Raw genomic sequence first — 80,990 nt, 5'->3', positions numbered from 1 at the left:
AAGGAAGGGTCCATCGGAAGGCAGGCCCTAGCGGCCCCGGAGCGGGAGACCGCCGAGCAGCCGGGCGGGGCCGGCCTGCCGGTTGAGGGCGGCCGTGCCCGTGGCGGCGGCAGCGGTCGCCACGGCGGCAGCGGCGGCCTTTCTGACGCGTTTCGGCCCGGACATGGATCTCCTCGTGGGGTTGCCGGTGGGGGGTTCGCGCGAGTGGGGACCGGCCCCGGTGTGCCCGGCGAGCGGCACGCCTTTACGCTAGAAGCCGGAGTGGCTCCCTCCCAATGAGGGAACGCCCTAGGCGAGTTGGGCAGGGAAAACCCTCGGTCCACGCGCGGGAACCGGTCGACGGGCGTGCCGTCTGCGCTGGTTCAGCCCGCGCGGTGCCCGGCCGCCAGACGCACGATGTCCACCCGTGACCGGATGCCCAGCTTGCGGTAGACCCGGGTCAGCGTGGCCTCCACGGTCTTGACGCTGATGAACAGCCGGGCTGCGATCTCCCGGTTCGTCGCCCCCTCCATGACCAGCGCGGCGACCTGCCGTTCCGTCGCGGCCAGGCTGTCCAGGGCGGCCGCCGCGACCGGCGCCGGCCCCGTCGGATGAGTCTCCGACCTCGCCGGGTCCGTGACCGTGGCCGTCTCCACCAGGCGCAGCCACGGCATCGCCCGGCAACGGCGGAAGAGACGGGTCGACTCGTCGTACGACGCCGGTCCCGACCGCCCGGCGCGCAGTCCCGCCAGCGCATAGGCCGCCCGGGCCTCCTCGAGGCCGTAGCCGAGCTTCGCGAGCCGGCCCCGGGCCGCCGTCAACTGACGTTCCGCCGCGTCCACTTCGCCACGTGCCGCCCGGACCAGGGCCTCCGCCCGGTCCAGCACCGCGAGCACGCTCTCCCGCCGGAGTCTGAGCGCGTGGGCGCGGGCGGCGTCGATGACGTCCTGCGCCTCGGCCGGCTCCTCGACGCGTACGAGCGCCTCCGCGAGGTCGCCGTGCCAGCGGCCCCGAGCCGGATCGGTGACCCCGAGCCCCTCCTCCAGCTCCCTCACCCGGCGCAGGGACCGCACGCTCCCCGCCGAGTCCCCGGCCACCAGCTGGGCGTGCCCCAGCGCGGCCAGTGCCCGCGACAGGTAGATCACGTCGCCGTCCTCCTCGGCCCGGCCCACGGCCTCCTGGGCCAGCGTCAGCGCCCGCTCCGCCTCGCCTCCCGCCGCCTCCGCCAGCGAGGTGAGCATGGCGCTGGCGGCCTCCCCGATCCCGGTGTCCCGCGCCAGCCTGAGGCTCTCCCGCGCGAGGTCGAGGGCCCGCCCGCAGTGTCCGGCCCGCAGTTCGGTCTCGGCGAGCCCGCGCAGGAAGTGCACCTCGGCCTCGACCATGCCGCGCCGCCGCACCTCGCTCAGCAGCGCGCTGACCGTCTTGCGCGCCTCGGAGAGCTGGTCGCTCATGATCAGCCAGCGGAACCGCACGGCGCCGACGCCGTTGTGGTCGCACGCCACCCGCGCGTCCTGCGGTTCCCTCATCGCCCGCTTGATGGTGCGCGGTGCGTCCGGGTGCCCCATCAGGGTCTCGGCCTGCGCCTGGAAGGCGAGGGCCAGCAGCTCGTTGCGCCGGTCACCGGCCCGCGCCGCCAGCTCCGCGGCGAGGGCGCCCTCCTGCCGGGCCCGGGCGAAGTCGCCCTCCACCAGCAGCGCCCGCCAGGCGAGCTGGTAGTGCACCAGGGTGAGCAGCCGGGGGTCGTCGCCCGCGTCCGACAGCGCCTGCGGGAAGACCGCGTCGACCTCGGCCATCGCGTGCCCGGCGGCGTCGATCACCACCATCCAGGCCCGTACCCTGTCCGTCGGTTCCGTCGCGTGGGCCAGCACCTCGCGGGCGACGTCCCGGGCGAGGTCGGTCTCCCCGGCGGTCAGCGCGTCCTCGGCCGCCTGCAACCGCCGCTCGTCGGGCCCCGGCACCGCGTCCGCAGGGGTGTGCCGGGCGGCGAGCAGCCCGAGCCCCGCCGCCACCGAGGGCGCGCCACGGTCCCGGGCGGCGGACGCGGCCTCGGCGAGCCGCTGCGCCACCCGCGGATCCGTGCCGGTGGTCGCCAGCGCCAGGTGCCGGGCCCGCTCGATCGGGTCGGAGGCCGCCGTCGACAGCGCCGCGTGCACGGCGCGCCGCTCCTGGGCGCTCGCCTGCGCGTACAGCGCGGCCGAAATCAGCGGATGCGCGAACCGTACGCCCGGTGCCTCCCGCTCCGTCACCAGCAGCCCGAGCGCGGCGGCCTGCGCGGTCTCCGCCTCCGCGTTGTCCCGGCCCGCCGCGCGCAGCAGGGCCAGTGTGGGCCGGGCTCCTGCGCTCGCCACGAGCAGGGTGCGGCGGGCCTCGTCGGACAGCGCCTCCAGCCGGTTGAGCACCAGGGTCCTGAGCGAGGTCGGCACGGGCAGCGTCTCACCGGGCCTCGGCGGAGTCGGGCTCTCGGCGAGTGCGCGGCCGAGCTCCAGAGCGAACAGCGGGTTGCCGCCGCTGGTGCGGTGGATGTCCCGCACGGTGGAGCGGGGCAGTCCCGTGTAGCCGCGGTGGTCGAGGAGCGTGGCGATCCGGGCGCGCGAGAGCGGGCCCACCTGGAGGGCGAGGGTGTCCGGCGGGGACGTGCTCAGATAGCGGTCGTACTCCTGGCCCTGTTCGGCGCGGGTGCGCACCGCGCACAGCATCTGCACCGGTGTGCCGCCGAGGCGCCGCGCGGCGAAGCCGAGGAGTTCGGTGCTGGCCGGATCCAGCCACTGCAGGTCGTCGGCGACGATCAGCACGGGACCGCGGGTGGCCAGCGCACGGAGGGTGGAGAGCACGGCGAGCCGAAGCGCGAGTCCGTCCCGTTGCAGCGTGGACTCGCCGCGGCCGGTGAGCGCGGACTCCAGGGCGGTGCGCTGGGGGGCGGGAAGCCGGTCGGCTACCTCGTCCATGACGAGCCCGAGCAGGTCGGCCAGGGCCAGGAAGGGTAGATGGGATTCGGACTCGGTCGCCGAGCAGCGCAACACGGTGCGCACCGTTTCGCCGTATTCCGCGGCCAGCGTCCGCAGGACCGTCGACTTTCCTATTCCGGCGGGGCCGTGCAGCAGCACACTTCCCCCGTCGGCGAGCTGCCGGCGCGCCGCTGTGCACAGCTCTTCCCGGCCGATGACCAGGTCATGGTGGGGTCTCGCAGGCTCCCTGAAGTCCCGTCGCACGGTGCCGCTCCCCTCCGGGTGTCGTGTCCTGGCCAATATTAGGCGTCCTGCCATTGAAAATTCGGACGGCGGCATGGTGAGGGAAACAACAAGCGGTGACACAAGGGAATTCATCGGACTACCGAATGAATCGGAAACTACAGGTCTACGGGAGCAGCCCGGCCCGCCGCGCCGCCACCACCGCCTCCCATCTGCTGTGCGCGCCGAGTTTCCGCATCGCCGACCGCAGATACCCCTTCACTGTCTCCGGGCGCAGCCCCAGCCGCTCGGCGGCCGCCGCGTTGGTCGACCCGACCGCCACACACGCCAGGACGTCCACCTCCCGCGGGGACAGCCCCACGTTCCCCACCGCTGATCCCGGGGAGGCCGCCCCGGCCAGCCGACCGCACACATCCAGGAGCTCCGCCCGCAGCGCCACGTCCTCCACCCGCTGGGCGAGCGCCCGCAGCGCGCCGTGCGCCTCCCGCACCTGCTCCCAGGCCGCCCCGGCCGGGCCGGAGGGCTCCCGCACCGCCGTCAGCAGGCTGCGCGCCTCGTCCCGGGCGACCAGCGCCTGCTCCACGTCCCGCGCCGCCTCCACGGCCGCGCTCAGCGTGCGGTCGCCCAGCGGCTGCGCCGTCCGCAGGGCGCCGTAGAGCACCCCGCGCACCCGGCGCCGTACGACGACCGGTACCGCGAGGACGGACCTCAGGCCCTCCGTCGCCACCGCCGCGTCGTACTCGTGGCTGATCTGCCGGGACGCCGAGTAGTCGGTCACCGCGCACGGCCGGGCCAGCGCCGTCACCTTGCCACCCAGGCCGCTGCCGGAGACGACGGCGAGGGAGCTGAGCGCCGTCGTCGCGGTGCCGCTCAGTTCGCTGATGCGTATCTGCGGCCGCCCGGACTCCACCAGTCCGCCGAAGGCGACCGGAAGCCCCGTGACCCGCCGCAGCCGCACCAGCGCGCTGCGCACCTGAACCGTCTCGGCTGCGTCAACTGCCACGTGCTCGCCCCTCCGTCGCGGCGCACCCCCCGTTCGGGGGTGGTGAGACCTGCGTCACCGATTACACGATGTGAGATGGCTGTCCGGCAATGAGGAGGACACATGACGGCGAACACCGACGCGACGGACGCGTTCCGGACCGCGCGGGACTTCCTGCTGGCTAACCGGGAGGACTACGCGACGGCGTACGAGGGCTTCCGCTGGCCGCGCCCGGCGTACTTCAACTGGGCGCTCGACTGGTTCGACGTCATCGCGGACGGCAACGACCGCACGGCACTGCACATCGTGGAGGAGGACGGCTCCGAGGAACGCCTCACCTTCGCCGAGATGTCCGAGCGCTCGAACCGGGTGGCCGGCTGGCTCCGGGAGCGGGGCGTGCGCGCGGAGGACCGCATCCTGGTCATGCTGGGCAACCAGACCGAGCTGTGGGAGACCGCGCTGGCGGCGATGAAGCTGCGTGCGGTCGTCATTCCGGCCACCCCGCTGCTCGGCCCCGCGGACCTGCGCGACCGTGTCGACCGAGGACGGGTCCGGCAGGTGATCGTGCGAGCCGAGGACACGGACAAGTTCGCCGAGGTGCCGGGCGACTACACCCGGATCGCGGTCGGCGGCGCGCCGGAGGGCTGGCGGGCCTACGAGGACGCGTACGCGGCCGACGCGCGCTTCGAGCCGGACGGGCCGACCCACGCCGACGACCCGCTGATGCTCTACTTCACCTCGGGCACCACCGCCCGGCCCAAACTGGTCGAGCACACCCATGTGTCGTACCCGATCGGTCATCTGGCGACGATGTACTGGATCGGCCTCAAGCCCGGGGACGTCCACCTGAACATCTCCTCGCCGGGTTGGGCCAAGCACGCCTGGTCCAACCTGTTCGCCCCGTGGAACGCGGAGGCGACCGTGTTCATCCACAACTACACACGCTTCGACGCGGCCCGGCTGATGGCGGAGATGGACCGCGTGGGCGTGACGACGTTCTGCGCGCCGCCGACCGTGTGGCGCATGCTGATCCAGGCCGACCTCACCCAGCTCGCCACCCCGCCGCGCGAGGCGGTCGCCGCCGGGGAGCCGCTGAACCCCGAGGTGATCGAGCAGGTGCGCAGGGCCTGGGGGGTGACCATCCGGGACGGCTTCGGGCAGACCGAGACGGCCGTGCAGGTCTCCAACAGCCCGGGCCAGCCTCTGAAGACGGGCTCCATGGGGCGGCCGAGCCCCGGCTTCCGCGTGGAGCTGCTGGATCCGGTGAGCGGCGCGCCGGGCGCGGACGAGGGCGAGATCGCGCTCGACCTGTCCGTACGGCCTGTCGGCGTGATGACCGGTTACCACGGCGACCCCGACCGTACGGCCGAGGCCATGGCGGGCGGCTACTACCGCACCGGCGACATCGGGTCCCGGGACGCGGACGGCTACATCACCTACGTCGGGCGGGCCGACGACGTCTTCAAGGCCTCCGACTACAAGATCTCCCCCTTCGAGCTGGAGAGCGCGCTCCTGGAGCACGAAGCGGTGGCCGAGGCGGCCGTCGTACCGGCGCCGGACGAACTGCGCCTCTCCGTCCCGAAGGCGTACGTGGTGCTCGCCGCGGGCTGGGAGCCCGGCCCGGACACCGCGAAGGTCCTCTTCGAGCACTCCCGCGAGGCGCTCGCCCCCTACAAGCGCATCCGCCGCCTGGAGTTCGGGGACCTGCCCAAGACCGTCTCCGGCAAGATCCGCCGCATCGAGCTGCGCGAGGCCACGGCCGCGGGCTCGCGGAACGAGTACCGCGAGGAGGACTTCCGGTGACCGCGCTGTCCTACACCCACGGGACCAGCACGACGCCGCTCCTCGGCGACACCATCGGCGCCAACCTCGACCGCGCGATCGCCGCGTACCCCGACCGCGAGGCCCTGGTCGACGTGCCGTCCGGAAGGCGCTGGACCTACGCCGAGTTCGGCGCCGCGGTCGACGAGGTGGCGCTCGGGCTGCTCGCCAAGGGCGTGCGCAAGGGCGACCGGGTCGGCATCTGGGCGGTCAACTGCCCCGAGTGGGTGCTGGTGCAGTACGCCACCGCGCGGATCGGCGCGATCATGGTGAACATCAACCCCGCCTACCGCGCCCACGAGCTCCAGTACGTGCTGAAGCAGGCCGGGATCTCGCTCTTGGTCGCCTCCCTCGCCCACAAGACGAGCGACTACCGGGCCCTGGTCGACCAAGTGCGCAGCAGCTGCCCGGAGTTGCGCGAGACCGTCTACATCGGCGACCCCACCTGGGACGCGCTCACGGGGGCCGCGGCGTCGGTCCCGTACGCCCGACTGGCGTCCCTCGCAGGCGAGTTGAGCTGCGACGACCCGGTCAACATCCAGTACACCTCGGGCACCACCGGCTTCCCCAAGGGTGCCACCCTCTCCCACCACAACATCCTCAACAACGGCTACTGGGTGGGCCGTACGATCGGCTACACGGAGCAGGACCGGGTGTGTCTGCCGGTGCCGTTCTACCACTGCTTCGGCATGGTGATGGGCAACCTGGGCGCCACCTCCCACGGGGCCTGCATCGTCATCCCGGCGCCGTCCTTCGAACCCCGGGCCACCCTCGAGGCCGTCCGGCAGGAGCGCTGCACCTCCCTGTACGGCGTGCCGACGATGTTCATCGCCGAGCTCAACCTGCCCGGCTTCGCGGAGTACGACCTGTCGTCCCTCAGGACCGGCATCATGGCGGGTTCGCCGTGCCCGGTGGAGGTGATGAAGCGGGTGGTCGGCGAGATGCACATGGAGCAGGTGTCCATCTGCTACGGCATGACGGAGACCTCCCCGGTCTCGCTGCAGACCCGGATGGACGACGACCTGGAGCACCGCACGGGCACGGTGGGCCGGGTCCTCCCGCACATCGAGGTCAAGATCGTCGATCCGGCGACCGGGGTGACCCTGCCGCGCGGTGCGGCGGGCGAGTTGTGCACCCGCGGCTACAGCGTGATGCTCGGCTACTGGAACGAGCCGGAGAAGACCGCGGAGGCCGTCGACCCCGGCCGCTGGATGCACACCGGCGACCTCGCCATGATGCGCGAGGACGGGTACGTCGAGATCGTCGGCCGCATCAAGGACATGATCATCCGCGGGGGCGAGAACATCTACCCGCGTGAGATCGAGGAGTTCCTGTACGCGCATCCGAAGATCGCCGACGTGCAGGTGGTCGGGGTCCCGCACGAGCGGTACGGCGAGGAGGTCCTGGCCTGCGCGATCCCCCGCGACCCGGCCGACCCGCCGACCCTCGAGGAGCTGCGGGCCTTCTGCGAGGGGCAGCTCGCCCGCTACAAGATCCCGAGCCGGCTGCAGATCCTGGACGCCTTCCCGATGACGGTCTCGGGGAAGGTCCGCAAGATCGAGCTGCGGGAGAGGTTCGCGGAACCGGCGTAGGGCGAGGGATCGTTCAGGCCAGGCCGGCGGCCAGATCCTCGGCCTGCCTGTTCACCGGCTGGGGCGTGCCGGTGAGGTCGAGGACGAAGAGCGGGACGCCGAGGCGGTCGGCGGCGGCACGGGCGGCGTCGGCGTATCCCGCCAGTGAGAAGCACACGCAGCGTGCGGACTCCGACAGGGCGGTGAGCCACAGGCACTCCACGTCCCGCAGTGACGCCGGACGCACCGTCGGCTCCACCAGCGCCCGCATCCCCTCCGCCGTGAGCAGGACCCCGCTGAGCGGACGCTCCTGGGCGCGCCGGACGTCGTGGTGGCCGAGCCGGCGCAGCCAGAGCGCGGCTGCGCCGATGGCGTCGGCGGCCGTGTGGATGGTGACGGGCTGGAAGACGGGACTTGGCGCACGCCGACCGCCCGCGCCGTCCCCGGTGGAACCGGGGCGTGGCGCCCCGCTCACCGGGGCCCCGCTCACCGGGACACGGAGGATCGTCCCGCACGGGCAGTCCAGCTCCGGGCAGGGCCACTGACTCTCACGGCCGCAACTCCCGCAGCGGATCGCGACCCAGCCGTCGTCCCAGGTGCGGTGGGTGACCACGGACGGCCGCGAGAGGCGGTTCAGCGGCGGGGCGACGGGCGCGCCGCACACGCACGGATACGACGGCGCGGCGTAGACGTGCTCGCGCCGGCAGACCGGACAGGACACCGGCACGCTCTCGGGCATGGCTCCCATGGTGCGTCCGCGGATGCCCACGTGTCCCCGACTTCGGCGATCGCGCACACCTGAAGGGCCGGCTCTTGACGGCTTCCTCTGTCATGCCTACATTGCTTCCAGATAGCAGAAACAATATTCCGTATTACGGAAAGAAGAAGCCGAAAGGCGCATCGGTGCTCACCGCGAGGCGCGACGGGAGCGCGAGTCCGACAGTCGAAGCAGGAGTACTCCATGGCTCGTATGACCGCTGCCCGCGCGGCAGTCGAGATCCTCAAACGTGAGGGCGTCCGGGACGCGTTCGGGGTTCCGGGCGCGGCGATCAACCCCTTCTACGCCGCCCTGAAAGCGTCCGGCGGCATCCACCACACCCTGGCCCGCCATGTCGAGGGCGCGTCCCACATGGCGGAGGGCTACACCCGCACCCACCCCGGCAACATCGGCGTGTGCATCGGAACCTCCGGCCCGGCCGGCACCGACATGATCACCGGGCTCTACTCGGCGACCGGCGACTCGGTCCCGATCCTCTGCATCACCGGCCAGGCCCCGACCGCGGTGCTCCACAAGGAGGACTTCCAGGCCGTCGACATCGCGTCGATCGCCGCGCCGGTGACGAAGATGGCTGTCACCGTGCTGGAGGCCGCGCAGGTGCCGGGCGTCTTCCAGCAGGCGTTCCACCTGATGCGCTCCGGCCGCCCCGGGCCCGTCCTGATCGACCTGCCGGTCGACGTCCAGCTCACCGAGATCGAGTTCGACCCGGAGACGTACGCGCCCCTGCCGGTCTACAGGCCCGCCGCGACCCGCGCCCAGATCGAGAAGGCGCTCGCACTGCTGAACGCCTCCGAACGCCCGCTGATCGTCGCCGGAGGCGGCGTCATCAACGCCGACGCAACCGAACTCCTCGTTGAGTTCGCGGAGCTGACGGGCACTCCGGTCGTCCCCACCCTGATGGGCTGGGGAGCCATCCCCGACGACCACGAGCTGCACGCCGGCATGGTCGGCCTGCAGACCTCGCACCGGTACGGCAACGCGACCTTCCTGGAGTCCGACTTCGTCCTGGGCATCGGCAACCGCTGGGCCAACCGCCACACCGGGCGCCTCGACGTCTACACGGCCGGGCGGACATTCGTCCACGTCGACATCGAACCCACCCAGATCGGCAGGATCTTCGCCCCCGACTACGGCATCGCCTCCGACGCGAAGGCGGCCCTGGAGCTGTTCGTCGAGGTGGCCGAGGAGCTGAGGCGGGCCGGCAGGCTCCCCGACCGTTCCGCCTGGGCCGCCGCCGCACGGGAGAAGAAGGGCCGCCTGAAGCGCCGTACGCACTTCGACGACATCCCGATCAAACCGCAGCGCGTCTACGAGGAGATGAACAAGGCCTTCGGCCCCGAGACGCGGTATGTGACGGCGATCGGCCTCTCCCAGATCGCCGGCGCCCAGATGCTGCACGTGTACCGCCCGCGGCACTGGATCAACTGCGGCCAGGCGGGTCCCCTCGGCTGGACGATCCCGGCCGCGCTGGGGGTGGCGAAGGCGGACCCGGAGGCGTCCGTGGTCGCGCTGTCCGGTGACTACGACTTCCAGTTCATGATCGAGGAGTTGGCGGTCGGCGCCCAGCACAGGATCCCGTACATCCACGTCCTGGTGAACAACTCCTACCTCGGCCTGATCCGCCAGGCACAGCGGGCCTTCGACATGGACTTCCAGGTCAAGCTGGAATTCGAGAACATCAACTCACCCGAACTGGGCGTCTACGGCGTCGACCACGTCAAGGTCGCCGAGGGCCTCGGCTGCAAGGCGATCCGGGTGACGGACCCCGACGACCTGGCCCCGGCCTTCGAACAGGCCAAGAAGCTCGCCGCCGAGTACCGGGTGCCCGTGGTCGTCGAGGCGATCCTGGAGCGCGTCACCAACATCTCCATGTCGACCACCAACGACATCAGCGAGGTCGTGGAGTTCGAGGAGAGCGTCTAGTCGCGCTTCCGAACGCGGACGGGGCCGCGGTCGCCCGCGGCCCCGTGGGTACCCGGCGGCCGACGGCGTGGCCACGATGTCGGAACCCGCTCCCGAGTATCCGGGTATCTGAAGGCGGTTCACGACCCCGGGCACCGGGGTGTCCGGTTCGCCCGCGTACGGCGTCCAGACGTACCCGGACTGGCTTTCGGTCTGGTGCAGGAAGCCATGGGGTCCCGCGAAGACGACGATGTCCTTGGGAGGGTTGTTCAGCAGAGCGGCCGGTACGACCGTCTGTCGCCCACCCGGCGCCCTCCGTACGGAGAACGGCACCGCCGCGGCCCGCCCCCACGGGCCGCGGTCCCCCGGCCAGCACCCCCCTGCGAGGCCCGCCGCCCCCCGTGCCGGCGGGCCCCGTGTGCAGAGAATCTCCCCATGACCAGGGGTAGTTGAAGCCCCCTGACCGGTGTTCAGAGGTTCATTTGAGCATTGTGCAGAGGGAGTACGCCTGCTTGCGTAGGCGCCCTCACTCGATCTCGTGCTCCGACAACCCCGGCCAGTCCTCGGGTCCGCCGCCCTGCCACTCGACGATGTCGCTCTCCTCGACCTCGATCCGGTCCAGATCGGCCAGGCGCAGGATCTCGATGACGTCGTCCAGGTGGGAGGCGATCCCGAGGGTCACGTCGCCCTCGGTGACCCGCCGGGATCCGTCAAGCGCCGGGGCGTGCACCACGATGTGCGGATGCTGCGGTGACTGTTCCATGGGTTCAGCGTCCTGCGGCCGCGCCGGATCCGCACCCCGGGGGCCACGGTGGACGCGACGGCTCCGGGGCGCTCCTCTCCCGGCCCTGCCGCACCGGGTAACAGCCGTACCGGGAGTTGCCCGATCGGCTGCCCCGGCCTGTGCCGCCGTGGCACGATGGTGACGTTGAGTGCGCATGTGATCGCGGGGGGGTGCGGCGGAGTCGCGCAGGCTGCTTTCGTTCGGGGACGCTCCGGTGCGCGTGGGCAGAAACGCATGAACTTGCGCTACGCCGACCTGTTGCGGTTCGCCTCAGCGTGAGTTGAACCGCGTCGGAGGCCGACGACGCCGGGGCCGCGCAGCGGGGTGACCACGGGACGGCCCTCGGTGCCCGTGGTCACCGACACCCGTGCCGCGTACACACGGGCTACCACGCCCTCGGTGATGACCTCGGCGGGTGTGCCGCCCGCCGCGACGCGTCCCTTGTCGAGGAGGACCAACCGGTCCGCGTACTGGGCGGCCGTGGTCAGGTCGTGCAGCGTGGTGACCACCGCCAGGCGCCGCCTGCTGCGCAGTTCGTCCACCAGGTCGAGAACGTGCTGCTGGTGTCCGAAGTCGAGGGCGGAGGTGGGTTCGTCGAGCAGCAGCAGCCGGGGTTCCTGGGCCAGGGCCCGGGCCAGCGCGGCGCGTTGCCGCTCGCCGCCGGAGAGCTCGGACAGGCGGCGAGCGGCTTAGTGGGTGAGGTCGAGCGCGGCCGGCGTGCGCGCCGTGGCCTTGCGGTCCCGTTCGCCGGGGCTCGCGAGGTAGCCGAGGTGGGGCGTGCGCCCCAACAGCACATACTCCTGGACCGTCATGTCCGGTGGCAGTACGGGTGCCTGCGGCACGTAGGCGATCAGCCGGGCCCTTCCCCGGGCGCGCAGGCGCTCGACGTCGGTGCCGCCGACGACGACCGTGCCGCGGTGGGGGAGCAGACCGGCGATGGCGCGGAGCAGCGTCGACTTGCCCGCGCCGTCGGGGCCGATCAGCGCCGGCCAGCCGCCCGAGGGGACGGCGAAGGACAGCGCGCGCACGACCGGGGCGCGGTCCAGGTCGACATCCACCCCGGCCACGTCGAGCCCGGCTGAGGCGGGTGCGCTCACGTCCGCACCGACCGGGTGGAGCGCAGGATCCAGATGAATGCCGGTGAGCCGATCAGTGCGGTGACGACGCCGATGGGCAGTTCGGCCGGTGCCACAACGGTGCGGGCCAGAGCGTCGGCGAGGACCAGGAATCCCGCGCCGAACAGCAGTGACAGCGGAAGGACGAGCCGATAGGAGGCGCCGGCCGGCCGACGCACCGCATGCGGCACGATGATCCCGACGAAGGGTCGGGTCCGGGCCGCGGCGGCGCCTTGGCGCGACAGGACAAGTGTCGGCGCCGACGCGGCCCGGAGGTCTCGGCGTCAGACCTGGGCGCCGGACAGGCGCTCCACGCCTCGCAGCAGGGCCGAGTGGTCCAGGCCGCCGTCGCCCTGCGCGCGCAGACTCGCGACGAGTTGGGCGACCACCGCGCCCACCGGCAGGGCGGCGCCGACCGCGCGGGCCGCGTCCGTGACGATGCCCATGTCCTTGTGGTGCAGGTCGATACGGAAGCCCGGCTTGAAGTCGCGGTGGAGGAAGTTGTCCTTCTTGCGGGTCAGCACGGTGGAGCCGGCGAGTCCGCCGCCCAGGACGTCGAGGGCCGCCCTCAGGTCCACGCCCGACTTCTCCAGGAAGACCACGGCCTCGGCGCACGCCTGGATGTTCACGGCGACGATGAGCTGGTTGGCGGCCTTCACGGTCTGGCCCGAGCCGTGCGGGCCGCACCGGACGATGGTCCGGCCCAGCGTCTCGAAGATCGGCTCGGCGTACTCGAAGTCGGCCTGGTCGCCGCCGACCATGATCGACAGTGCCGCCTCGATCGCGCCGGCCTCGCCGCCGGACACCGGTGCGTCGAGCACCCGGATGTCCTTCTGCCGCCCGGCCGCGGCCAGGTCGATCGAGGTCTGCGGGGTGATCGAGGACATGTCGATCAGCAGGGCGCCGGGCCGGGCGTTCTCCAGGATGCCGTCCGGGCCGTACGCCACCGCCTCGACCTGCTCAGACGCAGGCACCATCGTGATGATCACGTCGGCGTCCCGCACGGCCTCGGCGACCGAGCCGGCCACGGTACCTCCGGCGGCGGCCAGGCGGTCCAGCTTCTCCTGCTCCAGGGTGTGGCCGGTGACGTCGTAGCCCGCCTTGATCAGGTTCTCGGACATGGGGGAGCCCATGATGCCGAGGCCTATCCAGGCGATCTTGGGGTGTGCGGTCATCAAGGGTGCCTTTCTCGCTGCTGCGGTAAGTCTGGGAGTTGCCGTTCAGTGGGCGGCGCGGGCCTGGACCGGCAGCCAGTCGAATGTCTCCGCGCTCGGGCGGTCGCCCGGCTTGTACTCCAGGCCGACGCGGCCCTCGTAGCCCGCCTTCCGCAACTGGTCGAGCAGGTCCTCCAGCGGCAGCGTCCCCGTGCCCGGCGCGCCGCGGCCCGGGTTGTCGGCGATCTGGACGTGGCCCGTCCGGTCCGCGTACCGCTCGACCACCTGCGGCAGGTCCTCGCCGTTCATGGACAGGTGGTACAGGTCCATCAGGAAGCGCGCATTGCCCAGTCCCGTCGCCTGGTTGACCCTGTCGACCACCTCGACGGCGGCCGGAGCGGACACCAGCGGGTACAGTGGCGACTCCGGCTCGTTCAGAGCCTCGATCAGGAGCGTCGCACCGATCCGGTCCGCCGCCCGCGCCGCGAGGGCCAGATTCTCCAGTGCGAGCGCGTCCTGCTCGGCCGGGTCGACGCCGTCGACGCGGTTGCCGTACAGCGCGTTGAGCGACCTGCAGCCCAGCGACTCGGCGAACTCGGCCGCCACCTCCACGTTGGCGCGGAACTTCTCCGACTCCTCGCCGGGGACCGACAGTGCGCCGCGGTCCGGGCCCGGCAACTGACCGGCGTAGAAGTTCAGCCCCGTGAGCCGCACGCCCGCGGCCTCGATCGCCCTCTTCAGGGCGGCCGGTTCGGACCGCCCGGGCGTGGGAGCGCCGACCCAGGGCCACCACAGCTCGACCGCGGTGAAGCCCGCCGCCGCGGCGGCCGCGGGGCGGTCCAGGAGCGGGAGTTCCGTGAAGAGGATCGACAGGTTGACGGTGTAGCGCTGGTCTGCGAATCCCATCGTGCGGCGCTCCCTGGATCTCGCTCTCATCGAACGACTCTGCAATTCCATATGGTGGAATAAGGTTTCTGCTTAATGGAATCGTGCCGGTGTGCGGTGGACACTGTCAAGAGCGCGCACGAAAGTGCCCCCGCGCGGACCGCGCGGGGGCACAGCGGGGGCACAGCGGGGGCGTCGGTCAGAGGGCGTCGACGGCGCTCACCTTCCAGCCCGTGGACGTGCGGGTGAGCGTCATGCGCACCCGGTTCAGATCCAGGCGCGATCCCGACACCTGGGTGCTCTGCGTGGTCTGGTTGACGAACAGCAGGACGACTGCCCTGTCGGGCGCGGCCGACACCACCGAGGCCGCCGCCACCGTCGCCTTCACCACGCCGTGGTACTTCGCCGCCGTGGGACCGACCACCGTCTTCGTGGTCTTCAGGTACTGGTCACGGAAGCCGCCGGTCAGATGGCCGCGGGCCCGGGCGAAGTCCTGGTCCAGGTGCCGGTAGTCGTACGACAGCACGACAGGCGCGGCCTCCTTGGCGGCCGTCAGCGCCTGACTCCGCGCCTGGCCCGCCAGCCGGCCCTCCCGGTACTGCCATCCGAGGACGGCGACCGCGACCAGGCCCGCCACGAGCAGGACGCACAGCGCCGCGGTCAGCAGCCTGCGTCCGCGTACGGGCCCCGGCGTGAGCTGCTCCGGCTCCTCCTCGGCGCTCGGCTCGGGCGGGTCGTCCCAGCCGTCCGGGCGATCGATCAGCAGGGTACGCGAGGAGTGCAGCTCCTCGCGGTCCTCGGGCACCTCGCGTTCCGACCGTGCGGAGCGCTTGGCCGCCGCCCGTGCGGCAGCCGTCAGGGTGCGTCGGGCGGGGGTCCCGGCGCCGCGGACCTTGGTGGTCTGGTTCGCCACGGTCACTCTCCTCAACTGTGGTGGCGTGGGTCAGCCCACGAACTCGACGTCGGAGGTCAGCCACCGCTCGTGCTCGCGCACGAGGTCGAGCTGCAGCCGGTAGGTGCGCGCCTGCCCCTGAGGCGCGGCGGTGTTGGTCACCTTGCTGTCGGCGACCACCAGGACACGGGCCGAGTCGGCGTCGGAGCGGACGATGCCCGCATCGAGGACCTGCCCCTCGGACACCGACTTGTTCTGGGCGACGAGCTTCGTCAACTCCGCGGTCTGCGCGGCGAACTCCTTCTTGAACTGGCCCGTCGCGCCCTTCAGCACGTTCTCGCTGTCGCGGTCGTAGTGCCGGTAGTCGAGCGAGGTGAAGTTCAGCGCCGACTGCCGGGCCGCCGCCAGGATGTCCTGCCGGCGCTGCTCCTCGGCGCGCCGGTCGGCGACCCGGAGGCCCAGCCAGACGGACAGCACGGTCGTCACCACGGTGGCGACGACGAGCCCGGCGGAGAGCACCCGGGAGCGTCCCCATCTCATGACATCGGTCCGACCAGCAGCCATTGCCACGACTCCTTTCCGAAGACGGTCTGTTCGCCGCCCGCCGAGCCGATCTCGACGGGCGTCCCGTCCGGGCCGGTCGCGGTGCCGGTCTCCGGGTCGTACGGGGTGACGTACGCGGTCTGGTTCGCGTCGCCCGAACCGGACGACGCGCCGGGCGCGTTCTGCGCGCCGCGCACCGCGGTGGCGCTGCCGCGCGGCGCCGTGCAGTGGGCGCCGGTGTTCGCTGCGCGCGTTCCGGTGTCCGAGGGGTCGCGCCGCTGGGTTCCGTAACCCTGGGTGCACGCGGGCGGGTCGTTCGCGTTGACGGTGAGCCCGAAGTGGGTGGTGCCGTCGCCGGGGATGACGGTGTAGCTGCCCGCGACCACCACCGGGAGGGTGACGAGGGCCTGCTCCACGCCGGGCAACCGCGCAACGGTGACCTGGCCGCCGCTGATCAGGTTGGACAACAGGACCGGAAGGGTCGGCCGGGTGGACCGCAGCAGTGAGTCCACCTCCTGTGCGGCGGGCGCCGCGTTGCCGACGACCCGGCGCAGGTCCCCGTCGCTCGACTTCAACTGTGCGCTGAGCGCGGCCAGATCGCGGGAGAACGACTTGATCGCCGATCCCTTGTCGGTCTGCGTCTTGAGCACCTTCCGCGAGTCCTCGATCAGCGACACCGTCTGCGGGAGCGAGTCGGACGCCGACTCGACGAGCTGGTTGCCGGAGTCCACCAGGCGGCTCAGGTTCGGTCCGGTACCGGCGAACGCCTTGCCCAGCTCGTCGACGGTGGTGCGCAGATCGTCCTTGCCGACGGAGTTCACCAGCCGGTCCAGACTCAGGACGAGATCGGTGACGGGCAGCGGCACCCGGGTGCGGCTGCGCGGGACGGTGCTGCCGTCCATCAGGTAGGGGCCGCCGGAGCGCCGGGGTTGCAGATCGACGTACTGCTCACCCACGGCCGACCGGTCCGCGACCACCGCCAGGGTGTCGGCCGGGATCTTCGGCGCGCCGTCGTTGATGTCCAGGGCCACCGACACCCCCGAGCCGCTCAACCGCAGGGCGCCCACCCGGCCCACCGGCACCCCGCGGTAGGTGACCTCGGCTCCGGAGAAGATGCCGCCCGACGCGGCGAAGTCGGCGGTGACCGTGTAGCCCCGGCCGAGCAGATCGTCCGCCAGGCCGGTGTACTCGGCGCCGACGTACGACACCCCGACGGCGGTGACCGCGGCGAAGGCGACCAGCTGGGCCTTGACCATACGGGTGATCACGGCTGTATCCCCTTCAGCATCAGCTCGGCGAGCGCGAGGTCGATCCCCGGCGGCAGGCGGCGCGCCCCGTCGGATGTGCCGTAGCTCGCGGTGCACACCGGCGGGCACAGCGGACCGCCGCCGCCCGAGGGAGCGGAGGGGGTGACCGACGGCTTCGGCACCTTCGGCAGACCCGGGGCGCTGGGCAGCGTGGTGGGCACCGGCACCGGGACGCTCGGCAGACCGGGCAGGGAGGGCGTCGGAACCGGCTGCTTCCCGGATCCGCCGCTCTTGCCGCCCTTGCCGGGCTCGTTGGCGAGATTGCCGTACAGGTCCGCCAGGTCGAGGTCGGCGGTGATCCTCAGGTTGACGTAGTCGCCCTTCACGGCGTCGACCGCGTTGCGCGGGAACGGGTACGTCGTCAGCAGCTCCAGGGAGCCCGGCAGGTCGTCCCCCGCCTTGTTCAGCTGTTGCAGGATCGGCCGGAGTTCTTTCAGGTTGGTGACGGTGTCGTCCCGCGAGGCGTTGACGACGCGGGTGCCGGTGGTGCCGAGCTTGGACAGCGCGGTGAGCATCTTGGTCAGGTCGCGCCGCTGGTCGGCCAGTACCTTCAGGGCGGGCGGGATCGTGTCGACGGCCTGGGCGATCGTCTCCTTCTCCGTTCCGAGCCGCTTGGCCAGCCGGTCGATGCCCTTGAGCGCGCGGACGATCTCCGAGCGCTGCCGGTCCAGGCCGCCCAGGAACGTGTCGAGTTGCTCCAGCAGCGACCGGACCCTCGTCTCGCGGCCGTCCAGGGCCTTGTTCAGCTCCACGGTGATGGTCTTGAGCTGGGCCACGCCGCCGCCGTTGAGGAGCGCGGACAGCGCGGACAGCACCTCCTCGATCTCCGGGTTGCGGCCGCTGCGCGACAGCGGGATCACGTCGCCGTCGCGCAGCCGGCCCACGGAGGCGGAGCCGGTCGGCGCGGACAGCGCCACGTACTTCTCACCCAGGATGCTGGTCTGCCTGAGGTCGGCGACCGCGTTGGCGGGCAGCTTCACCGAGTCGGCCACACGCAGCCGCACCCGCGCGTGCCAGCCGTCCAGCTCGACCTTCTCGACGGCGCCCACGGTGACGTCGTTGACCCTGACCGCCGACTGCGGCACCAGGTCGAGGACGTCCCGGAACTCCACCGTGACGTGGTAGGCGTGGCCGTCGGAGGCGGCGCCGCCGGGCAGCGGGATGTCGTACCAGCCGTTGAACCCGCACCCGGACAGCAGCAGCGAACCGGCCGCCGTCCACGCGACCGTCCGGCCCGTGCGCCGCGCGCTCATGCCGCGCCCCCGAGGATTCCGCCGAGGGTCCGGTCGACCGTGCCCGTGCCCGTGGGGGCGGCGGGAAGCTCGGGCAGCGAGTCGAAGAGTTTCCGCAGCTGTGCGCAGTCGGGGTTCTTGCCGCCCGCGTCGCCGGTGGTCTTCAGCAGGGAGCACAGCAGGGACGCCGGGTCCTGCGGGGCCTGGGCGTTGTTGCGGGTGTCGAGGGTGCCGGCGGACGGGTTGTAGGCGTTCTGCAGGTTCGACAGGCCGGTCGGGGCGACGTCCAACAGCTCCTCCAGTGCGGCCCGTTGCGTGACCAGGACCTGGGTGACCTTGCTCAGGCCCTCGACGTCCGAGGTCAGTGCCGTCTTGTTGTGCTTCACGAAGTCGGAGACGTCGGCGAGCGCCGTCCCCAGGTACTTGAGCGCGGCGGCGAGGTCCGTGCGCTCCCCGGCGAGCTGCCCTGCCACCTCGGCGAGGCTGTCGTTGAACGACCGCACGCTCTGGTCGTCGGCCGCCAGCGCCGCCGTGAACACCTGGAGGTTGCGCACGGTGCCGAACAGGTCGCCCCGGCCGTCGGACAGCGTGGTGACCGCCTGGGAGAGGTCCTCGACGGACTGGTTGAGGTTCGTGCCCTGGCCTTTGAGGTTGTCCGCGCTCACCCCCAGCAGCCGCGACAGGGAGCCGTCCTTGTTGGCGCCCTTCGGGCCGAGCGCGTCGGCCGTGGTGTGCAGGCTGTCGAAGATCCGGTCGAGCTCGACGGGCACGGCCGTGCGCGACTCGGGGATGACGGCGCCGTCCCGCAGCACCGGGCCCTTGCGGTACACCGGCAGCAGCTGCACATAACGGTCGCTGACCACCGACGAGTTGATGATGGCGGCCTGGACGCCCGCGGGGACCTTCCGTCCCGCGTCGTACTCCAGGTCCACCCGCACCCGGTCGCCCTGAGGTGTGATCTTCCGGACCTGGCCGATACGGACGCCGAGGACGCGGACGTCGGAGCCGGGGTAGATGCCGACGGTGCGCGGGAAGTACGCGGTGACGCGGACCGTACGCGGGTGCGGCCACAGCAGCACGGTGACGACGGCGACCACCGCCAGCACGGTGAGCAGGGCCAGGGCCTGCCGGAAGCGTTTGTTCACTGGGAGCCTCCCGTGCGCGGCACCACCGGGGCGGCGACCAGGTTCTGGACGTAGGAGTCGAACCAGCGGCCGCTGCCGAGGGTGTTGGTGAACAGCCGGACGTAGGGCGCGAGCAGGCTGACGCTGCGGTCCAGGCCGGCCTGGTTGCGCTCCAGCATCCGGACGAACGTGTTGAGGTTCTGCAGCGCGGGTCCGATCTCCTTCTGGTTGTCGTCGACCAGGCCCGACAGCTCGATGCCCAGCGCCGCCGAACTCTTGAGCAGCGTGTGGATCGCCTCGCGCCGCTCGCTGATCTCCTGGAAGAGCTTGTCTCCGTCCTTCACCAGGGCGGAGAAGTCCTTCGTGTGCTCGGCCAGCACCCCGGTGACCCCGTTCGCGTGCTTGAGGAGGTCACCCAGGGCCTGGTCGCGCGAGGCGATCGTCCGGGAGATCCGGGACAGCCCCTGGATGGAGGCCTTCACCTCGGCGGGAGAGTCCTGGAAGGTGGTGGAGATGGTGTCCATGGCCTTCGCCAGCCGCTGGGTGTCCACCTTCTCCGTCGTGGTGGTCAGATCGCTGAACGCCTGCACCACGTCGTACGCCGACACCGTCCGCCCGATCGGGATCTCTCCGCCCGGTTTCAGCCGGCCGGGCCCCTTCGGGTACAACGCCAGGTACTTGGCGCCCAGGATCGTCTTCACCCGGATCGCGGCGCTCGTCGCGGTGCCCATCGCCGGGTCGCCCTTGACCTTGAACGTCACCTTCACGTGGTCGCCGTCGAGGTCGACGCCCTCGACTTTGCCGACCTTGACGCCGGCGATCCGCACCTCGTCGCCCGGCTTGAGTCCGCCCGCCTCGGAGAAGGCCGCGTCGTACGTCTCGCCGTCGCCGATCAAGGGCAGGCTGTCGGCGTTGAACGCGGCGACGGTCAGCAGGGCGAGAGTGAGGAGGCCCACGGCACCGACCACGACGGGATTGCCATCGCGGAACGGCTTCAGCCGTGGTCGGCGCAGCCGGATCGCGGGCAGCTTCGGCGGCAGGACGTGCACCTTCACCAGGGGCTCGGGGCCCCGGGTCCGGCGAGGCAGGGGGCGGGCCGTCATGGGCAGTTTCGGGGGGAGGACCCGCACCTTCACGAGAGGCTCCGGCCGGCTCGGCCTGCGGGGCAGCAGGCGGACCGTCGGCAGCTTCGGGGGCAGGACCCGCACCTTCACCAGGGGCTCGGGGCGCCGGGTCCTGCCGGGCGTGACGGGCGTCCTCATGCGCCGCACCTCGCCTGCGCCACATGGAAGTCGGGGGTGATGATCTGCTTCGTCTTCGGCAGCACGATCCGGCCGTCGAAGTCGCACAGGTAGAAGTTGAACCACGAGCCGTACGACGCCGTCCCCGTCAGCGCGTTCAGCTTGTTCGGCAGCCGCTGCAGCACACCCTCCACGGTCTTCTCGTTCCTGTTCAGCGTTCCGGTGAGCCGGTTCAGCCCGGCGATGTCGTCCTTCAGCGGCGGACGAGCGTCCTCGAGCAGCCCGGAGGTGGCCTCGGTGAGGTCGCCGATGCTCACCAGGGAGTCCCCGATGGGCTTGCGGTCGGCGGACAGCCCGGAGACCAGCCGCCGCAGCTGGGTGATCAGCGCGGAGAAGCGCGCGCCGCGCCGGTCGAGCGTGTCCAGCACGGTGTTGAGGTTGTCGATCACCGAGCCGATCAGCTGGTCCCGGTCGGCGAGTGTCGTGGTGAGCGACGCCGTGTGCGCGAGCAGGCTGTTCACGGTGGAGCCCTCGCCCTGCAGGGTCTGGATGATCTCGGTGGCGAGCTGGTTGACGTCGTCCGGGCTGAGCGCGGCGAACAGCGGCTTGAAGCCGTTCAGCAGCGCGTTCAGGTCCAGCGCCGGCTGGGTCCGGGACAGCGGGATGGTGCCGCCGGGCCGCAGCCGGGTGCCGTCGCCCGCGCCCTCGGTCAGCGCGACGTACCGCTGCCCGACCAGGTTCCGGTAACGGAGGATCGCGTGGGTACTGGTGAGCAGTGGCCGGTCCGCCTCCACGCTGAAGGTGATCTCCGCCAGCGTCCGGTCCTTGATCCGGATGCCCTCGACCTGGCCGACCCGCACCCCGGCCACCCGGATGTCGTCGCCGTTCTCCAGGCCCGTGACGTCGCTGAACACAGCGTGGTAGGTGTCCTTGGGGGTGAAGGAGACATTGACGATGGTGGCCGCGAGCAGGGCCGTCGCCGCGATCGTCACCAGCGCGAACAGTCCGAACTTGATCAGTGGTGCCGCGGTCTGCCGGGCTCCTGCGGTCTTCATGCGACGCTCACCGCCGTTCCGCGGGCCAGCGGCCCGAACAGCAGGGTCGCGACGGGCGGCACCTGGTCGGCGGCCACGCCCATGACGGGAGCCACGAGCGAGCCGACGGCCCGCTGTTCGGCCCGGGTGGCGGACACGTCGACACCTCCGGGAAGAGCGCCGCCGTCCGAACCACCGGACGACGTACCGTCGTTGAGCTTGGGTTTCGGCCCGGGCACCGACGGATGGGGAAGTCCCCGGCAGTCGGGCCCCGACCGGTCCGCGTAGCGCGGCTCCTCGCCGGGCTTGTAAGCGCCCTGCGGACGGACGACCTCGAGGGTGATCCGCATCTCGCCACCCCGGAACGCGTCCTCGGACACCTGCTCCTGATGGACCAGGCCCTGCAGGAGGCAGGGGTACTCGGGGGAGTAGCGGGCGAACAGCTCCAGCGTGGGCCGGGACACCCGGCCGAGGGTGATCAACCGGTCGCCGTTCTCGCCGAAGAAGTCCCGCCCGGTGTCCGCGACGGTCGCGGTGGTGCGGAGCGCGGCGGCCAGCTCGTCCTTCTTCTCGACGAGGGTGCGGCTGGTGGTGACGGTGTTGCGCAGGATCGCCATCAGATCGGGTGCCGCGTCCCCGTACACCTGGGCGACGTCGGCGAAGCGCGAGATGTCCTCCTGCAACGACGGCAGATGCGGGTTGAGGCGGCGCAGATACGCCTCCACCCGGGTCAGGTTGTCGCCGATCCGGTCGCCGCGGCCCTCCAGCGCCGTGGCGAACGCCGAGAGCGTGGCGTTGAGTTCGCCGGGCCGGACCGTGCGCAGCAGCGGCAGCAGGTCGTTCATCAGCCGCTGCAACTCGATGCCGGCCTTCGTGCGGTCCTGGGCGATGACGTCCCCGGCGCGGATGGGCCGGGCGGTGTCGCCGGCGGGCGGTACGAGGTCGACGTACTTCTCGCCGAACAGCGTCTTGGGCAGCAGCCGGGCATGCACGTCCGACGGGATGAACGTGACGTACTGCGGCTTGAGGGCGAGATCGAGCGTCGCCTTCGTGCCGTCCGCGTGCACCGCGCGCACCTCGCCCACCAGCAGCCCGCGCAGCTTGACGTCGGCGCGCGGCTCCAACTGGTTGCCGAGGCTGTCGGCCTGGAGCGTCACGGGCACCACGGAGGTGAACGCCTGCTGGTAGACCGCCACCGCGAGCGACAGCAGCAGCGCCAGCACGGCGATGAACGCGACGCCGTACAACCTCAGTCTCAGTGCTCGCACCGGCTCACCCCGCGATCCTCACGGTCGTGTTGGCGCCCCAGATCGCGAGGCTGAGGAAGAAGTCCAGGACGTTGATCGCCACGATCGAGGTGCGCACCGCCCGGCCCACCGCGACACCGACCCCGGCCGGGCCGCCGCTCGCGTGGTAGCCGTAGTAGCAGTGCACCAGGATGATCAGCACCGCGAACACGATCACCTTGCCGAAGGACCACAGCACGTCGACGGGCGGCAGGTACTGGTGGAAGTAGTGGTCGTACGTGCCCGTCGACTGCCCGTAGTAGCCGGTCGTGATGGTGCGGGCGGCCAGGTACGACGACAGCAGCCCGATCACGTACAGCGGGATCACGGCGACGAACCCGGCGATCATGCGGGTCGTCACCAGGAACGGCAGCGAGGGCACGCCCATCACCTCGAGCGCGTCGGTCTCCTCGCTGATCCGCATCGCGCCGAGCTGCGCCGTGAAGCCGGCGCCGACCGTCGCGGACAGGGCGAGCCCGGCCACCAGCGGCGCGATCTCCCGGGTGTTGAAGTACGCCGACAGGAACGCCACGAAGTTGGAGGTGCCGAGCTGGTTGAGGGCGGCATAGCCCTGGAGGCCGACCTCGGTGCCGGTGAAGAACGACATGAAGGCGATCACGCCGACCGTGCCGCCGACGACGGCGAGCGCGCCCCGGCCGAAGCTCACCTCGGCGAGCAGCCGCAGGATCTCCTTCTTGTAGCGGCGCAGGGTGCGGCCCGTCCACGCCAGTGAACGGCCGTAGAAGGAGAGTTGGGCGCCCAGGTCTTCCAGGGAGCGCAGCGGCCGCTCGAGGAGCCGCAGGGGTAGTGGAGGTCGCATCGCTCAACCCCTCTGCGGGACGATCTGGAAGTACACCGCGGTCATCACGAAGTTCGTCACGAACAGCAACATGAAGGTGATCACCACCGACTGGTTGACGGCGTCCCCGACACCCTTCGGGCCGCCTTTCGCGTTGAGCCCCTTGTAGGAGGCGACGATCGCGGCGATCGCCCCGAACACCAGCGCCTTGATCTCGGCCGCCCACAGGTCGGAGAGCTGCGCGAGGGTGGTGAAGGACGCCAGGTACGCGCCCGGCGTGCCGTTCTGGAGGACGACGTTGAAGAAATAGCCGCCTGCGACACCGACGACGGACACCAGGCCGTTGAGCAGGACGGCCACCACCATCGACGCCAGCACGCGGGGGACGACGAGCCGGTGGATCGGGTCGATGCCGAGCACCTGCATCGCGTCGATCTCCTCACGGATCTTGCGCGCCCCGAGGTCCGCGCAGATCGCGGTGCCGCCCGCGCCCGCGATCAGCAGCGCGGTGACGATCGGCGACGCCTCGCGCAGCACCGCCAGCACGGAGGCGGCACCGGAGAAGGACTGCGCGCCCAACTGCCGTGTCAGGCTGCCGATCTGCAGGGCGATGACCGCCCCGAAGGGGATCGACACGAGTGCCGTGGGCAGGATGGTGACGCTCGCGACGAACCACGCCTGCTGGATGAACTCCCGCGCCTGGAACGGCCGTCGGGGCAGCGTTCGTACGACGTCCAGTGCCAGCGCGAACAGGTTGCCCGAGTGGCGCAGTGGCGCGGTGGGGGACAGGCTCATGCGCCGGCGGCCTCCTTCCGGTGCAGTGCGGCCTCGCGTCTGGCGATGGCCTCCCAGCGGGGCGGGCGGGTGATGCCCGGGCCCGGCAGCAGCCGGGGAGTCATTTCCTGGGGCGCGCTGTCGTCCAGACGCGCCAGCTCCTGCTCGACCTGGGCGGCGTCCTTCTCCTCCGCCATGCCGATGGGCCCCTGCATCCGGCCGTTCAGGAACTGGCGCACCACGGGCTCGTCGCTGGTCAGCAGCTTTTCCCGGGGCCCGAACATCACCAGTTCGCGGCGGAACAGCAGCCCGATGTTGTCGGGGACCTGGCGGGCCGAGGCGATGTCGTGGGTGACGATCAGGAAGGTGGCGCCGGTTTGTGCGTTGAGGTCGACGATGAGCTGGTTGAGGTAGGCCACGCGCACCGGGTCGAGGCCCGAGTCCGGCTCGTCGAAGAGGACGATCTCCGGATCGAGCACCAGCGCCCGGGCGAGCCCGGCCCGCTTGCGCATACCGCCGGAGATCTCACCGGGCAGCTTTCCCTCGGCGCCGAGCAGACCGACCATGTCCATCTTCTCCAGCACGATCCGCCGGATCTCGGACTCGGACTTGCGGGTGTGCTCACGCAGCGGGAAGGCGATGTTGTCGTACAGGTTCATCGAGCCGAACAGCGCGCCGTCCTGGAACAGCACCCCGAACAGCTTCCGCACCTCGTACAGCTCGTGCTCGCGCAGCCTGGTGATGTCCCGGCCCGCGACCTTCACCGAGCCGCGCTCGGGTCTGAGCAGCCCGACGAGTGTCTTGAGGAACACGGACTTGCCCGTGCCGGAGGGGCCGAGCATCACGGAGACCTCCCCGGCGGGCAGCGTCAGCGAGACGTCCTGCCAGATGACCTGGTGTCCGAAGGACTTGGTCAGCCCTTCCACACAGATCTCGACACCCATCCGCGCTCCACCCTTCGCCCGCGTGAGCAGCTCCGACATCTGCTCTACGGGGAGGGGCGGGGGGTCCGTCGCGAGGAAGCGGAAATTTTTTCGGACGCGTCGGCAGGGCCTACGGCGGCGTTGCCGACGGGTCCTACGGCAGCTTCACGGAAGGCGCGCTCGGGGTGGGCACGGGCAGCGAGGCGGACGGCAGGGAGGGAATGCCCGTCGGGACCGACGGAAGCGAGGGGGTGGCGGACGGGACCGGCAGCTTCGGCACCGTGGGCACGCCGGGGATCCCGGGCGCCGACAACGTCGGGAGCGGGGCCGACGACACCTCCGGCAGGGACGGCACGGACAGGGACAGCGGTGAGCCGGTGCCCGGTGTGCGGGCCGTCTCCCGGCCGGCCGGCGTCCGCGTCCTGTGCGAGGCGGTGCGCGTTCGCGGCGTACGAAGCCGCTCCGTGCTCTCGGTGCTGTCGGTGCGGAGCGCCTGGGCGCTGTGCGTCACCGCAGGACGCGGGACCGGCGCCTGAGTGGCGCCGCCGCCTCCGCCCAGCGTCTGCGGCAGGACGAACCCCGCCACCACCAGCGTCGCCGCGGTCGAGGTGACCGCCACCGTCTGTGCCTTGCCGGCCCCGCGCGGCCGTCCACGCCCGAGCAGGAACAGCACGGCGCCGAGCGTCCCGGCCAGCGAGGCGCGCAGCGTCCGCCGGGCCCGGGCCAGCAGCGACTCGACGGTCCGGTAGCTCAGGCCCATCCGCACGGCGACCTGGCTGACGTCCAGGTCCTCGGACTTCAGCCGCAGGGCCTCCGCCTGGCGCGCCGGCAACTCCCCGCTGCGCACGGCGAGCCACCGGGCCTCGGCCCGGTCGCACACCGCCTCGTCGACGGGCACCGGGCCCGGCGTGAGGAGCGTGGGGCTGCTGCGCACCTCGGCCTCGCGGTTGACCTGCCGGTACCGGTCCACGCACAGCCGCATGGTCACCGTGGTCAGCCAGGCGCCGAGACGCTCGTCGTCGAGGTCCGGGCGCTCCGCGGCACGCAGCATCGCCTCGTGCACCGCGTCCTCGGCGTCCTCCAGGCTCATCGACCGCCGCCGGGCCACCTTGAGCAGGTGCTCCCGGTGGCTCCACATGCGCTTCCACCGGTCGTGGGCCGCGTGTGTCTCCGCGTCCCTGGCCGCCCCTGTCTCAGCAGGCATGTCCGTCGCCATGAGGGCCCCTTTGCGCTCACCCGCCGGTCCTGTGCACCCGGCGGGTGGCGACATTACCGCCCAGTATCCGCGGTTGGGGAGGGGGCGGAGCCCATCGTGTCCGCACTGTTGCTGGTCAGCGGGCCCCCACTGGGCAGCACCCCGGTGCCGGGCAGCCCGATGCTCGGGGTGGGCACGGGCAGCGGCGGCGGGGCGTCCGTCTGTTGTGGCACCCCGGCCGTACGGGACGGGGACGGGGTGGGGAAGGGCTCGGAGACCGTGGCCGACGGGGCCGGGGACGGTGCCGCGCCCGGGCGGTGGCCGGACGGCTTCGGTGAGGACTGCGCCGTGCTGGCCTGCCGGGACGGCTTCGGTCCGTGCGACGCCGCGGCGCCGCCGGGCAGGTCCGGCACCACGCGGTGCCCATGCAGGAAGTACAAGTACCACGCTCTGACCGTCCGCAGATACTCCTGCGAGGCGTTGTAGCCCAGGACGGCCCGGTCCAGTTGCGCGGGGTCCGACAGGTCCCGGCCGCCCGCGCACAGGTAGCGGCCCGCCGCGAGCGCCGCGTCGAAGACGTTGTCCGGGTCGTCCCGTCCGTCACCGTTGCCGTCCGCGCCCCAGCGGGCCCAGGTGGAGGGGATGAACTGCATCGGCCCGACCGCGCGGTCGTACACCGGGTCCCCGTCGTAGGCGCCCCCGTCGGTGTCCCGTACGACGGCGTAGGGGCCCCCGGTCAGCCGCGGTCCCAGGATCGGCGTCACCGTCGTGCCGTCCGGCCTCACCCGGCCGCCCCACGCCTGCCCGGACTCCACCTGGCCGATCGCGGCCAGCAACTGCCAGCGCAGATGGCATCCGGGCGCGGTGCGCGCCAGCTCCGCCTCGGCGTGCTGGTAGGCGGCGAACACCGTCGCGGGCAACGCCCCCGCGCCGCCCGCCGCCGACCGTCCGCCCCGGTCCGGCTTCCCCGTGCGCAGCGGTGGCAGCTGGGTGCGGTACGGGGTGTCGCCGGACACGCTCGGCCCGTGCTCGGCGGGGGCGTCCGGCCGCGCGGGCTCGGAGGCCCGTGCCGCCACCGCGCCCGGCGCCTGCGAAGCGGTGAGCGCCGCCATGGCCGCCGCCGCGACCGCCGTCCCCCTGACTCCCCTGAACGCACCCCCGAACGCATGCCTGAACACTCGCCCTGCCACGGAGCACTCCCCTCCCTGTACGGATCCCTTCCTCTGCTCTACGCGGCAGGGAGGCGCGTCCGTCGCGGGAGGTGGAGCCGGTGCCCGGCACCGTCAGGATGTATCGGCAGGAACCACTCCGAATCCGGTGAAACTCACAACCCAGTACACGACGTACAGCGCGAGCAGCGCGAAACCGTGCCGGCGCCTGAGCCGCCCGGTGGAGACGACATACGCCCCGAGCCCGTTCACCACGAGCAGCGCGGGCAGATGCCAGGTCAGGACGCTCCGGTCGATGACCACGCTGCCCGCCGGCAGGACGATGCCGAGCTTGCCCGTGACCGAGAAGACGACGCTGCCGATGACGTTGCCGACCCCGATCTCCGGTGCCCCCTTCCGGGCCGGTTCCACGGTCAGGAAGATGTCCTCGACCGTCAGCACCACCGTCACGATGGTCGCGCCGAAGACGGTTCCCTGAAGCCCGTACGTCTGCAGGATGCCCTTGGTGCCGATGCCGGTGATGGCGGAGCCGACGACGAGGCCGGCCAGGGCGAGCACGGCGAGGCCGAGCCCCGTCCAGCCGGACCGTTCGCGCACCTGGGCGAGCAGCCCGTCACCCGGCGGTGCTCCCGCGCGGGTCCGTTCCGCCGTGATCGCGCCGGCGTCCGCCTCCCGGCGGACCGGTGCGGCGTCCCCGGAGCCCCGGGCGAGGGAGTACGCCTCGTAAAGCTCCGCGTCCCGGAACACCGGTGTGTCGTCCCGCGACTCCCGCACCGCCACATAGGCGAGGAACAGCGCGAACAGCCCGAGGAGCGCAGCGTCCTGGCCTGCCCCGGCCGGGCGCCGGAGGACACCTGCGAGGCCGTCCTCGACGCCCTGCTCCCGTCCCGGCCGAGCGACGACGTGGCCCTGCTCGTGGCCCGGACGCACGCGCTCGGCCCGGAGCGGGTCGCCGAGTGGGAGTTCCTGAGTGATCCGGCGGTCGTCTCCCGCGCGCGTGAGGCGGTCACCGGCCAGATGTCCGCCTGGGGCCTGGACGAACTCGGCTACACCGCCGAGCTGGTCGCCAGCGAGCTGGTCACCAACGCCATCCGGCACGCCACCGGCCCCGTCCAGCTGCGCCTGCTTCGGGACCGCGCGCTGATCTGCGAGGTCTCCGACGGCAGCAGCACCTCACCCCGGCTGCGGCGCGCTCGGAACGAGGACGAGGGCGGGCGCGGACTGTTCCTCGTCGCGCAGCTCACCGAGCGCTGGGGAACCCGCTACACCGCCGACGGCAAGATCATCTGGACCGAACAGTCCCTGGAACAGCCCCTGCCCTGACCGCCCTCCGCGACCGCCGTCCACAGCGGCCCCGCTTCCGTTAGAGTCGCTGCCGGGCGTGTCCCCGCAACGGGCGGTCCTGGTGAAGGCGCAGGTCAGGCGCAGGTCAGTCGGTGGTTGGGGGCAGTATGCGTTTGAGGGTGGAGTTCACGACCGAGCCCTTCGACCTCGATGAGGCGCCCGCGCACGCGCTGGTGGCCCGCGATGTCATCGGGGCCGCCGACCTGGACGCCGTGGACGTCGGCCCGTTCGGCAACACCGCGGAGGGCCGCACCGACGCCGTGCTCACCGCCGTCGACGCGCTGCTGCGCAAGACCCTCCAGGCCGGTGCCACCCGGATCTCGCTGCAGGTCAACGTGATCGGAGAGGACAAGTGACCGGCACCGGGGACGAGCCGTTCATCACGGCCGTGAAACCGCTGGTCGACGCCATGGGGGGTGAGATGCTGCCCCCGGACCAGGCCGGTCCCGACGACGTGGTGCTCGTCTGGGAGGGCGCCGACGTCGTCGCCGTACGCCTGCCGCAGCTCGCCGACTCGCTGGATCACATCCTGGCCGCCATGGAGCGCAAGCGCGGCAAACCCCTCTCCGAACTGGACCGCAAGGCCAAGCAGGAGGTCGTACGGACCCTGGAGGCGCGCGGCGCCTTCTCCGTGCGCCACGGAGTGGAGACCGTCGCGAGCGCGCTCGGCGTCAGCCGGTTCACCGTCTACAACTACCTCAACCGCGAGAAGGAGTCCTGAGGGGCCTTCGCGCCGGTGAGCGGCTCGGCCCGCACGCCGGTGAGCGGCTCACCCCGGCTTGTAGTTCACCCCGGCTTGTTGACCCCGAATTTTCAACAGACTGTTGACCGCGTGTGGGTGGAGGGCGTTAGCTGTTCGCAGCCGCTCAAGGACCAAGGCCACGGAGGCGCCCGTGACGTCCACTCCCATGCCGCCGGGTCTCGCCCGCTTCAGCGCCCTGGAGGAACCCGCGGCCCGCGCCGCCCTCCACGAGGTGTGCACGTCCAGGGCCTGGGCCGGACGGCTGCTCGCCGGGCGCCCCTACGCCACCGCCGAGGACCTCTACGCCGCGAACGACGCCGCCATGGCGGAGCTGACCACCGCGGATCTCGAGGAGGCCATGGCCGGGCACCCGCCGATCGGCCGGCCCGAGCCGGGTGACCCGGCCTCGGCACGTGAGCAGCGGGGCATGGCCGGCGCCTCCGACGAGCTCAAGGCGGAGATGCTCGAGCTGAACCTGGCGTACCAGGAGAGGTTCGGCCACGTCTTCCTGATCTGCGCGACCGGGAAGACCGGCGAGCAGATGAGGGACGCGGTCAAGGAGCGGATCGGCAACGCGCCGGAGCAGGAACGGGAGATCGTCCGCACCGAACTGGGCAAGATCAACCGCATCCGGCTGGCACGCATCGTCGAAGAGGGCGACCACGCATGAGCAATCGCACCACCGCCTCCGTGTCCACGCACATCCTGGACACCAGCATCGGCCGCCCCGCGACGGGCGTCGCCGTCCGCCTCGCCGCCCGTCCCGGCCGGGACGCGGACTGGCAGGCGCTCGGCGGCTCCGTGACCGATGCGGACGGCCGGTGCAAGGACCTTCCGGCCCTGCCGGAAGAGACGACCCACGTACGGCTCGACTTCGCGGTCGAGGCGTACTTCGAGAGGTCCGACAAGAAGCAAGCCGATGCGCAGCAGGACGCCCCCGCGAATCGGGACAGCGGTGCACAAGGAGCGTTCTTCCCGGAGGTGACGGTCACGTTCGCCGTCGTGCCGGGCGAGCACTACCACGTACCGCTGCTGCTCACCTCGTTCGGCTACTCCGTTTACCGAGGGAGTTAGCACACATGGCAGCAGTCAATTCCCGCCCGGCCCACCCTGTGCTGGGACAGAACCAGTACGGCAAGGCCGAGAACCGGGTCGTCAGGATCACGCGGGACGGCGCCACCCACCACATCAAGGACCTCAACGTCTCGGTGTCGCTGAGCGGAGACATGGACGAGGTCCACTACTCGGGCTCCAATGCCAACGTGCTGCCGACCGACACCACCAAGAACACGGTGTACGCGTTCGCCAAGGAGCACGGCATCGACTCCGCCGAGCAGTTCGGCATCCACCTCGCCCGCCACTTCGTGACCTCGCAGCAGCCGATCCACCGGGCCCGCATCCGCATCGAGGAGTACGCCTGGGACCGGATCGAGCACTCAGGGAAGGGCGCGCACTCCTTCGTCCGAACAGGCCAGGAGACCCGCCTGACACAGATCACCTACGACGGCTCGTCGTGGGAGGTGGTCTCCGGCCTGAAGGACCTGACGGTGATGAACTCCACCGACTCCGAGTTCTGGGGCTACGTCAAGGACAAGTACACGACGCTGCCCGAGGCCCACGACCGCATCCTGGCCACCTCCGTCACCGGCCGCTGGCGCTTCAACTGGACGGATGACGCCCAGGAGATGCCCGACTGGGAGACGTCCTACGAGCAGACGAAGAAGCACCTGCTCCAGGCCTTCGCCGAGACATACTCCCTCTCCCTGCAGCAGACGCTCTACCAGATGGGCGCCCGCATCATCGAGCATCGCGCCGAGATCGACGAGGTCCGCTTCTCGCTCCCGAACAAGCACCACTTCCTGGTGGATCTGGAGCCGTTCGGGCTGAAGAACGACAACGAGGTGTACTTCGCCGCCGACCGCCCCTACGGCCTGATCGAGGCCACCGTCCTGCGGGACGGGTGCCAGGCGCGGATCCCGGTGGACCTCACCAACCTGTGACGGAAGCGAGAACCACGAACCATGACAGCCCAGCGCACCGTCATCGAGAACTGCGCCCTCGCGACCGTCGACGCGCACGACACCGAGTACGCGAGCGGACACGTCGTCATCGCCGGCAACCGCATCGAGGCGGTCGGCCCGGGCGCGGCCCCCGAGGGCCTGGAGAACGTCGTGCGCCGCATCGACGCGACGGGCCACCTCGTCACCCCGGGCCTGGTCAACACCCATCATCACTTCTACCAGTGGATCACCCGGGGCCTGGCCACCGACCACAACCTGTTCGACTGGCTCGTCGCGCTGTACCCGACGTGGGCGCGCATCGACGAGCCGATGGTGTACGCGGCGGCCCAGGGATCGCTCGCGATGATGGCCCGCGGCGGCGTCACCACCGCCATGGACCACCACTACGTCTTCCCGAGGGGCTCCGGCGACCTGTCCGGCGCGATCATCCGCGCCGCCCGCGAGATGGGAGTCCGCTTCACCCTCGCCCGAGGCTCGATGGACCGGGGCGAGTCCGACGGCGGACTGCCGCCGGACTTCGCCGTCGAGACGCTTCAGGGCGCGCTGGCCGCCACGGAGGCGACCGTCGACGAGCACCACGACCCCTCCTTCGACGCCATGACGCAGGTGGCCGTGGCCCCCTGCTCGCCCTTCTCGGTGTCGACCGAACTCCTGCGGCAGGGAGCGGAGCTGGCGCGCAGAAAGGGCGTACGGCTGCACACCCACGGCTCGGAGACGGTGGAGGAGGAGAAGTTCTGCCACGAGCTGTTCGGCATGGGCCCGACCGACTACTTCGAGTCCACCGGCTGGCTCGGCGAGGACGTGTGGATGGCGCACTGCGTCCACATGAACGACTCCGACATCGCCGCCTTCGCCCGTACCGGGACGGGGGTCGCCCACTGCCCGTCCTCCAACGCCCGCCTGGCCGCCGGTATCGCCCGCGTACCCGACATGCTCGCCGCCGGCGTCCCGGTCGGCCTCGGCGTGGACGGCACCGCCTCCAACGAGTCCGGCGAACTCCACACCGAACTGCGCAACGCACTCCTCATCAACCGCCTGGGCGCCCACCGCGAAGCCGCCCTGAACGCCCGGCAGGCGCTGCGCCTCGGCACCTACGGCGGCGCCCGGGTGCTGGGCCGCGCACGGGAGATCGGCTCCCTGGAGCCGGGCAAGCTGGCCGACCTGGTGCTGTGGCGGATGGACACGCTCGCCCACTCCTCGATCGCCGACCCGGTGACGGCGCTGGTCCTCGGCGCCGCGGCACCGGTCACCGCCTCCTTCGTGAACGGCCGCCAGATCGTGGAGCACGGCAGGCTGCTGACCGCCGACGAGGACGCCATCGCCCGCTCCACGCGGGACGAGGCCCGGCGCCTGGCGCGGGTCGCCGAACAGGGCTGAGCGTCCGTCGAAGACTCCGGCCGGGAGGGACGGCTCCCGGCCGGTGGCCGTGACCCCGAACGGGGCCCACGGCGACCGTCCCCGGGGCGCGCAGGGACGTGCGCGCCCCGGGGACGGTCTCGGCGGGGTGAGTCGGTCTCAGTCGGCCGCCGAGCCCCCGGCGCTCACAGGCCGAACAGCTCCGGCCTGCCCGCCAGTGCCCGGAAGTAGCCCTGCGGGTCGGACACCAGCCTGCGCTCCTCGAGGTTCAGCAGGCCGCCGACCGAGGCTATTTCGGCGGAGACGGTGCCGTCCGTCTTCCGTATGGTCTGCGCGACCCGGAACGTCTTGCCTTCGCCCCACTCGAAGGCGCACGTCACCTCGACCTCGTCGCCCGCGCGCAGCTCCCGCAGATAACGGATGGTCGTCTCCAGGACCACGGGGCCGACACCCTTGGACAGCAACTCGGACTGGCCCACCCCGGCCTCCTGGAGCACGCACCAGCGGGCGTGTTCCGCGTACTGCAGGTAGACGCTCTGGTTGAGGTGCCCCAGGGCGTCGGTCTCGTAGCCCCGGACGGTGACCCGGACGGAAAACGGCTCGCTCACGGCTTCCCCTTCTTCAACTCGGCGCTCAGGACCACCGATCCTGGCATGCCCCTCACACCCGCCGAGGGGACGCCAGCAGATAACGTGCCCGCGTGCGCGGCTCGGTGTGCTCGCTCACCTGCCAGCCGGCCTGCTCCAGCGTGGCCGCGCAGGCGCGCAGCGCCGTGAGGTCCGGCTCGTGCACCGCGACCGCCTCCGGCTGCGGGGTCGCGAGCACCCGGTAGCCGCTTCCCTGGTCGCCGGTGGCGGGCCGGTGCCCTGCCGCCTCCAGGGCGAGCGCGGCGGCCCGCACCAGATGCGTCCGCTCCCAGCCGCACGGGCGGTCCGTGGCGCCGCCCGGATTGGTCATCCGGCGCAGCTCCAGCAGCCCCTGCCAGGCGCTGTGCACCTCGCGCATCCGGGCGGGCCCCGCATCCCCGTCCTCCTCGCCGCCGACCCGAGCCGCGAACACGCCGGAGTCCGCCGCGGCCGGGGAGCCCGGCGCCGGTTCCTCGGCGGGCGTCTCCCGTATGCGATGCCCCGCCGGGGTCAGGAAGTGGTCGTGCGGCGGACGCGGATGCCGGAAGGCCAGCCCCCGCTTCACCAGCGCCGCGAGCTGGGCCTGTGTGCCCTCCAGCCGCCCGGTCACGGGATCGGCGGCCTCTATCAGGCGCCGCTGCGCGGCGGTCGGCGGTCGGATCACGGCCCCTCCCCTCAGCGTCTCAGTGCTCTTCGGACGGCCCCGCCTCCCCCGCGGAGAGGGACCCGTGGGAACAGTACGCGTCGGGTCTGACGTTCCACCCGGCCACGACATGGCGGCGGTGCTCCGTGCTCAACCGGCTCACCGTCCCCGTCGAGAGCTGGAACAGCGCCCCCGCCGAGGCGGGCAGCCCGAGCCGCCGGGCGGTCAGCACCCGCAGGAAGTGCCCGTGCGAGACGACGACCACGCTGCCCTCCGACTCCGCGAGCGCCGCGTCGATCTTGGCGAGCATCCGCTCCGCCCGCGCCCCGACCTCCTCCGGGCTCTCCCCGGGATGCTCGGGCGGCCCGGGCGTGACACCGTCCGTGAACAGGAACCACTCCGGCCGCGTCCGGTGGATCTCGACGGTCGTGACCCCCTCGTACCCGCCGTAGTCCCACTCCGACAGGTCCGTGTCGACCTGCGCCCCGCCGATCCCGGCCAGCCGTGCCGTCTCCCGGGCGCGCTGCATCGGGCTGACGAACGCGGCGGCCACATGATGCCGCGCGATCAGCGGAGCCAGCCGGCGCGCCTGCTCCCGGCCGCGCTCGGTCAGCGGGACATCGGTCCGCCCGGTGTGCCGGCCGGCCAGGGACCACTCGGTCTCGCCGTGCCGCATGAGTAGGAGGTCACCCATCGCCGTCCCCTTTCCGTCCCCTTTCCGTCCCCTCGTACGGTGACACCTGAGGGTGGCGCCCGCACGACCGACTGCGTCGGCCGTCCTCATCCGGCAACGGCTGGGCCCGCAAACCGCACCGGTCCGCCGCTCACCCGGGCGGCCGTACGGCGCCACCCCATCGGCCCACCCCGGCGGGCCGAACGGAGGGGAGTGCAGCAAGGCTCGCTGACGAAGTGACCCTCGGAAGGAGGACGCCCATGAGCGCCATCCGACGCTCCCGGTCCCCGCTGAAGCCCCTGTCCGGTCTCACGGCGCTGCTCGCCACCGCGGCTCTCGCGGTCGTCCCGGCCCTGGCCACCCCGGCGGCCGCCGCCACCCCCAAGGCGCCCTGCGGCGACCCTCGGATGACCCTCGAACCCGGCGCCCAGGCGTTTCTCGACAAGCTCGCCGCGGCGGACGGCCCGCCGATCCAGAACCAGACGCCCGACGCCGCCCGCCAGTCGCTCCTGAACCTCCAGGCCGCCTACCCGGTGTCCAAGCTGCCCGCCGACATCACCACGCGGACCATCCCCGGCGGTCCCACCGGTTCCGTCTCCCTGCACATCGTGCGGCCGCACGGGATGACCGGCAGGCTGCCGGCCGTCATGTACTTCCACGGCGGTGGCTGGGTCCTCGGCGACTTCTCCACCCACGACCGGCTGGTACGGCAGATCGCCGACGGCGCCAAGGCCGCGGTGGTCTTCGTCGACTACACCCGGTCGCCGGAGGCCGAGTACTCCGTCGCGAACGAGCAGGCCTACGCCGCCACCCAGTGGGTCGCCCAGCACGGCGACGACATCAACGTCGACGGCTCCCGGCTCGCCGTGGCCGGCGACAGCGTCGGAGGCAACATGACCGCCGCCGTCACCCTGATGGCCAAGCAGCGCGGCGGCCCCAAGCTGGCCCAGCAGGTGCTGTTCTACCCGGTCACCAACGCCGACTTCACCACCGAGTCCTACCGGCGCTTCGCCACCGGGTGCTGGCTGACCGCCGCGGGCATGAAGTGGTTCTGGGACCAGTACGCCCCGGACACCTCGGTCCGCAGCCGGCCCACCGCCTCCCCGCTGCGCGCGACCACCACCGAGCTGAGCGGCCTGCCCAAGGCACTGGTCATCACCGACAGCGACGTGCTGTCCGACGAGGGCCGCCAGTACGCCGCCAAGCTGGGCGCCGCGGGCGTCCCCGTCACCGCCACCCACTACCCGCGGATGATCCACGACTTCGTGATGCTCAACGGCCTCGCGAACACGGAGGCCGCCAAGTCCGCCGTCGCGAAGGCCACCAAGGCCCTGCGCCAGGCCCTGGGCAGCTGAGACGCCGACGGACGGGGACCGATGCCCCGCGTCCGGTGAGGAACTGGACGCGGGGCGCGGCCGTTTCCATCCATGGACATTCACCGGGGAATCTTGGGACGGTGGCGCGCATGCCCAACCTGAGCCTCCCCCCGGACGCCGCCGCCTTCTATGCCTCCCACAGCCCGTTCTCCGACCTCGGCGAACTCGCACCGCTCTACGCTGCCCTGCCCGCCGATCCGCGCCGACTGGCCCGGATCGCCCGGGACCTGACGGTCCACCGCCTGGAGGGCGACCTCTTCGAGTACGCCATCCCTCGAGATCGCCTGCACAACGACGCCGAGACGCGCTACATCGACGACATCCTGCGCATCGTCATCGCGCAACGACGCCCCGCTGTCCCAGCGCCGCGAGCCCGGCGAGCGCTTCGTCGGCATCTGCCGTGACTTCCCGCTGCTGCACTGCTCGTTCCTGCGGCACGTCGGCATTCCCGCCCGGATACGGTCGGGCTTCGTCGACTACTTCGGTGAGGACGGCCTTCACTTCGACCATGTGGTCACCGAGTACTGGGACCCCGCGCGAGGCTGGCTGCTCGCCGATCCGGAGTTGGCAGACCCACTCGTCCTGGAGACCCATCAGGTGAGCTTCGACCACATGGACGTCCCGCGTGACCGCTTCCAGGTCGCCGGCGACGCCTGGCGGCGGATGCGCGCGGGCGATGCCGACCCGAAGTCGTACGGGCTTTGGCTGCCGGAGGGTCCGCTGGTCGGAGAGTGGTTCGTGGCGGGCACCATCCGACTCGACCTGGCGGCGCTCAACAAGGTGGAGATGCTCCTCTGGGACGTCTGGGGTGTCGGGGCCGGCGACGAGGGGGGGGATGACGGACGCCATCCGCGAGCTGTACGACGGAGCCGCACGGGTGACAGCCGAGGACGGGTCCTTCACCGCGGTGCGGGAGCTGTTCGCGGAGAACGACGGGCTGCGGACGCCGCGGACGGTGACCTCCCTCGCCCCGTTCAACGGCCCGAGCGAGGTCACCCTCCGTGGCTGACGATCGTCCGGCACGGGAGCCGAAGGCCCCTGCCCGGAGGGCCGGCCGCGCTATTGCCGGTACCCGCTGAGGAACCTCCCGATCCGGCTGATCGCCGTGTCCAGGACATCGGCGTGCGGCAGGGTCAGGATGCGGAAGTGGTCCGGGGTCGGCCAGTTGAAGCCCGTGCCCTGGACCACCTGGATCTTCTCGCGCAGCAGCAGGTCCAGGACGAACTTCTCGTCGTCGTGGATCTTGTGCACCTTGGGGTCGAGGCGCGGGAACGCGTACAGCGCACCCTTCGGCTTGACGCACGTGACGCCGGGGATCTCGTTGAGCTTCTCCCAGGCGCGGTCCCGCTGTTCGTGCAGACGGCCGCCCGGGGCGGTCAGCTCGTCGACGGACTGGCGGCCGCCGAGCGCTGCCTGGATGGCGTACTGGGCGGGCGCGTTGGCGCACAGGCGCATGGAGGCCAGCATCGTCAGGCCCTCCAGGTAGTCCTTCGCGTGCTGCTTGGGCCCCGTCACGACCAGCCAGCCGGAGCGGAAGCCCGCCACGCGGTAGGTCTTCGACAGGCCGCAGAAGGTGAGGACCACCAGGTCGGGGGCGAGCGCGGCGGTCGAGTGGTGGACCGCGTCGTCGTACAGGATCTGGTCGTAGATCTCGTCCGCGAAGACCATCAGGCCGTGGCGGCGGGCCAGGTCGAGGATGCCCTGCAGGATCTCCTTCGGGTAGACCGCGCCGGTCGGGTTGTTGGGGTTGATGATGACCACGGCCTTGGTGCGGTCCGTGATCTTCGACGCCATGTCGTCCAGGTCCGGGTACCAGTCGGACTGTTCGTCACACAGGTAGTGGACCGCCTTGCCGCCCGCCAGGGTGGTCACGGCCGTCCAGAGCGGGAAGTCGGGGGCGGGGATGAGGATTTCGTCGCCGTCCTCCACCAGCGCCTGTACGGCCATCGAGACCAGCTCGGAGACGCCGTTGCCGAGGAAGACGTCGTCGACACCGACCTCCAGGCCCCGCTCCTGGTAGCGCTGCGCCACCGCGCGGCGCGCGGAGAGGATGCCGCGCGAGTCCGTGTAGCCGTGCGCCTGCGGCAGCATCCGGATCATGTCCTGGAGGATCTCCTCGGGCGCCTCGAATCCGAACAGCGCGGGGTTGCCGGTGTTCAGGCGCAGCACGCTGTGGCCCGCCTCCTCCAGCGCGTTGGCGTGCTCGATCACCGGGCCGCGGATCTCGTAACAGACCTCGCTGAGCTTGCTCGACTGCCGGAACTCCATGGCCGCTTCCCCTCCGGTGACTTGTGTTGCTTGGTTTTACCAAGTAGCAGCTTGGAAAGTCCAACAACACGTCTAGACTGCGTCGCATGTCACCTCGCCGAAGCTACGACCAGTACTGCTCCACGGCCCGCGCGCTCGACGTCGTCGGCGACCGCTGGACCCTCCTGATCGTCCGCGAGCTGCTCGCCGGTCCCCGCCGCTATACCGATCTGCACGCGGACCTGCCGGGCGTGAGCACGGACGTGCTGGCCTCCCGGCTGAGGGACATGGAGCGCGACGGGCTGACCACACGGCGCCGGCTGCCACCGCCCGGGGCCGCCTACGTGTACGAACTGACGTCTCGCGGACGCGAGTTGCTGCCCGTGCTCCAGGCGCTCGGCACCTGGGGCGGGCCCGCGCTGGGGGAGCGCCGTCCGACGGACGCGGTGCGCGCCCACTGGTTCGCGCTGCCGCTGCTGCGCACGCTGGAGAACGAGAGTGCGCGGGAGGGGCTGGTGGAGGTCCGGCTGGAGGAGGGGGAGTTCCATCTGCGGCTCGGGGCCGAGGACGGCCCGGTCTACGGCGTAGGGGCCGCTCCGGAGGAGCCCGATGCCCGGCTGGTCCTCGACGCGGAGACGTGCACCCTCCTGAGCCAGGGCTACCTGACGCTCCACCAGGCGGTCGGCGAAGGGCGCGCGGATGTGTCGGGGGACGGCACCCTCGCCAAGGTGCTGCGCGGGCACTGACGGCGGCGCGGCGGGTGACAAGACAAGGGCCCGCCGCGAGAGGGGACGCGGCGGGCCTTCGCCTTGACGGCCGGTGACGGGAGCCGGTTCTCAGGCGCCCGGCGGGACCCGGGACGGGCGGCCCGAGCCGCGGGTCAGCGCGTAGCCGCCGATGCCCGCGAGTGCGGCGAGGATGCCGCCGACGCCGGTCCACACCCAGCGGTCGGACCACCAGCCGGAGGCGTCGGGCCTCAGCTTCGAGAGTGCGGCCGTGTCCGTGTCCGAGTCCGAGGACTTCTCGGACCGCATCGCTATCCCCGGCACCAGCGGCTCCGCCAGCGAACCGTCCACCGCCGCCGAGCCGCCGATGTCCTTGGAGTCCACCCGGACCTCGGCGTTCACCGGCTGTCCCAGGTCGGCGGTGCCGACTCCCACGACGGTGAGCCGTATGTAGTACGTGCCCGGCAGCGGGTCGTTGGCCCACGGCTCCGCCCAGGCGTGGACCGTGCGCAGCGTGCAGGACAGGTTCACCGACGACGCGTCCTGGGCGGCGGTCCGGGTCTGCGCCCCGTACTGGCACGCCTGGCGGCGCCGCAGTCCGTCGTACACGTCGAGCTGCCAGGTCTGCGCCGAACTCCGGGAGGAGGTCGGCAGCTTGACGGTCGCCTTCACGGTGGGGCGCTGCTGCTCCTCCGCCGGGAACTGCCAGTACAGGTAGTCGCCCGTGGAGGCGCTCGCCGTGGCCTGCTGCCCCTGCTGGATCTCCGTGGCCGTACGGAAAGACGTGCCGGCCGAGGTGGGCGCGGCGCTGTCGCCGGACGGGCTCGCGGAGGGCGAGGAGGCGGCCACGGCCGGAGAGGCGGCGGCGCCCAGCAGCAGGGCCGCCACGGTCAGCACTCGTGCGATACGCATCAGTTGGTCCTCCATACGGCGATCCGCCAGCGCGACAGCCATCCCCACAGCAGACCCGCCAGGAAGCCGGTCAGGACGAGGGCGCCGAGCAGCCACCAGCCGCGCCCCAGGCCGAAGGCGGCCACGTCGCTCGCCGTGCCGGGGCCGTCGACCACGTCGACCGTCAGCTCCAGCGGCAGCCCGGGAGTGGTCTTCACACCGGCCGCCGGGGAGAAGGAGTTGGCCACCTGGAGGCACACCGTCTCGGCGGGCGCGCCCTCGTCGTCGCTCTCGGCCTTCGGATAGCGCAGACCCGTCGACAGCACGTCCGTGCGGCCCGAGCCGGTGGCCTCGCCGCGCACGATCTCCCGCCCGTGCACCGTGACGGCCCGCAGCGTCACGCCGTAGTCGGGGTCGACCTGCCGGTCGTCGGACACGCTGACGGAGGCGCGCAGCTCCTGGCCCGCCTTCACGTCCACACGGTAGAAGCGGTGCTGCCCGAACTCCTCACGGTCGGTGTAGAGGCCGGACTTCAGCGAGGGCGCCGTCGCGCACTGGCCGGTGCCGTCCACGGCGACCGGGGTGACCGTACGGTCCGCCGTGCGGTCCACCAACTGGTTGACCTTGTCGGACAGCTGCTCCTTGTGCTGCACCGACGTGTACGTCCCGCCGGTCGCCTCCGCGATACAGCTGAGCTGCTTGTTCAGCTTGGCGTTCGGCACCAGCCCCAGGGTGTCGATGGTCAGCCCGATGCCCTTGGCGGCGATCTCCCGGGCCACCTCGCAGGGGTCCAGCGGCGCGCAGGTGTCCTCGCCGTCGCTGATGAGGACGATGCGCTTGGAGCCCTTGCCGCCGTCCAAGTCGTCCGCCGCCTTCAGCAGGGCGGGGCCGATCGGCGTCCAGCCGGTGGGCTGCAGCGTCGCCACGGCGGTCTTGGCCTCGGTCCGGTTCAGCGGGCCGACCGGGTAGAGCTGCGCGGTGTCCTTGCAGCCCGTCCTGCGGTCGTTGCCCGGGTAGTTGGCGCCCAGCGTCCGGATGCCGAGCTGCACCTCCTCCGGGGTCGCGTCCAGGACCTCGTTGAAGGCCTGCTTCGCCGCGGCCATCCGCGAACCGCCGTCGATGTCCCGCGCCCGCATGGAACCGCTGACGTCGAGGACGAGATCGACCTTGGGCGCGTCCTGGGCTGTCGTCTCGTCGGCGACGGCATCGGCCGGGACCGCGATCCCGGCCGCCAGGGCGGCGAGCAGGGCGCAGACTCCCGCCGCCAGCCGTTGTCTTGTGATCATCGACGGATCTTATTGATCAATGGGGCCGCGCTTCAAAACGATCAAGGACCGAGCGGATCGGGCTCTGTGGAGAGCGGGTTCGGGAGCCGTGTCCACAGGTCCCCGGGTCGCTCGGGGGACAGCCGCATCAGCGTCAACGCCTTGGTGGGCAGGGGCGCTTCGCGCAGAACCGCCAGATCGGGCGTGTCCGGCAGATCCCGTACGACGGCCTCCAGCGCGGCCCCCAGTGCGGACGCCGAACCCGCCGTGGAGGCCAGCGCGCCCGCCACGAGCGAGCCGAACAGCTTGCGGCGCAGCGTCGTCTCGTCGTCCGTGAGGATCCGGTCGGCCACGTCGGGGGCCTTGACGCCGTGCCGGGCCAGCCGGGCCGGGCTCACCCGGATGTCGGCCAGGTCCCGGTAGACCAGCCGCACCGGCTCACCCGTGGGCGACAGCACCACCAGGAGGTTCTGTCCGTGCGCCTCCAGGGCCACCCCCAGGTCGAGCATCCGCAGGCCGACGGTGAGGGCGAGCCGCGTGAACCCGGCGAGCCAGGCGGGGGAGGAGGGCAGCCCGGTGAGCGGCAGGGCGGCCACCGGGACGACCCGCTCGCCGGCCGCCGTGTCCGCGTACGTCTCCGGCGGCTCCCGCAGCACGGCGGCGAGATCGGGGGAGTGGGCGCCGGCCGCGCCCAGGGTGCGGGTGACGTGCAGCAGACCGTCCGTGCGCGCGGCCGTCGACTCCAGGAAGCCGGAGACCGCGAGGGCCGTCTCGATCGAGGAGACCGAGATGTCCCGCACGGAGGACGTCAGCCGCGCGCTGACCGCGGTCTTCACATGCGGACCGCCGTCGGGCAGCGCGAGGGTCCGCAGGGACATCAGCGGACGACCGACCGGACCGTCCTCGGCCGCCACGCCGAGCACGTGCGCCGTCTGCCAGGGGTGGACCGGGATCAGCGCCCGCTCGCCGTCCCGCAGCCACGCGGGCCACTCGCCCCGTACCAGGGCATCACCCACGGGGACGAGCCCGAGTCGCACCAGCGGCCGGTGCTCGGGCCCGTACGCCAGCTGCTCGGCCACCGAGAAGCCGGGGCGCGAACGGCAGTTCGGGTGATAGGGGTGCCCGTCGACCACCCGCTGCTCCCACGCCCAGCTCGTCACCGGTACGGGCGCCTCACGCGGCTGGCCGGCCCGCGACAGCGCCAGCGAGGCCGTGCTGTGGCCGAGTTCGGCGGCGAAGGTGTCCCCGTGCGGGACGCCGAGTGCCGTGACCAGCGCCGCCGCGCGGTTGTAGGCCCGCCCGTCGAGCCGTACCCCGGTGACGTACGCGGCGGTCGCATACGGGTCCGCGGGTGGGCCGTGCAGCCGCCGCCCGTCGCCCAGGCACAGGGTGAGCCCGTCGGCCGTCCGCTCCCGGCGCGCGATCCACGGCAGCGGCTCATGGGCCAGCGCCCGCCACAGACGCGTGAGGACGGCGGCCCGGGCGCCGGGGAGCGCCGCCGCGTAGGAGGCCGACAGATCGGGCCGCACGGCGTCCAGCTCGGCGGCGAGCGCGGCCTCGGCGGAGACCTCGGCGGGAGGGGAAGGGGGCACGGTCGGAGCTCCTCGGGGACGGGGGCGATGCGTCGTGGCACGGGTCCACGAGAGACATACTGATCGCCAGTGCACCGTACGGAACGAATGGATCGCGTGGACCCCATGCACCCCAGGGACGACGTCCCCGCGCGCGCCGACGCCCACGCGGCGGCGCCGCTGCTGAACTGCCTGCTCCGGGAGGCGGCCGAGCCCGCCGGTGAGCTGGGCGTCCACCGCCTGCGGGCCGGCGGCCGGCTGCTGCGCGTGCGCGGCACACGCCGCCCCCGCGACCCCGAGGTGTATACGGACGGCTCCTGGCACCCGCTCACCCACGCGGAGCTGGTCAAACTCACCGCCGACGAGCTGCGCCGCGCCACCGGCCTGTCCAACCCGGAACTGCCCGGCGAGATGCTCGACAGCCGGGACGCGGTGGCCGCGATCCTGGCCGCACGCGCCCGTCTGACGGCCCCGGACGACCCGTACGTGCGCTCCGAACAGTCCCTGGTCACCGGGCATCCCCACCACCCGGCCCCGAAGGCGCGAGGCGGCGGACCCGTCGCGAGCTGGCTGCCGTACGCCCCCGAGGCGTACGGCCGCTTCCCGCTCACCCTTTTGGGTGTACGCGAGGACACGGTCGTCGAGAAGGGCGACACGACGGCACTGGACGCGCTCGGCACCGCCCCGCCCGGCTACCGGCTGCTGCCCGCCCATCCCTGGCAGCTCGCCCTGGTCGGCGCCCGCCCGGACATCGCGCAGGCGTTCGAGGACGGGCGCCTGATCCGGCTCGGCGAGAGCGCTCGGTCCGTGTGGCCCACGGCCGCCATCCGCACGGTGTACGCCCCAGAGGACGACCTCTTCGTCAAGTTCAGCCTGGATGTGCGGATCACCAACGACATCCGCCGGCTGTGGCGCCACGACCTGCTCGAGCTGCGCCGCACCGACGCGGCGGCGGCCTCCGCGTTCGCGGCGCACCGGGGTCCCGCGGCCTGGCTGAGCGACCGCGGCTGGCGCACGGCCGCCTTCGCCTTCGAGGAACTGGCGGTCCTGGTCCGCGACGGACTGCGCCCGCACCTGCTGCCCGGCGCCACCCCGCTGCTCGCCGCCGCCCTGGTGGAGGGGTTCGACGGCAGCCCGCTCGACGCGCTCAACGATCCCACCGCCTGGTGGACGGCGTATCTGCGCCAGGTCGTGCCACCGGCCCTCGAGGCGTTCGAACGGCACGGCGTCGTCCTCGAGGCGCACCTGCAGAACACGCTGGTCGCGGTGGACGGCACGGGACTGCCCGTGCAGGCCCTGTTCCGGGACGCGGAGGGCGTGAAGCTCCTGGCGGACGTGTCCCGCGAGAAGGGCTGGGAGCGGCTGGTGTACTGCCTCGTCGTCAACAACCTCATCGAGGTGGCCGCCCTGCTGTCCGAACGCCACCCCGGCTGGAACCCCTGGCCCGCCGCCCGCGCCGAGCTGTCCCGTCACCCCGTCCCCGAGATCCCCGCCCTGCTCGCCTCGCCCACCCTCCCCGGCAAGGCCAACCTCCTGCTGCGCTGGACGGGCGCGGACGGCGCGGACGCGCGCTATCTGCCGCTGCCGAATCCGCTGGCCTGCCGCTGAGCGCCGCTGGGCGCTCATATATGCCGATGGCCATCAGGGCCGGCTGCCCAGCCGTCCCGCCACCACACGCCTGATCGTCATCGCATCGTCGTCGCTCAGTCTGGTCCGGACCGGGGTCGCTTTCGGTGACCTACCGGTGCCGGCGGGCAACGTCATCGGCTGCCCGCCGTGGGCCGGGGACCGTGGCGGGCATGGGGAGTTCGAGGCGCTTGTCCATGTCGAGCCGGAAGGTGCCGTACGGATCGATGTTGGACCAGAACAACGCGGTCAGCCCACGCCGGTCCTCATCGGACCGCTTTTCGGCCCGCTCCGGTTCGGCGAGGACCTGCTGGAGCAGCAGGGTGTTGATGTGGACGAGGCTGGACCGGAGCAGGTGCAGGGCGAGCATCAAGGTCTCGGCGTGCTCCTTGTCCGGGCCGGTCAGCGTGCCGTCCTTGCCGTAGTGCAGGACAGTGTTCGCCGAGTTCCAGTTCCCCACGACCTGGAGCCCGCCGTGGATCTCGCGGCTCAGGTCGCGGCTTGCCCGGCCGGTCTGTCGGATGGGAGTGGACCCCGCGGCTTCGCCGTGCGGGGCGGGGCCGCCCTCTTCGGTCCTCAGCAAGTGGAAGCTCTCGACCACGGGCGGCGCAGCCTCGTTGTCTCCTCACCCGTCCTGTTCGCGGACCAGGAGAGAGATCGCGTCGTCGATGAGGGAGGTACCGTCCTCCGTGGAGATTCGGCGGGTGCTGACGAGGACCGCGATCCCTTGCATGACGGCGGCGAGGAGCAGTTGTAGTCGGTGCGGGTCCTGAGGTTTGAGTTCTCCGGCCTTGATACTGCGGTCGATCAGGTTGCGGAAGGTCGCGAAGAGCCGTTCTGAGGCGACGCGCAGCCCTTCAGGGGCGTTGCCGTTCTTCGCGGTGAACATGAGGTCCAGGAGTGCGGTGTCGGTGACCGCGAAGTGCACGTATGCGGCTGCGGCAGCGCGGAATCGTTGCTTGTAGTCCACGGCGTCGGAACTGATCGCTGCTCCTATTTCGTCGGCGAGGCGGTTGAAGCCTCGCTCGGCGAGGGCGTCCAGCAGTGCCTGCCGGTCGATGAAGTGGCTCCGGGGTGCGCCGTGGCTGACGCCGACCTGCCGCGCCAGCTCGCGCAGCGACAGCGCGTCGATACCGTCCTCACGCAAGGTTCGCTCCGCCTGGTCCAGCAGGGCGGCTCGCAGGTTCCCGTGGTGGAAGGGCCTAGGGTTCACCCCTTCACCCTACAGGAAACTAGACGTTGACTATTTACTAGACAGTGCCTAGTCTTGCCGTCATGAACCCCAATCTGATCGGCAAGACGGTCATCGTGACGGGCGCGAACAGCGGGATCGGTCTCGCCACCGCCAAGACGCTCGCCGGGTACGGCGCACGCGTCGTGTTCGCAGTGCGCGACACGGCGAAGGGCAGGCGCGCCGCCGAAGCGACGCCCGGTGACACTGAGGTGCGGCAACTGGACCTGACCGACCTGGCATCGATACGCCGTTTCGCCGCCGACTGGCGGGACCCGATCCATCTACTGATCAATAACGCAGGCGTCTCAATCCCCGAGCTCGAAAGGACCGCCGATGGATTCGAGCGCGTGTTCGGTACCAATCATCTCGGTCCCTTCGCCTTGACGAACCTGCTCCTGCCCCACGTCACCGGACGAGTGGTGTCATTGGCGTCACAAGCGGAGCGAATGGGGCGGATCAACTTCGACGACCTCCATTGGGAGCACACCCCTTACGAACAGTCCCGCGCCTACGCCACATCGAAGCTGGCGAACGTGCTGTTCTCGTCCGAACTGCAACGTCGGCTGAAGGCCGCCGGGTCGAGCGTGCTGGCGGTCGCGGCGCACCCAGGCTTCGTCGCGACGAACATCTACGACCGGTCGACAGGGCTTGTCACCAGGCTGATGCTCCGGCTGCTCGCGCAGGACCCGGAACATGGCGCCTTGCCGGTACTGTATGCCGCCACCGGCGACCTCCCTGGCGACAGCTTCACCGGACCGGAACACTGGATGCACATGCGCGGCGGAGCCGAACTGATCGGCCGGTCCGAGACCGCGCAGGACACGGAGCTTGCCCGGCGACTCTGGGATGTTTCGGAGACGCTCACAGGCGTGTCGTTCAGTCTTTGACGGTGCGCCGATGGTGCAAAAGAACCGAGCGCGGCTCTGTTGGAGGGGCAACTCGGTCGGAATCAGCGAGCCAGGCTTTGGGCGGCGGCCGGGGAGACCGGCTGGCGGAACCGAGAGGTGTCGAGTGAAACAGCTGAGCGCAAAGATCGACGGGCAGGAGATCTCTTACCTGGAGAGCCCTGCCGACCAGGGCAGCCAAGACGACAGTCACACAGTCATCTTCATTCACGGCAACTCGTCATCCGCCAGGACCTGGCTTCCGGTGATGAATGGTGATTTCGGCCGGCGGTTTCGCTGCCTTGCGCTGGATCTGCCCGGTCACGGGCAGTCCGCGCGGGCCAGGGACCATGCCGACTACTCGCTGCCGGGATACGCGGCCGTGCTCACCGGCTTCGCGCAGGAGCTCGGTGTCCCCGACGCGGTCGTCGTCGGCTGGAGCATGGGCGGGCAGGTCGCGATGGAGGCCGCGCCTATGCTGTCGGACGCACGCGGCTTCGTCATCTTCGGCGCGCCGCCGGTCGCGTCACCTGCGCAGATGGCGGAGGCATTTCTGCCGAACCCGGCGATAGGCGCCCTCTTCGCCGCGCACGTCAGCGAATCCGAGGCCATGCTGGCCGCTGAGAGCTTCACTGCGCCTGGCTCGCCGCTCGACACCGGCGAGTTCGTGTCCGACATCCTGGCCACCGACGGCGCGGCACGCGCAGGGCTGCAGTCCAGCGCTTCGGCGGCCCGGTTCGCGGACGAGATCACGATCGTCACAGAACTCCGCCGGCCGCTGGCAATCTTGCAGGGCGCCGACGAGCAGCTGGTCAGCCTCGACTACTTGCGCAAGCTGGACATTCCTGCGCTGTGGCGCGGCGAGGTTCAAGTGATCCAAGGCGTCGCCCATGCTCCGCACCAAGAGGCACCGCAGCAGTTCGCCATCCTGCTGACAGAGTTCGTCGGCGACCTTGGCCACGAACAGTGACCCCACGGTGGATCCGAGCAAGATCCTGCGCCACCCCGCCGACTCCCTCCCTGCTGTCGATCCTTGTCAGGGACGGCGCCGGCCGCCAAGACGCGGTCGAGCAGGGCCAGGACTGCTCCTGAGAACCGGAGCACGACCGCCAACCGTCCGTGATGTCAACGGACGCGCCGACCTCCTCCGGGCGGACATCTGATCTCCTACTAGGACTAGGGTCTGTTGCGGAAGTGGATCTTGTCCTAGATGATCACCCTCTGTGGGGCGCGGTGATCTGACGAATAAGCAGTGGTTCCGGCTGGAGCCGTTGCTGCTGCCGAAGGGCATCAAGCCGGGCCGTCCGCCGGTGTGGACACGACGGCAGCTGATAGACGGCATACGGTGACGGACCCGGACCGGTGCTCCCTGGTGGTGTGCCCGAGCGGTACGGCCCGTGGGTCCGGGTCTACGACCTGTGTGCGCCGTGCGGCGCTTCGTTGTATCCCCGACTCACTCGGGAGGAACTTGGAGGAATGTTTCTGGGTCGCCTGACTTACCTGGAGGCGAAAGCCGAAGGGGACAATAGCATGTCAGGAAAGCGGTGGCCGTCTGGAGGTATCCAGGGCGGAGCTCCGCAAGACCCGCTCGATATGGCCAAGGCTGGATTGCTTGAAGCCCAATCTCCAGCGGCAAAAATAGAAACTCACCGGAACGATACCTGAAACCGGTGCCCTTTCCTTGCCGGGCTCTGAAGAACGGGTTCGGACGGCAACCTCCAAGGAGAGGGGCGTCGCCCAGTGAGGGCGGTCAAGGAGATGAGTGGGCGGCCTACGTCGTGCTCGATACGTACAGCGAAGACGTACCACGGGATCGCCTACGGGGCGCGAGCCCTACGGCGACGGAGTGCCCATAGTAGTCGCCGGAGTTACGACCGGCCGTGAAGTCCGGGAAAGCCGGAATGAGGGCGAAGGGGCACAGGTGAACTCGACGTCCAGTAAGGGGAGGTATGCGCAATGCAGAGCGCCGAAACGGTGCTGGACGTCATTCGGGAACGCGGCAGGAGAAGCCTGTCGTTGGAAAGGATCTACCGGCAACTGTTCAACCCGTAGCTCTTTCTGATGGCCTACGGGCGGATCTACCGGAATTCCGGTGCGATGACGCCTGGGGTCACCGGGGAGACCGTGGACGGCATGTCACGGGTGAAGATTGACACGATCATCGGCACACTGCGGTCGGAGTCGTATCGATGGACGCCCGTCAAGCGGGTCTATATCGACAAGAAAGGCGGTGCGAAGAAGAAGCGCCCGCTCGGCCTGCCGACGTGGTCGGACAAACTGGTCGCCGAGGTCGTACGTCTGTTATTGGAGGCGTACTACGACGTCCAATTCTCCGATCGCTCTCACGGGTTCCGCCCCAAGAGGGGCTGTCACACCGCGTTGCAGGACGTGGTGAAGTACTGGACCGGAACGCGCTGGTTCATCGAGGGAGACATCTCCGACTGCTTCGGCAGCCTGGACCACGAGGTCATGCTCACGATCCTCGGGGAGAAGATCCACGATGGCCGGTTCCTGCGGCTGATCCGGGCCATGCTCAGGGCCGGATACTTGGAAGACTGGCGGTGGAACGCCACGCTGAGTGGGGCTCCCCAAGGCGGTGTGGCATCGCCCGTCCTATCCAACATCTATCTCGACAGGCTCGATAAGTTCATTGAGCAGAAGCTGCTGCCGGAATACAACCGCGGCAGAAAACGGCGGCATCATCCCGAGTACCATCGGCTCGACAGCCGGATGTACTGGGCGAAGCGGCGCGGAGATCGCGCCGCAGTACGGCAACTCCGGCTCCAAATGCGGAGCCTGCCGAGCAAAGACCCTTACGATCCAGGCTTTCGGCGTCTACGGTATGTCAGGTATGCCGACGACTGGCTGCTCGGTTTCGCTGGGCCCAAGCACGAAGCCGAGGAAATCAAGGCGCGGATCACGGAATTCCTGCTGGATGAACTCCGGTTGGAACTCTCCGAATCCAAGACCCTGGTCACGCACGCCACCAGCCAGGCGGCGCGCTTCCTCGGCTATGAGGTGAGAGCCCAGCGATGCGACACGAAGCTCACGGGACCACGACGCTCAGTCAACGGTGCCATCGGGCTTTTCGTGCCACGTGAGGTAATCAGGCAGCGTTGTGCCTCCTACATGGGTGGCGGGAAACCGAAACTCCGTGGTGTGCTTCTCCACGACAGCGATTTTTCGATCGTGGCGACATACCAAGCCGAGTACCGGGGACTCGTGCAGTACTACCTTCTCGCCCAGGACGTCGCCCGCCTGAACCGCCTGCAATGGGTGATGGAGACGTCCATGCTCAAGACACTGGCATCGAAGCACAGATCGACCGTCACAAAGATGGCCCGCAAGTACAAGGCGACCATCGACACCCCGGACGGCCCTCGAAAATGCTTTGAAGTCATCGTCGAGCGCGAAGGTGAGAAGAAGGCACTGGTTGCCCGCTTCGGCGGCATCCCGCTCAAACGGCAGCGCACAGCGGTAATGGCCGACCGAGAGCCGTTGAAACCCAACAACATCAGCACCACCGAGTTGGTGAAGCGGCTCCTCGCGGACTGCTGCGAGATATGCGGATCAACGAGCCGGATTGAGGTCCATCACATCCGGAAACTCGCCGATCTCAAGCAACAGGGCCGAGCCGAGCGCCCCGCGTGGGTGAAGTTGATGGCAATGAGACGACGCAAGACCCTGGTCGTCTGCCGGCCTTGCCACGAGGACATCCACGCGGGACGAGCGACCTCATCCACCCGGAAAAGATCACTGGAGAGCGGTGTGCTGGGAAACTAGCCCGCACCGTTCGGGAAGGGGCCGTCGGAAAAGGACCCGGGCCACGGGCACCTCGTCGGCGGCCTACTTCACTCCGTCGCTGGCAGCGCGATGGTACCTGGGACAGGATCGTCACTCAGCTCCAGGCCCAGGCGGACGCGAACGGCCTGATCACCTGGGATGTGAACGTCGACTCCACCGTCTGCCGGGCCCACCAGCACGCCGCCGGAGCGTCGAAAAAGGGGACCTGCGAAAGGAGCAGCCCGGCGGCATCGCTGTCGAGCCGGCCGACCATGGTCTCGGACGCTCGCGGGGCGGGCTGACCACCAAGATTCACCTCGCCGTCGAGCAGGGGCAGAAGCCACTCTCCATCGCGATCAGAGCCGGTCAGCGGGGTGACTCGCCGCAGTTCGAACCGGTCCTGGAAGCCATCCGGGTACCCCGGCTCGGGCGAGGGCGGCCGCGCAGACGCCCGGACCGGGTGCGTGCCGATAAGATGTGCGACTCCCGCCGCAACCGGGCCTACCTGCGCAGACGCGGTATCAAGGCAACTATCCCGGTCCCGGCGGACCGGGTCCGCAACCGGCAGAAACTCGGCTCCCGAGGCGGCCGAACGCCGAAGACCGACTACCGCGAGCGGAATGCCGTCGAGTGCGGGATCAATCGCCTCAAGCGCCACCGGGCCGTGGCCACGCGATACGACAAGCTTGCCGTCCGCTACGAGGCGACCGTGCTGGTCGCAGTCCTCGACGAGTGGCTGTGACCAGCACTTTCCCACCAGGTCCTAGGAGCGGATGAGGGTGCGGGCTTGCTCGATCCACCCCAACACGGCCTTGGCACCGCAGCTCTCGGCGACCGACTGCGCTTCGTCGAGGTGGTGGAACGCCGCCGATGGGTCACCGGTTTCGGCCGCGAGGTAGGCCAGCGCCACCAGACCAGCCGCTTCGCCGGGCCTGAAGCCGATCTCCCGGCGCAGTGTCACCGATTCGGTCAACCGCTCGCGGGCCTGATCGAAGCGGCCTGCCTCCTTGTCGGCGAAGCCCAGATGCCGAATCGCATAGGACATCGTCATCCGGTCATCGACGGATTTCGCCAGCGCGTACGACCGCTCGAAGTATGGCCTGCCGATGGCGCCGTCACCCTTAACCACCTGGTGCCAGCAGCCAACCCAGAACAACGCGTCCGCCTCACCCGACGCGTCCCCCAGACGCTCGTACAGTTCGGCCGCACGCTCGAACAACACCAGTTCCTGGCTGTTCTCTTCGCGGTTGTTGAGGAAGCGGACGTGCAGTAGCTTGCCCCGCGCCATGGAAAGCGGCGCCTCGACCGAGTCCAGCACGTCATCGGACCGGTCCAGTGCGGACGTGTCCCCGCCGAACATCGCCGCTTCGAACAGCTCTCCCGCACGTTCGATCCAGTCTTGCCCTTGCATACCCCTACCCCTCCGAGTTGGACGATGGCAGCGCCGAGGCTATCTCCGCACTCCCGGCGGAAGGCGGGAATTCTTGGACGGCGGCTCTCGAACACCCCGGTCGCCCGCGAGCTGGGAGTGCCATCGCGCCGACCCCGGCCGTCAGCTCTCCCAGACGGCCTTGCCTGGGCAGTCGAGTCCAGGCGTCCGCGGCTTTCGCAACAGGCCCCAGGCGGACACGTGATCTCCCTGTCCGGTATGACCTTTTGTCCCTCGGGCGGGCTATGAGCGTCTGCCGAAGGGAGCGAAGACACGCACCGGCGACATGCCCTCCTCGGTGGCCGAAGAGTCGAAGCGTCATGTCGAGGTGTTCCCGCCGGTGGAGGTGGAGCTTCCGTGGGGGAAGCCGGAGGCGGACGGGCAGCGGAGGAAGTTCCCACTCCTGCTCACCACGCGGTTCGGCAATGCCATAGCGGTGAACACGTGGAACACCTACACCTGGAAACCGGCGCTGGCCAAGGCCGGCATCATTCCGCCATGCTGCAAGGGGGCGAAGAAGTGGCAGTGGGAGGCAGCGCCGACGGACGGCTTCCGTGTGCTGCGGCACACCTACGCCTCGATCATGGCGGAGGCGGGCGAGTCCGTGGTGACGCTGGCGCGATGGCTCGGGCATTCCACCCCAGCTGTCACGCTCGGTTACTATGCTCACTTCATGCCGGAGGCCGGAAGCAAGGGTCGGACCGCCATCGATGGACTGCTGGGGAGAGAGGGAGATGAGCGTGCCAGCCGAAACTCCCCAGATTCTCCCCAGGGCTGATCGTGGACGTTTCCTCGGATTACAGCGCCTTGGAGGTGGCCGTGGAATGCAAGAATAATCAGCGGTGGAGCCTTCGAAAATGTTGAGAGAGGTCGCCGCTACCCGCTACATCGAGCCCCTGCACTCCGGCGGCTCCGTCCCCGGAGTCGTCGAGGCCGACGACCTGGGGGCGTACGTCGTGAAGTTCACCGGCTCCGCACAGGGCACGAAGGCCCTGGTCGCCGAGGTCGTCGTGGGCGAGCTGGCGCGCCGGCTCGGGCTGCGCGTCCCCGAGCTGGTTCTCGCCCACTTCGACCCCGCGATCGGCGCGCACGAACCGCACCAGGAAGTGCGTGACCTGCTGAACGCCAGCCCCGGCTTGAACCTCGGCATGGACTACCTCCCGGGCGCCCGTGACTTCACCCCCGAGGTCGCCCAGGTCTTCCCCGTCGACCCGGTGGAGGCCGGCAGGATCATCTGGCTCGACGCGCTGACCGTGAACGTGGACCGCACGGTGCACAGCTCCAACCTCATGGTCTGGCCCACCTTCGGCATCGCACCCCCGCGGCTGTGGCTGATCGACCACGGTGCCGCGCTCGTCTTCCACCACCGCTGGGACGCCTCAGCACCCGAGAAGGCCTACGACTTCCGCCACCACGCCCTCGGCCACTTCGCCCCGGACATGCGGGCCGCCGAGGACGCCCTGGCGCCGCTCGTGACGGAGGAGCTGCTGCGCGAGGTCACCGAGGAGGTACCGGACGCCTGGCTGACGGACGAGCCGGGCTTCGCGACGCCCGGCGACGTCCGTGACGCCTACGTGGACTACCTCACGGCCCGGGTCAAGGCGTCCGAGGCATGGCTGCCCACCGACTTCCCCACCCAGGAGGAGCGCGCCGCCGAGGAGGCCCAGCGTGCGGCGCGGACACAGCAAGGCCGGCCCGACTGGCTCAAGCGGGTCCCGGACCTGCACGGCGAACCGGCCGCGGAACAGGATTGGTCGGTGCACCTGGGATGACCCACCGTGTCCAGATCGAGTACTGCACCCGGTGCCGCTGGCTGCCCCGGGCGGCCTGGCTGGCGCAGGAACTGCTGACCACCTTCGAGGCGGAGCTGACCGAGCTGTCGCTCAAGCCCGGTACCGGCGGTGTGTTCGTCGTCCGGGTGAACGACGAGGTGGTGTGGGACCGTCGCGAACAGGGGTTCCCGGAGCCGACGGCCGTGAAGCAGCTCGTACGTGACCGAGTGGCCCCGGAGAAGCCCCTGGGCCACTCGGAGAAGTGAGATCTCAGCCCTCGAGCTGCTCGTAGGCCGGAAGCGTCAGGAAGTCCGCGTAGTCCTCGTCCAGCGCGACCTTCAGCAGCAGGTCGTGGGCCTGCTGCCACTTGCCGGCCGTGAAGGCCTCCTCGCCGAGCTCCGCCCCGATGTTCCGGAGTTCCTGCGCGGCGACCTCGCGGGCGAGCTCGGCGGTGACCCGCTCGCCGTTGTCGAGGACGACCCCGGCGTTGATCCACTGCCAGATCTGGGAGCGGGAGATCTCCGCGGTGGCCGCGTCCTCCATCAGGTTGAAGATGGCCACCGCGCCGAGGCCGCGCAGCCAGGCCTCGATGTAACGGATGCCGACCTGGACGGCGTTGACCAGGCCCGCGTACGTCGGCTTGGCGTCAAGGGAGTCGATGGCGATCAGATCGGCCGCCTTGACGTCGACGTCCTCGCGCAGCCGGTCCTTCTGGTTCGGCCTGTCGCCGAGGACCTTGTCGAAGGACTCCATCGCGATCGGGACCAGGTCCGGGTGGGCGACCCAGGAGCCGTCGAAGCCGTCGTTCGCCTCGCGGTCCTTGTCGGCGCGGACCTTCTCGAAGGCGACCTTGTTGACCTCGGGGTCCCTGCGGGAGGGGATGAAGGCGGCCATGCCGCCGATGGCGTGCGCGCCGCGCTTGTGGCAGGTGCGGACGAGGAGTTCGGTGTACGCGCGCATGAACGGGGCCGTCATCGTGACCGCGTTGCGGTCCGGCAGGACGAACTTCGCTCCGCCGTCACGGAAGTTCTTCACGATGGAGAACAGGTAGTCCCAGCGGCCCGCGTTCAACCCCGAGGCATGGTCACGGAGTTCGTAGAGGATCTCCTCCATCTCGTACGCCGCCGTGATCGTCTCGATCAGGACCGTGGCGCGGATGGTGCCCTGCGGGACGCCGACGTGGTCCTGGGCGAAGACGAAGACGTCGTTCCAGAGGCGGGCCTCCAGGTGCGACTCGGTCTTCGGGAGGTAGAAGTACGGGCCCTTGCCGAGGTCGAGCAGCCGCTGGGCGTTGTGGAAGAAGTACAGACCGAAGTCGACGAGGGCGCCCGGGACCTGCTCTCCGTCGACCTGGAGGTGACGCTCGTTCAGGTGCCAGCCGCGCGGGCGCATGACGACCGTCGCCAGTTCCTCGTTCGGGCGCAGGGCGTACGACTTGCCGGTCGCCGGATCGGTGAAGTCGATGCTGCGGGTGTAGGCGTCGATCAGGTTGAGCTGGCCGAGGACCACGTTCTCCCAGGTGGGCGCGGAGGCGTCCTCGAAGTCCGCGAGCCACACCTTGGCGCCCGAGTTGAGGGCGTTGATGGTCATCTTGCGGTCGGTGGGGCCGGTGATCTCGACCCGGCGGTCGTCCAGGGCTTGGGGCGCGGGCGCCACCCGCCAGCTGTCGTCCGCGCGGATCGCGGCGGTCTCGGGCAGGAAGTCCAGCGTGGAGGTGCGGGCGACGTCGGCGCGGCGCTCCGCGCGGCGGGCCAGCAGTTCGTCGCGGCGCGGTGTGAACCGCCGGTGCAGCTCGGCCACGAAGGCGAGCGCCGCGTCGGTGAGGACCTCCTCCTGCCGGGGCAGGGGCTCGGCGTCGACGATGGCCGCCGGGGACGGCGCTGGTGCGGACATGAGTCTGTCACTTCCTTCGGCGAGCTGGCATGAGGGCGTTGCGGCACCGCGTGCCAGGGGCCCCGTACGCGGCCGGCGGCGCCTGGGGAGCGGTCGAGCGCTTCTGATCAGTGGATACTAGTTTTCTCATAGTGGAACTTCAATGGATTGTTGATGTCGAGATTCTCCGGGTCGAGGCAAGGTGGCGCTCGGTGCCACTCCGCTCACTCGAGGTGGGCCAGGTCCGCCGCCGTGTCGATGTCGTACGCCTGTGCAATGTCCCCGCACTCGACGAGGGTGATGGCGTCGTCGTGCGCCTTCAGATAGGTGCGTGCCCCACGGTCGCCGGTCGCGGTCCGGGCGACACCGGCCCAGTGGGCCGAGCCGAGTAGGACCGGATGCCCGCGTACCCCCTCGTACGCGGCCGAGGCCAGCGACTCCTCGTCCCGGAAGACGGAGAGCACCCGAGCCACCGCCTCCGGCCCGATGCCGGGCTGGTCGACGAGCAGGACCAGGGCCGCCCGCGCGCCCGTCCCGGCGAGCGAGGCGAGCCCGGCCCGCAGCGAGGAGCCCATGCCCTCTTCCCAGTCCGGGTTGTCCACCGGCACGCAGCCGGTGAGGTCGGCACGCTTCCGTACGGCGGTGGCCCCCGCTCCCAGCACCACGTGGACGCGGCCGCATCCGGCCGCGCGCAGCACTCCCGCCGCGTGCTCCACCAGCGGGCGCCCCCGGTGTTCGAGCAGCGCCTTGGGCTGCCCGCCGAGCCGCCGCCCCCCGCCTGCCGCGAGCAGCAGCCCGGCGATCCGCCCTTCGTTGTCCGTCATACGTCCTGCTTACCTGACCCGGTGCCGACATCGCGGTTTCCAGGGGCTGAATTTCCGTCCACACGGTGGCGCCCGGTGCGCCCGGTGGCGTTTACTGGCCCGCGTCCCCGGCGCCCGACCACGCCCGGGGCGCAGGGGGGCGTACGAGCACAACGGCGTTTCAAGGGGGATGGCTGTGGTGCGGAGCTTGGGGCAGAGGCCAGTGACCGGCAGCGAAGAGGATCCGAGAGTGGCGGAACTGCGTACCGCCGTGTCCCGGCTGCGCCGTGAACTCGCCGCACATCCGGCCGAGTTCCCCGACCGGGCGATAGCCGAGGACGAACTGGCCGCACTCGCCGCGATGGCCACGGGAGGCGTTCCCGAGATTCCCCGCCTGCGCCGCTCCCTGCTGCTGATCGCGGGAGCGATCGGCTCGGTCAGCGCACTGACCAGGGGCTTGACGGAGGTCCGCAAGGCGGTCGAACTCTTCGGGGAGCCGCCGCGCGGCAGGCGGGAACTCGACGACAGGGCCTAGGGGCGGCCACCGAGCCCGGTCGAGGGCTGTGATGCCGGGTCGCCTCAGGCGGCCGGGCCGCCCGAGGCCGCAAGAGTCCGGGACAGTTCCGCCGCCACCTGCTGGAGCACCGGCACGATCCGCTCCGTCGCCGCCTCGGTGACGCGCCCCGCCGGGCCCGAGATGGAGATCGCCGCGGCCGTGGGGGAGTCGGGCACGGACACCGCGAGGCACCGGACCCCTATCTCCTGCTCGTTGTCGTCGACCGCGTATCCGAGCCGGCGCACCTCCTCAAGTGCGGCGAGGAACGCGTCCGGCGTGGTGACCGTCTTCTCGGTGGCGGCCGGCATGCCCGTACGGGCGAGCAGGGCGCGCACCTCGTCGTCCGGCGTGCTCGCCAGCAGAGCCTTGCCCACGCCGGTGGAGTGCGGCAGCACCCTCCGGCCCACCTCGGTGAACATCCGCATCGAGTGCTTGGAGGGCACCTGCGCCACGTACACGATCTCGTCCCCGTCCAGCAGCGCCATGTTCGCCGTCTCGCCGGTCTCCTCCACCAGGCGTGCCAGATGCGGCCGGGCCCAGGTGCCCAGCAGCCGGGACGCCGACTCGCCGAGCCGGATCAGCCGGGGGCCGAGCGCATAGCGGCGGTTGGCCTGCTGGCGCACGTACCCGCAGGCCACCAGGGTGCGCATCAGGCGGTGGATCGTGGGCAGCGGCAGACCGCTGCTCGCGGACAGCTCGCTCAGGCCGACCTCGCCGCCCGCGTCCGCCATCCGCTCCAGCAGGTCGAAGGCGCGCTCGAGGGACTGGACACCACCGCTCGCGGCGGACTTGGCGGGGGTGTCGCTGGCGCTGGACGTCGACGGCGGCACGGCGCGTTCCTTTCGACTGTTGTTCTGCGTATCGGAATTCTAATTCCGCTACACGGAAACGTCCAGGGTCCGCCGGAGCCGGTACAGACAGGGCGCCAGGAGGAATTGTGCCCTTGACGACGCGGGTACGGGAGGGAAGACTCCTTCAACAGAAAGTTGAATTCCGTTACGCGGATGTAAATCCCGTCATCCGGAAGTCGACCGGGAGCGGGACGGCGGCAGAGAGGGGCCCGGGTGTCCGACGCTGAACTGGTGCTGCGCTCCACGCGCGTGATCACCCCCGAGGGCACGCGCGCCGCGTCGGTCGCGGTCGCCGGGGGCACGATCACGGCCGTCCTGCCGTACGACGCCGCCGTACCGGCCGGGGCCCGCCTGGAGGACCTGGGCGACGACGTCCTGCTGCCCGGCCTCGTCGACACACACGTGCACGTCAACGACCCCGGCCGCACCGAGTGGGAGGGCTTCTGGACCGCCACCCGCGCGGCGGCGGCGGGCGGTATCACCACGTTGATCGACATGCCGCTCAACTCGGTGCCCCCGACCACGTCGGTCGCCCACCTCCGCACCAAGCAGGAGGTCGCGGCCGGCAAGGCCCACATCGACGTCGGCTTCTGGGGCGGCGCGCTGCCCGACAACGTCAAGGACCTCAGGCCGCTGCACGACGCGGGCGTCTTCGGTTTCAAGGCGTTCCTGTCACCGTCTGGCGTGGACGAGTTCCCGCACCTCGGCCAGGAGCAACTGGCCCGCTCCCTGGCCGAGATCGCCGGTTTCGACGGGCTGCTGATCGTCCACGCGGAGGACCCGCGCCACCTCGCCGCCGCCCCGCAGCAGGGCGGTCCCCGGTACGCGGACTTCCTCGCCTCCCGGCCCCGGCACGCGGAGGACACGGCCATCGAGCACCTCATCGACCAGGCGAAACGGTTCAACGCGCGCGTGCACGTGCTGCACCTCTCCTCCAGCGACGCGCTGCCGCTGATCGCTGCCGCCAAGGCGGAGGGCGTACGCATCACGGTGGAGACCTGCCCGCACTACCTCACCCTGACCGCCGAGGAAGTCCCCGACGGGGCCAGCGAGTTCAAGTGCTGCCCGCCCATCCGCGAGGCCGCCAACCAGGATCTGCTGTGGCAGGCGCTGGCGGACGGCACGATCGACTGCGTCGTCACCGACCACTCCCCGTCGACCGCCGACCTGAAGACCGACGACTTCGCCACCGCCTGGGGCGGCATCTCGGGCCTGCAACTGAGCCTGGCCGCGGTGTGGACCGAGGCGCGCAGGCGGGGGCACGGCCTGCAGGACGTGGTCCGCTGGATGTCCGAGCGCACGGCCCGGCTCGTGGGGCTCCAGGGCCGCAAGGGCGCCATCGCGGCGGGCCACGACGCGGACTTCGCCGTGCTGGCGCCCGAGGAGACCTTCACGGTGGACCCGGCGGCCCTCCAGCACCGCAACCGGGTCACCGCGTACGCGGGCAGGACCCTGCACGGCGTCGTCAGGTCCACCTGGCTGCGCGGCGAACGCATCGTGGCGAACGGCGAGTTCACCGGACCGAAGGGGCGCCTGCTCGGCAGGACCGACTGAACCGCCCGCATCGACTCCCGGGCCCGCAGCGGGCGACACCGAAAGGAAGAACTGATCACCGTGACGGCGATTCCGAGTTTCACGGGCGACGCGAAGCCGTACCGGGGCGGCGACCCCTACGCGGACTACCGCAGCGCCGACTTCCCCTTCACCCGGTACGCCGACCTCGCCGACCGCCGGCTCGGGGCCGGGGTCATCGCCGCCAACGACGAGTTCTTCGCCGAGCGCGAGAACCTTCTGGTTCCCGGGCGCGCCGAGTTCGACCCCGAGCACTTCGGGCACAAGGGCAAGGTCATGGACGGCTGGGAGACGCGCCGCCGCCGGGGCACCTCGGCCGGGCACCCGTGGCCCACCGAGGACGACCACGACTGGGCGCTGGTGCGCCTCGGCGCACCCGGCGTCGTACGGGGCATCGTCGTCGACACGGCCCACTTCCGGGGCAACTACCCGCAGGCGGTCTCCGTCGAGGGCACGTCGGTCGCCGGCTCCCCGTCACCGGAGGAACTGCTCGGGGACGACGTGAAGTGGACGACGCTGGTGCCGCGCACCCCGGTCGGCGGCCACGCGGCCAACGGCTTCGAGGTGGACGTGGAGCAGCGCTTCACCCACCTGAGGCTCCACCAGCACCCCGACGGGGGCATCGCACGCCTGCGCGTCCACGGCGAGGTGGTGCCGGACCCGGCGTGGCTGGAGGTGCTCGGCACCTTCGACGTGGCGGCCCTGGAGAACGGGGGCCGGGTGGAGGACGCCTCCGACCTCTTCTACTCGCCCGCCACCAACACCATCCAGCCGGGCCGCTCCCGGAAGATGGACGACGGCTGGGAGACGCGGCGCCGTCGCGACCGGGGTCACGACTGGATCCGCTACCGGCTGGCGGCGCAGGCGCAGATCCGGGCGATCGAGATCGACACGGCCTACCTGAAGGGCAACGCAGCGGGCTGGGCGTCGGTCTCGGTCAAGGACGGTGAGGACGGCGACTGGCGCGAGATCCTCCCGCGCACCCGCCTCGAGCCCGACACCAACCACCGCTTCGCCCTCCCGGCCCCGGCGATCGGCACGCACGCGCGCGTGGACATCTACCCGGACGGCGGCATCTCCCGCCTGCGCCTGCACGGCTCCCTGACACAGGACGGGGCGAACCGGCTGGCGGCACGCCACCAGGAGCTGGGCGGCTGACACACGCCACGCGCGCGTGGGGCGCATCGGTCCGACGGGGGCCGGTGGGGCGCATCGGTCCGACGGGGGCCGGTGGGGCGCCTGGGGCGCAGCCGGGCTGACGGCACCGGTGCGCGCCCGTGTCTCACGCCGCGTGCACCTGTACGACGCCGGCCGGAGCGTCGGCAGGCCGGCGGCGAACGAGAACCGTCCTCGGACGGCCGGAACTCTTCGCCCCGTCCGTCGCGTTCTCCTCGCGTGACTCTTCAGCAAGAAATCGTCGGCAACGCCATGCAGATGGCGGTCGTCAACCTGCACCCGGGCCAGACCGTGTACTGCGAGGCGGGCAAGTTCCTCTTCAAGACCACGAACGTCACCATGGAGACCCGCCTGTCCGGCCCGTCGAACGACGGTGGCCGACCCCAGGGCGGAGCCGGTGGCGGCGGCATGGGCGGCCTCCTGCGACAGGCCATGGGCACCGCCATGCAGGTCGGCCAGCGCGCGCTCGCGGGCGAGTCGCTGGCGTTCCAGTACTTCACCGCGCAGGGCGGCGAGGGCACCGTCGGCTTCGCGGGCGTGCTGCCCGGCGAGATGCGGGCGCTGGAACTCGACGGCACCCGCGCGTGGTTCGCGGAGAAGGACGCCTTCGTGGCCGCCGAGTCGACCGTCGACTTCGGCATCGCCTTCGCCGGCGGCCGCACCGGCATGAGCGGCGGCGAGGGCTTCATCCTGGAGAAGTTCACCGGACACGGCACCGTGATCATCGCCGGCGCGGGCAACTTCATCGACCTCAACCCCGCCGACTTCGGCGGCCGCATCGAGGTGGACACCGGGTGCGTCGTGGCCTTCGAGGAGGGCATCCAGTACGGCGTCCAGCGCGTCGGCGGCCTCAACCGCCAGGGGATCATGAACATGGTCTTCGGCGGCGAGGGCCTGTCCCTGGCCACCCTGGAGGGCAACGGCCGCGTCATCCTGCAGTCCCTGACCATCGAGAGCCTCGCCAACGCGCTGAAGAAGGCGCAGGGAGGCGACAAGCAGGGGCCGACCGGCGGACTGTTCTCGACCCACGCGGGGTGAGCCCGACCACCGAGCTCCCGGCGGGCGGCTGACCGCCGCGTCCGCGACCGCCCGCCGCCCCGGGGCCCGGATCGCCCGGGCGGCAGGCGGCAGGTTAACTCGCCGAAAACAGATGGCACTCGACGTGAGAGTCTCGCTGATTGTCATTGACATGCCACGGTCTACGCGCGTCATCATGCCGCCATGACAACCCCCACACGCGCCACCCGGATCGGCGCCGCAGCCGCGCTCCTGTCCGCCCTCCTCATGGGCGGCACCGTCTCCGCCACCACCGCGGACGCCGCCGCCACCTCGGTCGGCAGCATCTGCTACAGCGACCTGCCGTCCCAGGCCTACGACACCCTCGACCTGATCGACCAGGGCGGCCCCTTCCCGTACTCGCAGGACGGCACCGTCTTCTCCAACCGCGAAGGCGTACTCCCCGGCCAGTCCTACGGCTACTACCACGAGTACACCGTCATCACCCCCGGCTCCTCCACGCGCGGCGCCCGCCGCATCGTCACGGGCGAGGAGTACCAGGAGGACTACTACACCTCGGACCACTACGCGACGTTCGACCTGATCGACTTCGGCTGCTGACCGAGCGGCCACCACGAGCCGGGGACCCGGTCCGCACTCAGCCGGGCCCCGGCTCTCCGGGGCGGCCGAGAAGACGACCGCCAGGACGAGCGGCGCCGTAGGGCCGCACGGTGCCCAGCGGTCAGGCCCCGAAAGGAGATCCCCGGTGACGGCGTGACCGCCGCCCGGTCACTGCGGCATCGCGTCGGACCTGGGAGGCGCGATGTTCGAAGCCGCCTCGGCGAACTCGTGGATGAGCGGGGAACGCCGGGTGGCCATCCACGCCAGGCACACGTGATTGGGGCCGATGTCCTCGACCGGTACGGGAACGACATCGGGGCGCGTGTAGAAGCCGGCCGTGGACAGCGGGATCACACACACTCCGGCTCCGGAGGCCACGAGCTCCAGCTTCTCCTCGACCTGATGGATCCGGGGCACCTCGGGCCGGTCCCGCTCGCGCATCTCGAGGGCCACGTCGCGCCACTCCGGCACGGCGTCCGGGTCCTGCAACAGGTGATCGGCGGCCAGGTCCGCGACGGCCACCGACTGCTTGCCGGCCAGGGGGTGGTCCAGGGGCAGGACGACGACCCGGGGCTCCTGGAACAACGGCACCACCTGGAGACCCTGTTGGTCGATCGGCAGACGGACGATGCTCACGTCCGCCCGGCCGTCGTGCAGCACCTCCACCTGGTCGACCTAGTGCCGCAACAGGCAACGTTCGCCCCGTCGCGACGCCCGGCACTCCCCCAAGCTCTCGGCTCCGCTCGAGCAGGGGGGACCCCCACCCCCAAGCTCTTCGAGCAGGGGGGACCCCCACTCGCCGCACCGGCCGGAAGCCCAAGTACATCCAGTACGAGGACTTCCGGCCGGCACTCCCCCAAGCTCTTCGAGCAGGGGGTACCCCCAGAGCACGCACCGGACGCCGCTCCTTGACGGGCAAACGTCGCCTGCCGCGGCACTAGCTCGTGCGCAGCAGCCGCACGTTGAGCCCCGGGCGGCGCGAGGTCAGGGCGCGCACCGCGGACGTCACGGTGATGCCGGGCATGAAGCCGATCGTGAAGGTGGGCGTGCCCTTGGCCGCGGAGGTGACCCGCCGGAGCAGTGCCTCCGACACGGCGAGGAGCGGGGGTGCGTCCTCCCGCAACTGCTCGCCCGCCGGGGTGAGCATGGTGCCGCGGCGGTCACGGACGAACAGCTCCGCCCGCAGCTCCCCCTCGAGGGCGCGGATCTGCCGGGACAGAACCGGCTGGGCGATGTGCAGGCGTTCGGCGGTGCGACCGAAGTGGAGTTCCTCGGCCACCGCAACGAAGTACCTGAGCTTTCGCAGGTCGACGTCCACAGCTCCGCACCGCCCGTCTCCGTTTCAGATGAATCTACCTCCGACCGTGGCGGCCGCGCCGCCGAGAGGGGGCACGCCAACCCGGCGCTGAGGGTCGACCGCGGATTGTCAGCCGCGGGCAAGGACCGCCAGCGGGTCGGTGTGGCCGGGCGTCCACCCCAGCTCCGTGCGAGCGCGGGACGGGGTGAGCTGCTGGTCGAGGGCGAAGGCGTCCGCGGCGGGACCCATCTGCTCCCGCGCCTGCTCCAGGGAGATCGACTCCGTCTTCCCGTCGATGCCGGCCGACCGGCTGATGGCCAGCGCCACGTCCTTGGCCGTGGGATTCACTCCGCCCACGCCGACATAGACGGAACCGGCCTTCGCCTTCAGGGCGGCGACGTAGAGCTCCGCGATGTCGTCGACGTGGACCAGCGCCCAGTGGTTGGCGCCGTCGCCGATATAGGGGATGGCGCCCGCCTGCTTGCCGGGTGCGGTGAAGAACATGTCGATCAGCCGGTTCTCTCTGCCGTAGAGCAGCCCGGGCTGGACGACCACGGGCCGTCCGCCGCGCGCCGCCCGCTGGAGGACGGCCTCCTCCACAGGGCGCCGCCAGGCGACCAGGGCGGGCGGGTTCCAGGGCGCGGTTTCGTCGGCCACCCCGTCTGTGTCGCCGTAGACCCAGGTGCCGCCCGTGTGCACGTACGTCTCCGTGCCGATGCCGTCCTGCATGGCGTCGGCGGCGGCCAGATCGGCCTCGCCGCTGTCCGCCTGGGCCAGGTGCACGACGGCCTCGGCCCGAGCCGCGGCGGCGTTGAGCACGTCGAGGTCGTCCAGCCCGCCGATCACCGGGACGGCACCCAGTGCGCGGACCGCGTCCGCGGAGCGTTCGCTGCGGGCCAGTGCCTCGACGGCGTGTCCGTGCCTGAGCAGCGCGGTGATCGTCGCCTTGCCCATGTAACCGGAACCACCGGTGAGGAAAACCTTCATCGCCTTGCCTTTCGTTCGGTCCAGAACGTCGCATTCAGCGTGCGCCGGACCCGAGGAAGGCGTCCAAGACCTGTTCGGTCGGCTGTGATGCCCTATGGGTATCGGTGCGGTCGGAGCCCGGCGCCGGGCCCTGAATACCCGGCTGCGGTCGACGCGGTGAGGCGCGTCGCGGCCGGCGACCGGTCTCTCCGCCCGCCGTCACGCCGCCGGTTGAGGGCGCACGCCGCCGGCGCCGGCCCCGACACCCGGCGCGCCACCGCACGCGGACGGGACCTGATCCGTCCCGCCGGTCAGTGGCCGGCGCCCGGGATCTCCCCGAGGTTCACCGGGCGGCGCTCCCGGCGTGAGAGTTCGCAGGCCTCCGCGATGCGCAGAGCCTCCAGTGCCTCGCCGCCGTCGCAGGGGTTGGCGCGCTCGCCGCGCACCACCTCGACGAACGCCGCGACCTCGGCCTCGTACGCGGGCGCGAACCGCTCCAGGAACCCCGTCCACGGCTTGTCCGCGGCCGGGGGACCGGCGGGCTCCGTGGACGCGATCGGCGTACGGTCGTCCAGGCCCACGGCGATCGTGTCCAGCTCGCCCGCCAGCTCCATGCGCACGTCGTAACCGGCACCGTTCGTACGTGTCGCCGTGACCGTGGCGAGTATGCCGTCCGCCAGTGTGAGCACGACCGCCGCCGTGTCGACGTCGTTCGCCTCCCGGTACATCGCCCCGCCCGCGTCGGACCCGGTCGCGTACACCTCGGCCACCTCCCGGCCGGTCACCCAGCGCAGGATGTCGAAGTCGTGGATGAGGCAGTCCCGGAAGATGCCGCCGGAGACCGGCAGATACGCGGCCGGTGGCGGTGCCTGGTCGGCCGTCAGCGCGCGGACCGTGTGCAGCCGCCCGAGCCGACCCGAGCGCACGGCCTCCCGCGCCGCCGCGTAGCCCGCGTCGAACCGCCGCTGGAAGCCCATCTGCAGCACCGTCCCGGCGGCGTCGACCTCGGCGAGCGCGGCCAGCGTGCCCGCCAGGTCCACCGCGATCGGCTTCTCGCAGAACACGGGGAGCCCGGAGCGCGCCGCCCGGCCGATCAGTTCGCCGTGCGCCGCGGTCGCCGCGGTGATGACCACCGCGTCCACGCCCCAGGTGAAGATCTCGTCCACGCCGGGCGCCGCCGTCGCGCCCAGCCGGTCCGCGAGCTGACGGGCCCGCGCGGTGTCGACGTCCGTGATGATGAGCGAGCCCACCTCATGGTGACGGCTGAGGGAAGCCGCGTGGTATGTCCCTATACGCCCCGCTCCGATCAGTCCGATGCGCATGGGTCCAACGTGGGGGTGCACCCCACACCATGTCAATCCTTTGTCCGGACAACCGGACTACACAACTTCCCGTCAACAAGCGCCGGAGCTACGCTCGCCCCGTGCCGAAACCAGATGTGGACCCCACCGTCCCGCTCCAGCTCAGCGTCGACCGGAGCAGTCCGGTGCCGCTCTACTTCCAGCTGGCCCAGCAGCTGGAGGCCGCGATCGAGCACGGCGAGCTGACACCGGGCAGCCTGCTGGGGAACGAGATCGAACTGGCCGGGCGGCTCGGCCTGTCCCGCCCCACGGTCCGGCAGGCCATCCAGTCCCTGGTCGACAAGGGCCTGCTCGTGCGCCGCCGCGGCGTCGGCACCCAGGTCGTCCACAGCCAGGTCAAGCGCGGCCTGGAGCTGAGCAGCCTCTACGACGACCTGGAGGCGGCCGGGCAGCGCCCCGCGACCCGGGTCCTCGTCAACACCTTCGCGCCCGCCTCCGCCGAGGTCGCCGCCGCGCTCGGCGTCCCCGAGGGCATTGAGGTGCACCAGGTCGAACGGTTGCGCCTCGCGCACGGCGAGCCGATGGCGTATCTGTGCAACTACCTGCCGACCGGCCTGCTCGACCTCGACAGCGACCAGCTGGAGGCCACCGGCCTCTACCGGCTGATGCGCGCCGCCGGCATCACCCTGCACAGCGCCCGGCAGTCCATCGGGGCCCGCGTCGCCGGGCGGGGCGAGGGCGAACGCCTCGGCGAGCCCGAGGGCGCCCCGCTGCTCACCATGCAGCGCACCACGTTCGACGACACGGGCCGCGCCGTGGAGTTCGGCACCCACACCTACCGCGCCTCGCGGTACTCGTTCGAATTCCAGCTGCTCGTACGCTCCTGAGCCGCCGGGGGCGCACGCTGCCCCCCGCCCCCCCTTACTCCCTCCCTCCCATGCCCCGTCCCCGCCCCTAACAGGCCCTGACCTGCGGCGTCGATCAGCGGTCGGCCATACTTGGTCGTTCCAAGCAACTGCAGGAACCATGCAAAAAGGGCACGGCCACGTGGCACGGACCAGAACCTGGGCAACCATCGCGCTCGCAGGAGTGCTCGGCCTCTCGCTAGCGGGGTTGCAGCAGCCACGGCGGCAAGCGCGCCGAGGACGCCCGCGAGGCCGCGGCCCAGGGCAGGGCAGCGGTGAACACCCCCCGCCGGACCTTCGCGATGATCACTCACTCAGGTGATGGCGACACCTTCTGGGACATCGTGCAGAGCGGCGCCAAGCAGGCCGCCGTCAAGGACAACATCGACTTCCTGTACTCGCACAGCGCCGAGGCGCAGCAGCAGGCGCAGCTCGTCGACGCAGCCGTCGACCAGAAGGTGGACGGCATCATCGTCACGCCGGCCAAGCCCGACGCGCTGAAGGCCGCCGTCACCCGGGCGGAGAAGGCCGGCATCCCGGTGGTCACCGTGAACTCCGGGTCCGCCGAGTCCAAGGCCTTCGGCGCGCTCACCCACATCGGCCAGGACGAGACCATCGCGGGCGAGGCCATCGGCGACGAGCTCGACAGGCGCGGCAGGAAGAAGGTCCTGTGCGTGCTGCACGAGCAGGGCAACGTCGGCCACGAACAGCGCTGCACGGGCGTCAGGAAGACCTTCCACGGCACCGTGGAGAACCTCTACGTCAACGGCACGAACATGCCCGACGCGCAGTCCGCCGTCGGCGCCCGGCTCCAGGCGGACCCGTCCGTCGACGCCGTCGTCACCCTCGGCGCCCCCTACGCCGACACCGCGGTGAAGGCCAAGGCCGACGCCGGCAGCCGGGCGGAGATCGACACCTTCGACCTCAACGCCAAGGTGGCCGGCGAGCTGAAGGACGGAACCCTCGGCTTCGCCGTCGACCAGCAGCCCTACCTCCAGGGCTACGAGGCGGTCGACCAGCTCTGGCTCCACAAGTACAACGCGAACGCCCTCGGCGGCGGCAAGCCGGTCCTGACCGGACCGCAGATCGTCACCAAGGACCAGGCCGCCGCCCTCGAGCAGTACACGAAGCGGGGAACCCGATGACCGCCACCGCACCGGCCTCCGCGCCGGAACGCGACGCAGACTCGCGCCCCGGCCGGCCGCGGGACGAACGGCTCCTGAAGACCTCACCGCTGAAGAAGCTCCTCGGCCGGCCCGAGCTGGGCTCGGTGGTCGGCGCACTCGCCGTCTTCCTGTTCTTCTCGATCGCCGCCGACAGCTTCCTGCGCGCCTCCAGCCTCAGCACGGTCCTGTACGCGGCCTCGACGATCGGCGTCATGGCCGTCCCGGTCGCGCTGCTGATGATCGGCGGCGAGTTCGACCTGTCCGCGGGCGTCCTCGTGACGTTCTCCGCGCTGGCCTCGTCGATGTTCAGCTACCGGATGACCGCGAACGTCTGAGTCGGCGTCGGGGTGTCGCTGCTGGTCACCCTGGCGGTCGGCGCCTTCAACGGCATCATGCTGAGCCGTACCGGACTGCCGAGCTTCATCGTCACGCTCGGTACGTTCCTGATGCTCACCGGCATGAACCTCGGCCTCACCAAGCTGATCAGCGGCACGGTCTCCACCAAGTCGATCTCCGACATGGACGGCTTCGCCTCGGCGCGGGCCGTGTTCGCCTCGACGCTCACCCTCGGCGGAGTCGACTTCAAGATCACCATTCTGTGGTGGTTCGGCCGTGGTCGCCCTCGCCTCCTGGATCCTGCTGCGCACCCGCTCCGGCAACTGGATCTTCGCGGTCGGCGGCAACAAGGACGCGGCCCGCGCGGTCGGCGTCCCGGTCGCGAGGACGAAGACCGGCCTGTACATGGGCGTGGCGCTCGGCGCCTGGATCTCCGGGCAGCACCTGCTGTTCTCGTACGACGTCGTGCAGTCCGGGGAGGGCGTCGGCAACGAGCTGATCTACATCATCGCCGCCGTCATCGGCGGCTGCCTGATCACCGGCGGCCACGGGTCCGCGGCCGGCTCGGCGGTGGGCGCGTTCATCTTCGGCATGACCGGCAAGGGCATCGTCTTCGCCGAGTGGAACCCGGACTGGTTCAAGTTCTTCCTCGGAGCGATGCTGCTCCTCGCGACCCTGCTCAACGCCTGGGTCCGCAAGCGCGCGGAGGCCACCAAGTGACGCAGACCGCAACACGTACGGCGCTCGTGGAGCTGTCCGGCGTCGGCAAGCACTACGGCAACGTCCGCGCCCTCGAAGGCGTCTCCCTCGAGGTCCACCCGGGCGAGATCACCTGTGTCCTCGGGACAACGGCGCGGGCAAGTCCACCCTTATCAAGATCATCGCGGGGCTGCACCGGCACGACGAAGGCCTGCTGCGCATCGACGGCGAGGAGACCCGTCTGTCCTCCCCGCGCGAGGCCCTCGACCGCGGTGTCGCCACGGTCTACCAGGACCTGGCCGTCGTGGGCCTGATGCCGGTGTGGCGGAACTTCTTCCTCGGCTCCGAGCCCCGCAGGGGCAGGGGACCCTTCAAGCGCCTGGACGTCGACCTCATGCGCCGCACGACACGCGAGGAACTGCTGCGGATGGGCATCGACCTGCGCGACGTCGACCAGCCCATCGGGAGCCTGTCGGGCGGTGAACGCCAGTGCGTGGCGATCGCACGCGCGGTGTACTTCGGCGCGAAGGTCCTGGTCCTGGACGAGCCGACGGCGGCACTCGGCGTCAAACAGTCAGGTGTGGTCCTCAAATACGTGGCCACCGCACGGGACGCGGGCCTTAGTGTTGTTTTCATCACCCACAACCCCCACCACGCGTACCTGGTGGGTGACCGGTTCGTCCTCCTCAAGCGCGGCACGATGATCGCCGACCACGTCCGTGAGGAGATCACCCTGGAGGAGCTGACACGCCAGATGGCAGGCGGTGAGGAGCTGGACGATCTGCGCCACGAGTTGGAACGCGCCCCGTAGGCTCGCCCCTGCATTGCGCGCCCAGAGGCCCCAGCGGCGGAGGGGCCCACAGTGCAGGCCAACGCGCGCGTGCGGCAGAATCGGGCCGGTGAGCACCTACCGCGACTTCACCCACCGCGGCTCCGCCCGGGCCACCGTCCTGCGGACCGTCGGCACGCGCGAGCGCCGTTCCCATCTGTCGGCGCCGCGCGTCCCCACGGTCGGCATCGACATCGGCGGCACGAAGGTGATGGCCGGCGTCGTCGACGCCGACGGCAACATCCTGGAGAAGCTCCGCACCGAGACGCCCGACAAGTCCAAGAGCCCCAAGGTCGTCGAGGACACCATCGTCGAGCTCGTCCTGGACCTCTCCGACCGGCACGACGTGCACGCCGTCGGCATCGGCGCGGCCGGCTGGGTGGACGCGGACCGCAATCGCGTCCTGTTCGCCCCGCACCTGTCCTGGCGCAACGAGCCCCTGCGCGACCGTCTCGCCGAGCGGCTCGCCGTCCCCGTCCTGGTCGACAACGACGCCAACGCCGCCGCCTGGGCCGAGTGGCGCTTCGGCGCCGGCCGCGGCGAGGACCACCTCGTGATGATCACCCTCGGCACCGGCATCGGCGGCGCCATCCTGGAGGACGGCCAGGTCAAGCGCGGCAAGTACGGGGTCGCGGGCGAGTTCGGCCATATGCAGGTCGTGCCCGGCGGCCACCGCTGCCCGTGCGGCAACCGCGGCTGCTGGGAGCAGTACAGCTCCGGCAACGCACTGGTCCGAGAGGCCAGGGAGCTGGCCGCCGCCGACTCCCCGGTGGCCTACGGGATCATCGAGCACGTCAAGGGCAACATCTCCGACATCACCGGCCCGATGATCACCGACCTGGCCCGTGAGGGCGACGCCATGTGCGTCGAGCTGCTCCAGGACATCGGCCAGTGGCTCGGCGTCGGCATCGCCAACCTGGCGGCCGCCCTGGACCCGTCCTGCTTCGTGATCGGCGGCGGCGTCAGCGCGGCGGACGACCTGCTGATCGGCCCGGCCCGGGACGCCTTCAAGCGCCACCTCACCGGCCGCGGCTACCGCCCCGAGGCGCGTATCGCCCGCGCCCAGCTCGGCCCCGAGGCCGGCATGGTCGGCGCCGCGGACCTCGCCCGGCTCGTGGCCCGCCGCTTCCGCCGCGCCAACCGGCGCCGGGTGGAGCGGTACGAGCGCTACGAGCGGTACGCGCAGTCCCGCCGCACCACCGAGGGACTGCTGTGACGGCCGCCGCCTCACTGCCGCGCCCGTCGTCACCCCCGGGCGAGCCGCCGCGCCCGCCGGAGGACCGTCGGCGCGCGATCCGCCGCCGGGCGCTGACCCTGCTGATCATCGTGCTGCTCATCGGCGTGCCCGCCGGGTACCTGATCATCTCCGCCAACCAGTCCCGCAACAGCGGCAAGGACAAGGAGGCGAAGTACGCGGCGACCGGCCTCGTCCCCGGCCGGCCCTCGTGGCTGCAGCGCCACCTCTACCAGGTGTGGATCCCGCCGGACGCGACGAAGGTCGCGTCGTACGAGACGAACAACTGGAAGACCAGCCGGCTGTACGTGCAGTTCACCACCAGCGACGACGGACTGAACCGGTTCCTGTCGACCCTCAAGGCCACCCGGTCCTCGCTGAAGGCGAACGACATCGCCATCAGCACGCGCGACCAGCACGTCGTCAGCTGGTCCTTCACGGCGCAGGGACCCTGGTACGGCCTGACCCACGCGCAGAAGAACCCCGCCCCCACCTTGGATGTCGTCGTGAACACGTCCCAGCCCCAGCACCCGACGGTGTATGTGGTGTCGCGGACGGTCCCCTGACGGGTGATCCCCCGACCGCTGATCCCCCGACCAGTGAGCCCCGGACCGATGATTCCCTGACGGGCCCGCGCCCGCGGGACCCGGCGGCCGGCGGCCGGAGCCGATTGTCAGACCCCGCCCGTAGAGTCGAAGACGACTGACACGAACGAGCGGCGGGAGGTGACCGGACGTATGGCGGAGCAGGTGGCCGAGGCGGCCGCGCCCGGGCGGGCGCCCGCATGGGAGAGCCTGGCCGCGGTCTTCCTGCCCGCGCCGCTGCCCCGCCGGAGCCGGGTGGCCTTCTGGGACCCGGACGGCGGCCCGCTGCCGCCGGACGGCACCGAGGACCTGACGGTCGTCCGGCCGCACGGATCCGGAGCACGTAGAAGCACCGTGCCCGCCGTGACCCTGCCCCTCACCGAGGCCCTGCCGCTGCTCGCGCGAGCCCGCCGCGCCCCCGCCGCCCACCCCGCGACCGCCTGCTGGGGTGCGGCCGCTCTGCACGCCCTGCGGCTCGTCGCGCGCGGCCGGCTGCTGCCCGGGCTCACCCCGGACGGATACGACGCCTGGCGGGCCGGACCCCTGGAGCCGGACGACATCACCCACCTCAGGGCCATCGCCGCCGCCCTGCCTTACGAAGGCCATGCCGTCCCGCTCCCCGGGAAAGGTCCCCTGCTGCTGCCTGAGCCCGAGGCCCTGGTCCGGTCCTTCCTGGACGCGGTCGCGGACACCCTGCCGCGCACCCCGGCCGCCGCCCACACCGCGGGCAGGCCGTTCGCCGCCCAGGGGCCGCAGCCGCTGCCCGATGCGCACGAGTGGGCCGCCGAAGTCGCCGCCGGCATGGACGCGGGCGTGCGGATCTCGCTGCGCCTGGACCTGTCGGCGTACGACCTGTTCGACGGCGGCGAGGGAGCGGGCCGCGCCGGGGCGGCGATCGTGCAGGTGCACAGCCTCGCCGACCCGACGCTGGTCGTGGACGTCGCCGCACTGTGGGCCGGTGAGGCGGACGCGGCCTTCGGCCCCCGCGCGCGCGTGGACGCGGCCCTCGCGGTCCGCCGCGCGGCCCGGGTCTGGCCCCCGCTGGACCGGCTCGCCGAACAGGAGGTGCCGGACGTCCTGGCGCTGTCCGAGGACGAGTTGAGCGACCTGCTGGGCGTCGCCGCCACCCGGCTGGGCGCGGCCGGCGTCGCGGTGCACTGGCCCCGGGACCTGGCACACGACCTGACCGCGACGGCGGTCGTACGGCCGGCGCCCGGTTCGGCGACCGACGGCACCGGCTTCATGGAGAGCGAGGAACTGCTGCGGTTCCGCTGGCAGTTGGCGCTCGGCGGCGATCCGCTCAGCGAGGCCGAGATGGACGCCCTCGCGGAGGCCCACCGCCCGGTCGTCCGGCTGCGCGACCGGTGGGTGCTGGTCGACCCGGCGCTCGTCCGCAAGGCCCGCAAGCGGGAGTTGGGTCTGCTCGACCCGGTGGACGCGCTCGCCGTCGCCCTCACCGGGACCGCGGACGTCGACGGCGAGACGGTTCAGGCGGTGCCGGTCGGCGCGCTGGCCGCACTGCGGGACCGGCTGACGGCCGGCATCGGCCCGGTGGATCCGCCCCCGAGCCTCGCCGCCCGGCTCCGGGACTACCAACTCCGCGGCTTGGCCTGGCTGGACCTCATGACCTCCCTCGGTCTCGGCGGCTGCCTCGCCGACGACATGGGGCTCGGCAAGACGGTCACCGTCATCGCGCTGCATCTGCGCCGGGCGCGCCGCGAGCCCACGCTGGTGGTATGCCCCGCGTCCCTGCTCGGCAACTGGCAGCGGGAGATCACCCGGTTCGCGCCCGGAGTCCCGGTCCGCCGCTTCCACGGCCCGGAGCGCACCCTGGACGACGTGGACGGCGGGTTCGTGCTGACCACCTACGGCACGATGCGGACGGCGGCACCCCGGCTGGCCGAACAGACCTGGGGCCTGGTCGTCGCCGACGAGGCACAGCACGTCAAGAACCCCTACTCCGCGACGGCGAAGGCACTGCGCACCATCCCGTCCCCGGCCCGCGTCGCCCTCACCGGCACACCTGTGGAGAACAACCTCTCCGAACTGTGGGCCCTGCTGGACTGGACGACCCCCGGACTGCTCGGCCCCCTGAAGTCCTTCCGCGCCCGGCACGCGCGGGCGGTGGAGACCGGTGAGGACCCTCAGGCGGTGGAGCGGCTGGCCCGCCTGGTCCGCCCCTTCCTGCTGCGGCGCAAGAAGTCCGACCCGGGCATCGTTCCCGAGCTCCCGCCGAAGACCGAGACGGACCACCCGGTCCCGCTCACCCGCGAGCAGGCCGCGCTCTACGAGGCGGTCGTACGGGAGTCGATGCTGGCGATCGAGACCGCGGAGGGCATCGCACGGCGGGGCCTGGTCCTGAAGCTCCTGAGCGCACTCAAACAGATCTGCGACCACCCGGCCCTCTATCTGAAGGAGGACGCCAGGACCGCCGGAGGCCTCACCGCGCGGTCCGGCAAACTGGCCCTGCTGGACGAGCTGGTGGACACCCTGCTGTCCGAGGACGGCTCGGCGCTGGTCTTCACGCAGTACGTCGGCATGGCCCGCCTGATCACCACGCACCTGGCCTCCCGCGCGGTGCCCGTCGACCTGCTGCACGGAGGCACGCCGGTGCCCGACCGCGAGCGGATGGTGGACCGCTTCCAGAGCGGCGCGACCCCGGTCCTGGTGCTCTCCCTCAAGGCGGCGGGCACCGGCCTGAACCTCACCCGCGCGGGCCATGTCATCCACTTCGACCGCTGGTGGAACCCGGCGGTGGAGGAACAGGCCACGGACCGCGCCTACCGCATCGGCCAGACCCAGCCGGTCCAGGTCCACCGCCTGATCACGGAGGGCACGGTCGAGGACCGCATCGCGGAGATGCTTCAGGCCAAGCGCGCGCTGGCGGACGCCGTCCTGGGCTCGGGCGAGTCGGCCCTCACGGAACTGACGGACCGCGAGCTGGCGGACCTGGTGTCGCTGAGGAGGACGGCATGAACGGGGCGGCGGAGGAACGCCCCTGGGCGGGCGGGGAACCGAGCGGTGACCACGCGACGCGCCCCGCCGACGCGGCCCGCCTTGCGCTGCGCGCGGCACGGGAGCGCGAGCGGCTCGACGGTGAGGCGGAAGGCGTGGAGCCTTCTGCCGGGGGCGAGTCTTCTGCCGGGGCTCAGCCTTCCGCCGGGGCCCGGCCTTCCGCCGGGGGAGCGGACGTCGCCCTCCCCGAGCCGGAGGCGAAGCGGACGACCCCCCGGCCGGGCGACGCGGCGCGCGCGGCCCTGCGGCGGGCGAACGCGGAGCGCCGGAGCACCCGGCGGGCGGACGAGCCGGGGGAGGTGCCGAAGGAGGGAGAACCGGAGGAAGCGCCGGAGGCCACAGCGCTACCGGCCACCGCGCCCCCGGCCGCTGCGCGGGAGACCGCGCCCGGCACGCGGCCCGGTGACATCGCACGGGAGGCGTTGCGGACGGCACGGAAGGAAGCGGAACGGGAACGTACGGAGAGCCGCGCCACGGCGGCCGAGGCGGGGCGCCGGTCCGGCAGCCCGGCGCCGGCCCGCTCCCAGGGGGGCGCTGCCGAGCCGTCCGGCACCGAGGAGACCCCAGCCCTCCGGGGAGCCGTCGCCGCACCGAGGACGACGGGTGCTCGGGGCCGCCGCAGCACTCGACCTCCGGCGGGCGGACGCCAGGCCCGGGACGTACGGGCGCTCCTCGCCGGTGCCTTCGAACTGCCGGCGTCGGCGGCACCGCGGAGCAGGAGCGCGTCCGCCGAGCAGGAGTCCGGCGAGCGGCGCGGGGCGCCCTCGCCCTCCCCGCACGAGACACCGAGCCCGGTCACACAGGTGCGGCAGGGCACATCCGAACAGTCCCCGAGGCCCCGCCCCACTCCGTCCGCCGCGCCCCCGGTCCCCCCGCGCTACCCGCGGTCCATGGCCGCCCCCGGCCGTGACGGCGAGTTGCGGCGCACCTTCGCGGCGCTGCCCGCCCGTCCGGTGCGTGACCGCGACCGGTTCGCCGAGACGTGGTGGGGCAACGCCTGGGTGTCCGCGCTGGAGGAAGGGGCCCTCGACGCGGCACGCCTGGCGCGGGGGAGGGCGTACGCGGGGCGGGGGAACGTGGACGCCATCACCGTCACCCCGGGGCTCGTGCTGGCGTACGTGCAAGGCAGCCGGCCCCGGCCGTACCGCGTGCAGGTGCGGCTCAGGACGTTCTCCGACGAGGAGTGGGACCTCTTCCTGGACGCCGCCGCCGAGCGGCCCACGCACATAGCCGCGCTGCTGGACAAGCAGATGCCGCAGTCCCTCGCCGAGTGCGGGGTCCGCCTGCTCCCCGGCGCCGGCGACCTCGAACCCCACTGCAGCTGCCCCGACTTCGGCCACCCCTGCAAGCACGCGGCCGCCGTCTGCTACCAGACCGCCCACCTGCTCGACCGCGACCCCTTCATCCTGCTCCTGCTGCGCGGCCGTGGCGAGCGCGACCTGCTGGACGCCCTGTCGCGGCGCAACGCGGCCCGCGCGGCCCGCGCGGCCCGGGCCGACCGGGACCGCAAGCGCGCTCCCGCCCCCGGGATACGCGCCCGGGACGCCCTGGCGCGCCGCATCCGGCCGCCGCTCCCCGCGCCCCTGCCCCCGCCCGCCCACCCCGAGCAGCCGCCGGTCTACCCGGACGCCCCGGGCGGCCCCGACTCGTTCGCGCTCGACCAGCTCGCCACGGACGCCGCCGCCCGCGCGCACGCCCTGCTGACCACCGGGCACGACCCGGTCGTGGAACTGACGCTCTGGCAGGACGCGGTACGGCTCGCCGCCGCCCGCCCCGGCTCGGGCCTCACCGCCGGAAGCCGGGCGCTGTACGCGTCGCTGGCCGCCGCCACCGGGCGGACACCGGCCGACCTGGCGCGGGCGGTCGCCGCCTGGCGGCAGGGCGGGAGGGAAGCCCTCGCCGTACTGGAGGAGCCCTGGGACCCTCCGGCCGGCCGCTTCGACCGCGCCCGCCCCCTGCTCCTGGCCGCGGACCTGCCCGCCTTCCGCCCGTGGCGCAACCGCCTCATCCACCCGAACGGCCATGTCCAGCTCCGTCTCGGCCAGGACGGCCTGTGGTACGCGTACGAGTCGGAACCGGGCCGCGACGACTGGTGGCCCCGGGGCACCCCCGACCCGGACCCGGTCGGCGCCCTGACCGGGCTCGGGGCGCCGGGGGAGGGCTGACATGGGGGCGTCCTGGGATCAGTTGGTGCTGCCCACGATGGACAGGGTCGCCTCGCTGTGCGGGGGTGCCTCCCGACGCGCGGACGACGCTGTGGAAGGCCGTGTTCAATTCGTCGAGCAGCTTGGCCTTCCTGGCGGCGTCGGCGTTGTCGAACTGGGGCTCGTTGACGCTCTCGAAGACCAGCTTTGCGGATGTGTCGCGGAACGTGTCCGCGATCTGTGCCCAGGTGGACCTGAAGCGGGCGAGCACCTTGTCGTGGTCGGTGGGCATGGACTTCGCCCACTGCAGTCGCCACCGACGGGCGCGAGGTTGCCGCGCCGAGCGAAACAGAAAGAGAAACATGAACTCTGGAAATGTGTCCGGGTGCGGGGCGCTGCTCCCGTACCCGGACACTCAGTCCTGCGGCGGCGGGGCCGTGCTCTCGCGGACCACGAGGTGTGTGGCGATCTCCAGGCCGAGCTGGGGGACCTTCTCGCCGCGACCGAGAGCCAGGGCCAACTCCGTTGCGGTCGCGGCCATTTCGGTCAGTGGCTGGTGCACGGTCGTCAGCGGTGGGTCCACCCAGGCCGTGACCGGCACGTCGTCGTAGCCGACCACGCTCAGGTCCTCCGGGATGCGCAGCCCGGCCTGGCGCGCCGCCTGATAGACGCCGAGCGTCTGCAGCTCGTTCGCGGTGAAGATCGCGGTCGGCCGGTCGGGGCGGGCCAGCAGTGCGCTCGCCGCGGCCTGCCCGTCCTCCCGGGTGAGCTGCATACGGACGATCAGCTCCGGGTCCACAGAAAGCCCGGCCGCCTCCAGCGCCGAGCGGTAACCGGCCATCCGCGCAAGGCAGTACGCGTGATCGGGGCCGCTGATCATGGCGATGCGCCGGTGGCCGAGGCCGATCAGATGGCGTGTCGCGGACTGGCCGCCCTTGAAGTGGGGGGCGCCGACATACGGGACACCGTCGGGGACGTCGTCGATCGGATCGAAGACGACGTACGGGATGCTGTTCGCCGCGGGTTGAGCGTGAGCGACTGGTCCGTGATCGTGCCGGACTTGGGGACGAAGACGCGGTCGAAGGACGTCGTGCCCGAGCGGGTGGTCCAGCTCGACTTGATCCAGTCGAAGAGCTCCTGGTCCCGCCACTGCCCGGTGGCGCGGTCAGGTGGGAGAAGGGGTCCCACAGGGCCGTGGTGACACCGGCCTGCCGTGCCGCGTAGCCCACCTGCTCGAAGTACTTCAGGGCCTCGCCCCGCTCGACACGGTCCGGGTGGTTCTGGCCGGGATAGCTGAGGAGGCCGTACTCGCCGAGATAGACGGGGATGCCCTTGGCGACGAACGTGTCGTGCATCCGGGCGAAGGCGCCGGTCAGATCCTTCTGGGCGGCCTCGTCGTAGTGGCTGCCGCCCGCGATGTTCACGCTGAAGGGGTACCACTGTTAGTAGTGCACCGTGGCGACCAGGTTGGGGTCGTCGAGCCGCTTGATGGTGGTGTACAGGTCGTCCATGACCGCCTGGTCCGGAGTGCAGTACTGCGTCGGCAGCACCAGCAGACGCTTCGCGTTCTGCCCGCCGGAAGAGCGGACGATCTCGTGGAACGAGGTGTTCAGCTCGTCGAGGAGCTTGGTCTTCTGCTCGGCCGTGGCATTGTCGAAGAGCGGCTCGTTGACGCTCTCGAAGAGCAGGGTGCGCGGCTCGTTCTCGAAGGGCGAAGAGATCTGCCTCCAGGTCATCTCCCGGTACGACCGCAGGGTCAGGCCGTCCGGCCACAGGACCAGGCCGCCGGCCCGGTTGATGGCGCCCGACGTGGAGAGGCTGGTCACCACGATGGTCCACAGGAGGGCCAGGACCGCGCTCCGCCTCGGGACGCTCGGTGGAAGGGCGCGCCGGACGGGGCCGCGCCGCGTGCGGTGCGTCGGTCGTGCTCACTGGCCGGTCCCGTACTTCTCCAGGACGTTCTCGGTCATCCAGCGCTTGAGCCGGTCCCCGCTGCTCGACTTCCAGGAGGCGATCGCCTCCTGCACGTCTTTGACCTTCTTCTTGCCGAAGTAGCAGCCCCTGACGACGTCGTTGACGGACTGCGCGGCTCCGGCCGTGGACATCGCCTGCGGCATCGCGATGTTCATGCCCCAGAACACCGGCTTGTACAGGCGCTTGACGTTCACGGCCTGCCCGCCGGCTTCATCATGAGCTTGATGCCGAGGGCCTTGTTCATGGCCTCGTAGAACGAGTTGCCCGGCATCGGGACCGTGCCCCCCCAGCGGGGTGACCGCGGTGTAGCTGCCGCCCTTGCCCGGTACGCCCTTGACGGTGGTGGCGCGCTCGGACGGGTACCGCAGGAAGCCCGGGTCGGTCACCGCGCCGTCGCTTCCGGTGACGGGCGCGATGTCCGGCTTGACCGGGTTGATCGGCACGTAGGCGGGCAGGGCCGCCTTCAGGCCCGACTCGGTGTTGGCACCGGTGCGCTGATCGCCCCCGCCTCCGCAGGCGGACAACAGCGGCGCTGCCGCGGCGACTCCCGCGACGGTCGTGGCCGCGCCGACGAAACTTCTGCGGCTCAACTCTTGACTCATGGGGTAGCCCTTTCGCATTCGGAACGCACGGGTCACGCTCCGTTGTCGAAGCGCTTCACTTGGGAGGGAAATTAATGAGATGTTTCAGTGGAAACAAGGGGGCTGAACTCAAAGAAACCTTCGTCAGCTCGGGTCATTGACACCCTTGGATGGGGGGTGGTAGCGTCGATGCGCTTCACCAACTTCCGTTTGGATTCGGGCACATCGAGACCGTCACCCCGTGAGTTCTGCTCTCCCGCCCGCTACCGACCGGCCTCGTTCCGTGACCCGCCCTGCCGATGTCGATGCGCGTCGACGACCTGGTCGAACGGCTCACACTCGACGAACGGCTCGCGATGCTGCATCAGTACGCACCGGCCGTGCCGCGCCTCGGCGTCGCCTCCTTGCACACCGGCAGCGAGGCCTGCGCGGCGTCTCGTGGCTCGGGGCCGTGACCGTCTTCCCGAAGGCCGTCGGCCTCGGCGCCAGCTCGGACGTGGACCTGGTGCGCCAGGTCGCCGACGCGGTCTCGACCGAGCTGCGGGCCTTCCACTACCACCGACCGCCGGTGATCAGCACGGCCGAGCGGGGGGCCAACTCGCTGCAGGCCTGGGCGCCCGTGCTCAATCACCGACTGCATGCGCGCCGTGGACGCAGTCGCGGAACTGCCCGGTCTCGACGGCAACCGGATCGTGCTGGCCGGCGGCAGCCAGGGCGGCGGCCTGGCGCTCGCCGTCGCCGGTCTCAGCGGGAACCGCGTGGCGGCGGTGATGCCGGACGTGCCGTTCCTGTGCCACTTCCGCAAGGCCGCGCAGACCGCCCTGGAAGGGCCCTACCTGGAGATCGTCAGGTACCTGCGCTGGCACAGCACTGCACCGCGCGCAGTCGACCCTCGACACCCTCGACTACTTCGACGGGGTCAACTTCGCCCAGCGGGCCACCGCGCCGGCCCTGTTCAGCGTCGTCCTGATGGACCCCATCTGCCCGCCGCAGACGGTGCACGCAGCCTTCAACCGCTACGCGGGCGAGGACCGGACCATGACGGTGTGGCCCTTCGCCGACCACGGCGGCGGTTGCGGCTCCAACCCGCCCGCCCAGCTTGCCCGGCTGCGGGGGGCGCGGACTGACGCCGAGCCGTGACCGCCGTATGAGCATGCGGCGCTCAACCACATCGGTGACGGCTGGAAGACCGCACTGCACGCCCCGGCCCACGCCGGGTACGGCACCCTGCGCACCACCGCACACGACGACCAGGGCAACAGCGTCACCCAAAGCATCACCCGCGCCTTCGGGCTGAAGTAAGCACCCTCAACCCGTCACCCGGGCGGGGCCGCCCACCGCGGCCCCGCCCGGGTGACGGGCCTGTTCCAGGCCGTCGTGGACTGGGCCACGTTCCGGGGGCGGCGGATGGCGTCTCTGATCCCGGTCTCCTGGGGTGGCTGCTGACTCCCGGGCCCGGCCTTGATGCCCGGGGGCGCGGCCGGAACCGGGGACGTGCTGCCGGGCTGTGGTTCAGGCGTCGATGATGACGGGGATGATGAGGGGTTTGCGGCGGTAAGTGCGGAACGCCCAGTTCGCCACGGCGCGGGCGAGGAGTTGTTCGAGTTGGCGCGCGTCCCCGACGCC

General features: G+C 71.3%; 72 protein-coding genes and 14 pseudogenes. 40 read left to right on the top strand and 46 right to left on the bottom strand.

Annotated elements, in window-relative coordinates; genetic code table 11:
• Positions 1 to 27: 27 nt before the first annotated feature.
• The 3 genes from AB0N14_RS30080 to AB0N14_RS30070 all read right to left on the bottom strand — a co-directional run bounded on the left by AB0N14_RS30080 (position 28) and on the right by AB0N14_RS30070 (position 4,170).
• Positions 28 to 165: a hypothetical protein gene (locus AB0N14_RS30080; protein WP_366028835.1), complete on the bottom strand. Its 138-nt coding sequence runs from the start codon at positions 163 to 165 to the stop codon at positions 28 to 30.
• Between the two features lie 197 nt (positions 166 to 362).
• Positions 363 to 3,188: an AAA family ATPase gene (locus AB0N14_RS30075; protein WP_366028834.1), complete on the bottom strand. Its 2,826-nt coding sequence runs from the start codon at positions 3,186 to 3,188 to the stop codon at positions 363 to 365.
• A gap of 145 nt (positions 3,189 to 3,333) precedes the next feature.
• Positions 3,334 to 4,170, bottom strand: a complete 837-nt coding sequence (locus AB0N14_RS30070; RefSeq protein WP_366028833.1) for a LuxR C-terminal-related transcriptional regulator — start codon at positions 4,168 to 4,170, stop codon at positions 3,334 to 3,336.
• A 102-nt stretch (positions 4,171 to 4,272) separates the two neighbouring features.
• Between AB0N14_RS30070 and AB0N14_RS30065 the strand changes: the two genes are divergently transcribed.
• Both AB0N14_RS30065 and AB0N14_RS30060 read left to right on the top strand, forming a co-directional pair.
• Complete coding sequence (locus AB0N14_RS30065) at positions 4,273 to 5,952, top strand: AMP-binding protein (protein ID WP_366028832.1); 1,680 nt, start codon at positions 4,273 to 4,275, stop codon at positions 5,950 to 5,952.
• The gene (locus tag AB0N14_RS30060) at positions 5,949 to 7,562 is read left to right on the top strand and encodes an AMP-binding protein (protein WP_366028831.1); all 1,614 of its coding nucleotides are present in this window, start codon (positions 5,949 to 5,951) and stop codon (positions 7,560 to 7,562) included. The genes AB0N14_RS30065 and AB0N14_RS30060 overlap by 4 nt, the downstream gene beginning before the upstream one ends.
• 13 nt (positions 7,563 to 7,575) lie before the next feature.
• Here the strand turns inward: AB0N14_RS30060 and AB0N14_RS30055 are convergent, their stop codons facing one another.
• A complete protein-coding gene (locus tag AB0N14_RS30055; RefSeq protein ID WP_366028830.1) occupies positions 7,576 to 8,289 on the bottom strand; it encodes a hypothetical protein in 714 nt (237 codons plus the stop codon).
• A 213-nt stretch (positions 8,290 to 8,502) separates the two neighbouring features.
• On the opposite strand from AB0N14_RS30055, the gene gcl reads away from it, so the two are divergent.
• Positions 8,503 to 10,242, top strand: coding sequence for a glyoxylate carboligase (gene gcl / locus AB0N14_RS30050; RefSeq protein ID WP_366028829.1), 1,740 nt, complete (start codon positions 8,503 to 8,505; stop codon positions 10,240 to 10,242).
• A gap of 505 nt (positions 10,243 to 10,747) precedes the next feature.
• Here the strand turns inward: gcl and AB0N14_RS30045 are convergent.
• From AB0N14_RS30045 to AB0N14_RS29950, 20 genes and pseudogenes are all read right to left on the bottom strand, one after another.
• Positions 10,748 to 10,984 carry a hypothetical protein gene (locus tag AB0N14_RS30045; protein WP_200418160.1) on the bottom strand — a complete coding sequence of 79 codons (237 nt, stop codon included), beginning with the start codon at positions 10,982 to 10,984 and terminating at the stop codon, positions 10,748 to 10,750.
• A 266-nt stretch (positions 10,985 to 11,250) separates the two neighbouring features.
• Entirely contained in the window at positions 11,251 to 11,547 is a 297-nt protein-coding gene (locus AB0N14_RS30040; protein WP_366028843.1) for a hypothetical protein, read from the bottom strand.
• A 51-nt stretch (positions 11,548 to 11,598) separates the two neighbouring features.
• Positions 11,599 to 12,033: pseudogene (locus AB0N14_RS30035) on the bottom strand (ABC transporter ATP-binding protein); the annotation flags it as partial.
• Between the two features lie 65 nt (positions 12,034 to 12,098).
• Entirely contained in the window at positions 12,099 to 12,317 is a 219-nt protein-coding gene (locus tag AB0N14_RS30030; protein WP_366028842.1) for an iron chelate uptake ABC transporter family permease subunit, read from the bottom strand.
• A gap of 87 nt (positions 12,318 to 12,404) precedes the next feature.
• On the bottom strand, positions 12,405 to 13,295 hold the full coding sequence (locus AB0N14_RS30025) for a 2-hydroxy-3-oxopropionate reductase (protein WP_366028828.1): 891 nt from the start codon (positions 13,293 to 13,295) through the stop codon (positions 12,405 to 12,407).
• A gap of 45 nt (positions 13,296 to 13,340) precedes the next feature.
• Positions 13,341 to 14,180 carry a TIM barrel protein gene (locus AB0N14_RS30020; RefSeq protein ID WP_366028827.1) on the bottom strand — a complete coding sequence of 280 codons (840 nt, stop codon included), beginning with the start codon at positions 14,178 to 14,180 and terminating at the stop codon, positions 13,341 to 13,343.
• 178 nt (positions 14,181 to 14,358) lie between these two features.
• On the bottom strand, positions 14,359 to 15,072 hold the full coding sequence (locus AB0N14_RS30015; protein WP_366028826.1) for a hypothetical protein: 714 nt from the start codon (positions 15,070 to 15,072) through the stop codon (positions 14,359 to 14,361).
• 30 nt (positions 15,073 to 15,102) lie between these two features.
• Positions 15,103 to 15,591, bottom strand: coding sequence for a hypothetical protein (locus tag AB0N14_RS30010; protein ID WP_366028825.1), 489 nt, complete (start codon positions 15,589 to 15,591; stop codon positions 15,103 to 15,105).
• Positions 15,588 to 16,862: an MlaD family protein gene (locus tag AB0N14_RS30005; RefSeq protein WP_366028823.1), complete on the bottom strand. Its 1,275-nt coding sequence runs from the start codon at positions 16,860 to 16,862 to the stop codon at positions 15,588 to 15,590. The genes AB0N14_RS30010 and AB0N14_RS30005 overlap by 4 nt, the downstream gene beginning before the upstream one ends.
• Positions 16,859 to 18,154 carry an MCE family protein gene (locus tag AB0N14_RS30000; RefSeq protein ID WP_366028822.1) on the bottom strand — a complete coding sequence of 432 codons (1,296 nt, stop codon included), beginning with the start codon at positions 18,152 to 18,154 and terminating at the stop codon, positions 16,859 to 16,861. Before AB0N14_RS30000 ends, AB0N14_RS30005 begins: the two co-directional genes overlap by 4 nt.
• Positions 18,151 to 19,278, bottom strand: coding sequence for an MCE family protein (locus tag AB0N14_RS29995; RefSeq protein WP_366028821.1), 1,128 nt, complete (start codon positions 19,276 to 19,278; stop codon positions 18,151 to 18,153). The genes AB0N14_RS30000 and AB0N14_RS29995 overlap by 4 nt, the downstream gene beginning before the upstream one ends.
• Entirely contained in the window at positions 19,275 to 20,255 is a 981-nt protein-coding gene (locus tag AB0N14_RS29990) for an MCE family protein (RefSeq protein WP_366028841.1), read from the bottom strand. Before AB0N14_RS29990 ends, AB0N14_RS29995 begins: the two co-directional genes overlap by 4 nt.
• 260 nt (positions 20,256 to 20,515) lie before the next feature.
• Entirely contained in the window at positions 20,516 to 21,553 is a 1,038-nt protein-coding gene (locus AB0N14_RS29985; protein ID WP_366028820.1) for an MlaD family protein, read from the bottom strand.
• Positions 21,550 to 22,800, bottom strand: coding sequence for an MCE family protein (locus AB0N14_RS29980; protein ID WP_366028819.1), 1,251 nt, complete (start codon positions 22,798 to 22,800; stop codon positions 21,550 to 21,552). Before AB0N14_RS29980 ends, AB0N14_RS29985 begins: the two co-directional genes overlap by 4 nt.
• Positions 22,801 to 22,804: 4 nt before the next feature.
• A complete protein-coding gene (locus AB0N14_RS29975) occupies positions 22,805 to 23,638 on the bottom strand; it encodes an ABC transporter permease (RefSeq protein ID WP_366028818.1) in 834 nt (277 codons plus the stop codon).
• Positions 23,639 to 23,641: 3 nt separating this feature from the next.
• Positions 23,642 to 24,412 carry an ABC transporter permease gene (locus AB0N14_RS29970; RefSeq protein WP_200418148.1) on the bottom strand — a complete coding sequence of 257 codons (771 nt, stop codon included), beginning with the start codon at positions 24,410 to 24,412 and terminating at the stop codon, positions 23,642 to 23,644.
• Complete coding sequence (locus AB0N14_RS29965) at positions 24,409 to 25,335, bottom strand: ABC transporter ATP-binding protein (RefSeq protein WP_200418147.1); 927 nt, start codon at positions 25,333 to 25,335, stop codon at positions 24,409 to 24,411. The genes AB0N14_RS29970 and AB0N14_RS29965 overlap by 4 nt, the downstream gene beginning before the upstream one ends.
• A 133-nt stretch (positions 25,336 to 25,468) precedes the next feature.
• A complete protein-coding gene (locus AB0N14_RS29960) occupies positions 25,469 to 26,530 on the bottom strand; it encodes a sigma-70 family RNA polymerase sigma factor (RefSeq protein WP_366028817.1) in 1,062 nt (353 codons plus the stop codon).
• A gap of 53 nt (positions 26,531 to 26,583) precedes the next feature.
• Complete coding sequence (locus AB0N14_RS29955; RefSeq protein ID WP_366028840.1) at positions 26,584 to 27,621, bottom strand: lytic transglycosylase domain-containing protein; 1,038 nt, start codon at positions 27,619 to 27,621, stop codon at positions 26,584 to 26,586.
• 171 nt (positions 27,622 to 27,792) lie between these two features.
• The gene (locus AB0N14_RS29950) at positions 27,793 to 28,236 is read right to left on the bottom strand and encodes a hypothetical protein (protein WP_366028839.1); all 444 of its coding nucleotides are present in this window, start codon (positions 28,234 to 28,236) and stop codon (positions 27,793 to 27,795) included.
• 255 nt (positions 28,237 to 28,491) lie between these two features.
• Here AB0N14_RS29950 and AB0N14_RS29945 point away from each other — a divergent pair.
• The 7 genes and pseudogenes from AB0N14_RS29945 to AB0N14_RS29915 form a co-directional block, all read left to right on the top strand.
• Positions 28,492 to 29,001: pseudogene (locus AB0N14_RS29945) on the top strand (ATP-binding protein); the annotation flags it as partial.
• A gap of 128 nt (positions 29,002 to 29,129) precedes the next feature.
• Positions 29,130 to 29,378 (top strand): hypothetical protein, encoded by a 249-nt coding sequence (locus tag AB0N14_RS29940; RefSeq protein WP_366028816.1) that lies wholly within the window; start codon positions 29,130 to 29,132, stop codon positions 29,376 to 29,378.
• Positions 29,375 to 29,743, top strand: coding sequence for a helix-turn-helix domain-containing protein (locus tag AB0N14_RS29935; RefSeq protein ID WP_200418135.1), 369 nt, complete (start codon positions 29,375 to 29,377; stop codon positions 29,741 to 29,743). Before AB0N14_RS29940 ends, AB0N14_RS29935 begins: the two co-directional genes overlap by 4 nt.
• A gap of 172 nt (positions 29,744 to 29,915) precedes the next feature.
• Complete coding sequence (gene uraD, locus AB0N14_RS29930; protein WP_366028815.1) at positions 29,916 to 30,434, top strand: 2-oxo-4-hydroxy-4-carboxy-5-ureidoimidazoline decarboxylase; 519 nt, start codon at positions 29,916 to 29,918, stop codon at positions 30,432 to 30,434.
• A complete protein-coding gene (gene uraH / locus AB0N14_RS29925) occupies positions 30,431 to 30,838 on the top strand; it encodes a hydroxyisourate hydrolase (protein ID WP_366028814.1) in 408 nt (135 codons plus the stop codon). Before uraD ends, uraH begins: the two co-directional genes overlap by 4 nt.
• 5 nt (positions 30,839 to 30,843) lie before the next feature.
• Complete coding sequence (gene pucL, locus AB0N14_RS29920; RefSeq protein WP_366028813.1) at positions 30,844 to 31,764, top strand: factor-independent urate hydroxylase; 921 nt, start codon at positions 30,844 to 30,846, stop codon at positions 31,762 to 31,764.
• A 21-nt stretch (positions 31,765 to 31,785) separates the two neighbouring features.
• Positions 31,786 to 33,162: an 8-oxoguanine deaminase gene (locus AB0N14_RS29915; RefSeq protein ID WP_366028812.1), complete on the top strand. Its 1,377-nt coding sequence runs from the start codon at positions 31,786 to 31,788 to the stop codon at positions 33,160 to 33,162.
• 164 nt (positions 33,163 to 33,326) lie between these two features.
• Here AB0N14_RS29915 and AB0N14_RS29910 read toward each other — a convergent pair whose 3' ends face one another.
• From AB0N14_RS29910 to AB0N14_RS29900, 3 genes are read right to left on the bottom strand one after another with little or no spacing between them, the layout of a single operon-like run.
• Entirely contained in the window at positions 33,327 to 33,749 is a 423-nt protein-coding gene (locus tag AB0N14_RS29910; protein ID WP_366028811.1) for an acyl-CoA thioesterase, read from the bottom strand.
• 52 nt (positions 33,750 to 33,801) lie between these two features.
• On the bottom strand, positions 33,802 to 34,431 hold the full coding sequence (locus AB0N14_RS29905) for a hypothetical protein (protein WP_366028810.1): 630 nt from the start codon (positions 34,429 to 34,431) through the stop codon (positions 33,802 to 33,804).
• Between the two features lie 19 nt (positions 34,432 to 34,450).
• On the bottom strand, positions 34,451 to 35,104 hold the full coding sequence (locus AB0N14_RS29900; protein WP_366028809.1) for a histidine phosphatase family protein: 654 nt from the start codon (positions 35,102 to 35,104) through the stop codon (positions 34,451 to 34,453).
• A 239-nt stretch (positions 35,105 to 35,343) separates the two neighbouring features.
• Between AB0N14_RS29900 and AB0N14_RS29895 the strand changes: the two genes are divergently transcribed.
• From AB0N14_RS29895 to AB0N14_RS29880, 4 genes and pseudogenes are all read left to right on the top strand, one after another.
• On the top strand, positions 35,344 to 36,438 hold the full coding sequence (locus AB0N14_RS29895) for an alpha/beta hydrolase (protein WP_366028808.1): 1,095 nt from the start codon (positions 35,344 to 35,346) through the stop codon (positions 36,436 to 36,438).
• Between the two features lie 110 nt (positions 36,439 to 36,548).
• On the top strand, positions 36,549 to 36,863 hold the full coding sequence (locus tag AB0N14_RS29890) for a hypothetical protein (protein ID WP_366028807.1): 315 nt from the start codon (positions 36,549 to 36,551) through the stop codon (positions 36,861 to 36,863).
• Positions 36,814 to 36,960: pseudogene (locus tag AB0N14_RS29885) on the top strand (transglutaminase domain-containing protein); the annotation flags it as partial. The gene AB0N14_RS29890 and the pseudogene AB0N14_RS29885, both read left to right, overlap by 50 nt.
• 334 nt (positions 36,961 to 37,294) lie before the next feature.
• Entirely contained in the window at positions 37,295 to 37,468 is a 174-nt protein-coding gene (locus tag AB0N14_RS29880; RefSeq protein WP_366028806.1) for a hypothetical protein, read from the top strand.
• Between the two features lie 50 nt (positions 37,469 to 37,518).
• Here the strand turns inward: AB0N14_RS29880 and AB0N14_RS29875 are convergent, their stop codons facing one another.
• Positions 37,519 to 38,727, bottom strand: coding sequence for a pyridoxal phosphate-dependent aminotransferase (locus tag AB0N14_RS29875; RefSeq protein ID WP_366028805.1), 1,209 nt, complete (start codon positions 38,725 to 38,727; stop codon positions 37,519 to 37,521).
• A gap of 86 nt (positions 38,728 to 38,813) precedes the next feature.
• Here AB0N14_RS29875 and AB0N14_RS29870 point away from each other — a divergent pair, with 86 nt between their 5' ends.
• Positions 38,814 to 39,452 carry a helix-turn-helix domain-containing protein gene (locus AB0N14_RS29870; RefSeq protein ID WP_366028804.1) on the top strand — a complete coding sequence of 213 codons (639 nt, stop codon included), beginning with the start codon at positions 38,814 to 38,816 and terminating at the stop codon, positions 39,450 to 39,452.
• A gap of 90 nt (positions 39,453 to 39,542) precedes the next feature.
• Here the strand turns inward: AB0N14_RS29870 and AB0N14_RS29865 are convergent, their stop codons facing one another.
• The 3 genes from AB0N14_RS29865 to AB0N14_RS29855 are packed head-to-tail and all read right to left on the bottom strand — an operon-like array spanning position 39,543 to position 43,179.
• Positions 39,543 to 40,343 carry a hypothetical protein gene (locus AB0N14_RS29865; protein ID WP_366028803.1) on the bottom strand — a complete coding sequence of 267 codons (801 nt, stop codon included), beginning with the start codon at positions 40,341 to 40,343 and terminating at the stop codon, positions 39,543 to 39,545.
• Positions 40,343 to 41,608, bottom strand: a complete 1,266-nt coding sequence (locus AB0N14_RS29860; RefSeq protein ID WP_366028802.1) for a VWA domain-containing protein — start codon at positions 41,606 to 41,608, stop codon at positions 40,343 to 40,345. The genes AB0N14_RS29865 and AB0N14_RS29860 overlap by 1 nt, the downstream gene beginning before the upstream one ends.
• A 41-nt stretch (positions 41,609 to 41,649) precedes the next feature.
• Positions 41,650 to 43,179: an IucA/IucC family siderophore biosynthesis protein gene (locus tag AB0N14_RS29855; RefSeq protein ID WP_366028801.1), complete on the bottom strand. Its 1,530-nt coding sequence runs from the start codon at positions 43,177 to 43,179 to the stop codon at positions 41,650 to 41,652.
• 87 nt (positions 43,180 to 43,266) lie between these two features.
• On the opposite strand from AB0N14_RS29855, the gene AB0N14_RS29850 reads away from it, so the two are divergent.
• Positions 43,267 to 44,766, top strand: coding sequence for an IucA/IucC family protein (locus tag AB0N14_RS29850; protein WP_366028800.1), 1,500 nt, complete (start codon positions 43,267 to 43,269; stop codon positions 44,764 to 44,766).
• Between the two features lie 130 nt (positions 44,767 to 44,896).
• Here the strand turns inward: AB0N14_RS29850 and AB0N14_RS29845 are convergent, their stop codons facing one another.
• Both AB0N14_RS29845 and AB0N14_RS29840 read right to left on the bottom strand, forming a co-directional pair.
• On the bottom strand, positions 44,897 to 45,385 hold the full coding sequence (locus AB0N14_RS29845; protein ID WP_366028799.1) for a Tn3 family transposase: 489 nt from the start codon (positions 45,383 to 45,385) through the stop codon (positions 44,897 to 44,899).
• A gap of 24 nt (positions 45,386 to 45,409) precedes the next feature.
• Positions 45,410 to 45,997 carry a TetR/AcrR family transcriptional regulator gene (locus AB0N14_RS29840; protein WP_366028798.1) on the bottom strand — a complete coding sequence of 196 codons (588 nt, stop codon included), beginning with the start codon at positions 45,995 to 45,997 and terminating at the stop codon, positions 45,410 to 45,412.
• A gap of 62 nt (positions 45,998 to 46,059) precedes the next feature.
• Here AB0N14_RS29840 and AB0N14_RS29835 point away from each other — a divergent pair, with 62 nt between their 5' ends.
• The 4 genes and pseudogenes from AB0N14_RS29835 to AB0N14_RS29820 all read left to right on the top strand — a co-directional run.
• Complete coding sequence (locus AB0N14_RS29835; RefSeq protein WP_366028797.1) at positions 46,060 to 46,905, top strand: oxidoreductase; 846 nt, start codon at positions 46,060 to 46,062, stop codon at positions 46,903 to 46,905.
• Between the two features lie 124 nt (positions 46,906 to 47,029).
• On the top strand, positions 47,030 to 47,872 hold the full coding sequence (locus AB0N14_RS29830) for an alpha/beta hydrolase (protein ID WP_366028796.1): 843 nt from the start codon (positions 47,030 to 47,032) through the stop codon (positions 47,870 to 47,872).
• Positions 47,873 to 48,858: 986 nt separating this feature from the next.
• A pseudogene (locus AB0N14_RS29825) lies at positions 48,859 to 50,685 on the top strand (reverse transcriptase domain-containing protein).
• Positions 50,686 to 50,962: 277 nt separating this feature from the next.
• Positions 50,963 to 51,370, top strand: a pseudogene (locus AB0N14_RS29820) (transposase); the annotation flags it as partial.
• A gap of 78 nt (positions 51,371 to 51,448) precedes the next feature.
• Here the strand turns inward: AB0N14_RS29820 and AB0N14_RS29815 are convergent.
• Positions 51,449 to 52,096 (bottom strand): tetratricopeptide repeat protein, encoded by a 648-nt coding sequence (locus AB0N14_RS29815; RefSeq protein WP_366028795.1) that lies wholly within the window; start codon positions 52,094 to 52,096, stop codon positions 51,449 to 51,451.
• Between the two features lie 316 nt (positions 52,097 to 52,412).
• Between AB0N14_RS29815 and AB0N14_RS29810 the strand changes: the two genes are divergently transcribed.
• The 3 genes from AB0N14_RS29810 to AB0N14_RS29800 all read left to right on the top strand — a co-directional run bounded on the left by AB0N14_RS29810 (position 52,413) and on the right by AB0N14_RS29800 (position 54,152).
• Positions 52,413 to 52,892, top strand: coding sequence for an integrase (locus AB0N14_RS29810; protein ID WP_366028794.1), 480 nt, complete (start codon positions 52,413 to 52,415; stop codon positions 52,890 to 52,892).
• Between the two features lie 79 nt (positions 52,893 to 52,971).
• Positions 52,972 to 53,886: a HipA family kinase gene (locus tag AB0N14_RS29805; RefSeq protein WP_366028793.1), complete on the top strand. Its 915-nt coding sequence runs from the start codon at positions 52,972 to 52,974 to the stop codon at positions 53,884 to 53,886.
• The gene (locus AB0N14_RS29800; RefSeq protein ID WP_366028792.1) at positions 53,883 to 54,152 is read left to right on the top strand and encodes a SelT/SelW/SelH family protein; all 270 of its coding nucleotides are present in this window, start codon (positions 53,883 to 53,885) and stop codon (positions 54,150 to 54,152) included. Before AB0N14_RS29805 ends, AB0N14_RS29800 begins: the two co-directional genes overlap by 4 nt.
• Before the next feature lie 4 nt (positions 54,153 to 54,156).
• On the opposite strand, the gene aceB is transcribed toward AB0N14_RS29800, so the two are convergent.
• Together aceB and AB0N14_RS29790 are read right to left on the bottom strand one after the other, a co-directional pair.
• Entirely contained in the window at positions 54,157 to 55,779 is a 1,623-nt protein-coding gene (aceB, locus tag AB0N14_RS29795) for a malate synthase A (protein ID WP_366028791.1), read from the bottom strand.
• A 203-nt stretch (positions 55,780 to 55,982) separates the two neighbouring features.
• Positions 55,983 to 56,582: a nucleotidyltransferase family protein gene (locus AB0N14_RS29790; RefSeq protein ID WP_366028790.1), complete on the bottom strand. Its 600-nt coding sequence runs from the start codon at positions 56,580 to 56,582 to the stop codon at positions 55,983 to 55,985.
• A 175-nt stretch (positions 56,583 to 56,757) separates the two neighbouring features.
• On the opposite strand from AB0N14_RS29790, the gene AB0N14_RS29785 reads away from it, so the two are divergent.
• On the top strand, positions 56,758 to 57,096 hold the full coding sequence (locus AB0N14_RS29785) for a DUF5955 family protein (protein ID WP_366028789.1): 339 nt from the start codon (positions 56,758 to 56,760) through the stop codon (positions 57,094 to 57,096).
• Positions 57,097 to 57,140: 44 nt separating this feature from the next.
• Here AB0N14_RS29785 and AB0N14_RS29780 read toward each other — a convergent pair whose 3' ends face one another.
• Positions 57,141 to 57,947 carry an IclR family transcriptional regulator gene (locus AB0N14_RS29780; RefSeq protein WP_366028788.1) on the bottom strand — a complete coding sequence of 269 codons (807 nt, stop codon included), beginning with the start codon at positions 57,945 to 57,947 and terminating at the stop codon, positions 57,141 to 57,143.
• Positions 57,948 to 58,181: 234 nt separating this feature from the next.
• Between AB0N14_RS29780 and allB the strand changes: the two genes are divergently transcribed.
• From allB to AB0N14_RS29760, 4 genes are all read left to right on the top strand, one after another.
• Positions 58,182 to 59,522 carry an allantoinase AllB gene (gene allB, locus AB0N14_RS29775; RefSeq protein ID WP_366028787.1) on the top strand — a complete coding sequence of 447 codons (1,341 nt, stop codon included), beginning with the start codon at positions 58,182 to 58,184 and terminating at the stop codon, positions 59,520 to 59,522.
• A gap of 60 nt (positions 59,523 to 59,582) precedes the next feature.
• Positions 59,583 to 60,698: an allantoicase gene (gene alc, locus AB0N14_RS29770; RefSeq protein WP_366028786.1), complete on the top strand. Its 1,116-nt coding sequence runs from the start codon at positions 59,583 to 59,585 to the stop codon at positions 60,696 to 60,698.
• A gap of 237 nt (positions 60,699 to 60,935) precedes the next feature.
• Positions 60,936 to 61,754, top strand: coding sequence for an AIM24 family protein (locus AB0N14_RS29765; protein ID WP_366028785.1), 819 nt, complete (start codon positions 60,936 to 60,938; stop codon positions 61,752 to 61,754).
• Between the two features lie 183 nt (positions 61,755 to 61,937).
• Positions 61,938 to 62,333: a ribonuclease domain-containing protein gene (locus AB0N14_RS29760; protein ID WP_366028784.1), complete on the top strand. Its 396-nt coding sequence runs from the start codon at positions 61,938 to 61,940 to the stop codon at positions 62,331 to 62,333.
• Between the two features lie 168 nt (positions 62,334 to 62,501).
• Here the strand turns inward: AB0N14_RS29760 and AB0N14_RS29755 are convergent, their stop codons facing one another.
• The 3 genes and pseudogenes from AB0N14_RS29755 to AB0N14_RS29745 form a co-directional block, all read right to left on the bottom strand.
• Positions 62,502 to 62,999, bottom strand: coding sequence for a LysR family substrate-binding domain-containing protein (locus AB0N14_RS29755; RefSeq protein WP_366028783.1), 498 nt, complete (start codon positions 62,997 to 62,999; stop codon positions 62,502 to 62,504).
• 274 nt (positions 63,000 to 63,273) lie between these two features.
• Positions 63,274 to 63,651, bottom strand: a pseudogene (locus AB0N14_RS29750) (LysR family transcriptional regulator); the annotation flags it as partial.
• A gap of 108 nt (positions 63,652 to 63,759) precedes the next feature.
• On the bottom strand, positions 63,760 to 64,617 hold the full coding sequence (locus tag AB0N14_RS29745) for an NAD-dependent epimerase/dehydratase family protein (RefSeq protein WP_366028782.1): 858 nt from the start codon (positions 64,615 to 64,617) through the stop codon (positions 63,760 to 63,762).
• Positions 64,618 to 64,764: 147 nt separating this feature from the next.
• On the opposite strand from AB0N14_RS29745, the pseudogene AB0N14_RS29740 reads away from it, so the two are divergent.
• Positions 64,765 to 64,887 (top strand): annotated as a pseudogene (locus tag AB0N14_RS29740) (DNA-binding response regulator); the annotation flags it as partial.
• 20 nt (positions 64,888 to 64,907) lie between these two features.
• On the opposite strand, the gene AB0N14_RS29735 reads toward AB0N14_RS29740, so the two are convergent.
• Positions 64,908 to 65,918, bottom strand: coding sequence for a Gfo/Idh/MocA family oxidoreductase (locus AB0N14_RS29735; RefSeq protein ID WP_366028781.1), 1,011 nt, complete (start codon positions 65,916 to 65,918; stop codon positions 64,908 to 64,910).
• Between the two features lie 116 nt (positions 65,919 to 66,034).
• Here AB0N14_RS29735 and AB0N14_RS29730 point away from each other — a divergent pair, with 116 nt between their 5' ends.
• The 8 genes and pseudogenes from AB0N14_RS29730 to AB0N14_RS29695 all read left to right on the top strand — a co-directional run bounded on the left by AB0N14_RS29730 (position 66,035) and on the right by AB0N14_RS29695 (position 76,830).
• On the top strand, positions 66,035 to 66,784 hold the full coding sequence (locus AB0N14_RS29730; protein ID WP_366028838.1) for a GntR family transcriptional regulator: 750 nt from the start codon (positions 66,035 to 66,037) through the stop codon (positions 66,782 to 66,784).
• Positions 66,785 to 66,944: 160 nt separating this feature from the next.
• Positions 66,945 to 67,947 (top strand): annotated as a pseudogene (locus AB0N14_RS29725) (sugar ABC transporter substrate-binding protein).
• Positions 67,944 to 69,024, top strand: a pseudogene (locus AB0N14_RS29720) (ABC transporter permease). The pseudogenes AB0N14_RS29725 and AB0N14_RS29720 overlap by 4 nt, the downstream one beginning before the upstream one ends.
• Positions 69,021 to 69,814: pseudogene (locus AB0N14_RS29715) on the top strand (ATP-binding cassette domain-containing protein). The pseudogenes AB0N14_RS29720 and AB0N14_RS29715 overlap by 4 nt, the downstream one beginning before the upstream one ends.
• Before the next feature lie 88 nt (positions 69,815 to 69,902).
• Entirely contained in the window at positions 69,903 to 71,048 is a 1,146-nt protein-coding gene (locus AB0N14_RS29710; protein WP_366028780.1) for an ROK family glucokinase, read from the top strand.
• Positions 71,045 to 71,632, top strand: coding sequence for a sugar kinase (locus tag AB0N14_RS29705; protein ID WP_366028779.1), 588 nt, complete (start codon positions 71,045 to 71,047; stop codon positions 71,630 to 71,632). Before AB0N14_RS29710 ends, AB0N14_RS29705 begins: the two co-directional genes overlap by 4 nt.
• Before the next feature lie 171 nt (positions 71,633 to 71,803).
• Complete coding sequence (locus tag AB0N14_RS29700) at positions 71,804 to 74,626, top strand: DEAD/DEAH box helicase (RefSeq protein ID WP_366028778.1); 2,823 nt, start codon at positions 71,804 to 71,806, stop codon at positions 74,624 to 74,626.
• A complete protein-coding gene (locus AB0N14_RS29695) occupies positions 74,623 to 76,830 on the top strand; it encodes an SWIM zinc finger family protein (protein WP_366028777.1) in 2,208 nt (735 codons plus the stop codon). The genes AB0N14_RS29700 and AB0N14_RS29695 overlap by 4 nt, the downstream gene beginning before the upstream one ends.
• Positions 76,831 to 76,897: 67 nt before the next feature.
• Here AB0N14_RS29695 and AB0N14_RS29690 read toward each other — a convergent pair.
• The 4 genes and pseudogenes from AB0N14_RS29690 to AB0N14_RS29675 form a co-directional block, all read right to left on the bottom strand.
• Positions 76,898 to 77,101, bottom strand: a pseudogene (locus AB0N14_RS29690) (cellulase family glycosylhydrolase); the annotation flags it as partial.
• A gap of 123 nt (positions 77,102 to 77,224) precedes the next feature.
• Positions 77,225 to 77,818, bottom strand: a pseudogene (locus tag AB0N14_RS29685) (substrate-binding domain-containing protein); the annotation flags it as partial.
• A 433-nt stretch (positions 77,819 to 78,251) separates the two neighbouring features.
• Positions 78,252 to 78,635, bottom strand: a complete 384-nt coding sequence (locus AB0N14_RS29680; RefSeq protein ID WP_366028776.1) for a cellulase family glycosylhydrolase — start codon at positions 78,633 to 78,635, stop codon at positions 78,252 to 78,254.
• Positions 78,636 to 78,737: 102 nt separating this feature from the next.
• Positions 78,738 to 79,385: a hypothetical protein gene (locus tag AB0N14_RS29675; protein ID WP_366028775.1), complete on the bottom strand. Its 648-nt coding sequence runs from the start codon at positions 79,383 to 79,385 to the stop codon at positions 78,738 to 78,740.
• Positions 79,386 to 79,663: 278 nt separating this feature from the next.
• Between AB0N14_RS29675 and AB0N14_RS29670 the strand changes: the two are divergent.
• The 3 genes and pseudogenes from AB0N14_RS29670 to AB0N14_RS29660 form a co-directional block, all read left to right on the top strand.
• Positions 79,664 to 79,911, top strand: a pseudogene (locus AB0N14_RS29670) (hypothetical protein); the annotation flags it as partial.
• Between the two features lie 91 nt (positions 79,912 to 80,002).
• Positions 80,003 to 80,173: pseudogene (locus tag AB0N14_RS29665) on the top strand (acetylxylan esterase); the annotation flags it as partial.
• Positions 80,174 to 80,234: 61 nt separating this feature from the next.
• Positions 80,235 to 80,504: an acetylxylan esterase gene (locus tag AB0N14_RS29660; RefSeq protein WP_366028837.1), complete on the top strand. Its 270-nt coding sequence runs from the start codon at positions 80,235 to 80,237 to the stop codon at positions 80,502 to 80,504.
• A 372-nt stretch (positions 80,505 to 80,876) separates the two neighbouring features.
• Here the strand turns inward: AB0N14_RS29660 and AB0N14_RS29655 are convergent.
• A partial coding sequence (locus AB0N14_RS29655) for a hypothetical protein (protein ID WP_366028836.1) occupies positions 80,877 to 80,990 on the bottom strand: 114 nt, incomplete at its 5' end.

Source organism: Streptomyces sp. NPDC051104 (assembly GCF_040682835.1).
Classification (GTDB): domain Bacteria; phylum Actinomycetota; class Actinomycetes; order Streptomycetales; family Streptomycetaceae; genus Streptomyces; species Streptomyces cynarae.
The sequence above is the reverse complement of the archived record's forward strand: the minus strand, read 5'-3'. Positions and strand labels throughout refer to the sequence as shown.

What these genes read in the sequence shown, in the direction of transcription:
- AB0N14_RS30080 (WP_366028835.1), bottom strand. Translation starts at nt 165, where the DNA reads ATGTCCGGGCCGAAACGCGTCAGAAAGGCCGCCGCTGCCGCCGTGGCG.
- AB0N14_RS30065 (WP_366028832.1), top strand. Translation starts at nt 4,273, where the DNA reads ATGACGGCGAACACCGACGCGACGGACGCGTTCCGGACCGCGCGGGAC.
- AB0N14_RS30055 (WP_366028830.1), bottom strand. Translation starts at nt 8,289, where the DNA reads ATGGGAGCCATGCCCGAGAGCGTGCCGGTGTCCTGTCCGGTCTGCCGG.
- gcl (WP_366028829.1), top strand. Translation starts at nt 8,503, where the DNA reads ATGGCTCGTATGACCGCTGCCCGCGCGGCAGTCGAGATCCTCAAACGT.
- AB0N14_RS30045 (WP_200418160.1), bottom strand. Translation starts at nt 10,984, where the DNA reads ATGGAACAGTCACCGCAGCATCCGCACATCGTGGTGCACGCCCCGGCG.
- AB0N14_RS30025 (WP_366028828.1), bottom strand. Translation starts at nt 13,295, where the DNA reads ATGACCGCACACCCCAAGATCGCCTGGATAGGCCTCGGCATCATGGGC.
- AB0N14_RS30020 (WP_366028827.1), bottom strand. Translation starts at nt 14,180, where the DNA reads ATGGGATTCGCAGACCAGCGCTACACCGTCAACCTGTCGATCCTCTTC.
- AB0N14_RS30010 (WP_366028825.1), bottom strand. Translation starts at nt 15,591, where the DNA reads ATGAGATGGGGACGCTCCCGGGTGCTCTCCGCCGGGCTCGTCGTCGCC.
- AB0N14_RS30000 (WP_366028822.1), bottom strand. Translation starts at nt 18,154, where the DNA reads ATGAGCGCGCGGCGCACGGGCCGGACGGTCGCGTGGACGGCGGCCGGT.
- AB0N14_RS29985 (WP_366028820.1), bottom strand. Translation starts at nt 21,553, where the DNA reads ATGAAGACCGCAGGAGCCCGGCAGACCGCGGCACCACTGATCAAGTTC.
- AB0N14_RS29975 (WP_366028818.1), bottom strand. Translation starts at nt 23,638, where the DNA reads ATGCGACCTCCACTACCCCTGCGGCTCCTCGAGCGGCCGCTGCGCTCC.
- AB0N14_RS29970 (WP_200418148.1), bottom strand. Translation starts at nt 24,412, where the DNA reads ATGAGCCTGTCCCCCACCGCGCCACTGCGCCACTCGGGCAACCTGTTC.
- AB0N14_RS29965 (WP_200418147.1), bottom strand. Translation starts at nt 25,335, where the DNA reads ATGGGTGTCGAGATCTGTGTGGAAGGGCTGACCAAGTCCTTCGGACAC.
- AB0N14_RS29960 (WP_366028817.1), bottom strand. Translation starts at nt 26,530, where the DNA reads ATGGCGACGGACATGCCTGCTGAGACAGGGGCGGCCAGGGACGCGGAG.
- AB0N14_RS29955 (WP_366028840.1), bottom strand. Translation starts at nt 27,621, where the DNA reads ATGGCGGCGCTCACCGCTTCGCAGGCGCCGGGCGCGGTGGCGGCACGG.
- AB0N14_RS29940 (WP_366028816.1), top strand. Translation starts at nt 29,130, where the DNA reads ATGCGTTTGAGGGTGGAGTTCACGACCGAGCCCTTCGACCTCGATGAG.
- uraH (WP_366028814.1), top strand. Translation starts at nt 30,431, where the DNA reads ATGAGCAATCGCACCACCGCCTCCGTGTCCACGCACATCCTGGACACC.
- pucL (WP_366028813.1), top strand. Translation starts at nt 30,844, where the DNA reads ATGGCAGCAGTCAATTCCCGCCCGGCCCACCCTGTGCTGGGACAGAAC.
- AB0N14_RS29915 (WP_366028812.1), top strand. Translation starts at nt 31,786, where the DNA reads ATGACAGCCCAGCGCACCGTCATCGAGAACTGCGCCCTCGCGACCGTC.
- AB0N14_RS29900 (WP_366028809.1), bottom strand. Translation starts at nt 35,104, where the DNA reads ATGGGTGACCTCCTACTCATGCGGCACGGCGAGACCGAGTGGTCCCTG.
- AB0N14_RS29895 (WP_366028808.1), top strand. Translation starts at nt 35,344, where the DNA reads ATGAGCGCCATCCGACGCTCCCGGTCCCCGCTGAAGCCCCTGTCCGGT.
- AB0N14_RS29890 (WP_366028807.1), top strand. Translation starts at nt 36,549, where the DNA reads ATGCCCAACCTGAGCCTCCCCCCGGACGCCGCCGCCTTCTATGCCTCC.
- AB0N14_RS29880 (WP_366028806.1), top strand. Translation starts at nt 37,295, where the DNA reads ATGACGGACGCCATCCGCGAGCTGTACGACGGAGCCGCACGGGTGACA.
- AB0N14_RS29875 (WP_366028805.1), bottom strand. Translation starts at nt 38,727, where the DNA reads ATGGAGTTCCGGCAGTCGAGCAAGCTCAGCGAGGTCTGTTACGAGATC.
- AB0N14_RS29870 (WP_366028804.1), top strand. Translation starts at nt 38,814, where the DNA reads ATGTCACCTCGCCGAAGCTACGACCAGTACTGCTCCACGGCCCGCGCG.
- AB0N14_RS29865 (WP_366028803.1), bottom strand. Translation starts at nt 40,343, where the DNA reads ATGCGTATCGCACGAGTGCTGACCGTGGCGGCCCTGCTGCTGGGCGCC.
- AB0N14_RS29860 (WP_366028802.1), bottom strand. Translation starts at nt 41,608, where the DNA reads ATGATCACAAGACAACGGCTGGCGGCGGGAGTCTGCGCCCTGCTCGCC.
- AB0N14_RS29850 (WP_366028800.1), top strand. Translation starts at nt 43,267, where the DNA reads ATGGATCGCGTGGACCCCATGCACCCCAGGGACGACGTCCCCGCGCGC.
- AB0N14_RS29835 (WP_366028797.1), top strand. Translation starts at nt 46,060, where the DNA reads ATGAACCCCAATCTGATCGGCAAGACGGTCATCGTGACGGGCGCGAAC.
- AB0N14_RS29815 (WP_366028795.1), bottom strand. Translation starts at nt 52,096, where the DNA reads ATGCAAGGGCAAGACTGGATCGAACGTGCGGGAGAGCTGTTCGAAGCG.
- AB0N14_RS29805 (WP_366028793.1), top strand. Translation starts at nt 52,972, where the DNA reads ATGTTGAGAGAGGTCGCCGCTACCCGCTACATCGAGCCCCTGCACTCC.
- AB0N14_RS29800 (WP_366028792.1), top strand. Translation starts at nt 53,883, where the DNA reads ATGACCCACCGTGTCCAGATCGAGTACTGCACCCGGTGCCGCTGGCTG.
- aceB (WP_366028791.1), bottom strand. Translation starts at nt 55,779, where the DNA reads ATGTCCGCACCAGCGCCGTCCCCGGCGGCCATCGTCGACGCCGAGCCC.
- AB0N14_RS29790 (WP_366028790.1), bottom strand. Translation starts at nt 56,582, where the DNA reads ATGACGGACAACGAAGGGCGGATCGCCGGGCTGCTGCTCGCGGCAGGC.
- AB0N14_RS29760 (WP_366028784.1), top strand. Translation starts at nt 61,938, where the DNA reads ATGACAACCCCCACACGCGCCACCCGGATCGGCGCCGCAGCCGCGCTC.
- AB0N14_RS29745 (WP_366028782.1), bottom strand. Translation starts at nt 64,617, where the DNA reads ATGAAGGTTTTCCTCACCGGTGGTTCCGGTTACATGGGCAAGGCGACG.
- AB0N14_RS29735 (WP_366028781.1), bottom strand. Translation starts at nt 65,918, where the DNA reads ATGCGCATCGGACTGATCGGAGCGGGGCGTATAGGGACATACCACGCG.
- AB0N14_RS29700 (WP_366028778.1), top strand. Translation starts at nt 71,804, where the DNA reads ATGGCGGAGCAGGTGGCCGAGGCGGCCGCGCCCGGGCGGGCGCCCGCA.
- AB0N14_RS29695 (WP_366028777.1), top strand. Translation starts at nt 74,623, where the DNA reads ATGAACGGGGCGGCGGAGGAACGCCCCTGGGCGGGCGGGGAACCGAGC.
- AB0N14_RS29675 (WP_366028775.1), bottom strand. Translation starts at nt 79,385, where the DNA reads ATGAGTCAAGAGTTGAGCCGCAGAAGTTTCGTCGGCGCGGCCACGACC.